Below are 115343 nucleotides of genomic sequence, written 5' to 3' on the forward strand. Positions count from 1 at the left end.
GAGGGTACGCAGCGAATGGCGGTTGAGTTCCGGCGTGGTGAAGCCCTTGTCGCCGGCGAAACCGCAGCAGTGGATGCCTTCCGGGATGACCACGTTCTTGCTGCACTTGCGCGCCAGGTCGATCAGCGCCTGGCTTTCGCCCAGGTGTTGGGTGCTGCAGGTCACGTGCACCGCAATCGGTGCGTCCTGGGGCGTGAACTCCAGCCGGTCGAGAAGATGCGTACGGATGAAGCGCACGGGGTCGTACAGATCCAGGCGAACATCGCCGACATCCTGCACCAGCCGCAGGGTGCAGGGGCTGGTGTCGCAGTAGATCGGGTCGAGCCCGCCGCGGCTGGCCTGGAGCAGGGCGCCGATCAGTTCCTGGCGCTTGTGTTCGGCCTGCTCGGCATAGCCCTTGGAAGCGAACGGCTGGCCGCAGCAGAGGCTGTCCTGATTCTCCGGGAAGACTACTTGATACCCGGCCTTTTCCAGCAGTTGACGGGTTTTGTCGTACAGCGACATCTGCTCCCGGTCACCCGCCGCGGGCCCCATCACCCGCGACACGCACGCCGCCAGGTACACCACGCGCGGGCGCTCGTCGTTGACGGTTGGGCTGAAGCGCACGGCGCGCTCCGGTTGCGGCATCGCATTGGTCCATTGCGGCACTTGTCCCTTGGACAGGCGCGTCAGCGTCGCCGACAGCTTCGCCAAGCGCGGGGCTCCCAACAGCATGCGGGCGCCGTTGGCCACGTGCAGGGTGAAGCGTGCGCCTTGCAGCGTCGTGGCGAAATTTCCTTCGATCCAGTTAGCGGTTTTCGTATGCGTCGCGTGTCGGCCCCGGAGCTTTTTCACCAGCTCGCCGGTATTGATTCCGACCGGGCAGCGTTGCGCGCACAGGCCGGTGGCGGCGCAGGTGTCGATGCCTTGGTAGTCGTAGGCCTTTTCCAGCTCGGTGGTGTCGACCCCGGCGCGCTTCCTCGCCTGAATGTCACGCCAGATCACGATGCGCTGGCGCGGGCTCAGGGTCAGGCCCTTCGACGGGCAAACCGGTTCGCAGAAGCCGCATTCGATGCACTTGTCGACGATCTCGTCCGCCGCCGGCAGCGGTTTGAGGTGCTTGAGGTGGATCTGCGGGTCTTCGCTGAGCACAACGTCCGGATTGAGGATGCCATCGGGGTCGAGGAGGCGCTTGAGTTGCCACATCAACTGGTAGGCGTCGCTGCCCCATTCCAGTTCGACGAACGGCGCCATGTTGCGGCCGGTGCCGTGCTCGGCCTTCAGCGAACCGCCGAACTCCACTGCCACCAATTGCGCCACGTCGTCCATGAACGCCTGGTAGCGTGCGACTTCTTCTGCGCTGTTGAAGCCTTGGGTGAAGACGAAGTGCAGATTGCCTTCCAAAGCGTGTCCGAAAAGGATCGCTTCGTCGTAGCGGTGTTTGTCGAACAGTTCGATCAGACGGTTCACACCGATGGCCAGTTGTTCCACCGGGAAGGTCACGTCTTCGATGATCACCGTGGTGCCGGTCTTGCGCACCGCGCCGACGGCGGGAAAGGTGTCCTTGCGGATCGCCCAGAGCCGGGCGTTCTCGGTCGGGTCTTCGGTGAAGTCGACCTGCTTTTCCACCGGGAATCCACTGAGCGACGCCATGATCTGCGCCAGCTGTTCCTGCAGCAATGTGGAAGAGGCGGCGCGGGATTCGATCAGCAAGGCGCAGGCATTGTTCGACAGGTGCTGTACGAAATCCGGCATGCCGGGTTTGTCCTGCACCGAGCGCAGGCTGCGTCGGTCGAGCAGTTCCACGGCGGACACTGGTTGGCGCTTGAGCACCGTGACGGCGTTGCAGCAGGTTTCCACATCCGGGAACACGATCAGCGCCGAGGCCTTGTTCGGGTGGTCGACCACGGTGTCGTAGGTCACCGCGCTGATGAAGCCGAGGGTACCTTCGGAGCCGACCAGCAGGTGGCTCAAGATATCCACAGGCTCGTCGAAATCCACCAGGGCGTTGAGCGACAGGCCGGTGGTGTTTTTCAGACGGTACTTGTGGCGGATTCGCGCAGCCAGTTCGGCATTGGCGCGGGTCTCGCGGCCCAGTGTCGCCAGACACTCCAGCAGTTCGCCGTGGCTTGCGCGAAACGCCGCGACGCTGGCGGCATCTTCGGTGTCCAGGCGCGTGCCGTCGGCCAGCACCAAACGGATGCCGGCCAGGGTGTGATAGGTGTTCTGCGCAGTGCCGCAGCACATGCCGCTGGCGTTGTTGGCGACGATGCCGCCGATCTTGCAGGCGTTGATCGACGCCGGATCCGGCCCGATCTTGCGCCCGAACGGCGCCAGCCAGGCGTTGGCCTGTGCGCCGATCACGCCCGGCTGCAGACGGATCTGCGCGCCGTGGCCGCGGATTTCACGGCCGTTCCAGTTGTCGCCCAGCACGATCAGCACCGAATCGCTGATCGCCTGGCCGGACAGGCTGGTGCCGGCGGCGCGGAAGGTCACCGGCACCCGGTTGCGGCGGGCCAGTTTCAGCAGCGCCACCACTTCGTCTTCGGATTCGACGCGGACCACCAGTTTCGGGATCAGCCGGTAGAAGCTCGCGTCGGTGCCGAACGCCAGGGTCGACAGGGGATCGTCGAAGCGGCGTTCGGCCGGAATCAGTTGCTGCGCATCGCGCAGGAAAGCCGCCGGTAACGTCATTGGTCCTCCAGGATCAACACCACCAGGTCTTTCGGGCCGTGGGCACCGTAGGCCAGCACTTGCTCGATGTCGGCGGTCTTCGACGGGCCGGACACCAGCAACGCGTTGGTCGGCATGCCCTGGGCCCATTCGAATTCCTGCTGCACCTGGTAGAAGTTGTCGCGGATCTGGCTGGCCTTGAGCAGGGCGAAGTGCACGGTCGGCACCAGGCTCATCAGGCGCGGCTCTTCCCGGGTCGGCCAGAGGATCAGGCTACCGGTGGCGGCGATGGCGCCGAGGGTGCCGGTGAGGCTCGCCGGCGTGTCGTTGAACAGCTCGGCTTTCCATTCTTCCATCGGCCGGTCGTAGGCCTTGAGCACCGGCAGGGCGGGATTGTTCGACCAGTGTTGTGCGATCTGTCGACCGTGGTCGGTGGTCGGTGCGATCAGCAGGCTGGGCAACTGACGGTCGCGCAGCAGTTGAGCGAGCAGGGCAGGCCAGTCGTCGCCGGTGGTCAGATGGATCTCGGTGTGCACCGCTTCCATCAGTTTTCGCAGTTGCGGGATGCGTTGTTCGGCCGCGTAGGTGTAAGGCTGCGTCACCAGATCGACATCGAAGTTGTCGGCAATCGGTGTGGTGCCGGTCAGGCTCTTGCGCAACTTGCCGAGGATGTTTTGCTTGGCGCTCATCAGCGGTCTCCCTCTTTGCCCAGATGTTCCCGGGCCATGTCGTGCAGCGAGCGGGCGGCGGGTTTCGGCGCGCTGTGGTTCTGTGTCCATGGGCCGACGTTGTTCGGCGTCAGTGCGCGCAGGCGCGTGGCCGCGAAGGCGAACAAGCGGTAGAGCGCCGGCGAGCTGTTGAGCTTGGCCCAGGCGTTCCAGATGAAGCGCTCCTTGCGCGAATACTTGCTGCCCTGGCCGCGCATCACCGGTTTCGGCGCGTCCGGCGCCTTGACGTTCTCTTCGCGCAGGCGGCGCAACAGCGACGGGATCGGAATCTTCACCGGGCAGACCTCGCCGCAAGCCCCGCACAGGGACGACGCGCTCGGATGATCCGGAACTTTCGCCAGGCCGACCATGTGCGGGGTGATGATCTTGCCGATGGGGCCTGGGTAGACCTCGCCGTAGGTGTGGCCGCCGACGCGGGTGTAGACCGGGCAATGGTTCATGCACGCGCCGCAGCGGATGCAGTTGAGGGTCTGGCGCAGTTCGCTGTCGGCGAAGGCCTGGCTGCGGCCGTTGTCGAGCAGCACCAGGTGCACTTCCTGAGGGCCGTCGAGTTCGTGTGCCTTGCGCGGGCCGGAGATCATGTTGACGTAGGTGGTGATCGGGATGCCCAGGGCCGAGCGGGTCAGCAGGGACAGCAGCGGCACCACGTCGCGCAGGTTTTCCACCACCTTCTCGATGCCGGTGACGGCAATGTGCACCGGCGGCACCGTGGTGGTCATGCGGCCGTTGCCTTCGTTCTCCACCAGCAGCAGGGTGCCGGTTTCGGCCACGGCGAAGTTGACGCCGGAGACGCCGATGTCCGCCTCGAAGAATTTCTGCCGCAGCACCCTGCGACCGATCTGAATGAGTTGGTCGACGTCCTTGGTGTACTCCACGCCGAGTTTGTCGTGGAACAAGGACGCGACCTGACCGGCGTTCTTGTGGATGGCCGGCATAATGATGTGAGAGGGCTTCTCGTGGTCGAGCTGGACGATGTATTCCCCCATGTCGGACTCCAGACATTCAATGTCCCGAGCCTCGAGGAAATGGTTCATCTCCATCTCTTCGCTGACCATCGATTTGCCTTTGATCACTTGCCGCGCCTCGTGAGCGCGGATGATCGAAAGAACGATGCCATTGGCCTCGTCCACCGTTTCCGCCCAGTGCACAGTCACACCGTTGCGGGTCAGGTTCTGTTCCAGTCGCTCGAGCAGGTCGGGCAACTTGGACAGCGCGCGGGCCTTGATCGCATTGCCCAAAGCGCGCAGGTGTTCTCGTTCATGGGCATCGCTGAAGGCCGCCGCTCGCTTGGCCATCAGTGAGTCCATCGCGGTGCGGAAGTTGTTCCGCAACTGCTTGTCGCCCAGGGCGTTGTGGGCCCGGGCGCGGAAATCTTCTTCTACGGCAACCGTAGGAATGATCGTCGAGGCGCTCACTTCGCACCTCCGGTCCGCTGCCACAGGAAGCTGGCCAAGTGTTGGCCGCGCAGCGCTTCCTTTTGTTTCTCCAGCGAACCGTTGATGTTCATCAAACAGCCGCAGTCGGCGCTCAGCACCTGGTGCGCGCCGGATTCCTTCAGCGCGCGGGTCTTGTCGGCTACCATCGCGCCGGAAATGTCTGGCATACGGACGCTGAATGTCCCACCGAAGCCACAGCATTCGCTTTCATGGTCATGGTTGACCCGTTCCACGTTGCTCAACTGCGCCAACAGCTCGCGGCCGTGCAGGTGGGTGTTCATCTCCCGGCGCGCCGAGCACGAGGTGTGCAAGGCGACCTTCACCGGCTCGCCGCTGTCCTCAAGCTGCACCTTGCAGACGAACAGCAGGAACTCGGCCAGTTCATAGGTGCGGGCCGCGAGGGCCTGCACCTGTTGCAGCGTGTCCGGCTCGTCCTTGAACAAGTCGGCGTAATGCTCGCGGATCATCCCCGCGCACGAGCCCGACGGCACCACCACCGGCCAGTCCCCGGCGAACAGCGCCAGTTGCGAGCGCGCCACAGTCCGGGCCTGTTCGGTGTAACCGGAGGTGTAGGCCGGTTGTCCGCAGCAGGTCTGCCCTTGCGGGTAGTCGACCCGGATGCCTTCGCGCTCCAGCAGGCGGATCGCGTCCATCCCGGCTTCGGGGTAGAACAGATCCACCACGCAGGTCCCGAACAGGTAGACCCGCGACGGTTTCTCGCCGGGGTATTGCCGGGGTTCGGGCAGGGGCGGTGCGACGCGGGTAGCGTTGGGCACGGCGTTGTAGAAAAGCTCGCTCATCAGGCGTGTCTCCGGGTGGGCCCGGTTATCCGTCTGTGCGGCTGCCGAATATAGAGCGCGTTGCTTTCAGCAGCCTTACAGACCGGGGTGTGAATTGCTGACGCCGGAATCACGGACCGGCGTCGGTTTTTTCCTTATGGCTCGTCGTCTCAGTGCACCAGCAGGCCGGTGAACCAGTAGGCCTGGGCCAGGGTGATCAGGCCGACGATCGTTGCAAAGAATAGGCTGTGCTTGAGGGTGAACCGGAACAGATCCGATTCCTTGCCCACCAGGCCGGTCGCGGCGCAGGCCACGGCGATCGATTGCGGCGAGATCATCTTGCCGGTCACGCCGCCGCTGGTGTTGGCGGCCACCAGCAGGGTGTCGTTGACGCCGATCTGGTGCGCGGTGGTCGCTTGCAGCGAGCTGAACAGGGCGTTGGACGAGGTGTCCGAGCCGGTCAGGAACACACCCAGCCAACCGAGGAACGGCGAGAAGAACGGGAACGCCGCACCGGTCGCGGCCAGCACCAGGGCCAGGGTCGAGGACATGCCTGAGTAGTTGGTGACGAAGGCGAACGCCAGCACCATGCCGATCGACAGGATCGGCCAGCGCAGCTCGTAGAAGGTCTCTTTCAAAGTGGTCAGACCAGTTTTGAAGTCGATCTTCAGCACCGCCATCGAGATCAGCGCGGAGAAGAAGATCGCCGTGCCGGTGGCGGAGATCGGGTCGAGCTTGAACACCGCCGGGATCGCGGTCGGCGTGGCGACGATAGGCGCGGTCTTGATCACCAGTTGATCGAGGTGCGGGATCGCGAAGTTGAACACCCAGGCGTACATCGAGCCGCCGGCGGCGAACATGGCCTTGAACGGCTTGAGGGTCCAGATGGTCACCAGCACGGTGAGGATCAGGAACGGCGACCAGGCCTTGAAGATTTCACCCAGGCTGTAGGGCGATTCGACGGTCGTGCGCTTCTGGCCGAAACCGCTTGCGCTGGCCGTCACCACCGAGGCGGAAACGGCGCCGGCGATGTGTTGGCCGGCGGCGCGTTTTGGCTGCCAGACCTTCAGGAACAGGGTCAGCGAAATCAGGCTGGCCAGGGCCGAGGTGATGTCCGGCAGCTCCGGGCCGATGAAGTTCGAGGTGAAGTACTGGGTCACGGCGAAGCTCAGGCCCGCCACCAGCGCGGCCGGCCAGGTCTCACGCACGCCGCGCAGGCCGTCCATCATGAACACCAGCCAGAACGGCACGAACAGCGACAGCAGCGGCAGTTGGCGGCCGGTCATGGCGCCGATCTTGAACGCGTCGATGCCGGTCACTTGGCCGGCGACGATGATCGGGATCCCCAGCGCACCAAAGGCGACCGGCGCGGTGTTGGCGATCAGGCACAGGCCGGCGGCGTACAGCGGGTTGAAGCCGAGCCCCACCAGCAGCGCGGCGGTGATGGCCACCGGTGCGCCGAACCCGGCGGCACCTTCCAGGAATGCGCCGAAGCAGAAACCGATCAGCAGGACCTGCAGGCGTTGGTCGTCGGTGATCGACAGTACCGAGCTGCGGATGACCTCGAACTGGCCGCTCTTGACCGTCAGTTTGTAGAGGAACACGGCCGCCACGATGATCCAGGCAATCGGCCACAGACCGTAGGCGAAACCGTAGCCGGCGGCGGCGAAGGCCATGTCCACCGGCATGTGGAACGCGAAGATCGCCACGGCGATGGCCAGCGCCAGGGTGATGCTGCCGGCGACATGGCCCTTGAGGCGGAACACCGCCAGGGCGAGAAAGAAGAAGACGATGGGGATGACGGCCGCGAGGGCGGACACGCCGAGGCTGCCGAGCGGGCTGTAGAGCTGTTGCCAGGTTTGCATATGGGGTGGCCCCTAATTGTTGTTGGTCAGGCACTGTCAGCGATTTGGGTAATTGGTAAGACCAATTTACAATCGCTGTCGGCTAGGGTAAAAGCCTCGATATCGGTGTGTCAATTTGCCGCCCTAAAACTTTTGTCGAACAACAGGACGCTCGGGCCGGTTGAGCCGGTCGAATCGACGGGATCTGAGAGGTGCCGGCAACGCGGCGATAGGCCAGAATAGAGAGCCCGGCGAGCGGTCGGGGTCGTGGAGAATTGAGTGATGGGGTTTGATCAGATACGTCAGCGCCGTTTGTCTGACGATATTGTCGAGCGGCTTGAGGGGATGATCCTTGAGGGCACGCTGAAGTCCGGCGAACGCTTGCCGGCCGAACGTACGCTGGCCGAACAGTTCGGGGTGTCCCGGCCGTCGCTGCGCGAAGCGATTCAGAAGCTGACGGCCAAGGGCCTGTTGGTCAGCCGCCAGGGCGGCGGCAACTATGTGGTGGAAAGCCTCGGTTCGACCTTCAGCGATCCGCTGCTGCAACTGCTGGAGAGCAATCCTGAGGCCCAGCGCGATCTGCTGGAGTTTCGGCACACCCTGGAGGCATCGTGCGCCTATTACGCGGCATTGCGCGCGACCGACGTGGATCGCGAGCGGCTGACGGCGGCGTTCGAGGAACTGCAGGATTGCTATTCACGGCACGACGAAGTGAGTCGGGCGGAAGAGGGTGCGGCGGACGCGAAATTTCATCTGGCGATTGCCGAAGCCAGCCACAACGCCGTGTTGCTGCACACCATCCGCGGGCTGTTCGACCTGCTCAAGCGCAACGTGGTGACCAACATCGGCGGCATGTACAAGCAGCGCGCGGAAACCCGCGACATGCTGATCACCCAGCACCGGGAGCTGTATCTGGCGATTGTCGAGGGGCGGGCGGAACAGGCGCGTGAGGTGTCCAGCCGGCACATTCTGTATGTGCAGGAAGTGCTGGAGGAAGTGCGTCAGGAAGTTCAGCGCGTGGCCCGGGCGGAGCGGCGCAAGGGGATGTGACGGTGGTTTGCCTGGCTTGATCTGTGGCGAGGGAGCTTGCTCCCTCGCACGGCACTTTATGACTGGACTGGCGTCAGTCTTCCTTGCCCTTGTTGCGCACGGCGCGCTGCAGCTCGCGGCCGGCGTCGCGTTCGCGCTCGGTGTCGCGCTTGTCGTATTCCTTCTTGCCCTTGCCCAATGCGATCTCGCATTTGACCATGTGCTTGCTCCAGTAGAAGGACAGGCATACGCAGGCGTAGCCCTTCTGCTGAACGGCGGCGGACAGCTTGTCCAGCTCGCGGCGGTTGAGCAGCAGCTTGCGGGTGCGCACCGGGTCGGCGATGACGTGGGTGCTGGCGGTCATCAAGGGCGTGATGTGGCTGCCGAGCAGCCAGGCTTCGCCATCCTTGAGCAGCACGTAGCTGTCGACCAGCTGCAGCTTGCTTGCCCGCAGACTCTTTACTTCCCAACCGGCCAGAACCAGACCGGCCTCGAACTTGTGCTCGATGAAGTAATCGTGTCGCGCCTTTTTGTTCTGCGCGATGGTTCCTGTTGGGTGTTTTTTCTGTTTGGCCATAGGGGCGGCATTATATGGAGATAAACGGCTGGCGGCTACGGTGATGCGCGCGCTTGAGCAGGTTGAGTGAATCCCGGACAATGCGGCCTCTTTTTCGAACGCTTGGGCGTGATAAACGATGTCGACAGACAAGGTTTCTGTCCACGGCAGTTGGGCTAGCCGCTGGGTTTTCATATTGGCGGCGACGGGCTCGGCCGTGGGCTTGGGCAGCATCTGGAAGTTCCCCTACATGGTCGGGGTCTACGGCGGCGGCGCCTTTGTGCTGATGTTCCTGGCGTGCATCGCCCTGATCGGGATCCCGGTGATGCTCGCCGAAACCCTGATCGGCCGGCGCGCCCGGCAGAGCCCGGCCAACGCCCTGAAGGTGCTGGCGCTGGAGGCGGGGCACACGGCCAAGTGGTCGTGGGGCGCGTTCGCCGGGATGATCACGGCGCTGCTGATCCTGTCTTTCTATAGTGTGGTGGGCGGCTGGTCGCTGGACTACATCGTCGACATGGGGCGCGGCGACTTCCAGGGCGCCAGCGCCGATCAGGTGGGCGCCTACTTCGGCAACGTGATCGCCGACCCGTGGCGCCTGACGCTGTGGCACACCGTGTTCATGCTGCTGTCGGCCGTCGTGATCGCCAAGGGCGTGGTCGCCGGTCTTGAGCGCAGCCTGCGGATCATGATGCCGCTGCTGTTCGTGATGGTGCTGGTGCTGCTCGGCTACAGCATGACCACCGGGCATTTCATGGAAGGCGTGCATTTCATGTTCGACTTCCATCCGGACAAGGTGCTCGACGGCCTGCTGCCGGCGATGGGGCATGCGTTCTTCTCGCTCAGCGTGGGCGTCGGTTCGATCATGATCTACGGCGCTTACATGCCGAAACACACCTCGCTGTCCGGCACCGTCGTGGGTGTCGCGCTGCTCGACACGTTCGTGTCGCTGCTGGCGGGGCTGGCGCTGTTTCCGATCGTGTTCGCCGGTGGCCTGAACCCCAGCGAAGGGCCGGGGCTGATGTTCGTCAGCCTGCCGTTCGCCTTCGGCAACGTCGCGTTCGGTCAGCTGATGGGCGTGGTGTTCTTCGTCCTGGTGGCCATCGCCGCCTGGAGCTCGGCCATTTCCTTGCTGGAGCCGATGGTCGCCTATCTGGTGGAGCGGACTAAAATCAGCCGTGCGTGGGTGACGTTCTGGCTGGCCTTCATTTGCTGGTTCGTCGGCCTGGGCACGGTGTTCTCCTTCAACATCTGGAAGGAGGCCAAATTCTTCGTGAACGAAGGTGGCCTGTTCCACCTCTACCAGTGGGGCGCGGCGGGCGGTCTGGATTTCTTCGGCGTGATCGATTTCTTCACTTCGCGGATCATGCTGCCGCTCGGCGGGTTGTGTTTCGTGATGTTTGCCGGTTGGGTGATGGGGCGTGAGGCGGTGCGTGACGAGCTGTCGATCCGCAGCCCGGCGCTGTTCGCCTTGTCCCTGTTCTTGATGCGCTATGTGGCGCCTATCGGCATTCTTGTGGTGTTTGCCGCCCAGCTCTGGAAGTGACGCTGACATGACGACACATATTCAACGTTCGGCGCTGTTGCCTTATCCGGCGCAGTTTCTCTACGACCTGGTCAACGACGTGGCGCGCTACCCGGAGTTCCTGCCGTGGTGTTCGTCCGCCGAGGTGCTGGAAAGCTCGGACGTCTACATGCGCGCCAGCGTCGGCGTGGCCAAGGGCGGCCTCAGCCAGCATTTCGTCACCCGCAACACGCTGGTGCCGGGGCAGTCGATCGAGATGAACCTGGAAGAGGGGCCGTTCACGCAACTGCACGGCATCTGGGTGTTCAAGCCGTTGGGCGAGAAGGCGTGCAAGATCAGTCTGGACTTGTCCTTCGACTACGCAGGGCCGCTGGTGCGCGCCACCCTCGGCCCGCTGTTCAATCAGGCGGCCAACACCCTGGTGGATGCGTTCTGCCAGCGCGCCAAGCAGAAGCATGGTTGATCCGGTGATCGAGATCGAAGTGGTGTATGCCGCCGTCGACCGTCAGATCCTGCGTTCGGTGAGCGTGGGCGAGGGCACGACGGTGCGCGCTGCGCTCATGGCCTCGGGCTTGGGCAGCGAGTGTCCGGAGCTGGATCTGGCCGGCTGCCCCTTGGGCATTTTCGGCAAGGTGATCGCCGACCCGCAAGTGCGTGTGGTTCAGGCAGGGGATCGCATCGAGGTCTATCGCCCGTTGCTGGCCGATCCGAAGGAAGTGCGGCGTCTGCGTGCGGCCAGGGCCGCCGAGGCGAAAGCGCGAAACCAGTGAGTCGGCCGGTGGCCAGGCAATAAAAAACCCGGAATCTCCGGGTTTTTTATTGCGTCGCAAATTATTGCGGCGAGGTTTCCAGCGGCTCCGGCGTCGGCACCGGAACGGTTTCCACGCCATCCACGTCCTTCTGGATCTGATCCAGCAGGGAACCCGGCTTGACCGGTTTTTCCGGTTTCGGCTTCTCGCCGTTTTCTGTGGCAGGGGCGGTCACGGTGGTGCCGGTGTCCTTGCCGAGGATGGCTTCGTCACGGCTTACGCCGGGCATGAAGTCACCGGAGAGGCTGACGAGCTGGTCGTTCGCGTTGAAGTTGACGCTGATGCGTTCCTGTTGGCGTTCACCGCCGCCCGGCTGCAGGCTGTACAGGTAATCCCAGCGGTCGGGGTGGAATGTGTCGGCGATCAGGGGGTTGCCCATGATAAACCGCACTTGCCGCCGGGTCATTCCCGGACGCAACTGGTCTATCATGTCCTGCGTGACGACATTGCCCTGCTGGATGTCGATTTTGTAAACCCCGGGGAATGAACAACCGGCGAGTGCGAGCAGTCCCACGAAGGTGAAACTGGTTAGCAAGAGCTTGGTGTTTTGCATCGGTGGGCGACTTCCACTATCTTGGCTGGGACAACGTAAACGCCGATCATACCCGCATTAAGAGAAGCTGCGAAGCAGCATCGCGAGAAAGCTGACCATGGTTGAAAATAGCGAACTACGCAAAGCCGGCCTCAAAGTGACCCTGCCTCGGGTCAAGATCCTGCAAATGCTGGACTCCACCGAGCAGCGCCACATGAGTGCCGAAGACGTCTACAAGGCGTTGATGGAGGCTGGCGAGGACGTCGGTCTGGCCACGGTCTACCGTGTCCTGACCCAGTTCGAAGCGGCCGGCCTCGTGGTCCGTCACAATTTCGACGGCGGCCACGCGGTATTCGAACTGGCCGACAGCGGACACCACGACCATATGGTCAACGTGGAAACCGGTGAGGTGGTCGAGTTCGTCAGCCCGGAAATCGAAAAGCTCCAGAAGGCGATCGCCGAAGAGCACGGTGTCGAGTTGGTCGACCACAATCTGGTGCTGTACATCCGCAAGAAAAAGTAAGCCTGTCGCGCGAGCGTCAGGTTCGCGAAACGAACGAAGGCGACCCGAGGGTCGCCTTCGTGCTTTGTGCAGGGGTCAGGCCTTTGCGGCGACGACCATCTTTTTGGCGTGCGCCAAGGATTCCTTGGTCAGGTCGATGCCGCCGAGCATCCGCGCCACCTCTTCTATGCGGTCGTTCTTGCCCAGCCGGGACACGGCCGTGTGGGTGGCCTGTTCGCCACGCACCTTGTGCACGAACAGGTGCTGGTGACCTTGGGCCGCCACCTGCGGTAGGTGGGTCACGGTCAGCACTTGGCCCCGTTCGCCGAGGCGCCGCAGCAACTGGCCGACAATCTCTGCCGTCGGCCCGCCGATCCCCACGTCCACTTCGTCGAACACCAGCGTCGGCACGCGGGAGGTCTGGGCGGTGATGACCTGGATCGCCAGGCTGATCCGGGACAGTTCGCCGCCGGACGCCACTTTGGCCAACGCCTTGAGCGGTTGGCCGGGGTTCGCGCTGACCAGCAGTTCCACGTGTTCCAGGCCGTTGGGCTGCAGCTCGTCGCTGTCGTTGGGGCGAAGCTCGATGGTGAAGCGGCCGCCCGGCATGCCCAGGCGTTGAATCTCCTGCTCCACCGCGCCGGCCAGGCTGCCGGCGGCCTGATGCCGCAAGTCACTCAGCTCCCGGGCCTTCTCCTGATAATGACGGGCGAAAGCGTTGAGCTCCTCGCCCAGCCGCTCGATGGATTCGTCATTGGCGTTCAGGGTTTCGATTTCGTCCAGCAGCCTCTGCTGCAGTTCGGCGACCTCGGTGGGTTGGATCCGGTGTTTGCGCGCCAGGGTATAGATGGTGTCCAAACGTTCTTCCAGATACTGCAGGCGTGCCGGATCGGCGTCGAAGTTGTCGAGGAACCGGTTGAGTTCGCCCACGGCCTCTTCGACCTGGATCTGCGCGCTGGTCAGCAGGCTGCTGGCCTCGTTCAGGGCGCCGATGGTGCTGTTGACGCTGGTCAGGCGATTGAGGCAAGCGGTCAGGGCGCTCAGCACGTTGCCGGAATCGCTTTCGCTGCAATGGTCAACCACTTGTCGGCAAATGCCGAGCAGGGCCTCAGCGTTGGTCAGGTTCTTGTGTTCCTGCTCCAGTTCCTCCAGCTCGTTTTCGCCGAGTCCGAGGTTTTCCAGCTCTTCGAGCTGATAGCTGAGCAATTGGTGGCGTGCGCGCTGCTCGTCGCCGGAATTGGAGAGACGCTCCAGTTCCTGGCGGGTCTGGCGCCAACGCTGGGCGGCCAACTGCACCTGGCGGGCGAGGTCGGTGGCGCCGGCGTATTCGTCGAGCAGGCGTCTGTGGGTGTCGGTCTTGAGCAGCGATTGGTGTTCGTGCTGGCTGTGGATGTCGATCAGCAGTTCGCCGAGGGCCTTGAGGTCGCCCAAGGGGCAGGGGGTGCCGTTGATGTAGCCGCGGGAGCGGCCCTCGCTGGTGATGACCCGGCGCAGGATGCACGGGCCGTCGGTTTCCAGGTCCCGTTCGGCCAGCCAGGCGCCGGCCTCGGGGATGTCGCCCAGGTCGAAGGTCGCCAGGATGTCGGCCTTGTCGGCGCCGGGGCGCACCACGCCGCTGTCGGCGCGGTCGCCGAGGGTCAGGCCCAGGGCGTCGAGCATGATCGACTTGCCGGCGCCGGTTTCGCCGGTGATCACGCTCATCCCGCGATCCAGCTCGAGATCGAGGTGTTCGACGATGGCGTAGTTGTGTACGGACAGGTGCACCAGCATGTGGGCCGCTCCCAGGCTTGAGGTCTGGTTATTTATACAGTGTTTTGTTTTGGGCTGACAATGCCTTCCCTTAGCTCGATTGGCTTGGAGGCGATCGGCGGTTATCGCGTGCGGGAATGACAATGCGGCACTTTTTTGTAGGGTTAATCGCGCCAGGCCCTTGAAGCCTGATTTTGCGGCCCCATATACCGGGGCAGAAGCGCGGGTAGAGCCCGCGGACGATATTGAAAGGAGAATTCTATGGCTGACGAACAGACAGTGGATACGCAAAATCCAGAAGCCAATCAGGCGCCCGAAGCGTCGGGCGATGACCTGGCGACCCGTGTGCAAGTGCTCGAAGAGCAACTGGCCGCTGCGCAGGATCAATCTCTGCGCGTAGCCGCCGATCTGCAGAACGTCCGCCGCCGTGCCGAGCAGGACGTCGAGAAGGCGCACAAGTTCGCGCTGGAGAAGTTCGCCGGCGACCTGCTGCCGATCGTCGACAGCCTGGAGCGCGGCCTCGAGCTGTCGAGCCCGGACGACGAAAGCATCCGTCCGATGCGCGAAGGCATCGAACTGACCCTGAAGATGTTCCACGACACCCTCAAGCGCTACCAGCTCGAAGCGATCGACCCGCATGGCGAACCGTTCAACGCCGTTCACCATCAGGCGATGGCCATGCAGGAGAGCGCCGATGTCGAGCCGAACAGCGTCCTGAAAGTGTTCCAGAAGGGCTACCAGCTCAACGGCCGCCTGCTGCGTCCGGCGATGGTCGTGGTCAGCAAGGCGCCGGCGCCGATTTCGCCTTCGATCGACGAGAAGGCTTGAAATCTGCCGTAAGGCCCCCATTTAGAAGTCAAGCGTTTAAGTGCTACCGCAGTTGGCCAAGACCGCTGCGGCAACCAAATCCAAAGTTTCGGGAGAGTGAACATGGGCAAAATTATCGGTATCGACCTGGGGACTACCAACTCCTGCGTCTCCGTGCTGGAAAACGGCAAGGCCAAAGTGATTGAGAACGCCGAAGGCGCGCGCACCACGCCTTCGATCATCGCTTACGCCAACGACGGCGAAATCCTGGTCGGCCAGTCCGCCAAGCGTCAGGCGGTGACCAACCCGCACAACACACTGTTCGCGGTGAAGCGTCTGATCGGTCGTCGTTTCGACGAAGAAGTCGTGCAGAAAGACATCAAGCTGGTGCCTTACAAAATCGTCAAGGCCAGCAACGGTGATGCATGGGTCGAGGCCGCCGACAAGCAAATGGCTCCGCCGCAAATCAGCGCCGAAGTCCTGAAAAAGATGAAGAAGACCGCCGAAGACTATCTGGGCGAAGCGGTTACCGAAGCGGTCATCACCGTTCCGGCCTACTTCAACGACAGCCAGCGTCAGGCCACCAAGGACGCCGGTCGCATCGCCGGTCTGGACGTCAAGCGCATCATCAACGAACCGACTGCCGCTGCGCTGGCCTACGGTATGGACAAGGCCAAGGGCGATCACACTGTCATCGTTTATGACCTGGGTGGCGGTACTTTCGACGTGTCGGTCATCGAGATCGCTGAAGTCGACGGTGAGCACCAGTTCGAAGTATTGGCCACCAACGGCGATACGTTCCTGGGTGGTGAAGACTTCGACATGCGCCTGATCGACTACCTCGTCGACGAGTTCAAGAAAGAGTCGGGCATGGATCTGAAGAACGATCCGCTGGCGCTGCAGCGTCTGAAAGAAGCCGCCGAGAAGGCCAAGATCGAGCTGTCTTCTTCTCAGTCGACCGACGTCAACCTGCCGTACATCACTGCAGACGCGTCCGGTCCGAAGCACATGAACGTGAAGATCTCCCGTGCCAAGCTGGAATCGCTGGTCGAAGATCTGGTGAACCGTACCATCGAGCCATGCCGCATCGCCCTGAAAGATGCCGGCATCGACGCCAGCCAGATCAACGACGTGATCCTGGTCGGCGGTCAGACCCGTATGCCTCTGGTGCAGAAGGCAGTGACCGATTTCTTCGGTAAAGAAGCGCGTAAAGACGTCAACCCTGACGAAGCTGTTGCCATGGGTGCTGCGATCCAGGGCGCCGTTCTGGCCGGTGACGTGAAAGACGTCCTGCTGCTCGACGTCAGCCCGCTGACCCTGGGCATCGAGACCATGGGCGGCGTGATGACCGCGCTGATCGAGAAGAACACCACGATTCCGACCAAGAAATCGCAAGTGTTCTCGACCGCCGACGACAACCAGGGCGCCGTGACCATTCACGTCCTGCAGGGCGAGCGCAAGCAAGCCGCACAGAACAAGTCCCTGGGCAAGTTCGACCTGGCCGACATTCCGCCGGCTCCGCGCGGCGTGCCTCAGATCGAAGTGACCTTCGACATCGACGCCAACGGCATCCTGCACGTCGGCGCGAAAGACAAGGCCACCGGCAAGACCCAGTCGATCGTGATCAAGGCCAACTCCGGCCTGTCCGACGAAGAGATCGAGCGCATGGTGCGTGACGCCGAGGCCAACGCCGAGGAAGACCGCAAGTTCGAAGAGCTGGCCGCTGCCCGTAACCAGGGTGACGCACTGGTTCACTCGACCCGCAAGATGATTGCCGACGCGGGCGACAAGGTCACCGCCGAAGAGAAGACTGCGATCGAAGCGGCTGTGGTTGCCCTGGAAGCCGCCGTCAAGGGCGACGACAAGGCTGCCATCGACGCGAAGGTCGAAGAGCTGTCCAAGGTCTCCGCTCCGGTTGCCCAGAAGATGTACGCCGAACAGGCCCAGCCTGCCGAAGGCGCGGCACCGCACGACGAGAAAGCCGAAAAGGCTGACGATGTCGTCGATGCCGAGTTCGAAGAAGTCAAAGACCACAAGTAAGTTGTTGGTCGGCCGGTTGACTGCCGTTGGGCGGTGACTGGTAGGATGTCGCCGCGCGGGAGCTTGCTCCCGCGTTGGCGTATCTGGAATACGCGAATTTTTACAGCATGCGACAACGTTCGGATGCTGGCGGCATGGCCGGAAATGCTCCTGCTTTTCGCGCCGCAAGTGCCGCATCGGATCAAAGACCAGGATCGTTGAAATTGACGTGAGTTGGGTCCGGGCCTGTTTGGGGGCTCAACGAGTTCGGCGAAGCTCAGGAGGGGTTTGCCGAACGTCCTTAAGAGTGCGAAGACTTATGGCAAAGCGTGACTATTACGAAGTGTTGGGTGTGGAGCGCGGCTCAAGCGAAGCCGAGCTGAAGAAGGCTTACCGCCGCCTGGCGATGAAGCATCACCCGGACCGTAATCCTGATGACAAGGCGTCGGAAGAACTGTTCAAGGAGGCCAACGAGGCCTACGAAGTGCTGTCCGACTCCAGCAAGCGCGCCGCCTACGACCAGTACGGCCACGCCGGCGTCGACCCGAGCATGGGCGGCGGCGGTGCTGGCTTCGGCGGCCAGAACTTCTCCGACATCTTCGGCGACGTGTTCAGCGACTTCTTCGGCGGCGGCCGCGGCGGTTCCCGCGGCGGCGCACAGCGCGGCAGCGACCTGCGCTACACCCTGGAGCTGAACCTGGAAGAGGCGGTGCGCGGCACGACCGTGAACATCCGCGTTCCGACGCTGGTGAACTGCAAGCCTTGCGACGGCTCGGGCGCCAAGAAGGGTTCCTCGCCGTCCACGTGCCCGACCTGCGGCGGCATCGGCCAGGTGCGCATGCAGCAGGGCTTCTTCTCGGTGCAGCAGACCTGCCCGCGCTGCCATGGCCAGGGCAAGATCATCACCGACCCGTGCGACTCCTGCCACGGCGAAGGCCGTGTCGAAGAGTACAAGACCCTGTCGGTGAAAGTGCCGGCCGGCGTCGACACCGGCGACCGCATCCGTCTGTCCGGCGAGGGTGAGGCGGGCACCCAGGGCGGGCCGACCGGCGATCTCTACGTGGTGATCAACGTGCGCGAGCACGCGATCTTCCAGCGCGACGGCAAGCACCTGTTCTGCGAAGTGCCGATCAGCTTCGTCGATGCGGCGCTGGGCGGCGAGCTGGAGATCCCGACCCTTGATGGCCGGGTCAAGCTGAAGATCCCGGAAGGCACCCAGACCGGCAAGCAGTTCCGCGTGCGCGGCAAGGGCGTGGCGCCGGTGCGCGGCGGCGGTGCGGGCGACCTGATGTGCCGGGTGGCGGTCGAGACGCCGGTCAACCTTGACCGTCGTCAGCGTGAGCTGCTGGAGGAGTTCCGCAGTTCGCTGGCGGGCGACAACAGCCATTCCCCGAAAACCGCCGGTTGGTTCGACGGCGTGAAACGCTTCTTCGGCGATCTGTAAGGAGTCGGCATGCGACGTATAGCTGTGATGGGCGCTGCCGGGCGCATGGGCAAGATCCTGGTCGAGGCGGTGCAGCAACGCGCACCGCTGACCGGCCTGACGGCCGCCATCGTTCGTCCCGGCAGCACGCTGATCGGGGTGGATGCCGGTGAGCTGGCTTCGCTGGGCCGCATCGGCGTGCCGCTGTCCGGCAACCTGGAGTCGGTGGCGCAGGAATTCGACGTGCTGATCGACTTCACGCTGCCGGAAGTGATGCTGAAGAACCTGGCGTTCTGCCGCAAGGCGGGCAAGGCCATGGTGATCGGCACCACCGGTCTGGATGCTGCCCAGAAGCAGATCCTGGCCGAGGCCGGCCGGGAGATCCCGATCGTGTTCGCCGCCAACTTCAGCGTCGGCGTCAACCTGTCCCTGAAGCTGCTCGACATGGCGGCGCGGGTGCTGGGCGACGAGGCGGACATCGAGATCATCGAGGCTCACCACCGGCACAAGATCGACGCGCCGTCGGGCACCGCGCTGCGCATGGGCGAAGTGATCGCCGATGCGCTGGATCGCGATCTGCAGAAGGTGGCGGTGTACGGCCGTGAAGGACATACCGGCGCCCGCGAGCGGGAGACCATCGGTTTCGCCACCGTGCGCGGCGGCGATGTGGTGGGCGATCACACCGTGCTGTTCGCCTGCGAGGGCGAGCGCCTGGAGATCACCCACAAGGCCTCGAGCCGCATGACCTTCGCCAAGGGCGCGGTGCGTGCCGCGCTTTGGCTGGATGCCCGCGAGCCGGGTCTGTACGACATGCAGGACGTGCTGGACCTGAAGTAAGGGATCAGCAAGCAAACAAACAAAAGGCGCCTAAGGCGCCTTTTGTTTTGCCCGGTGTTTGCCTCGGGTCAGGCCAGTTCGAGGTTGAACTGGTGCTTCTGCTTCTGCTGTTCGAACAGATTAAGCCACTCGGTGTGGGACGTGGCCTGGTAGCGCGAAAACGGAAAGTTCTGCGGAGGGACGGTGTCGGTGCCGGCCAGCAGTTGGCGGATCAGCCTGCCGACCGCATGGCCGAGGCTCACCGGCACGGCGTTGCCGACCTGCTTGTACTGCTCGATCAGCGGGCCCGCCAGTTGCCAGTCGTCCGGAAACTCCTGGATGCGTTTGTACTCCTGGATCGACAGCGGACGGTCTTCCTCGGGGTGGGCCAGGTCGGTGGCCGGCATGGCCGGATGGGTCACCAGGGTCGGGGACGGCTTGTCCCAATGCAGGCGTCGCAGGAAACCGGTTTTGCCGCCGCCGGAAAAGTACGATTTGCCGAGGGCTTCCTGTTGCAGCTCTGGCGTCAGGCTGCGCCAGTTCTGTCCGGCCTTGAGCATGCGGTAGTACTTGAGGCGTTTTTCCGGGAAGTTCAGGTGCGTGTGCTGGCCGATGCCCTGCAGGGCGCCGCGCAGTTTGTTCCAGACCGGCAGGCCGTGGGAGCCGTCCTCGGAATGCGTAGGCGTCAGGAAAGGCGCTTCCTTGCCGTCGCGGGAGCAGATGATGATCACCCGCTCGCGGATCTGCGGCGTGCCGAAGTTGGCCGAGTTGTAGAGGTTGAACGTGCAGGTGTAGCCCGCCCGCTTGAGCACGCTGATGACGAAGTTCAGCGCGCCGCCCTTCATTTCGTCGAGGGACAGGTCCGGGAATTCGCTGCCGCGCTGGTTGTGCGGGCGGTGATCCATCGGACACGACAGCAGGCCGCGCACGTTCTCGATGACGATGAAGCGCGGGCGGATCTCCAGGGCGAGGTCGATGTACTTGAGGAAGGCGTTGCCGCGGTCGTCATTGAACGCCTTGCGCTTGCCGGCGGTGCTGAACGCCTGGCAGGGCGGGCCGCCGACGATCAGGTCGACGTCTTCGGCGCGCACTTGGGCAGCTTCCAGGATCCGCTCGGCGGTGCAGTCGTTGATGTCGCCGAGCAGGGCGGTGTTGGGGCGGTTCAGGGCGATGGTCTGGCGGCAGTGCTTGTTCGACTCGCACGCCAGGCGGATGTCGAAGCCAGCCTTTTCCAGGCCCAGGTCCAGGCCCATGGCGCCGGAGAAGAAGCTCAGGGCGATCGGTTTGCGTGCGTCGGGTGACGTCTGGACGGCGTAGGCAGGGTGGTCTTGTGCGATCATGTGTGCGGTTCGGAGGCCATAGTTTTTCAGGCTGGCTTGCTCGACGATCCAGGAGTTGCCGATCTTCTCGGACTGGAGTTCGCCGCAGCGGCATAAGGTTCTGACCCGCTGCGTGCTGACGTTCAGCAGTGCGGCGGCGTCGGCGATGCTGAGATGGGTACTCATCGCGGGTTTCTTTCTCGAAACTTGAGATGGGTACCCATTCTAGAGAGGGGCAAAGGGGTGTCAACCGCAGGGACGGTTTAATCTCAACTTGCCCTGCCGGCGTCCTGTCGAGTTTGTGCGAACCTACCCTTTCGATTTTGAAGGCATTCCTGTAAGCTACAGCTTTAGTGTGTCCACTAAAAGCGCGCAGAATAATTCAGTGAAGAAGCGGGGTGACGTGTCCATACGTCACTCCGCTTTTTTACAACCTGCGATTGCCCCTTCATGCGTTATTTACGGGAGGTCTTCTTGACTAAGCCAGCCATACTCGCCCTTGCTGATGGCAGCATTTTTCGCGGCGAAGCCATTGGAGCCGACGGTCAGACCGTTGGTGAGGTGGTGTTCAACACCGCAATGACCGGCTATCAGGAAATCCTTACCGATCCTTCCTACGCCCAGCAGATCGTTACCCTGACCTACCCGCACATCGGCAACACCGGCACCACGCCGGAAGACGCCGAGTCCAACCGCGTATGGTCGGCCGGCCTGGTCATTCGCGACCTGCCGCTGGTGGCGAGCAACTGGCGCAACACGATGTCCCTTTCCGACTACCTGAAGGCCAACAACGTCGTGGCCATCGCCGGTATCGACACCCGTCGCCTGACCCGCATCCTGCGTGAGAAAGGCGCGCAGAACGGCTGCATCATGGCCGGCGACAACATTTCCGAAGAAGCCGCCATCGCCGCCGCGCAAGGCTTCCCGGGCCTGAAGGGCATGGATCTGGCCAAGGTCGTCAGCACCAAGACCCAATACGAATGGCGCTCCACTGTCTGGGATCTGAAGACCGACAGCCACGCCACCCTCGAAGCCTCCGAGCTGCCTTACCACGTCGTCGCCTACGACTACGGCGTCAAGGTCAACATCCTGCGCATGCTGGTCGAGCGCGGCTGCCGCGTCACCGTGGTGCCGGCCCAGACCCCGGCCGCCGACGTGCTGGCCCTCAAGCCGGACGGCGTGTTCCTGTCCAACGGCCCTGGCGATCCGGAGCCGTGCGACTACGCGATCCAGGCGATCAAGGATGTGCTGGAAACCGAGATCCCGGTGTTCGGCATCTGCCTCGGCCACCAGCTGCTGGCCCTGGCCTCCGGCGCCAAGACCCTGAAGATGGGCCACGGCCACCACGGCGCGAACCACCCGGTGCAGGACCTGGACACCGGTGTCGTGATGATCACCAGCCAGAACCACGGTTTCGCGGTAGACGAAGCGACCCTGCCGGCCAACGTCCGTGCGATCCACAAATCGCTGTTCGACGGCACCCTGCAAGGCATCGAGCGCACCGACAAGAGCGCGTTCAGCTTCCAGGGCCACCCTGAAGCGAGCCCGGGCCCGAACGACGTGGCGCCACTGTTCGACCGCTTCATCAACGAGATGGCCAAGCGACGCTGAGCGTTGCCTTGAGACTGTAGCGAGAAGCCCTTCGAGGGCGGCCCCGCGACCGGCGGCCCCCTCGATACTTCAGAAATCGATCAGGACGGCTTGCCGACTGACCTGCGGATTTGAGTGACAAACCCATGCCAAAACGTACAGACATTAAAAGCATCCTGATTCTCGGCGCCGGCCCGATCGTGATCGGCCAGGCCTGCGAATTCGACTACTCCGGCGCCCAGGCCTGCAAGGCCCTGCGCGAAGAGGGTTACCGCGTCATCCTGGTGAACTCCAACCCGGCCACCATCATGACCGACCCGGCCATGGCCGACGCCACCTACATCGAGCCGATCAAGTGGCAGACCGTCGCCAAGATCATCGAGAAAGAGCGTCCGGACGCGCTGCTGCCGACCATGGGTGGCCAGACCGCGCTGAACTGCGCCCTGGACCTGGAGCGCGAAGGCGTACTGGAAAAGTTCGGCGTGGAAATGATCGGCGCCAACGCCGACACCATCGACAAGGCCGAAGACCGCTCGCGCTTCGACAAGGCCATGAAGGCCATCGGCCTGGAATGCCCGCGCTCCGGCATCGCCCACAGCATGGAAGAAGCCAACGCGGTGCTCGAGCGCCTGGGCTTCCCGTGCATCATCCGTCCGTCCTTCACCATGGGCGGCACCGGCGGCGGCATCGCCTACAACCGTGAAGAGTTCGAAGAGATCTGCGCCCGCGGCCTGGACCTGTCGCCGACCAAGGAACTGCTGATCGACGAATCCCTGATCGGCTGGAAAGAATATGAGATGGAAGTTGTCCGCGACAAAAAGGACAACTGCATCATCGTCTGCTCGATCGAGAACTTCGACCCGATGGGCGTGCACACCGGTGACTCGATCACCGTGGCCCCGGCCCAGACCCTGACCGACAAGGAATACCAGATCCTGCGCAACGCCTCCCTGGCGGTGCTGCGTGAGATCGGCGTCGAGACCGGCGGCTCCAACGTGCAGTTCGGCATCTGCCCGAACACCGGCCGCATGGTCGTGATCGAGATGAACCCGCGGGTGTCCCGTTCGTCGGCCCTGGCCTCGAAGGCCACCGGTTTCCCGATCGCCAAGGTCGCCGCGAAACTGGCCGTCGGCTACACCCTCGACGAGCTGTCGAACGACATCACCGGCGGCAAGACCCCGGCGTCCTTCGAGCCGTCCATCGACTACGTCGTCACCAAGCTGCCACGCTTCGCCTTCGAGAAGTTCGCCAAGGCCGACGCACGCCTGACCACCCAGATGAAATCGGTGGGTGAAGTCATGGCCATCGGCCGTACCTTCCAGGAGTCCCTGCAGAAAGCCCTGCGCGGCCTGGAAGTGGGCGTCTGCGGCCTGGACGAGAAGCTCGACCTGAGCAACCCGGAAAGCATGAGTGTCCTCAAGCGCGAACTGACCGTGCCGGGCGCCGAGCGCATCTGGTACGTGGCGGACGCGTTTCGTGCCGGCCTGACCGTCGAAGACATCTTCGGCATGAACATGATCGACCCATGGTTCCTGGTGCAGATCGAGGACCTGGTCAAGGAAGAAGAGAAGGTCAAGACCCTCGGTCTGTCGGCCATCGACCGCGACCTGATGTTCCGCCTCAAGCGCAAGGGCTTCTCCGACCAGCGTCTGGCCAAGCTGCTGGGCGTCACCGAGAAGAACCTGCGCACCCACCGTCAGAAGCTGGAAGTGTTCCCGGTCTACAAGCGCGTCGACACCTGCGCCGCCGAGTTCGCCACCGACACCGCCTACCTGTACTCCACCTACGAGGAAGAGTGCGAAGCGGCGCCGTCCGGCCGCGACAAGATCATCATCCTCGGTGGCGGCCCGAACCGCATCGGCCAGGGCATCGAGTTCGACTACTGCTGCGTGCACGCGGCACTGGCGCTGCGCGATGACGGCTATGAGACCATCATGGTCAACTGCAACCCGGAAACCGTCTCCACCGACTACGACACCTCCGACCGCCTGTACTTCGAGCCGGTGACCCTGGAAGACGTGCTGGAAATCGTCCGCGTCGAGAAGCCGAAAGGCGTGATCGTCCAGTACGGTGGCCAGACTCCGCTGAAACTGGCCCGTGCCCTCGAAGCGGCCGGTGTGCCGATCATCGGCACCAGCCCTGACGCCATCGACCGCGCCGAAGACCGCGAGCGCTTCCAGCAGATGGTCGAGCGCCTGAACCTGCGTCAGCCGCCGAACGCCACCGTGCGCAGCGAAGACGAAGCCGTCCGCGCCGCCGCCAAGATCGGCTACCCGTTGGTGGTGCGTCCGTCCTACGTGCTGGGCGGCCGGGCGATGGAAATCGTCTACAAGGAAGAAGAACTCAAGCGTTACCTGCGCGAAGCGGTGCAGGTGTCCAACGACAGCCCGGTGCTGCTGGACCACTTCCTCAACTGCGCCATCGAGATGGACGTGGATGCGGTCAGCGACGGCAAGGACGTGGTGATCGGCGCGATCATGCAGCACATCGAGCAGGCCGGCGTTCACTCCGGTGACTCCGCATGCTCGCTGCCGCCGTACTCGCTGCCGACGCACATCCAGGACGAGATGCGCGAACAGGTCAAGAAAATGGCCCTGGAACTGGGCGTGGTCGGTCTGATGAACGTGCAGCTGGCGCTGCAGGGCGAAGACATCTACGTCATCGAAGTCAACCCGCGCGCCTCCCGTACCGTGCCGTTCGTGTCCAAGTGCATCGGTGTCTCCCTGGCGATGATCGCGGCCCGCGTAATGGCCGGCAAAACGCTGAAAGAACTGGGTTTCACCAAGGAAATCATCCCGAACTTCTACAGCGTGAAAGAGGCGGTGTTCCCGTTCGCCAAGTTCCCTGGCGTCGACCCGATCCTCGGCCCAGAAATGAAGTCCACCGGTGAAGTGATGGGCGTCGGCGACACCTTCGGCGAAGCGTTCGCCAAGGCCCAGATGGGCGCCAGCGAAGTGCTGCCGACCGGCGGCACCGCCTTCATCAGCGTCCGCGACGACGACAAGCCGCTGGTGGCGGGCGTGGCCCGTGACCTGATCGGCCTGGGCTTCGAAGTGGTGGCCACCGCCGGCACCGCCAAGGTGATCGAGGCCGCAGGCCTGAAGGTGCGCCGCGTGAACAAGGTGACCGAAGGTCGTCCGCACGTGGTCGACATGATCAAGAACGACGAAGTCACCCTGATCATCAACACCACCGAGGGTCGGCAGTCGATCGCTGATTCCTACTCCATCCGCCGCAATGCCCTGCAGCACAAGATCTACTGCACCACTACCATTGCTGCGGGCGAAGCCATTTGCGAAGCGCTGAAGTTCGGTCCCGAGAAGACCGTGCGCCGCTTGCAGGATCTACACGCAGGATTGAAGGCATGAACAAATACCCAATGACCGTCCGGGGCGCGAAGGCCCTGGAGGAAGAGCACACGTTCCTGAGCAAGGTCGAGCGTCCGCGCTTGAGCCAGGCCATCGGCGAGGCCCGCGAGCTCGGTGACCTCAAGGAAAACGCCGAGTACCATGCCGCCCGCGAGGAGCAGGGCATGGTCGAGGCGCGGATCCGCGACATCGAAGGCCGTCTGCAGAACTCGGTGGTGATCGATGTCACCACCATCGCCCATACCGGCAAGGTGATTTTCGGCACCACCGTGGATCTGGAAAACACCGAGACCGGCGATCAGGTGACCTACCAGATCGTCGGCGAGGACGAAGCCGACATCAAGAAAGGCAGGCTTTCGGCGGCAGCGCCGATAGCCCGTGCGATCATCGGCAAGGAAGAAGGCGATACGGTCGTGGTCAAGACTCCGAGCGGCACGGTCGAGTACGAGATTGTCGAAGTCAAGCACATCTGACGCGATGTTCCGGGCGCCCACCCTTGAGGCCATCCTTTGGCAGCTGTCCCAGGTCTTCTGGGTCGGCGGCCTTTGGGTGTTTCATGTCGGATTGATTCCGGCGCTGAAGGTCAGCGGGCTGGCGCCGTTGCTGATCGACGACGTCGCGACGCAGATCGACCGTTGGTTGATCGGTGTGGCGGCGGTGGGAATGCTGGTTCAGCTGACGCTGCTGGCGAGGGTTGCCGGTGTCGCGGCATGGTGGCGGGTGTTCAGTGGCCGGGTGCTGCTGGTCGGCCTGGCCGCCTGCTTCGGCTATTACACGCTGCGCTACGGCGTGTCGGTCGATCAGCGCTGGCAGATGTACTGTTTCGTGGTGCTGGGGATCAGCGGCATCGTGCTGGTGGCCCAGTCCGTGCCGGTCAGGGTGCGCAAGCCGCACCGCTGACCGGGGCCACCGTCATTTGTAGCGGTGGATGTTCGACAGCTGCTTGTTCGGCTGCGGGTTCTTGCGGTACAGCAGCACCATCTTGCCGATGATCTGCACCTGCTCGGCGCGGCCGGCCTTGGCCAGCTCGTCCATGACGGCGCGACGGTCGTCGCGGTCTTCGAGCTTGACCTGCACCTTGATCAGTTCATGATCGGTCAACGCACGCTCCAGCTCGGCGAGAACACCTTCGGTCAGGCCGTTGCCGGCCACCATCAGAACCGGCTTCAGGTCGTGACCAATGGATTTGAATTGTTTCTTCTGCTCGTTGCTGAGCGGCATAATCTGACCCTTTCGTCTGGATTCTGTAAAAATGGCGGCCATTTTACCCGAGGGCTCGTGGATCCGCCCGATAAATCACGACCCTTATCATCGAGGTGCCCAATGGCGCGTTCCAAGACAAGCCTTGGTTGGCTGAAACGACATGTCAACGATCCTTATGTGAAACAAGCGCAGAAGGATGGTTACCGCTCGCGCGCGAGCTACAAGCTTCTGGAGGTCCAGGAGAAGTACAAGCTGATCCGTCCGGGCATGAGCGTGGTCGACCTGGGCGCCGCGCCCGGCGGCTGGTCGCAGGTCACTAGCCGGCTGATCGGCGGCCAGGGCCGGCTGATCGCCTCGGACATCCTGGAGATGGACAGCATCCCGGACGTGACCTTCGTCCACGGCGACTTCACCCAGGACGAAGTGCTCGCCCGCATTCTTGAAGCCGTAGGCAATTCGCAGGTGGATCTTGTGATTTCCGATATGGCCCCCAATATGAGTGGTACGCCTGCCGTGGACATGCCCAAGGCCATGTTCCTCTGTGAGCTGGCCCTTGATCTGGCGGCCCGGATCCTCAAGCCTGGCGGCAATTTCCTGATCAAGATTTTCCAGGGCGAGGGGTTCGATGCCTATCTGAAGGACACTCGTCAGAAATTCGACAAGGTCCAGATGATCAAACCGGACTCTTCCCGCGACAGTTCCCGCGAGCAATACCTGCTGGCTTGGGGCTATCGCGGCGAGTGAAAGGCGTCAGGCCGGGGCTTTCAGAGGCGTCCCATAGTTTTTTGCAATGGGACACGGAACCTGGCCTGGAACAACATCGTGTAGTCTAGGTTTCACAAAGGGTTACAGACGGCGCCTGCAGTCGTGCGGGTAATGTAGTAAGTTAAGCCGGTGATTATCATGCGAGGCACGGCTGCGCCTGGCCTGCTTCAGAGGGTAACGAATTGAACGATATGGCAAAGAACCTGATTTTGTGGTTGATCATCGCGGCGGTTCTCGTGACTGTGATGAACAACTTCTCCAGTCCGAACGAGCCGCAGACCCTCAACTATTCCGACTTCATCCAACAGGTCAAGGACGGCAAGGTCGAGCGCGTGGCCGTCGACGGCTATGTGATCACCGGCAAGCGCAATGACGGCGACAGCTTCAAGACCATTCGTCCGGCCATCCAGGACAACGGGCTGATCGGCGACCTGGTCGACAACCATGTGGTGATCGAAGGCAAGCAGCCTGAGCAGCAGAGCATCTGGACCCAGTTGCTGGTGGCCAGCTTCCCGATCCTGGTGATCATCGCGGTGTTCATGTTCTTCATGCGCCAGATGCAAGGCGGTGCCGGCGGTAAGGGCGGCCCGATGAGCTTCGGCAAGAGCAAGGCGCGCCTGCTTTCCGAGGATCAGGTGAAGACCACCCTGGCTGACGTCGCCGGCTGCGACGAAGCCAAGGAAGAAGTCGGCGAGCTCGTCGAGTTCCTCCGCGACCCGGGCAAGTTCCAGCGTCTGGGCGGTCGCATCCCTCGCGGTGTTCTGATGGTCGGCCCTCCGGGTACCGGTAAGACCCTGCTGGCCAAGGCGATCGCCGGCGAAGCCAAGGTGCCGTTCTTCACCATTTCCGGTTCCGACTTCGTCGAGATGTTCGTCGGTGTCGGTGCCAGCCGTGTTCGCGACATGTTCGAACAGGCCAAGAAGCACGCGCCGTGCATCATCTTCATCGACGAGATCGACGCCGTGGGTCGCCATCGTGGCGCCGGCATGGGCGGCGGTCATGACGAGCGCGAACAGACCCTCAACCAACTGTTGGTCGAGATGGATGGCTTCGAGATGAATGACGGCATCATCGTCATCGCCGCGACCAACCGTCCTGACGTGCTCGACCCGGCGCTGCTGCGTCCGGGGCGTTTCGACCGTCAGGTGGTGGTCGGCCTGCCGGACATCCGCGGCCGCGAGCAGATCCTCAAGGTGCACATGCGCAAGGTGCCGGTGGGCGACGATGTCGCTCCGGCCGTCATCGCCCGCGGTACTCCGGGCTTCTCCGGCGCCGACCTGGCCAACCTGGTCAACGAGGCCTCCCTGTTCGCGGCCCGCGCCGGCAAGCGCATCGTCGAGATGAAGGAATTCGAACTGGCAAAGGACAAGATCATGATGGGCGCCGAGCGCAAGACCATGGTCATGTCCGAGAAAGAGAAACAGAACACCGCTTACCACGAGGCCGGTCACGCCATCGTCGGTCGCGTCGTGCCAGAGCATGACCCGGTCTACAAGGTGTCGATCATCCCGCGTGGCCGTGCCCTGGGCGTGACCATGTTCCTGCCGGAAGAGGATCGTTACAGCCTGTCCAAGCGTGCGCTGATCAGCCAGATCTGCTCGCTGTACGGTGGTCGTATCGCCGAGGAGATGACCTTGGGCTTCGACGGCGTCACCACCGGTGCTTCCAACGACATCATGCGTGCAAGTCAGATCGCCCGGAACATGGTGACCAAGTGGGGCCTGTCGGAAAAACTCGGTCCGCTGATGTATGCCGAAGAAGAGGGCGAAGTGTTCCTCGGGCGCGGTGGTGGCGGTCAGAACGCGAGCTTCTCCGGCGAGACGGCCAAACTGATCGACTCCGAGGTGCGCAGCATCATCGACCAGTGCTACGGCACCGCCAAGCAGATCCTCACGGACAATCGTGACAAGCTCGACGCCATGGCCGATGCGCTGATGAAGTACGAAACGATCGATGCCGAGCAGATCGACGACATCATGGCCGGACGCGAACCGCGCGAGCCTCGCGACTGGTCGGGCGGCACCGGTACGCCTCCGCCCGTGGTGCGGGATGAGCGTCCGGAAACTCCGATCGGCGGCCCGGCAGCTGACGTTTAAGGTTTGAAATGACTTCTGCTCAGTCCCTGACCCGGTTGCCTTGCGGCAACCGGGTTCTTGATTTGGCCCGGACGCATGTCATGGGCATTCTCAATGTCACTCCCGACTCTTTCTCCGATGGCGGCCGGTACGGTCAGCTCGATGCTGCGTTGCGCCATGCCGAAGCGATGGTGCAGGCCGGCGCGACGTTGATCGATGTCGGTGGCGAATCCACCCGGCCCGGTGCGCGGGCGGTTTCTCCGCTGGAGGAACTCGAGCGCGTGGCCCCGGCCGTGGAGCGGATCGCCCGGGAGCTGGATGTGATCATTTCGGTCGACACGTCGACCCCGTCGGTGATGCGCGAGACGGCTCGGCTGGGGGCGGGGTTGATCAACGACGTGCGCTCGTTGCGCCGGGACGGTGCATTGGATGCGGCGGCGGCCACGGGTTTGCCGGTGTGCCTCATGCACATGCTGGGCGAGCCTGGCGACATGCAGGACAATCCGCGGTACCAGGACGTCACCCGTGAAGTGGGCGAGTTTCTGGTCGAGCGGATGTCGGCGTGCGCCGCGGCGGGCATTCCTGCCGAGAGGATCATTCTCGACCCCGGTTTCGGTTTCGCCAAAACCCTGCAGCACAATCTAAGCTTGTTCAAGCACATGGAATCCCTGCATGCGCTTGGGCGGCCGCTGCTTGTGGGCGTTTCCCGCAAGAGCATGATCGGGCAGACCTTGAATCGTCCCGTGGATGAACGTTTGAGCGGTGGTCTGGCACTGGCGGCGCTGGCGTCGGTCAAGGGCGCGCGCATACTGCGCGTGCATGACGTGGCGCAAACGGTGGATGTCGTGCGGATGATCGAAGCCGTGGAATCGGCCGAATAGGAATATGGAGCACTTATGAGCAAGAAATATTTTGGCACCGACGGTATTCGCGGCCGGGTCGGTGAGTATCCGATCACTCCAGACTTCATGCTCAAGCTCGGCTGGGCAGCCGGCATGGCATTCCGCAAGATGGGCGCCTGCAAGGTGCTGGTCGGCAAGGACACCCGGATTTCGGGGTACATGTTCGAATCGGCGCTTGAGGCCGGCCTGACCTCCGCCGGGGCCGATGTGATGCTGCTCGGCCCTATGCCGACGCCGGCCATCGCCTACCTGTCGCGCACGTTCCAGGCCGAGGCCGGGATCGTGATCAGCGCTTCGCACAACCCGCACGACGACAACGGCATCAAGTTCTTCTCCGGCAAGGGCACCAAGCTCCCGGACGAGCTGGAGCTGATGATCGAAGAGCTTCTCGACACGCCGATGACCGTGGTCGAGTCGAGCAAGATCGGCAAGGTCTCGCGGATCAACGATGCCTCGGGCCGCTACATCGAATTCTGCAAGAGCAGCGTGCCGTCCGGCACCAGCTTCTCGGGCCTCAAGATCGTGATCGACTGCGCCCACGGTGCGACCTACAAGGTGGCGCCGAGCGTGTTCCGTGAGCTGGGCGCCGAGGTCGTGGTGCTGTCGGCCCAGCCGAATGGCCTGAACATCAACGACAACTGCGGCTCGACCCACATGGGGCCGTTGCAGGCCGCGGTGCTGGCGGAGCACGCCGACCTGGGCATCGCCTTCGACGGTGACGGCGACCGGGTGCAGATGGTGGATCACACCGGCGCCGTGGTCGACGGCGACGAGCTGCTGTTCATCATCGCGCGGGACCTGCACGAGCGCGGCAAGCTTCAGGGCGGTGTGGTCGGCACCTTGATGAGCAATCTCGGGCTGGAACTGGCGCTGGCCGATCTGGGCATCCCGTTCGTGCGCGCCAATGTCGGCGACCGTTATGTCATCGCCGAACTGCTGGAACGCAACTGGTTGGTGGGCGGTGAGAACTCAGGGCATGTCGTGTGCTTCAACCACACCACAACCGGGGATGCGATCATCGCGGCGCTGCAGGTGCTGATGGCGCTGAAGACCCGCAACGAAGGGCTGGCCCAGACCCGCCAGGCGCTGCGCAAGTGTCCGCAGGTGCTGATCAACGTGCGTTTCGGCGGCGGCGAAAGTCCGCTTGAGCATCCTGCTGTCAAAGAAGCCAGTGCCCGTGTCACCCAGGCGATGGCCGGTCGTGGCCGCGTTCTGCTGCGCAAGTCCGGGACAGAGCCTTTGGTGCGTGTCATGGTCGAAGGCGAGGACGAGGCCCAGGTTCGCGGCTACGCCGAAGAGCTGGCAAAACTGGTGACTGAAGTTTCTGCATGATTCGGCTTGCCAGCCATGATTGTGTTGGGTAACATCTGCGCCCACTTTGACCGACGAGGTAAAGCATGCGTCGCCCTATGGTAGCTGGTAACTGGAAAATGCACGGTACCCGCGCCAGCGTCGCTGAGCTGATCAACGGCCTCCGTCATCTGGCATTGCCAAGCGGCATTGATGTCGCGGTATTCCCGCCTTGCCTGTTCATCAATCAAGTGATTGATGGCCTGAAAGGAAAATCGATTTCGGTCGGTGCGCAGAATTCTGCGGTGGAATCCATGCAAGGTGCCTTGACGGGTGAGATCGCTCCGAGTCAGTTGGTGGACGCAGGTTGTTCCCTGGTGCTTGTCGGGCACTCCGAGCGTCGCCAGATCATGGGTGAGCGTGACGGGATGCTGAACCGCAAGTTCGCGGCGGCACAGGCCTGCGGTCTGGTTCCGGTGCTCTGCATAGGGGAAACCCTTGAGCAGCGCGAAGCTGGACAGACCCTTGAGGTTGTCGGGCGTCAGCTGGGCATCATCATCGAAGAGTTGGGGGTGGGTGCCTTTGCAAAGGCGGTCATCGCTTACGAGCCGGTCTGGGCCATTGGCACCGGGCTGACTGCGACGCCGCAGCAGGCTCAGGATGTGCACAAGGCCATCCGCGAGCAATTGGCGGCAGAGAATCCTGAAGTGGCACGAGGTGTGCGGCTTCTGTACGGCGGCAGCGTGAAGGCGGCCAATGCGGCTGAACTGTTCGGCATGCCGGATATCGATGGGGGGCTCATTGGTGGAGCTTCCCTGAATGCAGATGAGTTCGGTGCGATTTGCCGCGCCGCGGGAAACTGAAAAAATGCTGGAAACAGTCGTAGTCGTTTTTCATCTGCTGGGTGCATTGGGCGTAGTTGCTCTGGTTTTGCTGCAGCAGGGTAAGGGAGCGGACGCTGGTGCGTCTTTCGGAGCAGGTGCTTCAAATACTGTGTTCGGAAGCCAAGGTTCCTCTACCTTTCTTAGTAAGTTTACTGCTATACTCGCCGCCGGTTTCTTCATAACCAGCTTAGGGTTAGGATACTTTGCTAAAGAGAAGGCTCATCAGCTGACTCAAGCAGGTCTGCCAGATCCAGCGGTGTTGGAAGTTCCAAAGCAACAGCCGGCTTCTGATGATGTCCCGGTGCTTCAAGAGCAAAAGTCGGCCAACTCGGCGACTGACGTACCTCCAGCTCAAGAGCAGAAGTAAGAAGGGTTTCAAACGTAGTTTTGCCGAGGTGGTGGAATTGGTAGACACGCAACCTTGAGGTGGTTGTGCCCATAGGGTGTAGGGGTTCGAGTCCCCTTCTCGGTACCAATTAGTCAGGAGAGCCCGCTGTTGCGGGCTTTCTTGCAGGTGGAAGGTTACATTGACCCTCGTTAGGGTTCGGTCGTATACTTTCGCCCCAGCTTTGTCGCGGGGTGGAGCAGTCTGGTAGCTCGTCGGGCTCATAACCCGAAGGTCGTCGGTTCAAATCCGGCCCCCGCAACCAGTTTAAGGAGCCCCTTCTTCAGGGGCTTTTTGTTAGCTGGACACTTTCAATGCCGCTGTCGCGCGGCAATCTCATGGTGGGCTTCTTGCCCATTTTTTATTTGCACAGCATGCACGAGGGGGTTCAGGTGTCGAGCAAGCTAGAACAGTTGCAGGCCTTGTTGGCCCCGGTGGTCGAGGCTCTTGGCTATCAATGCTGGGGGATCGAATTCATCTCTCAAGGCAAACATTCGGTTTTGCGGATCTACATCGATAAAGAGGGCGGCATCCTGATCGACGACTGCACGGCAGTGAGTCGTCAGGCCAGCGCGGTCCTCGATGTGGAAGACCCGATCAGTTCCGAATACACCCTTGAGGTGTCCTCTCCTGGCATGGATCGCCCGCTGTTCACTCTGGAACAGTTTGCTTCGCATGCCGGCGAACAAGTGAAGATCAAATTGCGTTCGCCTTTTGAAGGCCGGCGCAACTTTCAGGGCCTTCTGCGCGGAGTGGAAGAACAGGATGTCGTGGTGCAGGTGGATGACCATGAGTTCCTGTTGCCGATCGATATGATCGACAAGGCCAACATTATTCCCAGTTTTGACTGAGACCTGCCAGATACTGCGGATCCCGCGGATCCAATGGCTTGCGAAAGGCGAGGCGTACGATGAGCAAAGAAGTACTGCTGGTTGTTGAGTCGGTATCCAATGAAAAGGGTGTACCGGCAGGCGTGATTTTTGAAGCGCTGGAGCTGGCTCTGGCCACTGCAACCAAAAAACGTTTTGAAGACGAAGTGGACCTGCGTGTGGAAATCAACCGCCACACCGGTTCCTACGAGACTTTCCGTCGCTGGACGGTGGTCGAGGAAGCCGATCTGGACGATCCGGCCATCGAGACCTGGCCGAGCAAGGTTGCCGAAACGCACCCGGGCGCCAAGGTCGGCGACGTCGTCGAAGAGAAGATCGAGTCCATCGAGTTCGGCCGCATCGCGGCGCAGACCGCCAAGCAGGTCATCGTACAGAAGGTTCGTGAAGCCGAGCGCGCCCAAGTCGTGGACGCGTACCGCGAGCGCCTGGGAGAGATCATCTCCGGCACCGTGAAGAAAGTGACCCGCGACAACGTGATCGTCGACCTGGGCAACAACGCCGAAGCGTTGCTGGCCCGTGAAGACATCATCTCCCGCGAGACCTTCCGTGTCGGCGTTCGCCTGCGTGCGCTGCTCAAGGAAATCCGCACCGAGAACCGCGGCCCTCAGCTGATCCTGTCGCGCACCGCGCCGGAAATGCTGATCGAGCTGTTCCGCATCGAAGTGCCGGAAATCGCCGAAGGCCTGATCGAAGTGATGGCCGCTTCCCGGGATCCGGGTTCGCGCGCCAAGATCGCCGTCCGCTCCAAGGACAAGCGCATCGACCCGCAGGGCGCGTGCATCGGCATGCGCGGTTCGCGCGTCCAGGCCGTGTCGGGCGAATTGGGTGGCGAGCGTGTGGACATCGTCCTGTGGGACGACAACCCGGCGCAGTTCGTGATCAATGCCATGTCGCCTGCCGAAGTGGCGGCGATCATCGTTGACGAAGACGCCCACGCCATGGACATCGCGGTGGGTGCCGACAACCTCGCTCAGGCCATCGGCCGCGGCGGCCAGAACGTGCGTCTGGCCAGTCAGCTGACCGGTTGGACCCTGAACGTGATGACCGAATCGGACATCCAGGCCAAGCAACAGGCGGAGACCGGCGACATCCTGCGCAACTTCATCGACGAGCTGGAAGTCGACGAAGAGCTGGCCCAGGTGCTGGTCGACGAAGGCTTCACCAGCCTGGAAGAGATTGCCTACGTACCGCTGGAAGAGATGCTCAACATCGACGGCTTCGACGAGGAAATCGTCAACGAGCTTCGCGCTCGCGCCAAGGACCGGTTGTTGACCAAGGCCATCGCTACTGAGGAAAAGCTGGCAGACGCCCATCCGGCCGAAGACCTGCTCTCGCTTGAGGGCATGGACAAGGATCTGGCGGCGGAACTGGCGGTGCGCGGCGTAGTTAACCGCGAAGACCTGGCCGAGCAGTCGATTGATGACCTGCTCGACATCGACGGTATCGACGAAGAGCGTGCCGGCAAGTTGATCATGGCCGCCCGAGCCCACTGGTTCGAGTAATTAGGCGCGGCCTGAGGAGAGAAGTGCATGACGCAAGTCACGGTGAAACAACTGGCCGATGAGGTCAAAACACCGGTAGAGCGCCTGTTGCAGCAGATGCGTGAGGCAGGTCTGCCGCACACCGCCGCCGAAGAACATGTGACTGACAGTGAAAAGCAGTCCCTGCTGACTCACTTGAAGAGCAGCCACAAGGCGAAAGTGGAAGAGCCACGCAAGATCACGCTGCAGCGTAAAACCACCAGCACCCTGCGGGTGGCCGGCAGCAAGAGCATCAGCGTAGAAGTGCGCAAGAAGAAAGTTTTCGTGCAGCGCAGCCCGGAAGAGATCGAGGCCGAGCGTCAGCGTGAGCTGGACGAGCGCCGCGCCGTGGAAAACGCCGCCCGTCAAAAGGCAGAAGAGGAAGCCCGCCTGCGCGCCGAAGAAGAAGCGCGCCGTCAGCCTCCTGCTGCCCCGGCCGCTGCGGCCGAGCCTGTTGCAGCCCCGGCTCCGGTTGCCGAGCCTGTGCGCGAAGCGGTATCCGCAGCGCCGGCCGCTCCGGTCGTCGAAGTGCGCAAGCGTGACGACCAGCGTCGTCCGGACAAGCCACGCGCCGACGAGAACAGCCGTCGCGGCGGCGGTGACGGCGAGCGCAAGAACGCTCCGCACCGCGCATCGGTCAAGGAAAAGGCGCCGGCCCCTCGCGTGGCGCCCCGCACTACCGACGAAGAAAGCGATGGCTTCCGCCGCGGCGGTCGCAGCAGCAAGTCCAAGCTGAAGAAACGCAACGCCCACGGTTTCCAGAGCCCTACCGGGCCGGTGGTGCGTGACGTGAAGATCGGCGAGACCATCACTGTGGGCGATCTGGCCCAGCAGATGTCGGTCAAGGCTGCTGAAATCATCAAGTTCATGTTCAAGCTGGGCACCCCGGCCACCATCAACCAGGTTCTGGACCAGGAAACTGCCCAGCTGGTCGCCGAAGAACTGGGCCACAAAGTGACCCTGATCAGCGACACCGCCCTGGAAGATTCCCTGGCCGAGTCCCTGAAGTTCGAAGGCGAGGCGGTGCCTCGTGCTCCGGTCGTGACCGTCATGGGTCACGTTGACCACGGCAAGACCTCGCTGCTCGACTACATCCGTCGCGCCAAGGTCGCTGCGGGCGAAGCCGGCGGCATCACCCAGCACATCGGTGCGTACCACGTCGAAACCGAACGCGGCATGGTCACCTTCCTCGACACCCCGGGTCACGCGGCGTTCACCGCGATGCGTGCCCGCGGCGCCAAGGCGACCGACATCGTGATCCTGGTGGTCGCGGCCGACGACGGCGTGATGCCGCAAACCATCGAAGCCGTTCAGCACGCCCAGGCTGCTGGCGTGCCGCTGGTGGTGGCGGTGAACAAGATCGACAAGCCGGGTGCCGACCTCGATCGCATCCGCAGCGAGCTGGCGACCCACGGCGTGACGCCGGAAGACTGGGGTGGCGACACGCCGTTCGTTCCGGTTTCGGCGAAGATGGGTACCGGCGTCGACGAACTGCTCGAAGCCGTGCTGCTGCAGGCCGAAGTGCTTGAGCTCACCGCCACTCCGTCGGCCCCTGGCCGTGGTGTCGTGGTCGAGTCGCGTCTGGACAAGGGCCGCGGCCCGGTGGCCACCGTGCTGGTTCAGGACGGTACCCTGCGTCAAGGCGACATGGTGCTGGTCGGTTCGAACTATGGCCGCGTGCGCGCCATGCTCGACGAGAACGGCAAGCCGATCAAGGAAGCGGGCCCGGCCATTCCGGTCGAGATCCTAGGCCTGGACGGCACGCCTGACGCCGGTGACGAGATGAGCGTGGTGGCCGACGAGAAGAAGGCCCGTGAAGTGGCCCTGTTCCGTCAAGGCAAGTTCCGCGAAGTCAAGCTGGCCCGCGCTCACGCCGGCAAGCTGGAAAACATCTTCGAAAGCATGGGCCAGGAAGAGAAGAAGACGCTCAACATCGTCCTCAAGTCCGACGTCCGCGGTTCGCTGGAGGCCCTGCAAGGCGCCCTCAACGGCCTGGGCAACGACGAAGTGCAAGTGCGTGTGGTCGGTGGCGGCGTCGGTGGCATCACCGAATCCGACGCCAACCTGGCACTGGCTTCCAACGCCGTGCTGTTCGGCTTCAACGTGCGTGCCGATGCGGGCGCACGGAAGATCGTCGAGCAGGAAGGTCTGGACATGCGTTACTACAACGTGATCTACGACATCATCGAAGACGTCAAGAAGGCCCTGACCGGCATGCTCGGCAGCGATGTCCGCGAGAACATCCTGGGTATCGCCGAAGTGCGTGACGTGTTCCGTTCGCCGAAGTTCGGCGCGATCGCCGGTTGCATGGTGGTCGAGGGTGTCGTGCACCGTAACCGTCCGATCCGCGTACTGCGTGAAGACATCGTGATCTTCGAAGGCGAGCTGGAATCCCTGCGCCGCTTCAAGGATGACGCTTCCGAAGTCCGTGCCGGTATGGAATGCGGCATCGGCGTGAAGAGCTACAACGACGTCAAGGTCGGCGACAAGATCGAAGTCTTCGAGAAGGTTCAGGTTGCTCGCAGCCTCTGACTCGCGCACTTCGGGAGCCGCAACGGGCCGCCGCAGCGATCTGCGCAGCCCGTCCGGCGGACTCTAAACGCAACGCCCGGTCTGGCCTCCGCCAGGCCGGGCGTTTGCCGCTTTCAGACCTCACGGGTTTCGCCGTGGGGCAGTTACAGGTAACAAACCATGGCAAAAGAATACAGCCGTACCCAACGTATCGGCGATCAGATGCAGCGTGAGCTGGCCCAGCTGATCCGTCGTGAAGTCAAAGACCCGCGCGTCGGCCTGGTCACCATCACTGCGGTGGATGTCAGCCGTGACGTCGGTCACGCCAAGATCTTCATCACTGTGATGGGGCAGGACAACGCTGCCGACATCGCGCAGAGCATCAAGGTGCTGAACGCCGCCGCCGGTTTCCTGCGCATGCAGCTGGCCCGCGAAATGAAGCTGCGCAGCGTGCCGCAACTGCATTTCCACTACGACGAAAGCGTCGCCCGCGGCGCGCACCTGTCGGCCCTGATCGACCGTGCGGTGGCTGAAGACAGCCTGCACGAGACGGCGGCCGAACCCGAAGACACCAAGGAGTAATCCGGTGGCCCAGGTCAAACGTATCCGTCGTAACGTCAGCGGCATCATCCTGCTCGACAAGCCGCTGGGGTTCACCTCCAACGCGGCGCTGCAAAAGGTTCGCTGGCTGCTCAACGCCGAGAAGGCCGGGCACACCGGCAGCCTCGACCCGCTGGCCACCGGCGTGCTGCCGCTGTGCTTCGGCGAGGCGACCAAGTTCTCGCAGTACCTGCTCGATTCCGACAAGGGCTATGAGACGCTGGCGCAACTGGGCAAGACCACTACCACGGCCGATGCCGAGGGCGAGGTTCTGCAGGAGCGTCCGGTGACCGTTGGTCGCGCCGACATAGAAGCCGTCCTGCCGAAATTCCGTGGGCAAATCAATCAGATACCGCCGATGTACTCGGCGCTCAAGCGTGATGGCCAGCCGCTCTACAAGTTGGCCCGTGCAGGTGAAGTAGTGGAGCGCGAACCGCGTTCTGTTACTATTGCGCGCTTGGAATTGCTGGCCTTCGAAGGCGATACTGCGCGACTGGCGGTGGATTGCAGCAAGGGCACCTATATCCGTACCCTGGTGGAGGATATCGGTGAGCAGCTCGGTTGCGGTGCGTACGTCGCTGAATTGCGGCGTACCCAGGCCGGGCCTTTCACCCTGGCGCAGACCGTGACCCTCGAAGAGCTCGAAGCGGCCCATGCCGAAGGCGGCAACGAAGCGCTCGACCGCTTCCTCATGCCGGCGGACAGCGGCCTGCAGGATTGGCCGCTGCTGAAGTTCTCGGAGCACAGCGCGTTCTACTGGCTCAACGGCCAGCCGGTGCGCGCTCCGGATGCGCCGAAGTTCGGCATGGTGCGGGTACAGGATCACAACGGTCGCTTCATCGGCATCGGTGAAGTGAGCGAAGACGGGCGCATCGCGCCGCGTCGCTTGATTCGGTCGGAATGACCGGAACCGGTCCGCGTAACAGCGGGCCGGCGAGGGTGGCTGTCAACAGGCACGGTCACTGCTCTTTTATTGATACAGGGATTTGTCCCTGGCCTGTTGAAACCGTCCCTGGACGGTTTCCTGATAAAAGGATTGCCTCATGGCTCTCAGCGCAGCAGAAAAAGCTCAAATCGTTACCGACTACCAGCAAGCCGTTGGTGATACCGGCTCGCCAGAAGTGCAAGTTGCACTGCTGACCGCCAACATCAACAAGCTGCAAGGTCACTTCAAGGCCAACGGCAAAGACCACCACTCCCGTCGTGGTCTGATCCGCATGGTTAACCAGCGTCGCAAGCTGCTGGACTACCTGAAAGGCAAAGATCTGAGCCGCTACAGCGCTCTGATCGGCCGCCTGGGCCTGCGTCGCTAATCAGCGATTGCGCTATGAGGTTGGTTGCCTGTCGGCTGTCTGCGGTTTTCCGCCGGCAGGCGGCAGGCTTCCAGCCTCAAGTTTTATCTGAGGCACCTGTTTCATCCCGGCAGCACCCCGGACAATCCGCATCGGGCCGATTCCCGACATTGCCCAAGAATTTCGCAAGAAACCAGTTCCCCCAAGAGCCACAAAGAAGGTAGGACACCGTGAACCCGGTAATCAAGAAGTTCCAGTTCGGTCAGTCGACCGTCACCCTCGAGACAGGCCGCATCGCCCGTCAGGCCACCGGCGCAGTGCTGGTCACCGTTGACGACGACGTCAGCGTATTGGTGACCGTGGTCGGCGCCAAGCAAGCCGATCCGGGCAAGGGTTTCTTCCCCCTGTCCGTTCACTACCAGGAAAAGACCTACGCCGCAGGCAAGATCCCTGGCGGTTTCTTCAAGCGCGAAGGCCGTCCTTCCGAGAAGGAAACCCTGACTTCCCGACTGATCGACCGTCCGATCCGTCCGCTGTTCCCTGAAGGCTTCATGAACGAAGTGCAGGTCGTCTGCACCGTCGTCTCCACCAGCAAGAAGACCGATCCGGACATCGCTGCGATGATCGGCACCTCGGCTGCCCTGGCCATCTCCGGCATTCCGTTCGACGGCCCGATCGGCGCCGCCCGCGTCGCTTTCCACGAAAGCACCGGCTACCTGCTGAACCCGACCTACGAGCAACTGGCCGCATCGAGCCTGGACATGGTCGTGGCCGGTACCGAAGAAGCCGTGCTGATGGTCGAGTCGGAAGCCAAGGAACTGACCGAAGACCAGATGCTGGGCGCCGTGCTGTTCGCCCACGACGAATTCCAGTCGGTCATCAAGGCCGTCAAGGAACTGGCCGCCGAAGCCGCCAAGCCGACCTGGGACTGGGCGCCTGCCGCCGAGGCCACCGAACTGCTGGGCGCGATCCGTGCCGAGTTCGGCGAAGCGATCTCCCAAGGCTACACCATCACCGTCAAGGCCGACCGCTACGCCCGTCTGGGCGAGCTGCGCGACCAGGCGGTCGCCAAGCTGTCCGGTGAAGAAGGCCAGCCTTCGGCCGGCGACGTCAAAGCGGCTTTCGGCGAAATCGAATACCGCACCGTTCGCGAGAACATCGTCAACGGCAAGCCACGCATCGACGGCCGCGACACCCGCACCGTGCGTCCGCTGAACATCGAAGTCGGCGTGCTGCCGAAGACCCACGGTTCGGCGCTGTTCACCCGTGGCGAAACCCAGGCCCTGGTGGTCGCGACCCTGGGCACCGCCCGTGACGCGCAACTGCTGGACACCCTGGAAGGCGAGAAGAAAGACTCGTTCATGCTGCACTACAACTTCCCTCCGTTCTCGGTGGGCGAGTGCGGTCGCATGGGCGGTGCCGGTCGTCGCGAAATCGGTCACGGCCGTCTGGCCCGCCGTTCGGTCCAGGCCATGCTGCCTGCCGCCGACGAATTCCCGTACACCGTTCGTGTGGTGTCGGAAATCACCGAATCCAACGGCTCCAGCTCGATGGCTTCCGTGTGCGGCGCTTCCCTGGCCCTGATGGACGCCGGTGTGCCGATGAAGGCACCGGTGGCCGGTATCGCCATGGGCCTGGTGAAGGAAGGCGAGAAGTTCGCCGTCCTGACCGACATCCTGGGTGACGAAGACCACCTGGGCGACATGGACTTCAAAGTGGCCGGTACCGCCAAGGGCGTCACCGCGCTGCAGATGGACATCAAGATCAAGGGCATCACCGAAGAGATCATGGAGATCGCCCTGGGCCAGGCCCTGGAAGCTCGCCTGAACATCCTCGGCCAGATGAACCAAGTGATCGGCCAGTCGCGTACCGAACTGTCGGCCAACGCACCGACCATGATCGCGATGAAGATCGACACCGACAAGATCCGCGACGTGATCGGCAAAGGTGGCGCGACCATCCGTGCAATCTGCGAAGAGACCAAGGCGTCGATCGACATCGAAGACGACGGCTCGATCAAGATCTTCGGCGAAACCAAGGAAGCCGCAGAAGCTGCCCGTCAGCGCGTTCTGGGCATCACCGCCGAAGCCGAGATCGGCAAGATCTACGTGGGCAAGGTTGAGCGTATCGTCGACTTCGGCGCGTTCGTCAACATCCTGCCGGGCAAGGACGGTCTGGTGCACATCTCGATGCTGAGCGACGCTCGCGTAGAGAAAGTCACCGACATCCTGAAAGAAGGCCAGGAAGTGGAAGTGCTGGTGCTGGACGTGGACAACCGCGGCCGCATCAAGCTGTCCATCAAAGACGTGGCGGCTGCCAAGGCTTCGGGCGTTTAATCGACCCCAGGCTTTCGCGCAATGAAAATGCCCCGCCGTGAAAACGGCGGGGCATTTTTTTTCCTGTCAAAAATGATTGCGGCGCGAGATGGGTTGCCGGGCGCCGAGACCGATGCTAGGTTTAGCCCACCGCCCGTGTAGCTCAGCCGGTAGAGCAGCGCACTCGTAACGCGAAGGTCGCAGGTTCGATTCCTGTCTCGGGCACCATTCCCCTCATTTCACCTTGCGGCTCAGCTCCTCCACGGTGCGCTTGAGCTGATCCATCGCACGGTCCTGATCGCTGACGTCCCGCTTGAGGCTCGACAGCTCGCTTGAGCTGGAGCTGGAACCGCTGCTGCGTTTGAGTTCCTCGACCTGCCGGCGCAGGTTGTCCAGTTCCCGGTCCTGCTCCTTGACCTTGTTCCTCAGTTCGTCGGTGTCGCGGCTGCCGGCGCTTGAGCTGGAACCGCTGCTGCGTTTGAGTTCTTCCATCTGCCGGCGCAGGGTGTCCAGTTCACCGTCCTGTTTCTTGACCTGTTCCTTGAGCTGGTCAGTCTCCCGGCTGCCGGCGCTGGCGCTGGAGCCGCTGCTGCGTTTGAGCTCTTCGAGCTGGCGCGTCTGGTCGCCGAGGGTGTCGCGCATCTTCTTCAGTTCATCGAGGCTGATGTCGGTTCTGACGATCACGGTCTTGCCGTTGTCGTTGTGGATGGCGGGAACCGAGTCGCCGTAGCCGGGGAGCCGGTCGCTCAGCTCGATGGCCATTGCATTGCCCGGCAGGGCCAGCGCCCCGAGCAGGGCGGTCATTGCGGTAGTGGACACAACAGACGACAACTTCGAAAGGCTGCGCATCACTGGGTTTCCTTGTGGACAGCGGAGAGGCGTGCCGATATGGCACATCGCTATGACTCGGAATCCGGATTTATGTTCCCCCGGTCAGCTTTTTGTGCGAGAGATGTAAAGACCCGTGTCATTCGTCATCCAAACGTCCTATATTCGGCGCCAGCACAAGCATCGCCCTGCAGTGTTCAGATGATCCCGAATGGTTCCGAGGCCGGACAATCCGCGGCAGAGAGATCCCAGAAGATCCAGATCCATCACCCATTCCCCTGATCAGCGAGAACGCCATGATCCCAAAAGAACAACGAATCGATGTAGCGCTGGAGAAATACCTGGCGGCGACGCCTTCCCTTCAGGAAGAGATCAGCGCCCTGGACGCCACCGAGCAAAAGCAGCAGGCGCAGTGGGCGTTCGAGGACGAAGCCGAGTCCCGCGGGCTGGAGCCTTGGGAACTGGTGCTGGAGCTGGTGGCCGAGACGCCGCAGGAGCTCAAGGCCATGCGCCTGGAAGTGCATCAGGAAGTGGCCGAAGCCTTGGGCATGAAGCTGCAGGCCTATCTTGAACTCAACGAAATCGACGATTGAAACAAAAACGCCAGCCCCGACGGAGCTGGCGTTTTTCGTTGCGCGGCGGCTTCAGAGGCTCAGGCGCATCGACAGGTCCACCGCCTTCACGTCCTTGGTCATGGCGCCGATGGAAATGTAGTCCACGCCGGTGCGGGCGATCGGCAGCAGCGTGCTTTCGTTGATGCCGCCGCTGGCCTCCAGCTTCGCCTTGCCGCCGTTCAGGCGTACGGCTTCGCGCATGTCGTCCAGGCTCAGCTCGTCGAGCATGATGATGTCGGCGCCGGCGTCCAGCGCCTCCTTCAGTTCATCCAGGCTTTCCACTTCGACCTCCACCGGCTTGCCCGGCGCGATCCGGTGCGCGGCGGCGATGGCCTGGGGGATGCCGCCGCTGGCGGCGATGTGGTTTTCCTTGATCAGGAACGCGTCGTACAGGCCGATGCGGTGGTTGTGGCAGCCGCCGCAGGTCACCGCGTACTTCTGCGCCAGGCGCAGGCCCGGCAGGGTCTTGCGGGTGTCGAGCAGCTTCACGCCGGTCTCGGCGACGAAATCCGCCAGTTGTCGGGCGCGGGTCGCGACACCGGAGAGCATCTGCAGGAAGTTCAGCGCGCTGCGTTCGCCGGTCAGCAGCGAACGGGCCGGGCCTTCCAGGTGGAACAGCGGCTGGTTGGGGCTCACCCGGTCGCCGTCGCGCACCTGCCAGTGCACCGCCACCCGCGGGTCGAGCTGACGGAACACGGCGTCGACCCAGGCGGTGCCGCAGATGACGGCGGCGTCGCGGGTGATGATGGTCGCCTTGGCCAGGCGTTCGGCCGGGATCAGTTGTGCGGTGATGTCGCCGCTGCCGATGTCTTCGCGCAACGCACGGCGGACGTTGGCTTCGATTTCGGCGGTCAAATCGGCGAGACGTAGGTTCGGCATAACGGGCTCCACAGACAAAGTGGCCCGATTATAGGGGCATGGCAGGGCCCAACCCAAGGCGGGTGCGCAGGGACTTGAGCGCAGCCGGTCGATTTCCTTGAGCAAATGCGCGCCGGGAGCGGTCACTGGAACAGCGCCGGGGCCTAGGGGAATCCCTGAGGGCTCTGGCGCCGGGGACATTTTTTGCAAGATAATCCGCCTTGCATTTGACGTCATGGCTTTGACGTTTGTCTTTGAGCCCGCTTTCCGGCCGTTCCCCGACAGGGATCGGCAGGCCCGCGCACTTGAAGAATCACCGTTTCAGGAGGCTTGGATGCACAACGACGGGAATGTAGTGCCTTTGCGCAAGGCCGCTACCGATCCGGCGAACCCTTCGCCGCTCGCCCGCCTGCCTGTGATTCTGCTTCAGGTGCGCGACAAGGCCACCCAGCAACTGCGCCACGGCCTGCAGGCGCTGTTCGACAATGCCGACGACACCCTGTTCGAAATGGCCGACCGAGCCCGCAGCGACGTCGAGCAGAACCTCTTTTTCGAGGCCATGCGCGACCTGCGCCTGAAGCGCAAGAACATCGAGCGCGGCTTTCTCGAACATCTCTTCGAGGCGTTCGTCGGCCTCACCCAGTACGATCCCGCGCAAAACGCCTTGCCGTCCTCGCTGCTGCCGGACGAAACCTCTGAACGCACCGACGACCGGGAGCGCAGCGTCGCCATCGAGACCATGGTCGGCCGTGTGCTGAGCCGCGACGGTTTCGCCCTCGATCAATTGACGGCGCGGCTCAATGCCCTGCTCGGCAAGACCCTGGAGGATCGGCACAACCCGCTGGGTCCTTCGATGTTGTGCGAATATTTCCTGCTGGCCGGGCGCAACCTGGGGGTGGGGATCAAGGTCAAGCTGATTCTGCTCAAGCTGTTCGAGCGTTACGTGCTGGCCGACACCGATCAGCTGTATGCCGAAGCCAATCAGTTGCTGGCCGCCACCGGCGTGCTGCCCGAGCTGAAACCGGCGCCCGCGCGCCGTGCCATCGACCAGGCCGTCACCCGTGCCAGCAGTGAGCCGACGCACAGCGAACCGCCTCCGCTGGAGGACGGCGTGCAGGAAGTCTTCTCGGCGTTGCAGGCACTGCTGTCGCACCTGCGCGGCAGCGTGGCGCCGATCCTGGAGCCCAGTTCGGCGGTTCAGCCGATCTCCACCCGCGACCTGCTGCGCCTGCTTTCGCACTTGCAGCAGTACGTGCCGACGCTGGCGGCGTTGGACGATTTCGACCTGCGCAACCAGCTCGAGCAATTGCTGACCCAGGTGAGCGTGCGCAGCGGCAAGTCGCGCATCGTCGGCGGCGCCGACGAGGACGTGATCAACCTGATCGCCATGCTGTTCGAGTGCATCCTCGACGACCGCAACCTGCCGGATTCGCTCAAGGCGCTGATCGCTCGGCTGCAGATCCCGATGCTCAAGGTCGCGGTGCTCGACAAGAGTTTCTTCAGCCGCAGCAGTCACCCGGCGCGGCGCCTGCTCAACGAAATCGCGGACGCCGCCATGGGCTGGGGCGAGTGCGACGGCCATGCGCGGGACAGCCTGTACCTGCGCATCGAGCAGGTGGTGCAGCGCTTGCTGACCGATTTCAATGACGATCCGGCGATCTTCTCCGAGCTGCTGGCGGATTTCCTGGCCTTCACCGGCGACGAGCGCCGCCGCAGCGAATTGCTCGAGCAGCGCCTGCGCGATGCCGAGGAGGGGCGGGCGAGGACCGAACTGGCTCGCCGCCGGGTGGAGCAGGCGCTCAACCAGGCGTTGCCGGGCAAGGTGCTGCCGCCCAAAGTGGTGGCGTTCGTCCAGGATGCCTGGAGCAAGGTGCTGCTGTTGACCTGCCTGAAGCACGGCGACCAGAGCGCCGAATGGCGGGCGGACGTGCAGACCATGGAGCAATTGGTCTGGAGCGTGCAGCGTCACGATGGGCCGGAGTCCGGCATGCGCCTGCTGGCGATGGTGCCGGGGCTGCTCAAGTCGTTGCGCGACGGCCTGAGCAGTTCGGCGTTCGACCCGTTCGCCACCAGCGAGTTTTTCAGCGAGCTGGAAGCGCTGCACGTGCGCCTGTTCGAGCGTGCCGATGAGTCCGGCCCCACCGAGGCGCTGGTCTTAGTCGAGGTGGCGTTGCCGGTGGCCCTGCGCGCGGCGGACGAGGGCATGCCTTTGCGCCTGCCGCAGGACGATGCCGGCCTGCGGCAGGTCGAGCAGTTGCGGCTGGGCAGTTGGGTGGTGTTTCGCGAAGACGAAGAGCACACCTTGCGCTGCAAGCTGGCGGCCATCAACGAGACCACCGGCAAATACGTGTTCGTCGACCGCACCGGCATGAAAGTGCTGGAGCGCGACCGCACCGGGCTCGCCCTGGAGCTGCGTCGCGGCGCGGCGTGGCGGCTGGACGACACCTTGCTGTTCGACCGCGCGCTGGAGTCGGTGCTGGGCAATCTGCGGCGGCGCAATCGCGCCAAGTGATCGCGTCCGGCACGCCGATCACGGCATACTGGGCGCCAACACAGATGGCGTTGAAGGAATCGGTATGCAGTTGGATCCCGCAAGCGGGTGGTGTCACGGGGTGCAGGTCTGTCCGTCGCCCAACTTCAATGAACGCCCGACGGGCGAAGTCTCCCTGCTGGTCATCCACAACATCAGCCTGCCGCCGGCGCAGTTCGCCACCGGCAAGGTGCAGGAATTTTTCCAGAACCGTCTGGATGTCACCGAACATCCCTACTTTGCGGGTATCGCCGACCTGCGGGTGTCTGCGCACTTTCTGATCGAGCGTGACGGCAAGGTCACTCAGTTTGTCTCCTGTCTTGAGCGCGCCTGGCACGCCGGCGTCTCCCGTTTCGAGGGACGCGAGACCTGTAACGATTTTTCCGTGGGCATCGAGCTCGAGGGCACCGATGATCTACCGTTCACCGACGCGCAGTACCAGGCGCTGACCGCGCTGACCCGGCAGTTGCAGGCGAGGTTTCCGGCCATCACCGGACAACGCATCTGCGGGCACAGCGACATCGCCCCCGGCCGCAAGACCGACCCGGGGCCGGCATTCGACTGGGCACGCTACCGGGCGGCCCTGGCACAAGAGGAAGGACAATGAGTTTTCTGGTGTTGCTGTTGGCGGTCTGGATCGAGAAATTCTCGGCCCTGCGCCATCGGGTCCAGCGCGACGGCGGATGGATCCGCGAACTGCACAAGCTCGAAAGCGGCGGCCTGGCCAAGCGCCCTTGGCTGGTGCTGACGGTGCTGGTGCTGCTGCCGGTGGCGCTGCTGGCGTTGCTGCTGGTGGTGCTGGAACCGGTGGCCTACGGCCTGCTGGCCCTGCCGGTGCATCTGCTGGTGGTGATCTACAGTCTGGGGCGCAACGACCTGCTCGGCGGCCTGGGGCCGTTCCGCGACGCCTGGCGCCGGGAAGACCTGCAAGCGGCGGCCCACGTGGCCAAGCGCGACCTGGGCATCTGCGCCGACCGTGGCGAGCAGTTGCTGGCGCGGGTGCAGGGGCATCTGCTGTGGCAGGCCTACCAGAGCTTCTTTGCGGTGATCTTCTGGTATTTCCTGCTGGGCCCGGTGGCGGCCTTGAGTTACCGCTTGCTGGCGCTGGCCGAGGAGAACGCCGCGAACCCGGCGGTGGCCGAACGGGCGGCGCAGCTGCGGCACGCGTTCGACTGGGTGCCGGTGCGCCTGCTGGCGGCGAGCCTGGCACTGGTGGGCAACTTCGTCGCGGTCAGCCGGGTGATGCTGCATGAACTGCTGAACTGGCACATCAGCGCCGCCCGCCTGATCGACAAGGCAGGCCTGGCCGCCGGGGAGATCCCGCCGCCGGTGACCGGCCCGGAAGGCATCAACACCCTGGATTGCCTGTGGGAACTGCTGCTGCGCGCCGCCGTGCTGTGGTACGCCGGGTTTGCCTTGTGGACCGTCCTGGTCCGCTGACCCGCATAGCCTGAGGCGAGGGCGCTTGCTCCCGTCGGACTGCGCAACACGCCCGCTGCGAATGGGGCGCTCCGCTTCCCGGCGGGAGCTAGCGCCCTCGCCTCGGCCGTTAACCTTAAGTTACAAAACCTCCCTCCGATTTGAGCTATACAGAGATGGCGCTCGATAGTGGCTATCTGCTTTCGCCCCGCGCCTGCCAATAAAAACAAGAACAAACCGAGGGAGACTTCCAGTGAAGAGCTTGCTCTATCCCGCCGTCTCGCTGATGAACCGCCTGAGCTTCGGCATGAAGTTCAGCCTGATCAGCGTCCTGTTCCTGGTGCCGATGCTGGTGACCAACTTCTATCTGGTGCGCGATTCGTACCGCGAGTTCCAGGGCACCCGGGTGGAACTGCAAAGCCTCGACCTGCTGGGCAGCAGCCTGAGCCTGCGGCGGGATCTGGAGACCCTCAACAACCTGGTGCAGATCAACGTGACCCTCGGCCAGTCGGGCAAGGCGGGCAATGTCGAAGCGAACATCACCACCCTTGAGCAGAACGTGCTGACGCGCCTTCAAGGGCTGAAGGCGATGACCGACGATCCGGAGCAGACCGCGGTGTTCGACGCCAAGCGCGATGAGATGATCGCCGCGTTCAAGGCCCAGCAAGCGGAAAACTCCCTGCAAAGCAAAAGCGCGCTGATCGGCAAGCTGCTGGGCAGCGCGCAGATCTTCAGCCAGATCGTCGCCAGCCAGGCCGGCTTGAGCCGCGACGGCCAAAGCGACATGCGCCAGCTCAGCGAGCTGGTCACCGCCATCACCCCGGCCGTCACCCAGACCCTCGGCGAAGGCCGGGCCATGGGCTCGTACTCGTTGGGCCAAGGTTTTCTCAACAGTTCATCCAGCACCCGCTTCGACGAGCTGCTGGCGCAGATCGAAAAACTCCAGGCCGAGTACGGCCTGAAGCTGCAGGATGCCCTCGGTTCGAGCAAGGCGGCGCGGGAGTTCCTCAGCGCCCCGGCGGACGCCAGCAAGGCCTCGCTCAAGCAGGCCAGCGAGCTGTTCGAGGAGCAAGTGGTGATGGCCGACACCCTCGATGCGCCCTGGCAGGCGTTCTACGATCAGGTCAGCGGGCTGATGGAGCGCACTTACCAGCTCAACGAAGCGACCCTGAAGTTCCTCGACAGCCAATTGCAGCAACGCCTGGCCCAGAACCGCACGCACATGGTGCTGCAAGCGGTGGCGCTGGCGGTGGTGTTCGTGCTGATTTTCTACCTCTACGGCGGTTTCTACGCGTCGACCCGCACCACCCTGAAACGTCTGGGCGCCATGATGGACAAAGTGGCGGCCGGCGACATGACGGTGAATTTCCGCGCCAACAGCCGGGATGAACTGGGCGAGCTGGGTGAGGTGTTCAACGGCACCGTGAAGAAGATCCACGACCTGATCGAACGGGTCGGGCAGACCGTCAGCGAGGTCGAGCGCCAGGCCGGGCAGGTGCAGAGCGTGTCGGCCCAGAGCAACCAGGCGGTGGCCGGCCAGCGTACCCAGATCGAGCAGGTGGCGACGGCCATGAACCAGATGTCGGCCACTTCCCAGGAAGTGGCGCGCAGCGCCGCGGCGGCGGTCAGCAGCGCCCACAGCGTGAACGACGAGACCGTCAGCGGGCGCGGCCTGGTGGAGTCCCAGCAGGGCAGCATCGCGGCGCTGGCCAGCGAGATCGATCAGTCAGTGCTGGTGATCAACCAGTTGGCCAGCGACAGCCAGTCGATCAGCAGCGTGCTGGAAGTGATCAAGAGCATCGCCGAGCAGACCAACCTGCTGGCGCTCAACGCCGCTATCGAAGCGGCGCGGGCGGGCGAGCAGGGGCGGGGTTTTGCGGTGGTGGCGGACGAGGTGCGCACGTTGGCCAAGCGCACCCAGCAATCGACCGAGGAAATCGAGCAGATGATCGCCAAGCTCCACGGCGGCGTGGGCGCGGCGGTGAAGGCCATGGGCGTCAGCCATCAGATGGCCAACGGCACCGTGGGGCAGTCGGAAAAGGTACAGCAGGCGCTGGAAAACATCCTCGGCGCGGTCGGAATGATCGTCGACCAGAACCAGCAGATCGCCGCCGCGGTGGAGCAGCAGACTGCCGTGGCCCACGACATCGACCAGAACATCGTCGAGATCAACCGTGCCGGCGAGCGTACGGCGCAAGGCGCGCACCAGACCGAGAACGCCAGTCGCGCCCTGTCGGCGCAGGTGGTGGAGCTCAAGCAGTTGATCAACGCGTTCCGGGTCTGACGTTGGGTTCGATCCGGCCTTCGTGGGAGCGGTCGTGCTCCCACGGCTGAGGTTGTGGAATTTTTTGTAGTACTTTTTTGCTTACATTTGTAAGCCAAATCCTGTTTTTCTCCGCGCTCTGTTTTTTCGTCTTCAATCAATCAAGATCACCCGACTTGACCGCTTGGAGGAGCCCGTTAATGTCCGTCGCCACCTTGGGAGTCCAAGGCCGTTGCGCCCATTGTCAGACCACCCTGGTGCTGAAACCCTGGCAACTCAATGCCCTTTCGATCAACGAAGCCTTCACCTGCCCCCATTGCGAGCAACGGCTGGAGCTGCGTTGCCCGCAGCAGATCAAACGGTTCAGGTCCCTCGACTCGCTGGGGCTGTTGCGCGCCAGCGCGCGGGTGACGGTGTGCACCGCGCTGCTGGTGGCGCTGGTGATGGAGTGGGTGGGGCTGCTCAGCGTCACCGAACAGTTGAACGCGTCGTTGATCACGGTGTTCGTGTACTTCGCCGTCACGCGTTACTTCCGCCACCGGCAGCGCCTGACGCTGATCCTCGACGCCGCCAAGGCCCACGGCGACTGATCTACCAGCCGAACACCTCGCAGGCATTGGCGGTGCTGGCGTCAGCCAGCCGTTCGGGGCTGACGGCCATCAGGGCGGCCAGCGCCGCGCAGATCGCCGGCAGATGCGCGGGGGTGTTGCGCACGCCGGGGAACATGGCGGGGGCCATGTCCGGCGAGTCGGTCTCCAGCACCACCGAATCGAGCGGCAGATCCGCCAGCACCCGGTGCAGGCGCAGCGCCTGGGGCCAGGTCGGCGCGCCGCCCAGGCCCAGCCGGAACCCCAGCTTGATGTACTCCCGCGCCTCTTCGCGGCTGCCGGTGAAGGCGTGGATGATGCCGGCGCGCTTGAGCCTGAAGCGCTTGAGCGTGGCGATCACCGCCGCATGGCTGCGCCGCACGTGGATCAGCGCGGGCAGCCCGAAGTCCGCCGCCAGTTGCAGCTGAGCCTCGAACAGCGCCTGCTGGCGCTCGCGGTCGAGGGTTTCGATGAAGTAGTCCAGGCCGATCTCGCCCACCGCGCACAATTGCCGATGGCCGCGCAGCCGGGTCAGCCAGTCGCCGAGGGCCTGCACGTCTTGCGGGCGGTGTCGGTCGAGATACACCGGATGCAGGCCGAACGCCGCGTACAGGTCGGCGTCGCCCTGCACCAGGTCCCACACCCGTTGCCAATTGCCTTCATATACCCCCAGCACCACCATCCGCCGCACTCCGAGGGCGCGGCTCTCGGCCATCAACGCCGTGCGGTCGGCGTCGAAGTCGGGAAAGTCCAGATGGGTGTGGCTGTCGATCAGCTCCACGGTTCAGTCCCGGCGGATGCGCTGCTTGAAGGTGCGGGCGATGGCCTGCACGCCGGGCTCGTAGTCCGATTGCTCGACGGCGGCCAACGCCAGGGCCAGGGCCTTGTCGGCGATCAGCTGGTGCTGCTGGGCCATGGCGTTGACCGGCAGCGGCAGGAAGTCCAGCAGTTGCGTGTCGCCGAAGGTGCCCAGGCGCAGCGGGCGGTTCTTGAGCGGGAAGTCGTGCAGCGCATCGAACACGCCCTGCAGCAGCACGTAGGACGTAGTCACCAGTGCTTCCGGCAAATGTCCCAGCCGTTGCAGGAGTTCTTCCATCAGTTGCTTGCCGCAGTCGCGGCTGAACGACTCGGCATGCTCGATGAGGATGTCGCCCTTGAACCCGGCCAGCGCCTGCCTGAACCCGGCGGCCCGCTCCTGGCTGATGCTCAGTTCGGGACGGGCGCCGAGCAGGACGATCTGCTTGGGTTGCGGTTCGAGCAGGCTTTGGGTCAGGTGCAGGCTGGCCTCGCGGTCGTCGCTGATCACCGAGCAGAAGTGCGCAGGATCCATCACCCGGTCGATGGCAATGATCGGCAGGCCCTTGGCCTGCAATTGGCGATAGCTGTCGTCGCCGGCCGGCAGGCAACTGGCGACGATCAGCGCATCGCAGCGGCGGGCGCGGAACAGTTGCAGCAGTTGCCGTTCGCTGTCCGGCGCATCGTCGGAGCTGGCGATCAGCAATTGGTAGCCCCGGGCCCGGGCGCCTTGTTCCAGCAGCTTGGCGATCCGCGCGTAACTGGGGTTTTCCAGGTCCGGCAGGATGAAGCCCAAGGTGCGGGTGTGCCGGCTGCGCAGCCCGGCCGCCTGGGGGTTGGGGGTAAAGCCGTGCTGATCGACCACCGCCCGCACCCGCTCGACGGTGGCGTTGCTGATGCGTTGCTGTTCGGCCTTGCCGTTGATGACGTAGCTGGCGGTGGTCACGGACACTCCGGCCAGCCGCGCGATATCACTGAGTTTCACCCGGGATTTCCTTGTTTTTTCCAGCGTGCCCCGACATTTTCGCCAATCCTACCCGATTCGGGGAGGCGACCATTGTCGCAGCGCAGCCGACGGTTGGCCTTCAAGGATGGGACATTATCGAGTAACGTGCCGATCAATCTAGATTAAACGTTTCAGCGGGCGTATTTTCTGCACTTTAGTCGCCTTTGGCCGCAGCTGCCGCGAATCCGCCAAAACTGCCCCTGAAAAGTGCAGGCGCTAAGCTGAAACTATCCACAACAATACCTGGCACCTCCCGATGCCAAAAAGGAGAACGCATGCTCGAGCTCACTGTAGAGCAGATTTCCATGGGCCGGTCGGCTGTGGATAAGTCCGCCGCCCTGCAACTGCTGGCTGACCGCCTGGTGGCCGATGGATTGGTGGCCGACGGTTACCTGGCCGGGCTGCAGGCGCGGGAGGCCCAGGGCTCGACCTTTCTCGGGCAAGGCATCGCCATTCCCCACGGCACCCCGGAGACCCGCGATCAAGTGTTCGCCACCGGCGTGCGGCTGATGCAGTTCCCCGACGGCGTGGATTGGGGCGACGGCCAGATCGTCTACCTGGCCATCGGCATCGCGGCCAAGTCCGATGAGCACCTGCGTCTGCTGCAACTGTTGACCCGCGCCCTGGGCGAGACCGACCTGGGCCAGGCGCTGCGCCGCGCCGGCTCGCCCGAGGCGTTGCTGAAGCTGCTGCAGGGCGCGCCCCAGGAACTGGCGCTGGATGCGCAGATGATCGGCCTTAGCGTGTCCGCCGACGATTTCGAAGAACTGGTCTGGCGCGGTGCGCGCCTGCTGCGCCAAGCCGATTGCGTGAGCAACGGCTTCGCCGGCGTGCTGCAGCAGGTCGAAGCGCTGCCGCTGGGCGACGGCCTGTGGTGGCTGCACAGCGAACAGACCGTGAAGCGCCCCGGCCTGTCATTCGTCACCCCGGACAAGCCGATGCGCTACCTCGGCCAGCCCCTCAACGGGCTGTTCTGCCTGGCCAGCCTGGGCGAGGCCCACCAGGCGCTGCTCGAACGCCTGTGCGCGCTGCTGATCGAGGGGCGCGGCCATGAGCTGGGCCGCGCCACCAGCAGCCGCAAAGTGTTGGAAGTGCTGGGCGGCGAGCTGCCGGCCGACTGGCCGAGCGCGCGCATCGCCCTGGCCAATGCCCATGGCCTGCATGCACGGCCGGCGAAGGTGCTGGCGCAACTGGCGAAGAATTTTGAGGGCGAGATCCGCATCCGTCTCGTCGACGGCCAGGACAGCGCCGTGTCGGTGAAAAGCCTGAGCAAGCTGCTCAGCCTCGGCGCCCGTCGCGGCCAAGTGCTGGAACTGATCGCCGAACCGGCCATCGCCGCCGATGCCCTGCCGGCGCTGCTGGCGGCCATTGAAGAAGGGCTGGGCGAAGAGGTCGAGCCGCTGCCGGCGGTCGCCCCTGCGCAGGAGGCGCTCGCCGAGGTGGCCGAGGTGCTTGTCGCGCCGGCCTCCGGCAGCCTGCTGCAAGCCATCGCCGCCGCCCCCGGCATCGCCATGGGGCCGGCGCACATTCAGGTGCAACAGGCCATCGATTACCCGCTGCGCGGCGAGTCCGCCGCCGTCGAGCGCGAGCGTCTCCAGCAAGCGCTGAGCGAAGTGCGCCACGACATCCAGGGCTTGATCGAGCGCAGCCAGGCCAAGGCCATCCGCGAGATCTTCATCACCCACCTGGAAATGCTCGACGACCCGGAGCTCACCGACGAAGTCGACACCCGCCTCAAGCAGGGCGAAAGCGCCGAGGCGGCGTGGATGGCGGTGATCGAGGCGGCGGCGAAGCAACAGGAGTCGCTGCAGGACGCCTTGCTCGCCGAGCGCGCCGCCGACCTGCGCGACATCGGTCGGCGGGTGCTGGCGCAACTGTGCGGCGTGCAGACCCTGAGCGAGCCCGCGCAACCTTACATTCTGGTGATGGAAGAGGTCGGCCCCTCCGATGTGGCGCGGCTCGATCCGGCGCGGGTGGCGGGGATCCTCACCGCGCGCGGTGGGGCCACCGCCCACAGCGCCATCGTGGCCCGGGCGCTGGGCATTCCGGCGCTGGTCGGCGCCGGCGCTGCGGTGCTGTTGCTGGCGCCGGGCACGCCGCTGCTGCTCGACGGGCAGCGCGGCCGCCTGCACGTGGACGCCGACGCCGCGACCCTGCAACGGGCCGCCGAAGAGCGCGACAGCCGCGAGCAACGTCTGAAGGCCGCCGCCGAACAGCGCCATCAACCGGCGCTCACCGCCGACGGCCACGCAGTGGAGGTGTTCGCCAACATCGGCGAAAGCGCCGGCGTCGCCAGCGCGGTGGAGCAGGGCGCCGAAGGCATCGGCCTGCTGCGTACCGAGCTGATCTTCATGGCCCACCCGCAAGCGCCGGACGAGGCCACCCAGGAAGCCGAATACCGCCGCGTCCTCGACGGCCTCGCCGGTCGGCCGCTGGTGGTGCGCACCCTGGACGTGGGCGGTGACAAGCCGTTGCCCTATTGGCCGATCGCCAAAGAGGAAAACCCGTTCCTCGGCGTGCGCGGCATCCGCCTGACCCTCCAGCGTCCGCAGATCATGGAAGCGCAGTTGCGCGCCTTGCTGCGTTCGGCCGACAACCGTCCGCTGCGGATCATGTTCCCCATGGTCGGCAGCGTCGAGGAGTGGCGTCAGGCCCGGGACATGACCGAGCGTCTGCGCCGGGAAATCCCGGTGGCCGACCTGCAACTGGGGATCATGATCGAAGTGCCCTCCGCCGCGCTGCTGGCGCCGGTGCTGGCCCGCGAGGTGGACTTCTTCAGCGTCGGCACCAACGACCTGACCCAGTACACCCTGGCCATCGACCGTGGCCACCCGACCCTTTCGGCCCAGGCCGACGGCCTGCACCCGGCGGTGCTGCACCTGATCGACATCACCGTGCGCGCCGCCCATGCCCACGGCAAATGGGTCGGCGTGTGCGGCGAGCTGGCGGCCGATCCGCTGGCGGTGCCGGTGCTGGTCGGCCTCGGTGTGGATGAACTGAGCGTGGCCGCCCGCAGCGTCGCCGAAGTCAAGGCGCGCATCCGTGAACTGACCCTGACCCAGGCGCAAACCGTCGCCCGGCAAGCGCTTGCCGTGGGCAGCGCACAGGATGTGCGCGCATTAGTGGAGGCTCTGTAAATGGCCAAGATCCTGACCCTGACCCTCAACCCGGCCCTCGACTTGACGGTGCGCTTGCCGCGCCTTGAGGCCGGCCAAGTCAACCGCAGCGACGAGATGCACAGCCACGCCGCCGGCAAAGGGGTGAACGTCGCCCAAGTGCTGGCGGACCTTGGGCATCAGCTGACGGTCAGCGGGTTCCTCGGCGAGGAGAACCTGCAAGCGTTCGAGAACCTGTTCGCCCGGCGCGGGTTCGTCGACGCCTTCATCCGAGTGCCGGGCGAGACCCGCAGCAACCTCAAACTGGCCGAGCACGACGGTCGCATCACGGACATCAACGGGCCGGGGCCGGTGGTCGGCGCCGTGGCGCAGCAAGCCTTGCTCGACCGTCTGGTGCAGATTGCGCCGGGGCACGATGCGGTGGTGGTGGCCGGCAGCCTGCCGCGCGGGGTGAGCGCACAGTGGTTGCGCGAGCTGATCGAGCGCCTGAACGGTTTGGGCCTGAAGGTCGCGCTGGACACCAGCGGCGAAGCGTTGCGCACGGCGCTCAAGGCCAACCCGTGGCTGATCAAGCCCAACGCCGAAGAGTTGGCCGATGCGCTGGGTTGCGATGTGCTGTCCCACGAGGCCCAGGCGCAGGCGGCCAACCGCCTGCACGCCCAGGGCGTCGAGCATGTGGTGATTTCCCACGGGGCCGAGGGCGTGAGCTGGTTCGCGGTCGGTGCGGCCCTGCACGCCACGCCGCCGAAGGTCCGCGTGGCCAGCACGGTGGGGGCGGGCGACTCGCTGCTGGCCGGCATGCTTCACGGCCTGCTCAGCGCCGATACGCCCGAGCAGACCCTGCGCACCGCCACGGCGATCGCCGCGCTGGCGGTGACCCAGATCGGTTTCGGCATCCACGATGCGGCGCGCCTGGCGCCGCTCGAACAGGGCGTGCGCGTGCGTCCCCTGACAGAACAATAAGAGGGTTTGTCATGAAGTTAGCCATTGTCACGGCCTGCCCGAACGGCATGGTCACCAGCGTGCTGTGCGCCCGCCTGCTGGAGGCGGCGGCCCAGCGCCAGGGCTGGAGCACCAGTGTCGAGGTGGTGGATGCCACGCACCCGGAACGCCGGATGTCGGCCGCCACCCTCGAGGCGGCCGAGTGGGTGCTGCTGGTCGCCACGGGGCCGGTGGACATGACCCGGTTCATCGGCAAGCGGGTGTTCCGCATCGCGCCGTCGCAGGCGTTGCAGGATGTCGAAGCGGTGCTGCGGCGCGGGGCCGTCGAGGCCGCCGTGCACGTCGCCGATCACGCCGAAGCCGTGCCTGCGGCAGCGGGCGCTCCGCGCCTGGTGGCCGTCACGGCATGCCCGACCGGCGTCGCCCACACGTTCATGGCCGCCGAAGCCTTGCAGCAGGCCGCCAAGCGCCTGGGCTATGAGCTGCAGGTCGAGACCCAGGGCTCGGTCGGCGCCCGCAACCCGCTCAGCGCAGCGGCCATCGCCGAGGCGGACGTGGTGCTGCTCGCGGCGGACATCGAAGTCGCCACCGAGCGTTTCGCCGGCAAGCGGATCTACCGCTGCGGTACCGGCATCGCCCTCAAGCAGTCCGAAGCCACGCTGAAGAAAGCCCTGGCCGAGGGCAAGCAGGAGAGCGTCGCGGGCGACGCAAAGGCTGCGCCGAAACAAGAGAAGACCGGCGTCTACAAACACCTGCTGACCGGTGTGTCGTTCATGCTGCCGATGGTGGTGGCGGGCGGCCTGATGATCGCGCTGTCGTTCGTGTTCGGCATCACCGCGTTCAAGGAGGAGGGCACGCTGGCGGCGGCGCTGATGCAGATCGGCGGCGAGACGGCGTTCAAGCTGATGGTGCCGTTGCTGGCCGGCTATATCGCCTATTCCATCGCCGACCGTCCGGGCCTGGCGCCGGGGATGATCGGTGGCCTGCTGGCGAGCACCCTCGGGGCCGGGTTCATCGGCGGGATCGTCGCCGGGTTCATCGCCGGCTACGCGGCCAAAGCGATCAGCCGCTATGTGGCGTTGCCGCAAAGCCTCGAGGCCTTGAAGCCGATCCTGATCATCCCGTTGTTCGCCAGCCTGTTCACCGGGCTGGTGATGATCTACGTGGTCGGCAAACCGGTGGCGGGCATGCTGGCGGCGCTCACGCACTTTCTCGACAGCATGGGCACCACCAACGCGATCCTGCTCGGCGTGCTGCTGGGCGGCATGATGTGCGTCGACCTCGGCGGGCCGATCAACAAGGCCGCGTATGCGTTTTCGGTGGGCCTGCTGGCGTCTCAGAGCTACGCGCCGATGGCCGCGACCATGGCCGCCGGCATGGTGCCGCCGATCGGCCTCGGCCTCGCGACGTTCCTCGCCCGGCGCAAGTTCGCCCAGACCGAACGCGAGGCCGGCAAGGCGGCGCTGGTGCTGGGGCTGTGCTTCATTTCCGAGGGGGCGATCCCGTTCGCGGCCAAGGATCCGCTGCGGGTCATCCCCGCGAGCATCGCCGGCGGCGCGCTGACCGGTGCGTTGTCGATGTACTTCGGCTGCAAGCTGATGGCGCCCCACGGCGGGCTGTTCGTGATGGCGATTCCGAACGCGATCAACCATGCGTTGCTGTATCTGCTGGCGATTGTCGCGGGGAGTGTGCTGACGGCGTTGGCGTACGCGCTGGTCAAGCGGCCGGAGTCGGTGGAGCTGGCCGTGGAGCCCAGCGCCGCGTGATCGCCCGGGGAGCGGCGCTGCCTGTGTCGCCTTCATCGCCAGCAGGCTGGCTCCCACAGGCCTGATCGCCTGCCGATAGGCACCGGGTGTCACTCCGGGGTCATGAAGCCGTGCTTTAGTTTTCCTTTTTTCAGGGAGAACACCATGAGCGAATTCGACCTCGGTCGCCGACGGGTCATGCAGGTCGTCGGCGCCGGACTGCTGGTGCCGGGCATGGCGCCGGCCGTGATCGCCTCGGTCAAGGACCGGCCGAAACTCACCGACGGCGTGCAGTCCGGCGACCTGCAGGGCGACCGGGCCATGATCTGGAGCCGCACCGACCGCCCGGCGAAGATGGTGGTGGAATGGGACACCCGCAGCCGCTTCGCCAATCCGCGCCGCGTCGTATCGGCGCTGGCCGATGCCGGCACCGACTTCACCGCCCGGGTCGAGCTCACCGGCCTGCCCGCCCACCAGGCGATCTTCTATCGCGTGCACTTCGAAGACGCCCGCACCGGGGTCGCCAGCGAACCGTGGCTGGGCCACCTGCGCAGCGCACCGTCGGGCCGGCGTGACATTCGTTTCGTCTGGAGCGGCGACACCGTCGGCCAGGGCTTCGGCATCAACCCGGACATCGGCGGCATGCGCATCTACGAAGCCATGCGCCTGCGCCTGCCGGACTTCTTCATCCACAGCGGCGACACCATCTACGCCGACGGCCCGGTGCCGGCGCAACTGACCGTCGAAGGCGGCCGCCTCTGGCGCAACCTCACCAGCGAAGCCAAGAGCAAGGTCGCCGAAACCCTCGACGAATACCGCGGCAACTACCGCTACAACCTGATGGATGAGAACGTCCGCCGGTTCAACGCCGAGGTGCCGCAGATCTGGCAGTGGGACGACCATGAAGTGGTGAACAACTGGTCGCCGGGCAAGCAGCTCGACGAGCGCTACCAGGAAAAGGACATCCACACGCTGCTGGGCCGCGCCCGCCGCGCCTGGCTCGAGTACGCGCCGATGCGCCTGCAGGCTGCCGACGGCGGCGGGCGGATCTACCGCCGGCTGAGATACGGGCCGATGCTGGAGGTGTTCGTGCTCGACATGCGCAGTTACCGCGGGGTCAACGACGACAACCTCGGCGCGGCCAAGCCGTTCCTGGGGCGTGAGCAGTTGGACTGGCTCAAGCGCGGACTCAAGAGTTCGAAAGCGCAATGGAAAGTCATCGCCGCCGACATGCCCATCGGCCTCGGCGTGCCGGACGGCGAAGTCAGCCCCGGCGTGCCGCGCTGGGAAGCGGTGGCCAACGGCGACCCCGGCCCGGCCCTGGGGCGCGAGCTGGAGATCGCCGAACTGCTCGGTTTCCTGCGGGCGCAGCAGGTGCGCAACTTCGTGTTCCTGACGGCGGACGTGCATTATTGCGCCGCCCATCACTACCACCCGGACCGCGCCGCGTTCCAGGACTTCGAGCCGTTCTGGGAGTTTGTCGCGGGGCCGTTGAACGCCGGCAGCTTCGGGCCCAATGCGCTGGACAAGACCTTCGGTCCCGAAGTGGTGTTCCAGAAGGCGCCGCCGACGCAGAACGCCTCGCCGTTCGCCGGCTTCCAGTTTTTCGGTGAGGTGAACATCGACGGACGCAGCGGCGAGATGAGCGTGGTGCTGCGGGATCTGAACGGGGTGGCGGTGTTCGAGCAGAAGCTGCAGCCGGCCTGACCCCTGCGGCACCTGTAGAAGCGAGCCTGCTGGCGATGGGTCAGTCAACGGTGAGTCGACAGGCCCGGCGCCATCGCCAGCAGGCTGGCTCCCACAGTGGGATGTGTCAGTAGACGTCGCGGCGATAGCGGCCCTGTTCGATCAGGCGTTCGACTTCGGCGGCGCCGAGGATGTCGTTGAGCGCTTCGTCGACGCCCGAGGCCATGCCCTTGAGGCTGCCGCAGATGTAGATCACCGCGCCGTCCGCCAGCCATTTCTTCAGCTCGCCGGCCGATTCGCGCAGGCGATCCTGCACGTAAATCTTTTCGGCCTGATCCCGCGAGAAGGCCAGATCCAGCCGCGCCAGATCGCCGTTGACCAACCACTCCTCCAGCTCCGCGCGGCAGAGGAAATCGTGCGCGCGGTTACGCTCGCCGAACAGCAGCCACTGGCGTTGCTGGCCATCGGCGATCCTGGCCTTGAGCAGGCTGCGCAGCCCGGCCAGCCCGGTGCCGTTGCCCAGCAGAATCATCGGCACCGGCGCATTGGGCAGGTGGAAACCGCTGTTGCGCCGCACCCGCAGGCTGATGCTGCCGCCCACCGGGGCATGCTCGGTCAGCCAGCCGGAGCCGATGCCCAGGCTGCCGTCGCTGCGCAGTTCCTGGCGCACGATCAGCTCCAGCACGCCGTCGGCGGCGATCGAGGCGATCGAGTACTCGCGCATCGGCAGCGGCACCGTCGCATCGATCAGCGCCTGGGCGTGCAGGCCCACCAGGTGCGCCCGGTGTTCGGGCAACTGGCGGCTGGCCAGGGCCAGCTCCAGCGGTTCTTCGAGGCCGTTGACCTTGACGGTGCTTTCGCCGCGGATGCCGAGGCCGTCGAGGAAGTGCTCGATGGCCCACGGGCAGTTGCGCGGCAGCACTTCCACCAGGTCGCCGGCCAGCCAACTGCCGATGCCCGGTGCTGTCAGGCCCAGCAGGAAGACCGGGGCGCCGCTGCTGTCGGCGTTCATCAGCTCGCGGCGCGCCAGCGTCCAGTTCTCATAGTCCGGGGCCTGCCAGGTGTCGACCGGGGCCTGCCCGGTGATCAGGCCCAGTTGCGTCTGCCAGTGGCGCAGGGCGTAAGGGTCGCCGCCGTCGACTTCCACCGGGGCGAACAAGGTCTTGCCGCCGTGCTCGCCCAGCCAGCGGTGCAGGCGCCGGGCGAAGCCGCAGAAGTGTTCGTACTGGCGGTCGCCGAGGCCGAGCACGGCGTAGTTCAGGCGGTCGAGGGCGGGGGCGTTGCCCAGCACCTTGCGTTCGAAGCCCCGGGCGCTGTCCGGCGCCTGGCCGTCGCCGAAGGTGCTGACCACGAACAGGGCGTTGTCCGACTCGCGCAGGTCCTGTTCGCTGACGTGCGCCAGCGGCTGCACCTTCACCGGCAGCCCGGCGGCCTGCAACTGGCCGGCGGTCTGCCAGGCCAGCTGTTCGGCGAACCCGCTCTGGCTGGCGAAGCCGATCAGCCATGTCGGCGCGTCGCCGGTCGGTTGCCCGATGCCTTGGCGGGCGTCCCTGACCTGCTTTTTCTTGCGCCGGCGGTCCAGGTACAGCAGCCAGCCGGTGATGAAGAACAGCGGCATGAGCACGGCGGCGACGGTCACGATGATCCGCCCGGCGAGGCCGAAATAGCTGCCCACGTGCAGGGCGTAGATGCTGGTCAGCAGCTGTGCCTTGAAGCTCTTGTCCGCGTAGCGGTCGACCCGTTTGACGATGCCGGTGGCCGGGTCGAGGGTGATCTGGTTGAGGGCGCGCTCATGGGGTGAGCTCTCCAGCAGGTAGAACACGGTGGCCGGTTGACCGGCCACCGGCGGCATGCGGATGTTGTAGGCGGCCAGGCCGGGGCCGGCGGCGCTGTAGATGCTGCTCCACATCGCCGCGTAGTCGGCGGTCGGCGCCGGGCCTTCGGGGGCCGGGCCGCGGCCGCCGCGCACGCGCTCGTTCTGCGGGGCGTCCGACAGCAGGCGGGTCAGGCCTTTGTTGTACCACTCGTAGGACCAGGACAGCCCGGTCAGCGCCAGCAGCAGGTACACCAGCAGGCACCAGGTGCCGGCCACCGAGTGCAGGTCCCAGTTGAAGTTGCGGCCTTTCTTGTTCCAGTCCAGGGTCAGCCACACGCGCCAGCTGTTCCACTGGCGCGGCCAGCGCAGGTACAGGCCGGACAGGCAGAAGAACACCAGGATCAGGGTGCAGGCGCCGGTGATGTTGCGGCCGGTGTCGCCCATGGCCAGAAAGCGGTGCAGCTGCAGCATCAGGCCGAAGAAGTCCTGGCCGACGGCATCGCCCATGAACTCGGCGGTGTAGGGGTTGAAGTAGCGCATTTCGCCGCGGCGCTCGCCCTTGGGCGGGGTGAAGTACACGCGTGCGGCGGTGCCGCTGTCGGTCTCGACCCACAGCATCGAGACCTTCTTGCCCGACGCGCCCTCGATGCGTTCCACCAGCTCGGCGGGCGGAAGGACGCCGGCCACCTGTTTTTCCACCTGCAGCACCGAAGGGTTCAGCGCCCGCAGGATTTCGTCCTGAAAGGAATAGGCCGCACCGGTGATGCCCATCAGGGCCAGCACCAGGCCTGCGCTAATGCCAAAAAACCAGTGCACCTGGAACAGGGTCTTCTTCAACACGTCATTCGCCTTGTCCGTTCGAAAATGTCGTCACGGCGCGCATTATGCCGTGGGCTTCGAGAAGCGTTCTTTGATTACGCACAAATGCCCCGTTCAATCGAATGAACGGGGCATTTGCGTTTCCACGTCTTCCTTGTGGGAGCGAGCCTGCTCGCGAAAGCGGTGGGTCAGTCAGCATCGATGTCGCTGATCGATCGCCATCGCGAGCAGGCTCGCTCCTACAGGTCTTGCAGCCGTCAGAAGTGGAAGTTGGTGCTCAACAGTGCCGTACGGCCCGCCGCCTGGTTGGCGAAGTGGGTCGAGAAGGCCTTGTCGTAGTAGGTCTCGTTGGTCAGGTTCTGCACGTTCAGCTGCAGGTCGACGTTCTTGCTCAGCTTGTAGGCGGCCATCGCGTCGTAGCGCACGTAGGAATCGACCATGGTGGTGTTGGCCACGCTGCCGAACACGTCGTCCACATAGAACGCCCCGCCACCGACGGTCAGCTTCGGCGTGACCTGATAGGTGGTCCACAGGCTGGCGCTGTTCTTCGGCGTGTTGGGCAGTTCGTTGCCGTCGTTGGCCTTGCCCATCGGGCCGCCGTCGATCTGCTCGCTGTCCATGTAGGCGTAGCCGGCGAACACTTGCCACTTGTCGGTGATCTTGCCGCTGGCCGACAGTTCGATGCCCTGCACGCGGGTCTTGCCGGCGTTTTCGTACGAGGTGGTGTCGACCTGGACGCGGGCGTTCTCCTTCTCGGTGCGGAAGATGTCGGCGGTCAGCGACAGGCGATCGTTCAGCAGGTCCCACTTGGTGCCGATTTCGTAGTTCTTGGTGGTTTCCGGCTCCATGTCGCTCTTGAGCAGGTTGCCGTTGCGGTCCGGCGTGCCGGCCAGCGGGTTGCCTTCCATGCCTTCGCCCAGGGTGTTGCCCGGCGGCGTGGCGGAGGTGGCGTAGGACGCATAGATGCTGCCGTTCTCGGCCGGCTTGTAGACGACGCCGAACTGGCCGGTGACGAACTCGCTGGTGTCATCACCCTTGGAGGTGGTGCGGCCTGCGTTGTTGTAGGTCTTGTAGCCGGTCTCGAAGTGGTCGTAGCGCAGGCCCATGTTCACCAGCCACTGCTCGGTCAGCTCCAGGGTGTCGAACACGTACAGCGCGTAGGTGTCGGACTGGGTGTCGGTGCCGGCGTAGTTGCGCGAGATGGCGCCGTTCCACGGGTCGTTCGGGTTCGGGTTGGACAGCGAGGTGCAGTTGTAGCCGCTCGGTGCGCCGATCATCGCCGGGGTGCAGTTGGTGCTGGACGGCACGTTGGTGGTGCGCGGCGTGGTGTCGGTGTTGACGTTGTACGAGGACTTGCTGCTTTCCTCGCGGGTGTACTCGACGCCGGTGGAGAAGCTGTTCTTGAAGCCGCCCAGGTAGAACGTGCCGAACAGGTCGGTCTGGTTGGTGGTGGTCTCGGTGTTGCTCACGCGGGTGTTGGCGCGGCGCCAGACGCTGCCGTTGTTGACGTTGCCCTTGCTGTCGTCCGGCTGGGTCAGGATGTAGTCCTGCATGCTGGTGCCGTGGCGCAGGGTGTTCTTGATCGTCAGCGAGTCGTTCAGGTCATGCTCGATGGCGAAGGTCGCGGTGTCGGTGCGGCCCTTGCGGAAATCGCGGTCCAGACCGTAGAAGTTGCTGTGGTCGCCGCCGGCGTAGGGCTTGTCCGGATCGGACTTGGTGCGTGCGGCGGAACCGGCTTTCGGGATGGTGTACGGGATGCCCGAATCCGGGGTGTCGTTGCTCTCGAGGTGGTAGTAGTCGAGGTTGACGCGGGTGTCGGTGCCCAGGCCGAAGGCCAGGGACGGCGCAATGCCCCAACGGTCGTAGTCGACCTTGTCGCGGCCGGCGACGTTGCTTTCGTGGCTCATCAGGTTCAGGCGGCCGGCGGCGGTGTCGCTGAACTGGTAGTTGCCGTCCAGGGTGTAACGCTGGGTCTGGTCGGAGCCCCAGGTGAAGCCGCCGTCGAACGAGTTGCCCAGGTGCGCCTTCTTGCTCACCAGGTTGATGCTGCCGCCGGCGGCGCCGCGCCCGCCGATGGCCGAGTTCGGGCCCTTGCTGACTTCGATGTTTTCCACGGCGAAGATTTCGCGGCTCTGGGAGCCGGTGTCGCGCACGCCGTCCAGGTAGGTGTCGCCTTGGGCGTCGAAGCCGCGGATGAACGGACGGTCGCCCTGAGGGTTGCCGCCTTCACCGGCGCCGAAGGTGATGCCCGGCACGGTGCGCAGCGCGTCCTGCATGTTCAGGGCGCCGGTGTCCTTGAGGACTTGTTGCGGAATCACGGTCACCGAGCGCGGTGTGTCGACCAGCGGCGCGGTGTACTTGGGCGAGGAGGCTTTCTCGACCTGGTAGGAAGTCGAACTCTGGTTTTCGCCGGTGATGGACGTGGCGTCCAGGGCGATGGCATTGCCGGAAGGCTTGCTGTCGGTCTTTTCGGCGGCGAATGCCACGTGGCCTGCGGAGCTGGCGGTGATCGCCACGCCAATGGCAGAAGCGAGCAAACGTGGTGAGCTGACCGGCATTTGTACTTGTCGACGTGACATTGAAGATTCCCCTCCCCAAGGATTTGAGGTCGCGGAATATAGGGTAAACAAGTATTCGTATCAATTGCGAAACATTGCCATTCGCACTGAATTTACATTCTTTACAATTTAGCCTTACGGTTTTTGCCGGTTCATTCGTCACGCGGGTTTTACACAGCCAATAAGAATCAATACCATTGCCGCCTCTTTGCCATCAGGTGACATCGCCATGCTGCTGCACATCCCCGGACTGTTCGAAAAGGACGAAGTGCAGCGCATCCGCGAGGCGTTGGAGCAGGCCGACTGGGCCGACGGCAAGATCACCGCCGGCTACCAATCGGCCAAGGCCAAGCACAACCTGCAACTGCCCGAAGGCCATCCGCTGGCCAAGGAAATCGGCGCGGCCATGCTCGACCGGTTGTGGAAGAACCCGCTGTTCATGTCCGCCGCGCTGCCGCACAAGGTGTTCCCGCCGTTGCTCAACTGCTACACCGCCGGCGGCAGCTTCGGCTTCCACATCGACAATGCGGTGCGCCAGCCCAAGGGCAGCATCGAGCGGGTGCGCACGGACCTGTCGGCCACGCTGTTCTTCAGCGAGCCTGAGGACTACGACGGCGGCGAACTGGAGGTCCAGGACACCTACGGCACCCAGCGGGTCAAGCTGCCCGCCGGCGATATGGTGCTGTACCCCGGCACCAGCCTGCACAAGGTCAACGCCGTCACCCGCGGCGCGCGCTATGCGTCGTTCTTCTGGACGCAGAGCCTGGTGCGCGAGGACAGCCAGCGCGCCTTGCTGTTCGAGATGGACGGCGCGATCCGCCAGCTCACCCAGGACATGCCCGACCACCCTTCGCTGATCCGCCTCACCGGCACCTACCACAACCTGCTGCGCCGTTGGGTCGAGGTGTAAGTGACGGACTTCCGCTTGCGCCGCGAGGAAGCCCTCGACGGCGACCGGCTCAACGCCATGCTCGAAGAGAGCCCGGCCCGCGCCGCCCAGGCGATTCTGCTGGCGGCGGGCGAAGGCGTGCTGGAGGCGCAGGCATTGCTCGGGCAGATCCTGCTCGACGGCCACGGTATCGCCCAGGACCTGCCGCTGGCACTGCGTTGGTTCGGGATCGCGGCAGGGCAAGGCCATGCGATGGCGCGCAATATGGTCGGCCGTTGCCATGAGCACGGTTGGGGTTGCGCGGCGGACGCTGCGCTGGCTGCACGGCATTACCGGATCGCGGCGGACGCCGGACTGGACTGGGCGATGTACAACCTCGCCAATCTGCTCGCCACCGGACGCGGCATGGACGAGGACCAGGGGCAAGCGCTGGAACTGTATCGGTGCGCCGCTGAACGGGGGCATGCCAAATCCATGAACCTGTTGGGACGCTATCTGGAGCAAGGGCAGGCATGTGCGCAGGATGTGGCGGCGGCGCATGAGTGGTATCGCCGCTCGGCCGAGGCCGGGGATTTTCGTGGGCAGTTCAGTCATGCAGCAGTGCTGGCGGATCAGGGGCGAGTCGAGGAGGCACTGGTCTGGCTGGAAAAAGCGCGGGTCGGCGGCAATCTGAAATTTCTGCGGGTGGCGAGCGAAGCGCTGGCCGGGGCGAGTGATCCCCGGATTCAAGCCATCGCAGACACCTACCGGACGCGCCAAAACGAGCTGACTGCCTGACCCTGTGGGAGCGAGCCTGCTCGCGAAAACGGTGGGTCATTGCAGATGCTGGAGCCTGACACGACGCCATCGCGAGCTGGCTCGCGCCTACCGGAGAAGTGCCAAACAAAAAAGCCCATGACGTGTCATGGGCTTTCGCTTGGCGCTTGCAGCTTGATACGGACCGCTGCCTTTACACGTAGAACGACTTCAGCGGCGGGAAGCCGTTGAACTCCACCGCGCTGTAGCTGGTGGTGTACGCGCCGGTCGACAGCCAGTACAGGCGGTCGCCGATGGCCAGGTTCAGCGGCAGGCCGTACTTGTAGTTCTCGTACATGATGTCGGCGCTGTCGCAGGTGGGGCCGGCGATGACCACTTCTTCCATCTCGCCTTTCTTCTCGGTCCAGATCGGGAACTTGATGGCTTCGTCCATGGTTTCGATCAGGCCGGAGAACTTGCCCACGTCGGTGTACACCCAGCGCTCGACGGCGGTGCGCGACTTGCGCGCCACCAGCACCACTTCACTGACCAGGATGCCGGCGTTGGCGATCAGCGAGCGGCCCGGCTCCAGGATGATTTCCGGCAGGTCGTCGCCGAAGTCTTCCTTGAGGAAGCGGATGATTTCCTCGGCGTAGGTCTCCAGGCTGTTGGTGCGGGTGATGTAGTTGGCCGGGAAGCCGCCGCCCATGTTGATCAGCTTCAGGTGGATGCCGTCTTCTTCCTTCAGGCGTTCGAAGATCACCTTGACCTTGGCGATGGCGGCGTCCCACACGCTGATGTCGCGCTGCTGCGAGCCGACGTGGAACGAGATGCCGTAAGGCACCAGGCCCAGGTCGCGGGCGAGGATCAGCAGGTCCATGGCCATGTCGGTCTGGCAGCCGAACTTGCGCGACAGCGGCCAGTCGGCGGTGGTCGAGCCTTCGGTCAGGATGCGTACGTACACTTTGGCGCCCGGCGCGGCCTTGGCGATGTTGCGCAGGTCGGCTTCCGAGTCGGTGGCGAACAGACGCACGCCCTTCTCATAGAAGTAGCGGATGTCCTTGGACTTCTTGATGGTGTTGCCGTAGCTGATCTGGTCCGGGCGCACGCCGCGGCCCAGCACCTTGTCCAGCTCGTAGATGGAGGCGATGTCGAAGCTCGAACCCTTTTCCTTGAGCACGTCGATGATCTCGACGGCCGGGTTGGCCTTGACCGCGTAGTAGACCTTGGCGAATTCGAAACCGGCGCGCAGGTCATCGTAGGCCTGGGCGATCATCGCGGTGTCGATCACCACGAACGGGGTTTCCTGCTTGTCGGCGAACGCCTTCATCTTCTGAAAGGTTTCGCGCGCGAAATAGTCTTCGACCTGGATCGACATACCTGGGAGCTCCTATGGGCAAACTCGTGAAAACAATGGGTGCATTGAACGTCCTCCGTATCCCCACTTTGGTTCGCCTACTTCCCAAGGCATGTCGCCGAAAGCAAAAAGGCCATGGGAAATGCAGCTTTCTTTCCCTTGGCCTTGCTGTCTCGTCGTCAGTACTTGAGCCGGATGGATCGTTTCCAGCATGGACGTTCGGCGCGAACTTTAGGGCGTGGGGGGCCTGAGATCAACTAAAAATGTCGCGTTTTTGCACGCTTCTGACGTACGTCGTCCGCAGCACTCTTTGTAGCCGACCGAGATGACGGCCAGATGTTCCATGAAAATATCGAAGTGTTAAAAATACCTGCATGTTCGAAGCTTTTGCGCGCCAGATCGTCGATAAGTACGATGGCTGCAACTTCGGCGACGTTGGCCGCGAGAAGGTTTTCCGAAAGGGGATTTGGTCGGTTCGGGAGGGATTCTTGAGGGGGACTTCGAGGACGTGGTGTTGATATTTCTTTCCGGTCGCTGTGCTGGTCGAAAAATGTACAGGGCCTAGGGGCGACGGGGCTGATCCGGCCCTGCGGCGCCTTGACTCACCCCACCATCAGCACGCTGGTTCCCAAAGAGAACCAGGGTGAAGGGAGAATCTCTGGCCACCGAATAGCCTTGCGGGAGCGGGCTTGCCCGCGAAGGCGTCCTCACGGACACCTTCGCGGGCAGGTTTCCCGGTGATGGCCGGGTCAGGCGAGCGCTTCGGCCGGCGACACGATGTGGGTCTTCATCCCCCGCGAACGGCCCGAGCTCAGGTACGCCGCAATCGACTCCTGCGTCACCTCGCCGAGGAACACCCGCTCGGCGTCGAGCACCGGCAGCCATGCACGGTTGAACTCGTACATGCGCGACAGCAGGATCCGCAGGTGCTCGTCGTAGGCCGCCGTGGCGTTGAACTCGCGCAGGAACTGCCCGCAGGCGCCGGCCTGGCGGTGCAGGTCGCGGCGGCGCACATAGCCCAGCGCCTTGTTCTGGGCGCAGGTGACCACGACGTAGCGGCGGTCGAGTTCGTCCATCAGTTCCAGCGCCTCGGCCACCGGGGTCTCGGGGCTCACCGACGGCGCGTTGTCCGCGGCGTCTTCGGCCTTCACCAGCAGCAGGCGCTTGAGGGTGCTGTCCTGGCCGACGAAGTGGCTGACGAAGTCGTCCGCCGGGTGCGCGAGCAACGTGTCGGGATGGTCGATCTGCAACAGCTTGCCGGCACGGAAGATGGCGATCTTGTCGCCCAGCTTGATCGCTTCGTCGATGTCGTGGCTGACCATGATCACGGTCTTGTTCAGCGCCCGCTGCATCTCGAAGAACTCGTTCTGGATCATCTCCCGGTTGATCGGGTCGACCGCGCCGAACGGCTCGTCCATCAGCAGCACCGGCGCATCCGCCGCCAGCGCGCGGATCACGCCGATCCGCTGCTGCTGCCCGCCGGACAGCTCGCGGGGGTAGCGGTGCAGGTACTGCTTGGGTTCCAGCTTGATCATGTTCATCAGTTCGCGGGCGCGGTCGTGGCATTTCTGTTTGTCCCAGCCGAGCAGCTTCGGTACCACCACGATGTTTTCCTCGATGGTCATGTTCGGGAACAGGCCGATCTGCTGGATCACGTAGCCGATGTTGCGGCGCAGGGTCACTTCATCGAGGGCGGTGGTGTCCTCGCCATTGATCAGGATCTTGCCCGAGGTCGGTTTGATCAGGCGGTTGATCATTTTCAGAGTGGTGCTTTTGCCGCAACCCGATGGACCGAGGAACACGCAGATTTCACCTTCATTGACGGTCAGGCTTACCGAGTCCACGGCTTTCACATCTTTGCCGTTGCTTTGGAAGGTCTTGCTGAGGTTTTGAAGTTCGATCATTTGAGGAGTCCTTTTGGAGTCAGCGAACGTTGCAGCCACTGCAGAATGAGGTCGGCGAAAATCGCCAGCAGGCTGACCAGCAGCGCGCCGACGATCAGCATCGGCATGTCGCTGCGGCTGATGGAGGCGAGGATCAGCACGCCGAGGCCGCCGGCGCCGATGGTGGCGGCGATGGTCATCACGCCGATGTTCATCACCACGGCGGTGCGTACGCCGGCGAGGATCACCGGCACCGCGATCGGCAGTTCGACCATGCGCAGGCGCTGGCCGAAGGTCATGCCGATGCCCCGTGCGGCTTCGCGGATGCCGGGCTCCACGCCGGTCAGGGCCAGGTAGGTGTTGCGCATGATCGGCAGCAGTGAATAAAGGAACACGGCGGTGATGGCGGGCAGCGGCCCGAGGCCCTGGCCGAACTTCGAATAGAACGGCAGCAGCAGGCCGAACAGCGCAATCGACGGCACGGTCAGCAGCACCGTGGCGCTGGCCTGCAGGGGGCCGGCGAGGCTCGGAAAGCGCGTCATCAGGATGCCCAGCGGCACGCCGAACAGAATCGCCAGGCTGACGGCGACCCCGACCAGGGTGATGTGTTGCCAGGTCAGGTGCAGCACCTGCTGCCAGTCGAGATGGGAAAAGGCGTTGAAGAATTCCATGGCTTTTCCTCCTTCAGTTCAGTGGGTGCCGGCGCAGGAAATCGGCGGCCACTTTCGATGGGCTCTCGTGATCGACATCGACCCGCGCGTTGAGCTGGCGCATGGTTTCGTCGTCGAACAGTTCGGCCAGCGGCTTGAGTTGTTCCGCCAGTTGCGGATGGGCGTCGAGGTAGGCCTGACGCACCACGGGGGCGGCGGTGTAGTCCGGGAAGTAATGCTTGTCGTCTTCGAGCAGCTTCAGGCCGAACGCGTTGAGGCGCCCGTCGGTGGTGTAGACCAGTCCGGCGAACACCTGGCCGTTGCGCAACGCCGTGTAGACGAGGCCGGCATCCATCTGCCGGATGTTTTGGCGGGTCAGGTTCATGCCGTAGCGTTTGACCATGCCCGCCAGGCCGTCGGAGCGGTTGGCGAACTCGGTGTCCAACGCCACCAGATGATGGGTCTTGGCCTCGCCGCGCAGCACCTCGTTCAACTGACTGATGTTGCTGATCTGCGGATATTCCTCGGCCACTTTTTTCGGCAGGGCGAGGGCGTAGGTGTTGCTGAATTTCGACGGCGCGAGCCAGACCAGTCCTTTTTTCGCGTCGAGTTCTTTCACCCGTGCGTAGGACTGTTCGCTGTCGAGTGTTTCGGTGACATGGTTGTAGGCCACCAGCGACACACCGGTGTACTCCCAGAGCAGGTCCAGTTGCCCGCTTTCGTGGGCGCTGCGGGCCAGGTTGCTGCCCAGGCCGCCGGTGATCTGCGCGTCGTAGCCTTTGCTGCGCAGGTATTGCGAAGTGATTTCCGCCAGCAGGGTCTGTTCGGTGAACACCCGGGCGCCGATGCGGATCGCCGGTTTGTCGGCGGCTTGGGCAAATCCTGCGAACAGCAGGGCACAGCCTAGGAAAAAGCTAAGTCGTTTCATGGGTTTTCCTTCCGGGAGCCTTAGGACGGGCGCAGACCGCGTTCCAGCCAGAGGCGGCTGGCGAGGGTGACCGCGCCGTCGAGCAGCAGGGCCAGCAGCGCGGTGCACGCGGCGCCGAGCAGCAGTTGCGGCTGATTGTTCAGGGCGATGCCGGGGAAGATCAGGCTGCCGAGGCTGTTGGCGCCGATCAGGAACGCCAGCGGCGCGGTGCCGACGTTGATCGCCAGCGCCACCCGTACGCCGCCGACGATGATCGGCACGGCGTTGGGCAGCTCGACCTGCCACAGCACCTGGCGCGGAGTCATGCCGATGCCGACCGCTGCTTCCTTCAATGAGCCCTGGACGTTTTTCAGGCCTTCGTAGGTGTTGCGCACGATGGGCAGCAGGGAGGCCAGGAACAGGGCGAAGATCGCTGGGCCGCTGCCGATGCCGAGAATCCCCAGGGCGATGGCGAGCACCGCCAGCGGCGGCACGGTGTTGCCGATGTTGAAGCCTTGCATGAAGCGTTCGGCGCGGCCGAGCATGGCCGGGCGGCTGAGGAGGATGCCGGAGGGGATGCCCACGGCCAGGGCGGCCAGCATGGACGCGAGGACAAGCACCAGGTGGGCTTGCAGGTAGAACAGCAGATCGTCGCGGTAGCGTTGGATCGTGTCGGTGCCGATCCAGTGGATCAGCAGGGCCAGGAGGGCGATCACCACCGCACCTCCCGTCAGCCCTTTGCCATAGCGGATAGCCACAGGCGGACTCCTTTTCCAGTCGGCGACCGCTGTCCCGTGCGGCAATGCCATACCTGGCTGCCGGAGCGGCGGTCGCGAGAAGCGGCTGTTTTCCGGTACGCCTAGACGTACCGCAAGCGAGCCATGAGCGAGGCCCCGCAGGGCCGACTTGCCGGATTCTCAGGCCCTCGCGAGAGGGCGTGACAGGGGAGTGGACGTGCGCGCGCTTTGAAAGGTTCCCCGGCGAGACAGCATTTGGCCATTTCGGATGCGCTCAACGGTTCGGATATTGAAGCGAGTTGGGCTATAATCGCCGCCCTTTTTGAATCACCGCCAGGCGATTTCCCATGACCAGACAGGCCGCCGAAGTCGCGAAACGCCGCACTTTCGCCATTATTTCCCACCCCGATGCCGGTAAAACCACCATCACCGAAAAGCTCTTGCTGATGGGCAAGGCGATTGCGGTGGCCGGTACGGTGAAGTCCCGCAAATCCGATCGCCATGCGACATCCGACTGGATGGAGATGGAGAAGCAGCGGGGCATTTCCATCACCACGTCGGTCATGCAGTTCCCGTACCGCGAACACATGATCAACCTGCTCGACACCCCGGGCCACGAAGACTTCTCCGAAGACACCTACCGCACCCTGACCGCGGTGGACTCGGCGCTGATGGTGCTCGACGGCGGTAAGGGCGTGGAGCCGCGCACCATCGCCCTGATGGACGTCTGCCGTCTGCGCGACACGCCGATCGTCAGCTTCATCAACAAACTCGACCGTGACATCCGCGACCCGATCGAACTGCTCGACGAGATCGAAGCCGTCCTCAAGATCAAGGCCGCGCCGATCACCTGGCCGATCGGCTGCTACCGCGACTTCAAGGGCGTGTACCACCTGGCCGGCGACTACATCATCGTCTACACCCCGGGCCACGGCCACGAGCGCACCGAAACCAAGATCATCGAGAAGCTCGACTCGCCGGAAGCCCGCGCGCACCTGGGCGACGAGTACGACCGCTTCCTGGAGCAGCTCGAACTGGTGCAGGGCGCCTGCCACGAGTTCGACCAGCAGGAATTCCTCGACGGCCAGCTGACCCCGGTGTTCTTCGGTACGGCCCTGGGCAACTTCGGCGTCGACCACGTCCTCGACGCCGTGGTCGACTGGGCGCCGCGCCCGCTGGCCCGGGTCGCCAACGAGCGCACCGTGGAGCCGGTCGAAGAGAAGTTCTCGGGCTTCATCTTCAAGATCCAGGCGAACATGGATCCCAAGCACCGCGACCGCATCGCCTTCATGCGCATCTGCTCCGGCAAGTACGAGAAGGGCATGAAGATGCGCCACGTGCGCACCGGCAAGGACGTGCGCATCGGCGACGCCCTGACGTTCTTCTCCTCCGAGCGCGAGCAACTGGAAGAGGCCTACGCCGGCGACATCATCGGCCTGCACAACCACGGCACCATCCAGATCGGCGACACCTTCAGCGAAGGTGAAGCGCTGGGCTTCACCGGCATTCCGCACTTCGCCCCGGAACTGTTCCGCCGCGTGCGCCTGCGCGATCCGCTGAAATCCAAGCAGCTGCGCCAAGGTCTGCAGCAACTGGCCGAAGAAGGCGCGACCCAGGTGTTCTTCCCGGAGCGCACCAACGACATCATCCTCGGCGCCGTCGGTGTGCTGCAGTTCGATGTGGTCGCCAGCCGCCTGAAAGAGGAATACAAGGTCGAGTGCTCCTACGAGCCGATCACCGTGTACTCCGCGCGCTGGATCGATTGCAGCGACAAGAAGAAGCTGGAGGAATTCTCCAACAAGGCGGTGGAAAACCTGGCCATAGACGGCGGCGGTCACCTGACCTACCTCGCCCCGACCCGGGTCAACCTGGCGCTGATGGAAGAGCGCTGGCCAGACGTGAAATTCCGCGCTACCCGTGAGCACCACTAAGCGCTGAGCGATGCACCCGAAACCCCGTTGCGAAAGCAGCGGGGTTTTTTGTTGCCTGCCGGTTCCCTGTGGTAGCGAGCCTGCTCGCGATAACGGTATGTCAGGCGCCCCTTGAGCGACGGGATGACCGCCATCGCGAGCAGGCTCGCTCCCACATGCGCGGGGATAAGAGCCATTTGGCATAACGCTTATTTCAAAGCGGTCTTCGGCATCAGGGCAATTTAGCCGGGCCGTCAGCGTCCCATATGGAGAACCCGGCTGACCGGAACTAGATTTCACAGAGCGCCAGTCCGGCACTGTTGTTTCACCTGAAAAGGGATGGAATCGGCTATGAAGAGCAGGTTGCTACGCGTATTGCTGCTGTTGAAAGTGATGGTGATGCTGTCCCTCGGCACGGCGACGGCCTGGGCCGAATGCGAGGATCACGATACCCAGGCGTTCAGCGGGCAGGTGGGGCACAGCGGCCTGATGCTCGCCAAGTCCGAATCCGAACCGGGCGACCAGGGCCAGGGCGGCAGCGCCGACGATGACGATTCGACCACCGACGAGCCGGACAGCGACGATCCGGATGACGGTGACAGCCAGACGTAGGTCGCCGGCAAAAGAAAACCCCTTCTCCCCCGACTGATGCGCAATCGGGGGAAGAGGGGGTTGTTGAACGCTTGATCCCCTGAGGGAGCGGGCCGGCCCGTTCCCTCAGTTCGTTTGGCTCAGGCCGCGCCGTCGAGGAACTGCTCGGCGTAGTGGCAGGCCACCTGCCGTGTGTCGAGCTGGCGCAGTTCCGGCACTTCGCTGCTGCAGCGCTCGGTGGCGTACGGGCAACGCTTGTGGAACGCGCAGCCGGGCGGCGGGTTCAGCGGGTTGGGCAGTTCGCCGGCGATCTTGATCTTCGGCTTGTCCGGATCCGGATGGATGGCCGGGGTTGCCGACAGCAGCGCCTGGGTGTACGGGTGCAGGGGACGGGTGTAGATGTCCTCTTTCGGGCCCATCTCCACCGGACGGCCGAGGTACATCACCAGCACCTGGTCGGCGACGTGGCGCACCACCGCCAGGTTGTGGGAGATGAACACGTAGGCGGTGTTGAACTCCTGCTGCAGGTCCATGAACAGGTTCAGCACCTGGGCCTGGATCGACACGTCCAGCGCCGACGTCGGTTCGTCCGCCACCAGCACCTTCGGTTGCAGCATCATCGCCCGGGCGAGGGCGATCCGCTGGCGCTGGCCGCCGGAGAACATGTGCGGATAGCGCTGGTAGTGCTCGGGGCGCAGGCCGACCTGCTTCATCATCGCCTGGACTTTCTCGCGACGCTCGGTGGCCGACAGGTTGGTGTTGATCAGCAGCGGCTCGGCCAGTTGGTCGCCGATCTTCTGGCGCGGGTTCAGCGACGCGTAAGGGCTCTGGAACACCATCTGCACGTCTTTGCGCAGTTGCTTGCGCTGGGCCTTGTCGGCGCCGGCGACTTCTTGTCCGGCGATCTTCAGGGAACCGGACGACGGCTCCTCGATCAGGGTCAGGGCCCGGGCCAGGGTGGATTTGCCGCAGCCCGACTCGCCCACCACGGCGAGGGTCTTGCCGGCCTCCAGCTCGAACGACACGCCGTTGAGGGCGCGCACGGTCGCATGGCCCTTGAACAGGCCGCGGGAGACCTCGTAGTGACGGGTCAGGTCACGGGCGGTAAGTACGACGGCCATTACGCCACCTCCTGGTTCAGCGGGTAGAAGCAGCGGGCGAGGCTGTGGGTTTTCGGGTCAAGGGCAGGGCGCTGCGCGCGGCAGCTCTCTTGCACGTAAGGGCAGCGCGGCGACAGCAGGCAGCCCTGCGGACGGTCGTAGCGGCCCGGCACGATGCCCGGCAGGGTCGCCAGGCGCTCGGCGCCCAGGCTGTGCTCCGGGATCGCCTTGAGCAGCGCTTCGCTGTACGGGTGCGCCGGGATGTCGAACAGCTGCGGCACCTGGCCGACCTCCACCGCTTGCCCGGCGTACATCACGCACACGCGCTGGGCGGTTTCGGCCACGACGGCGAGGTCGTGGGTGATCAGCACCAGGCCCATGTTCTGCTCTTTCTGCAAGGCCAGCAGCAGGTCCATGATCTGCGCCTGGATCGTCACGTCCAGCGCGGTGGTCGGTTCGTCGGCGATCAGCAGCTTGGGTTCGCCGGCGATCGCCATGGCGATGGCCACCCGCTGGCTCATGCCGCCGGACAGCTGGTGCGGGTAGGCGTCCATGCGGCTGGCGGCGGCCGGGATCTCGACCTTTTCCAGCAGTTCGATGGCGCGCTTGCGGGCGGCCTTGCCGGACATCTTCAGGTGCAGGCGCAGCACCTCCTCGATCTGGAAGCCGACGGTGTAGCTCGGGTTGAGCGCGGTCATCGGATCCTGGAAGACCATCGACAGGTCCTTGCCGACGATCTGCCGGCGCTGGCGGTTGCTCAGCTTGAGCATGTCCTTGCCGTCGAAGCTCAGGGCGTCGGCGGTGACGATCCCCGGGTGCTCGATCAGGCCCATCAGCGCCATCATGGTCACGGACTTGCCGGAACCGGACTCGCCGACGATGGCCAGCACTTCGCCCTTGTCCACTTTCAGGTCCAGGCCGTCGACCACCGGGGTGGCGTTCTTGTCGCCGAAACGGACGTTGAGATTCTTGATTTCTAACAGTGACATGGGAATCTCCTCAGGCGGCGTTCTTGAGTTTCGGGTCCAGCGCGTCGCGCAGGCCGTCGCCCATCAAGTTGATTGCCAGCACGCTGAGCAAAATGGTCAAGCCAGGCAGACTCACTACCCACCAGGCGCGTTCGATGTAGTCGCGGGCCGAAGCCAGCATGGTGCCCCACTCAGGGGTCGGCGGCTGCACGCCCAGGCCCAGGAAGCCCAGGGCGGCGGCGTCGAGGATCGCCGAGGAGAAGCTCAGGGTCGCCTGGACGATCAGCGGCGCCATGCAGTTGGGCAGCACGGTGATGAACATCAGGCGCGGCAGGCCGGCGCCGGCCAGGCGCGCGGCGGTCACGTAGTCGCGGTTCAGCTCGCCCATCACGGCGGCACGGGTCAGGCGCACGTAGGACGGCAGGGACACCACGGCGATGGCGATCACGGTGTTGATCAGGCCTGGGCCGAGGATGGCGACGATGGCCACGGCCAGCAGCAGCGACGGCAGGGCCAGCATGATGTCCATCAGGCGCATGATGGTCGGGCCGAGGATCTTGGGGAAGAAACCGGCCAGCAGCCCCATGAGGATGCCCGGGATCAGCGACATCACCACCGAGGACAGGCCGATCAGCAGCGACAGGCGCGAGCCCTGGATCAGGCGCGAGAGCAGGTCGCGGCCCAGCTCGTCGGTGCCGAGCAGGAATTGCCATTGCCCGCCTTCGAGCCAGACCGGCGGGGTCAGCAGGAAGTCGCGGTACTGCTCGCTCGGGTTGTGCGGCGCCACCCACGGGGCAAAGATCGCGCAGAACACGATCAGGGCGAAGAACATCAGGCCGGCGACCGCGCCCTTGTTCTTGGCGAACGCTTGCCAGAATTCCTTGTAGGGCGACGGGTACAGCAGGCTTTGGTCCACGGCGGAAGCGGCGGTGGCGACTGAGGAAGTTTGAGTGCTCATGGGTATTGACCTCAGCGCTGGTGACGAATGCGTGGGTTGGCGAAGCCGTAGAGGATGTCCACCACGAAGTTGACCAGAATCACAATGCAGGCAATCAGCAGGATGCCGTTCTGCACGACCGGGTAGTCCCGGGCGCCGATGGCTTCGATCAGCCATTTGCCGATGCCGGGCCAGGAGAAGATCGTCTCGGTCAGCACGGCGCCGGCCAGCAGGGTGCCGACTTGCAGGCCGACCACGGTCAGCACCGGGATCAGCGCGTTGCGAAGGCCGTGGACGAACACCACGCGCGCCGGCGACAGGCCCTTGGCCTTGGCGGTGCGGATGTAGTCTTCGCGCAGCACTTCGAGCATCGACGAACGGGTCATCCGGGCGATCACCGCCAGCGGAATGGTGCCCAGCACGATGGCGGGCAGGATCAGGTGATGCAGGTAGTCGAGCAGGGCGCCCGGTTCATCGCTGAGCCAGGTGTCGATCAGCATGAAGTGGGTCTTGCGCTCCACGTCGATCAGCAGGTCGTTCTGGCCGGAGACCGGTGTCCAGCCCAGGCTGACCGAGAAGAACATGATGAGGATCAGGCCCCACCAGAAGATGGGCATCGAGTAGCCCGTCAGGGAGATGCCCATCACGCCGTGGTCGAACAGGGAGCCTCGCTTGAGCGCGGCGATCACGCCGGCCAGCAGGCCGAAGACGCCGGCGAAGAGCAGGGCCGCCATCGACAGTTCGAAGGTGGCCGGAAACAGCTGCGTGAACTCGGTCCAGACGCTTTCCCGGGTGCGCAGGGATTCACCGAGGTCGCCGTGGGCGAGCTTGCCGACGTAGTCCAGGTACTGGACGTACAGCGGCTTGTTCAGACCGAGGCGTTCCATTGCCTGAGCGTGCATTTCGGGGTCGACCCGACGTTCGCCCATCATCACTTCCACGGGGTCGCCGGGAATCATGCGGATCAACGCGAACGTCAGTAAGGTGATGCCGAAAAACGTGGGGATCAGCAATCCCAGTCGGCGGGCAATAAAACTAAACATCTTGTGTGGTACCTCATCAGCCGGTTAGGCGTGCCCGGCGACCCTGGGTTCAGGGAGGCCGGGAGTCTCTTATCTACTTCACCTGGGTGGTGGCGAAGTTATTGGTGGTCAGAGGGCTGATGTAGTAGCCCTCTACGTTGTTGCGCATCGCCGTGAACATCCGGGTGTGGGCCATGCTGATCCAGGGTTGGTCCTGGTTGAACAGCACCTGGGCCTGTTCGTACAGCTTGGCCCGTTCGGCCGGATCTACTTTAGCCCGTGCTTCGTCCAACAGCGCCTGGAATTTTTCGTTGCACCAGCGCGAGTAGTTTTCGCCGTTCTTGGCGGCCTCGCAACTGAGCATAGGCGTCAGGAAGTTGTCCGGGTCGCCGTTGTCGCCCGCCCATCCGGCTGAGACCATGTCGTGCTCGCCGCTTTTGGCGCGTTTGAGCATTTCGCCCCATTCCATCACGCGGATGTCGATCTTGAGGCCGATCTTGGCAAGGTCGGCCTGCATCATCTGCGCGCCGAGCATCGGGTTCGGGTTGGTCGGGCCGCCGCCGTTGCGGGTGAACAGGGTGAACACGGTGCCTTCCGGCACGCCGGCTTCCTTGAGCAGGGCGCGGGCCTTGTCGAGGTCGCGGGGCGGGTTCTTCAGTTCATGGTTGTAGCCCAGCAGGGTCGACGGGTAAGGGTTGACCGCCACGGTCGCGTTGCCCTTGCCGAACAGCGCATCGACATAGGCTTCCTTGTCGAAGGCGATGTCGATCGCTTTGCGCACCCGCACGTCGCTCATGTATTTGTGCTGGGTGTTCAAGGCGATGTACGACACGGTCATCGCATCCAGTTCGGAGACTTTCAGCTTGTCGTCCTTCTTGATGCTCGGAATGTCATCGGGCTTGGGATACAGCGCGACCTGGCATTCGTTGGCCTTGAGCTTCTGCAGGCGCACGTTGTTGTCGGTGGTGACGGCCAGGATCAGGGCATCGGCCGGCGGCTTGCCGCGGAAGTAGTCCGGGTTGGCCTTGAACCGCACCTGCGCGTCCTTGTTGTAGCGCTGGAAGACGAACGGGCCGGTGCCGATCGGTTTGCTGTTCAGGTCGCCGGTCTTGCCGGACTTGAGCAGTTGGTCGGCGTATTCGGCCGGATAGATCGAGGCGAACGCCATGGCCAGGTCGGCCAGGAACGGCGCTTCGCGGCGGGTCAGGGTGAACTTGACCGTGTTGTCGTCGACTTTCTCGACGTTCTTGAGCAGTTCTTTGAAGCCCATGCTTTCAAAGTACGGGAAGCCCACGCTCGACAGTTTGTGCCACGGGTGGTTCGGGTCCAGCTGACGCTGGAAGCTCCAGAGCACGTCGTCGGCGTTCATGTCGCGGGTCGGCTTGAAGTATTCGGTGGTGTGGAACTTGACGCCTTTGCGCAGGTGGAACGTGTAGGTCAGGCCGTCCTCGCTGATGTCCCAGGATTCGGCCAGGGCAGGCACCACCTCGGTGGTGCCCGGCTTGAAGTCCGCCAGCCGGTTGAAGACGGTCTCGGCCCCCGCATCCGCGGTGACTGCAGTCGTGTACTGAACCACATCGAAGCCTTCCGGACTGGCTTCGGTGCAGACCACCAAGGGTTTGGCCGACACGCCGACAGCGACGCTCAGCAACGCGGCCGCGACGGCCGCACGTAGGGGAAGCATTTTCATCAAGAACCCTCTGCAATCGGTTGAAGACAAAAAGCCGGACGGCCGACCCTTCATGAGTCAGCCGTCGGCGTGCGGTTTTACAGGATGTTGAACGGAACGGTGGTCACCAGGCGGAACTCGTTGATGCTGCCGTCCAGTTGGTTGTCGCTGGCGCGGTGGGCGGTGTAGGTCGCGCGGACGGTGGTCGCCTTCAGCGGGCCGCTCTGCACGGCGTAGGTACCGCCGATGCCGTATTCGTAGTGGGTCTCGCCGTTCATGGCCAGAACGCTGTCGTAGGCGCCGCCCTTGTAGTGGGTGCCGTCGATGCCCCAGCCGCGGGCGCTGTAGATGTTGAACTTCAGGCCCGGTACGCCGTACTCCGCCATGTTCAGGCCGTAGGCGACCTGGAACGATTTTTCGTTCGGACCGTTGAAGTCCGAGAGCAGGGAGTTGGCCAGGTAGATGCCGTTGGTTTCGTGCAGGTAGTCGAAGTACTCGTTGCCGTTCACTTGCTGGTAGGAGAACGTCAGGCTGTGGGCCTGGTGAGTCAGCCCCAGGGACAGGGAGTAGGTGTCGTTGTCGATCTCGCCCAGCTTGGCTTTGCCTTCGTCCACGGTCTTGTAGTAGTTCAGGCCGGTGGTCAGGGCCAGGAGGGAGCTGTCGCCCAGCTCGTGGGTGGCGCCGAAGTAGTACTGCTTCCAGATGTCTTCAGCCTGGGTCGCCCAGAGGCTGGTCTTCAGGCTGGCGAATGGCTGGTAGGACACGCCCAGGGTGTTGACGTGATCGATCTCGACCAGGGTATCGGCGTATTCGGTGCGGAACTTGCTCAGGCTCTGTTCGCTACGCGGCGATACGCGGTCGAAGGTCGCGGCGTCGAACGTCAGGTTGTTCAGTTCTTCGCTGTGGATCGACACGCCCTGGAAGCTGGAAGGCAGCGGACGGTTGCCGATGACATCGACCTGCGGGCTGCTGAAGTTCTGGCGACCGGCGGTCAGGGTCGTGTTGGAGATGCGTGCCTTGACGTTGGCCAGGCCCAGCTTGCTCCACTGGCCTTCGGCGTCGCCGCCGTTCTTGGTCAGGGTACGGTTGTTGCCGCGGCCGCCGACGCCCGGGATCGGAGCGCCGCCGTTGGCGGAGGCGAGATCCTTGCGGTCACGTTCCAGGGCAATGGCGTTGTAGGCGGCGAGTTCGGTGCTGAAGCCCACGGTGCCTTCGGTGAAGCCGGAGTTGTACTTGACGATGGTGCCTTGGACCCAGTTGATGCGGCGGTCGGTCTCTTGCAGCGCGCCGTCCTTGTTGTAGCGGAATTTCGCCCCGCGCTTGAGTTGCTCGTTGGCGTACCAGTTGCGGGTCGTGCCGCTGATCGACTGGCCTTCGAGGAAGCCGGTGGCTTCGGCCTGGGCGCTCTTCTCGTTGACGGTCACCGGGGTGAACGCCTGGCTCTGGGTTTCCGCATAAGCCGTGGCGGTGATGCTGCTGATGGCCAAGGCCAGTATCGCGGTGCTGCTCAGTTTCATGGGTGAAGCTCCTTTACTTTCTTTTTATGCCGGCCTTTTTGGTTTGGCCGGTTATTGGTTTAGAACTCATTCACACATCGCAAACGTTTGCAGAAGGCCTGAACGGCGAATTTCGGCAAAACGCTTGCGTGAGGGGGTAGACGGCCCCCCCAGCGTTGCGGCTATTCGGTTTTGTGTTTAATCGATGCTGACACCCGAGAACACGTTGCGGCCGAAGGGGCTGACCTTGAATCCTTCGACTTTGGCGCTCAACGGCTGGTTGACCGTCGAGTGGGCGACAGGTGTGATCGGCACTTGCTGCTTGAGCAACTGCTGGGCCTGTTTGTAGAGCACGGTGCGCTGGTCGCGGTCGGTGACGACCTTGGCTTCCTTGATCAGCTTGTCGTAGGCCGGATCGCACCACATGGAGTAGTTGTTGCCGCCGATGGCGTCGCAGCTGTACAGCGTGCCGAGCCAGTTGTCGGGGTCGCCGTTGTCGCCGGTCCAGCCGATCAGGCTGATGTCGTGCTCGCCGTTCTTGGTGCGCTTGATGTACTCGCCCCATTCGTAGCTGACGATCTTCACCTTCAGGCCGATCTTCGCCCAGTCGGCCTGGAGCATCTCGGCCATCAGCTTGGCGTTGGGGTTGTAGGGGCGCTGCACGGGCATCGCCCACAGGGTGATCTCGGTGCCTTCCTTGACGCCGGCGGCCTTGAGCAGTGCCTTGGCCTTTTCCGGGTCGTAGGCGGCGTCCTTGATCGAATCGTCGTAGGACCACTGGGTCGGCGGCATGGCGTTGACCGCCAGTTGGCCGGCGCCCTGGTACACGGCGTTGAGGATCGCCGGCTTGTTCACCGCCATGTCCAGCGCCTGGCGCACTTCGAGCTGGTCGAACGGCTTGTGGCGGGTGTTGTAGGCGATGTAGCCGAGGTTGAAGCCCGGCTTGGTGATCAGTTGCAGCTTGGGATCGTTCTTCAGCGCTTCGACGTCGGCCGGGCGCGGATGCAGGGTGACCTGGCACTCGTTGGCCTTGAGCTTCTGCACCCGCACCGAGGCATCGGTGTTGATCGCGAAGATCAGGTTGTCGAGCTTGACCCGGCTCGGATCCCAGTAGTGCTTGTTGCCGGTGTAGCGGATGTTCGAGTCTTTCTGGTAGCTCTTGAACACGTACGGCCCGGTGCCGACCGGCTTCTGGTTGATGTCGCTCGGCTTGCCTTCGGCCAGCAGCTTGTCGGCGTACTCGGCGGACAGGATGGCGGCGAAGCTCATGGCGATGTTCTGGATGAACGCGGCGTCGACGGTGTTGAGTGTCATGACCACGGTCAGCGGCCCGGTCTTCTCGACCTTGGCGATGTTCTTGTTCAGGCTCATCCCGTTGAAGTACGGGAATTCTGTCGGATAAGCCTTACGGAAAGGCTGCTGCGGATCGAGCATGCGGTTGAAGGTGAACAGCACGTCGTCGGCGTTGAAATTGCGGGTGGGCTTGAAGTACGGCGTTGTATGAAATTTCACGCCTTCACGCAGGTGGAAGGTGTATTTCAGGCCATCTTCGGAGATTTCCCAACGGGTCGCCAGGCCAGGTACGACGTTGGTCGCGCCTTTCTCGAATTCGGCGAGGCGGTTGTACAGCGGCTCGGCGGCGTCGTTGTCGGTGGCCGTCGTGTACTGCGCGGTGTCGAAGCCGGCCGGGCTGCCTTCGGAGCAGAACACCAGGCTGTTGCCGGCGGCGAGGCTGGCGGATGAGGCGGCCAACAGGCCGGCGCCCAGCAATGCGGAAAAAACCAAGGAATGGCGCATGACGCTCCCTCTTATTGTCGTGTGTTCCGATGCGCGCGATCCCGTCCGGGGATCTGGCGGCCGCATCGGGCTCAAACCAGTACGGGCAACAAACCGATGGCCCGCGCGATCACTGGTCAGCACCCGACGGTAGGGGCCGTGGGGCTGGCAGTAAATGCGCTGAGTCCTAAAGACTCGTAGGAAAAGGCAACGCGTCCTAAACCACTATGGTCAGACCCAGTGGAAACGGATGTAGGCAAATTCCTGGCTTCTCGGCAGAAAAAAGCAGCGGCGACGCTGAATACGTCGCCGCTGCCGTTTCTTACTTGCTGACGCTGACGCCGTAGAAGGAGTTCAAGCCGAATGGGCTGATCTTGAAGTCCTGCACGTTGGCGCGCATGGGTTGATACACCGTCGAGTGAGCGATAGGTGTCATTGGCACAGCATCTTTGAGGACGTGTTGCGCCTGTTTGTACAGTTCGGTGCGCTTGGCCTGGTCGGTGGTGCGCTTGGCTTCCTTCACGAGGCCGTCAAACTTCTTGTCGCACCATTTGGAGAAGTTGTTGCCGCTGAGCGAGTCGCAGCCGAACAGCACGTTCAGCCAGTTGTCGGGGTCACCGTTGTCGCCGCTCCAGCCGATGATCATCGCCTGGTTCTCGCCGCCCTTGGAGCGCTTGATGTACTCGCCCCACTCGTAGCTGACGATCTTCACGTTCAGGCCGATCTTCTTCCAGTCGGACTGGAGCATTTCGGCCATCAGCTTGGCGTTCGGGTTGTACGGACGCTGTACCGGCATCGCCCACAGGACGATCTCGGTGCCTTCCTTGACGCCGGCTTCCTTGAGCAGCTCCTTGGCTTTCTCTGGATCGTACTTGGCGTCCTTGATGGTGGTGTCGTAGGACCACTGGGTCGGCGGCATGGCGTTGACGGCCAGTTGACCGGCGCCCTGGTAAACGGAGTCGATGATCTGCGGCTTGTTGACCGCCATGTCCAGCGCCTGACGGACCTTGAGGTTGGCCAGCGGGTTCGCGTCGTTGCTGCCCTTGACCTTGTCCATCACGTTGTAGGCGATGTAGCCCAGGTTGAAGCCGGCCTGGTCAGGCATCTTCAGCGCCGGATCGGCCTTCAGCGCGGCCAGGTCGGCCGGACGTGGGAAGAGGGTGATCTGGCACTCGTTCTTCTTCAGCTTCTGGATGCGCACCGACGGGTCGGTGGTGATGGCGAAGATCAGGTTGTCGATCTTCACGTCATCCGGTTTCCAGTAGTCCTTGTTGCCGGTGTAGCGGATGTTCGAGTCTTTCTGGTAGCTCTTGAACACGAACGGGCCGGTGCCGACCGGTTTCTGGTTGATGTCGGCGGCCTTGCCTTCCTTGAGCAGCTGGGCGGCGTATTCGCCGGACTGGATCGAGGCGAAGCTCATCGCCAGGTTCTGGATGAACGCGGCGTCCACTTCCTTGAGGGTGAACTTGACGGTGTGGTCGTCGACTTTCTCGACCTTGGTGATGTTGGTGTCCATCCCCATGTCGGTGAAGTACGGGAATTCGGTCGGATACGCCTTACGGAAAGGGTCGTCCTTGTTGATCATGCGGTTGAAGGTGAACAGCACGTCGTCCGCGTTGAACTCACGAGTCGGCTTGAAATACGGGGTGGTGTGGAACTTGACGCCTTCACGCAGGTGGAAGGTGTAGGTCAGGCCGTCGTCGGAAATGTCCCATTTGGTCGCAAGGCCAGGAATCACGGCGGTGCCGCCGCGCTCGAACTGGGTCAGGCGGTTGAACATGGTCTCGGCCGAGGCGTCGAAGTCGGTTCCGGTGGTGTATTGGCCTGGGTCGAAACCGGCCGGGCTGCCTTCGGAGCAGAACACCAGGTTAGTCGCAGCGGAAGCGAAAGGTGCGGAGGCAAGCATGCCTGCGCCGACTAAAAACGGAATGACCGCGTGTTTAAGCATGTTGGCCTCATGATTTGTTGTCATTTTTTGATATTGAGGTACGACCTCGTGAGTCGTGCCTGCGGATACTTATGCAGGCCCCATACCCAATGCAAGATGCAGAGCGACGGCAGGCGTCAAACGGTGGCACGAACGTACCTTAATGTCGCATTGGTGTAAGTTTTGACGCATTTGACCGTTTGCGGGTGGTTTTTACGGTGCACGGAGCGCTCTAAAACGGTGCATTGGCGGGTGCAGCCGCTCCGCAATGGGGCCGGGTGTTACCTATTTATACCGGCGGTTTGCGGGACGCTTCGGGGCAGGCCGGCGCGTATCGGACGCAAGGCGTCTGGATCGCAGGGAAGGGCGGAGTTTCACCAGGTGCAACTGGTGCTTCTTTTGGTAGCGCCGGGTTTCTGTGGTGTATGGGTCATTGGGCGCCCTGTCGGACGCCATCGCCAGCAGGCTGGCTCCCACGGGAACTTGTGCGCGATGCAGATCATGTGGGAGCCAGCCTGCTGGCGATGGCGTCAGTGAAGACACTGCCGACCGTGCGCATTGGCACGGTCGGCAGGCACAAAAAAACCGGCGGTCGCTGCCGATCGCCGGTTTCCGTTCACGGATCAGATCACTGCATCAGCACTTCAATCGACCCGTCCGCCGTCATGCCGACCTGGCTGGTGCCGGCTTCGACTTCCGGGGTCACCGGCGCTGCGTCCATGCCGGCCGCCTTCATCATCATCGGCGCGCGCAGGTACGGCTGCGGGTAGCCGTTGCTGTTGAGGTTCAGGTTGACGATCTTGTAGCCCTTGCCGCCCAGTGCATCGGTGGCCAGTTGGGCGCGGGCCTTGAACGCGCTCACGGCTTCCTTGAGCAGCTTGTCTTCGCTGGCCTTGCGGGTGGCGTCGGCAATGGCGAAGTCCATGCCGCCCATCTTCAGCTCGCCCAGCAGTTCGCCGGTGAGCTTGGACAGGGCGGCGAAGTCGGCGCTTTCCAGGCGCAGTTCGGCGCGCTCGCGCCAGCCGGTGATCTTCTGGCCCTTGGTGTCGTAGATCGGGTAGCTGTTGCGGCTGCCCTGGCGCAGGGTGACGTCCTTGACCTGCTTGGCCTGGGCCAGCGCCTTGTTCATGGTGGTGCTGACGTCGGCGGCGAGCTTGGCCGGGTCGGTGTTCTGCTCTTCGGTGTAGAGGGTCACGATCATCAGGTCGCGGGCCACTTCCTGGCTGACTTCGGCGCGCAGGGAAATCTGGTTGTAGTGCAGCTCGTCGGCGGCCAGGGCCGGAAGGCTGGCGACGCTGCCGACGGTCAGGGCGAGAAGGGCGGCGCTGCGGCGGAATGTGTGCATGAAGGCTCCTTGATGGGGGCGCAGGCGATGGTTCGGGGGCCTGCGTGAAACCATCAGACTCTAGCCCTGTCGGCGCGGTTCGCCCAGTTACAACTTCTATACAGATGGCCCGCTCCACTTGTCTTAGATCAATTTCCCGTTTGCGCCATGTGGTCGTTTGCCGCACTTTCGACTCTCGGGCGCGCCGCTTCGGTATACTCCGTGCGATCCGCCTGGAGCGCTCATCAGGAGAGCTCATGCTCGCCCCCGTACAACTGACTTCCGCCACCCGCCAGAACCTCTGGCGCCTGACGTTCATACGCATTCTGGTGCTCGCCGCCCAGGCCGGCTCCGTGGGCCTGGCCTACTGGCTGCAACTGTTGCCGTTGCCGTGGGTGCAACTGGTGATGACCCTGGGCTGTTCGATCCTGCTGTGCACGTTCACCGCCGTGCGCCTGCGCACCTCGTGGCCGGTCACCGAGCTTGAGTATGCGCTGCAGCTGGCCTGCGACCTGTTTATCCACAGCGCCTTGCTGTATTTCTCCGGCGGTTCGACCAACCCGTTCGTGTCCTATTACCTGGTGCCGTTGACCATCGCGGCGGTGACGCTGCCGTGGCGCTACTCGGTGATCCTGTCCGGCATCGCCCTGGCCCTGTACACCTTGATGCTGACCCATTTCTATCCGCTGGAGACCCTGCCGGTCGCCCGGGAGAACCTGCAGATCTACGGCATGTGGCTGAGCTTCGCCCTGGCCGCCGCCGTCATCACGTTCTTTGCCGCACGGATGGCCGAAGAGCTGCGCCGCCAGGAAGAACTGCGCGCGATCCGCCGCGAAGAAGGCCTGCGCGATCAGCAACTGCTGGCCGTCGCGACCCAGGCGGCCGGCGCGGCCCATGAGCTGGGCACGCCGCTGGCGACCATGAGCGTGCTGCTCAACGAGATGCAGCAGGACCATCACGACCCGATGCTTCAGGACGACCTGAAAGTGCTCAAGGATCAGGTCAAGCTGTGCAAGGAGACCCTGCAGCAACTGGTGCGCGCCGCCGAGGCCAACCGGCGGATGGCGGTGCAGATGCAGGACGTCACCGACTGGCTGGACGAAGCCCTGAACCGCTGGCACCTGATGCGCCCCGAAGCCAGCTACCGTTTCCAGCGCCTGGGCCAGGGCACGCTGCCGCGCATCGCGCCGCCGCCGGACCTGACCCAGGCGCTGCTGAACCTGCTCAACAACGCCGCCGACGCCTGTCCGGAAAACCTTCAGGTGACCCTGGACTGGACCGCCGAAGACCTGACCATCAGTATCCGCGACCACGGCGCCGGCGTGCCGCTGGCCATCGCCGAGCAGATCGGCAAACCGTTTTTTACCACCAAGGGCAAGGGCTTCGGCCTGGGCCTGTTCTTGAGCAAGGCCAGCGTGACCCGCGCCGGCGGCTCCGTGAAACTCTATAGTCATGAGGAAGGCGGCACGCTCACCGAGCTGCGCTTGCCCCACGGCGCCCGAGGAGACCAACTATGAGTGACGAAGAAATCCAAACCGAAGGCGAAGAGCTGCCGCATCTGCTGCTGGTCGACGACGACGCGACCTTCACCCGGGTGATGGCCCGCGCCATGGCCCGCCGCGGCTTTCGCGTCAGCACCGCCGGCTCCGCCGAAGAGGGCCTGGCCCTCGCCCAGCAGGACCTGCCGGACTACGCCGCGCTGGATCTGAAGATGGACGGCGACTCCGGTCTGGTGCTGCTGCCCAAGCTGCTGGAGCTGGATCCGGAGATGCGCGTGGTGATCCTCACCGGCTACTCGAGCATCGCCACGGCGGTCGAGGCGATCAAACGCGGCGCCTGCAACTACCTGTGCAAACCGGCGGACGCCGATGACGTGCTGGCGGCGCTGCTGTCCGAACACGCGGACCTCGACAGCCTGGTGCCGGAAAACCCGATGTCGGTGGATCGCCTGCAATGGGAGCACATCCAGCGCGTGCTGACCGAGCACGAAGGCAACATCTCCGCCACCGCCCGCGCCCTGGGCATGCACCGCCGCACCTTGCAGCGCAAGCTGCAGAAGCGCCCGGTCCGTCGCTGAACCTGCGCTGAACGGCCATCGCCCCGCTCGCGATGAAACGCACCGATCTACTATGATCGGTGCGTGTCTGTTCTTTTCTCTATCGAGCCTTATCCATGAATCAGAACGCTGAATATTCCGCGGTCAACGATGCCGTGCGCGGGCAGTTTTTCCGCAAAGTGTGGGCGATGACCACGCCTTACTGGCGCAGCGAAGAGAAGGGCAAGGCCTGGACGCTGCTGATCGCCGTGATCGCGCTGTCGCTGTTCAGCGTGGCGATTTCGGTGTGGATCAACAGTTGGTACAAGGATTTCTACAACGCCCTGCAGAAAAAGGATGAGGCGGCGTTCTGGCAGTTGATCCTGTATTTCTGCGGGATTGCCACGGTGGCGATCCTCGGCGCCGTGTATCGGCTGTACCTGACGCAGATGCTGACCATCCGCTGGCGGGCATGGCTGACCGAAAACCACTTCAAGCGCTGGCTCGGCCACAAGAACTATTACCACTTGGAGCAGGGCGGCTACACCGACAACCCTGACCAACGGATTTCCGAAGACCTCAATACCTTCACCGCCAACACCCTGAGCCTGGGCCTGGGGCTGATCCGCACCGTGGTCAGCCTGGTGTCGTTCTCGATCATTCTGTGGGGCGTGTCCGGCAGCATCGAAGTGTTCGGCGTCGAGATCCCCGGCTACATGTTCTGGTGCGCACTGCTGTACGCCGCCGTCGGCAGTTGGCTGACGCACCTGATCGGCCGTCGCCTGATCGGCCTGAACAACCAACAGCAACGCTTCGAGGCCGACCTGCGTTTCTCCATGGTGCGGGTGCGCGAGAACGCCGAGAGCATTGCCCTGTACAACGGCGAGCCCAATGAGAACCGTCGGTTGAGCAACCGCTTCGGTCTGGTCTGGCACAACTTCTGGGACATCATGCGGGTGTCCAAGCGCCTGACGTTCTTCACCTCCGGCTACGGCCAGATCGCGATCATCTTCCCGTTCATCGTCGCCGCGCCGCGTTATCTGGCCGGCAAGATCGAGCTGGGTGAGCTGATGCAGATCAACTCGGCCTTCGGCAACGTGCAGGAGAACTTCAGTTGGTTCATCAGCGCGTATGCGGACCTGGCCGCCTGGCGCGCCACCTGTGACCGTCTGCTGAGCTTCCGTCAGGCGATGACCGACAACGAAGAGCGTGCGCCGGCCATCGACGTGCAGAACCAGGGCAGTGAACTGAAAGTGCACAACCTCGGGCTGGACCTGGCCGACGGCCGTCACCTGCTGACCAGCGCCGACATGACGGTCGACGCCGGCGAGCGGGTGATGCTCAGCGGTCGCTCCGGCAGCGGCAAGTCCACCCTGCTGCGGGCGATGGGGCACCTTTGGCCGGCGGGGCACGGGAGTATCCGTCTGCCGGCGGCGCGCTACCTGTTCCTGCCGCAGAAACCCTACCTGCCGATCGGCACCCTGCGCGATGCGCTGAGCTATCCGCAACCGGGCGACACCTATGCGCCGGAGCGCTATCAGGAAGTGCTGGACATCTGCCGCCTGCCGCACCTGGCGGCGCGTCTGGACGAGGCCAACCACTGGCAGCGCATGCTCTCGCCGGGCGAGCAGCAACGCCTGGCCTTCGCCCGTGCGCTGCTGTACGCGCCGCAGTGGCTGTATATGGACGAGGCCACGTCGGCGATGGACGAAGAAGACGAAGCGAACCTGTATCAGGCGCTGATCGACCGCTTGCCGGGGCTGAGCATCGTCAGCGTCGGTCACCGCAGCAGCCTCAAGCGTTTCCACCCAAGGCATGTGCGGATCGACAGCGGCCATCTCGTTGAGCAGGCCGTCACCGCCTAGTCAGCGAAGCCCCCGTGGGAGCGGCCGACGCCATCGCCGGCAGGTCGGCTCCCGCAGGGGCAATGCGAGCCGGCAGTGATCGTACAACCCGCTTGCGCTATGATGCCCGCCAAGCCGACCTTCGAGACAAGACGCAGACCATGCAAACCCCGATCGACACCCCGCGCCTTCCGCGCAAGCGCCGCAGCCTGGCCCAGGAACTGGTGACGGTGCTGACCGAGCAGATCCGCGACGGCCTGCTCAAGCGCGGCGACAAGTTGCCCACCGAGTCGGCGATCATGGAGGCCCATGGCGTCAGCCGCACGGTGGTGCGCGAGGCGATTTCCCGCTTGCAGGCCGCAGGCCAGGTGGAGACCCGCCACGGCATCGGCACCTTTGTGCTCGACACGCCGAGCCCGAGCGGCTTTCGCATCGACCCGGCCACGGTGGTCACCTTGCGTGACGTGCTGGCGATCCTGGAGTTTCGCATCAGCCTGGAAGTCGAATCCGCCGGCCTGGCCGCCCAGCGCCGCAATCCCGAGCAACTGGCGGCCATGCGCGCCGCCCTCGATGCCCTGAACGAAAGCGTGGCCCACGCCAGCGATGCGGTGGCCTCGGACTTCCAGTTCCATCTGCAGATCGCACTGGCCACCGGCAACCGCTACTTCACCGACATCATGACCCACCTGGGCACCAGCATCATTCCGCGCACCCGCCTGAACTCCGCGCGCCTGGCCCACGACGATCAGCAGCACTACATGAATCGCCTGAGCCGCGAGCACGAAGAGATCTATGAAGCGATCGCCCGCCAGGACGCCGACGCCGCCCGGGCGGCCATGCGCCTGCACCTGACCAACAGCCGCGAGCGGCTGCGCCAGGCCCACGAGGAGGCGCAGGCGCAGGGCAACTGACGGGGTAGCCCCACCGCCATCGCCAGCAGGCTGGCTCCCACAGTGAAGCTTGGGTGGATGCAGAATCTGTGGTCACTGCAGAACCCTGTGGGAGCAAGCTTGCTTGCGATGACGGCGGCCCATCCGACCTCGATGCGCCAGACAGACCGCCATCGCCAGAGGGCTGGCTCACACAGTTTTGGGTTGCGCACCGACCCCGGTGGGAGCGAGCCTGCTCGCGATAGGCCGGTGCCTTCAGCGCAAAGGCATCAGCCTGCCGGCAGGATCGAACGGTCCACCCGGACCGCCAATGCCCCTTTCACAGGCCCGGTCTCGAACACCGCATACCCCTGTTTATCCACAACCCCCCGTGCCACCGGCCGTCCATCGGCCAGCAGTTCCAGCGGCGCCCCTTGCATCGATTGGCCCGAAGCCAGTTCCAGTTTCAATCTGATCGTCATCGCAGCGTGCCTCAATTCGTGTTGCCGGTCGGTTGATAGTTCTTGAGCAGCAGGTAAGTGCTCCAGCCCCACCAGTCGTCGACGGTGGCGGTGTCGTTGAGGTTGTTCACGTCCTTGCGCCGCAGCACCTTGCCGTTCTCCAGGCGGAACAGCGGCGAGTAGTTGCTCTTCAGGTCCAGCACCGCCGTCAGGTCGGGGAGCCGTTGCAGCGCGGCGAAACCGGAGGCGGCCGGCACGCTGCCGCTGGCGTAGGCGGCGAAGACCTCGTCCGCCGACGCTTGCACCGCCTGGTTGACCTGCTGACGGTTGTCGTTGTCGGCGGCCGCGAAGTAGCGCTTGTCGCCGAAGGCGCGCCATTGCTCGCCGCGGCTGTTGCGCACCTTGAGGCCGAACCGGCTGTCTTCGTCGTGCATGAAGCGGCTGACCAGCGAGCCCAGGTCGCTCGGCGTCACCACGGCGGCCATGGCCTTGCGCGGCACCCGCAGGTGGCCGGCGGAGAACAGGTCGGTGAGGTAATGGTCGGCGAACGCGTTCATGGCGTAGGCCCGTTCCAGCTGTCGTTCATCTTGGCCTGCGTGAGCCGCCGCAGCGGCCTGCAACGCGACGGTGTGCCCGGCGATGTAGGCGGCCCTGGCCCATTCGGCGAAGTGGTCGGCGTTGTTCGCGGCCAGTTTCAGGTAGCGTCCCAGCGGAATCAGCGCCGAAATGAAGCTGCCGCCGCCGGTGATCTTGTTCCACTCTTCCGACAACGTATCTCCCAACGCGTCGTAGGCTTCGTGGGGCGGCTTGCCGTCCTTGATCGCCTGTTTGACCGCGTCGATTTCCTTCTGCATCACCGCCAGGATCTGCGCCGCCTCGGCCCGGGAGGCCGGGGTCACGGCGAGGGTGTCGAACGCGGCGCTGAAGCGCTGCTGACGCTCCGCTGCGCTGGCGCCTTCATTGATCGGCCGGTCCGCCACGCCGTAGAAGTCGCCGCCCAGCGAGATCACCTGGCCGTAGGTGAGGGCCAGGCCGTTGGGCAAGTGCAGCGGCACGCTGTGAGCGGGCACCGGTTCGGCGTTTTCCGAGAAGCGCAGCCGGGTGCCGTCGCCGATGGCGGTGTGTTCGGCGCCCTCGAACCTCAGCGGTGGCTTGCCTTTGAGGGCTTTGCCTGCGGCGGCGGGGGACGCTGCGACGTCGCTGTGGGCATCGGCGATGTGCAGCAGCAGGTGCGGCTCGTCAGGGTGGAAGGGGATACCGTGTTCGGTGAACAGGTCGTCGAGACGGGCCACGGTCGGCGTGGGTCTTTCCTGCGGTTTCGGTACGAGTCCGGACATTTCTTTCTCCTTGATATGTCGTCGGTCGGTTCTTATTTAGCTGTATGGATATACAGCTAAAACGAGCCTAGCCGAGAAACCTCCCACGTCAAGAAACGACCTTGTCCGACAAAAAATGCCCCACAGCGATGAAATGCAGTTGACGGTTGTCTTTTAAGTTGTACGATGACCTACAACTTCGGCCAAGGCTGAACAGTCCACTCACAAAAAACGTTGCTACAGGGTGTTCGAACAATGAATCCACAAGAACTGAAGTCCATCCTCTCCGCCGGCCTGCTGTCGTTCCCGGTCACCGATTTCAACGCCCAGGGCGATTTCAACCGCGCGGGCTACATCAAACGCCTGGAATGGCTGGCACCGTATGGCGCTTCGGCCCTGTTCGCCGCCGGCGGCACCGGTGAGTTCTTCTCCCTGGCCGCCAGCGAATACTCGGAAATCATCAAGACCGCCGTCGACACCTGCTCGAGCAGTGTGCCGATCCTGGCCGGCGTCGGCGGCTCGACCCGCCAGGCCATCGAATACGCGCAAGAGGCCGAGCGCCTGGGCGCCAAGGGCTTGCTGCTGCTGCCGCACTACCTGACCGAAGCCAGCCAGGACGGCGTCGCCGCCCATGTCGAGGCCGTGTGCAAATCCGTGAACATCGGCGTGGTGGTCTACAACCGCAACGTCTGCCGCCTGAACGCGCCGCTGCTGGAACGCCTGGCCGAACGCTGCCCGAACCTGATCGGCTACAAGGACGGCCTGGGCGACATCGAACTGATGGTGTCGATCCGCCGCCGCCTCGGCGACCGCTTCAGCTACCTGGGCGGCCTGCCGACCGCCGAAGTCTATGCCGCGGCCTACAAGGCACTGGGCGTGCCGGTCTACTCGTCGGCGGTGTTCAACTTCATCCCCAAGACCGCGATGGACTTCTACCACGCCATCGCCCGTGAGGATCACGCCACCGTCGGCAAGCTCATCGACGATTTCTTCCTGCCGTACCTGGACATCCGCAACCGCAAGGCCGGCTACGCCGTGAGCATCGTCAAGGCCGGCGCCAGGATCGCCGGCTACGACGCAGGTCCTGTGCGCGCGCCGCTGACCGACCTGACCGGCGAAGAGTACGAAATGCTCGCCGCGCTGATCGACAAGCAAGGTGCGCAATAACATCCGCGACTGAATCGGGGCCGCTGAGCGATCAGCGGCCTTTTGCGTGAGGAGAACGACTCGTGACAAAGCGCTACGACAACTACATCAACGGCGAGTGGGTCGCCGGCACCGACTACTCGGTCAACATCAACCCGTCCGAACTGAGCGACGCCATCGGCGACTACGCCAAGGCTGACGTGACCCAGGTCCACGCCGCCATCGACGCGGCCCGCGCCGCGTTCCCGGCCTGGTCGGTCTCGGGCATCCAGGCCCGCCACGATGCGCTGGACAAGGTCGGCAGCGAGATCCTCGCCCGCCGCGAAGAGCTGGGCATCCTGCTGGCCCGGGAAGAGGGCAAGACCCTGCCCGAAGCCATCGGCGAAGTCAGCCGCGCCGGCAACATCTTCAAGTTCTTCGCCGGCGAGTGCCTGCGCCTGTCCGGCGACTATGTGCCGTCGGTGCGTCCGGGCGTCAACGTCGAAGTCACCCGCGAAGCCCTGGGCGTGGTCGGCCTGATCACTCCGTGGAACTTCCCGATCGCCATCCCGGCCTGGAAGATCGCCCCGGCCCTGGCCTACGGCAACTGCGTGGTGCTCAAGCCGGCCGACCTGGTGCCGGGCTGCGCCTGGGCCCTGGCCGAAATCATCTCCCGCGCAGGTTTCCCCGCCGGGGTGTTCAACCTGGTGATGGGCAGCGGCCGCGTCGTCGGCGAAGCGCTGGTCAACAGCCCGAAGGTCGACGGCATCAGCTTCACCGGTTCCGTGGGCGTGGGCCGCCAGATCGCGGTCAACTGCGTGTCGCGCCAGGCCAAGGTGCAACTGGAGATGGGCGGCAAGAACCCGCAGATCATCCTCGACGACGCCGACCTCAAGCAGGCGGTCGAGCTGTCGGTGCAGAGCGCGTTCTACTCCACCGGCCAGCGCTGCACGGCCTCCAGCCGCCTGATCGTCACCGAGGGCATCCACGACAAGTTCGTAGAGGCGATGGCCGAACGCATGAAGTCGATCAAGGTCGGCCATGCGCTGAAGACCGGCACCGACATCGGTCCTGTGGTGTCCCAGGCCCAGCTTGAGCAGGACCTGAAGTACATCGACATCGGCCAGTCCGAAGGGGCTCGGCTGGTCAGCGGCGGCGGCCTGGTGACCTGCGACACCGAGGGCTACTTCCTGGCGCCGACGCTGTTCGCCGACAGCGACGCGTCGATGCGCGTCAGCCGCGAAGAGATCTTCGGCCCGGTGGCCAACGTCGTCCGCGTGGCCGACTACGAGGCGGCGCTGGCCATGGCCAACGACACCGAGTTCGGCCTTTCGGCGGGCATCGCCACCACCTCGCTCAAGTACGCCAACCACTTCAAGCGCCACTCCCAGGCCGGGATGGTGATGGTCAACCTGCCGACCGCCGGCGTGGACTACCACGTTCCGTTCGGGGGCCGTAAGGGTTCATCCTATGGCTCACGTGAGCAAGGCCGTTACGCGCAAGAGTTCTACACGGTCGTGAAGACCAGCTACATCGGTTCCTGATACAGGCAATACCGGTGGGAGCCGGCTTGCCGGCTCCCACAAGACAGACCAAAGAAAAGATTCACCCGCGCATAAAAACAATCAGTGGGAGTACATCTGCATGCAATCCTCCAAGCCGACTCACGTCCGCTATCTGATCCTGCTCATGCTGTTTCTGGTGACCACGATCAACTACGCCGACCGGGCCACCATCGCGATCGCCGGCTCCAGCCTGCAAAAGGACCTGGGCATCGACGCGGTCACCCTCGGCTACATCTTCTCCGCGTTCGGCTGGGCCTATGTGGCCGGCCAGATTCCCGGCGGCTGGCTGCTCGACCGCTTCGGCTCGAAAAAGGTCTACGCCCTGAGCATCTTCACCTGGTCGCTGTTCACCGTGCTGCAAGGCTTCGTCGGTGAGTTCGGCCTGTCCACCGCCGTGGTGGCGCTGTTCATGCTGCGCTTTCTGGTGGGGCTGGCCGAGGCGCCGTCGTTCCCCGGCAACGCGCGCATCGTCGCGGCGTGGTTCCCGACGGCCGAGCGCGGCACCGCGTCGGCGATCTTCAACTCGGCGCAGTATTTCGCCACCGTGCTGTTCGCGCCGCTGATGGGCTGGATCGTGTTCACCTTCGGCTGGGAACACGTGTTCATCGTCATGGGCATCCTGGGCATCGCGTTCTCGCTGGTCTGGCTGAAAATCATCCACAGCCCGCGCCAGCACCCGATGGCCAACGAGGCGGAAGTGAAGTTCATCGCCGACAACGGCGGCATGGTCGACATGGACCAGAAGCAGGGCAAGCGGGCCGACGGGCCGAAATGGGACTACATCCGCCAGTTGCTGACCAACCGCATGATGCTGGGCGTGTACCTGGGCCAGTACTGCATCAACGGCATCACCTACTTCTTCCTGACCTGGTTCCCGGTGTACCTGGTGCAGGAACGCGGCATGACCATCCTCAAGGCCGGTTTCATCGCCTCGTTGCCGGCGATCTGCGGCTTCATCGGCGGCGTGCTCGGCGGGGTGATTTCCGACTGGCTGCTGCGCAAGGGCCATTCGCTGACCTTCGCCCGCAAGGCGCCGATCATCGCCGGCCTGCTGGTGTCCAGCAGCATCGTGGCCTGCAACTACGTCGAGGTGGAATGGATGGTGGTCGGCTTCATGGCCCTGGCATTCTTCGGCAAGGGCGTCGGCGCGCTGGGCTGGGCGGTGGTCTCCGACACTTCGCCCAAGCAGATCGCCGGCCTGAGCGGTGGCCTGTTCAACACCTTCGGCAACATCGCCTCGATCACCACGCCGATCGTCATCGGCTACATCATCAGCTCCACCGGCTCGTTCAAGTGGGCGCTGGTGTTCGTCGGCGCCAACGCACTGGTCGCGGTGTTCAGCTACCTGGTGATCGTCGGCCCGATCAAGCGTGTGGTGCTCAAGGAGCCGCCGACCAACGGCGGATCCGAAGCCACCGGCAAATTGTCCCAAGCGCATTCCTGAGGAGCGGCGCCATGCAGTTGATTGAACATTCCGACTCGCCGCGCTACATCCGCCTGCACGAGCGGGACAACGTCGTGGTCGTGGTCAACGACCAGGGCGTGCCGGCCGGCACCGAATTCGCCGAGGGCCTGGTCACGGTGGATTTCGTGCCGCAGAGCCACAAGGTCGCCGTGGAGGACATTCCCGAGGGCGGACAGGTGATCCGTTACGGTCAGATCATCGGCTACGCGTTGCAGCCGATCCCGCGCGGCAGTTGGGTCAAGGAAGATCAACTGCGCATGCCGACCGCGCCGCCGCTGGACAGCCTGCCGCTGTCCACCGACGTGCCGGATGCCCAGGCGCCGCTGGAAGGCTATACCTTCGAGGGCTACCGCAACGCCGACGGCACCGTCGGCACGCGCAACATACTCGGCATCACCACCACGGTGCAGTGCGTCACCGGGGTGCTGGATCACGCGGTCAAGAAGATCAAAGAGGAACTGCTGCCCAAGTATCCCCACGTCGATGACGTGGTGGCGCTGACCCACAGCTATGGTTGCGGCGTGGCCATCACCGCCACGGACGCGTACATCCCGATCCGCACCGTGCGCAACCTGGCGCGCAACCCGAACCTGGGTGGCGAAGCGCTGGTGATCAGCCTGGGCTGCGAGAAACTGCAGGCCGGGCAGGTGATGCACGAGGACGACGCCTCGGTGGATCTGAGCGAGCCATGGCTGTACCGCTTGCAGGATGCCAGCCACGGCTTCACCGAAATGGTCGAGCAGATCATGGAGCTGGCCGAGACCCGCCTGAAGAAACTCGACCAGCGCCGCCGGGAAACCGTGCCGGCTTCGGAGCTGATCCTCGGCATGCAGTGCGGCGGCAGCGATGCGTTTTCCGGCATCACCGCCAACCCGGCGCTGGGGTACGCTTCGGACTTGCTGCTGCGGGCCGGGGCGACGGTGATGTTCTCCGAAGTCACCGAAGTGCGCGACGCGATCTACCTGCTCACCTCCCGGGCGCAGACCAAGACCGTCGCCGAGGAACTGGTGCGCGAGATGGACTGGTACGACCGCTACCTGGCCAAGGGCGAGGCGGACCGCAGCGCCAACACCACGCCGGGCAACAAGAAGGGCGGGCTGTCGAACATCGTCGAGAAGTCCCTGGGCTCCATCGTCAAGTCCGGCGGCAGTGCCATCAGCGGCGTGCTCGGCCCCGGCGAGCGGTTCAAGCACAAGGGGCTGATCTTCTGCGCGACCCCGGCCAGCGACTTCGTCTGCGGCACGCTGCAACTGGCGGCGGGGATGAACCTGCATGTGTTCACCACCGGTCGGGGCACGCCTTACGGGCTGGCCATGGCGCCGGTGGTGAAGGTCTCGACCCGCACCGAGCTGGCGCAGCGCTGGCCGGACCTGATCGACATCGACGCCGGGCGGATCGCCACCGGGCGTGCGTCCATCGAGGAGCTGGGCTGGGAGCTGTTCCATTACTACCTGGAGGTGGCGAGCGGCAAGCAGCAGACCTGGGCGGAGAAGCACAAGCTGCACAACGACATCACCCTGTTCAACCCGGCGCCGATCACCTGAGGCCGTGTCATCGTTCATTGCGGGCAGGCCCGCTTCCACCGGGACATGGATTGCCGGCGGTTCGCTCCTGTCCAGCGGCGCCTGGACGGGCGTCATCGCCAGCAGGCTGGCTCCCACCGTTTGCGATCTCGCGCAAAACAGGGTGGGAGCGGGCTTGTCTGCGAAGCGGACCGACAGACGCCGGAGGACTTGTGGCTTATCATTAGCCCCCTAACGACACCCATCCAAGGTTCCCCGGCATGCTGGCCATTTTCCTCGAAACCCTGAACATCACCGCGCCGGTGTTTGCCATGCTGTTTCTGGGTGTGCTGCTCAAGCGCATCGACTGGATCAACGACAACTTCATCCACACCGCGTCGGCCCTGGTGTTCAACGTCACCATGCCGGCGCTGCTGTTTCTGGGCATCCTCCATGCCGACCTGCACGCCGCCCTGCAACCGGCGCTGCTGATCTATTTCGCCATCGCCACGCTGGCCAGCTTCGCGGCGGCCTGGGGCTGGGCGATCCTCAAGTGCCCGCGCGAGGATCGCGGCATCTACACCCAGGGGGCGTTTCGCGGCAACAACGGGGTCATCGGCCTGGCGCTGGCGGCGAGCATGTACGGCGACTACGGCATCTCCCTCGGGGCGATCCTCGCGGCGCTGGTGATCCTGTTCTACAACACCCTCTCGACCATCGTGCTGGCGGTGTACAGCCCGGTGATCAAGTCCGACCCGTGGAGCATCTGCAAAAGCGTGGTCAGCAACCCGCTGATCATCAGCGTGATCGCGGCGGCGCCGTTCGCCTACTTCAAGATTGCCTTGCCCGGCTGGCTGGAGACCTCCGGCCAGTACCTGGCGCAGACCACCTTGCCGCTGGCGCTGATCTGCATCGGCGGCACGCTGTCGCTGGCGGCGCTGCGCAAGAGCGGCAACATGGCGCTCAGCTCCAGCCTGGTGAAGATGGTCGGCCTGCCGGTGCTGGCGACGCTCGGCGCCTGGCTGTGGGGTTTTCGCGGGGCGGAGCTGGGGATTCTGTTTCTGTACTTCGGCAGCCCCACCGCCGCAGCCAGTTTCGTCATGGCCCGGGCGGCGCAGGGCAACCATGAGCTGGCGGCGGCGATCATCGTCATGACCACCTTGATGGCGGCGGTGACCACCAACATCGGGATCTTCTTTTTGCAGTGGGGCGGGTGGATCTGACCTGCGGGTTGACGGTGTCCTCGGGGGCCTCATCGCTGGCAAGCCAGCTCCCACAGGGTTCTGCGGTGTGAATGCAATCACATTGGCAACACAAAACCCTGTGGGAGCTGCGGTGCGACGATTCGACTTGCCTGCGATGGCGCCCGATCAGGCGCCGGGAAACTCACTCAGGTTTCTGGTAAGTGTCGATCACTTCCTGCGCCGCCCGGAACGCATCGATCGCCGCCGGCACGCCGGCATACACCGCGCAGTGCAGCAGCGCCTCGCGGATTTCCTCCACGGTGCAGCCGTTGTTCAGCGCGCCGCGCACGTGGCCCTTCAGTTCCTGCGGGCACTTGAGCGCCGTCAGCGCGGCGAGGGTGATCAGGCTGCGGGTCTTGAGCGGCAGGCCTTCGCGGTTCCACACGCCGCCCCAGGCGTGTTCGTTGACGAAGTCCTGCAGCGGCTGGGTGAATTCGGTGGCGTTGCCCAGGGCGCGGTCGACGAACGCATCGCCCATCACCTGGCGGCGGATCTCTACCCCGGTCTTCTTCGAATCGGTCATGGCACATCCCTCTTGTGGTGTTGGCGGCGCCAGGCGCGCACGGACGTGAAAAACAGAAACGCCAGCAGCGTCGGCAGCACATAAAACAGCATCAACCGCTCCAGCTTGCCCGCCAGCGGCATGCCGGTGGTGAACGACAGCAAGTGCAGCCCGTAGGCCAGATAGAGGCCGAGCAGCAACAGGCCTTCGGCGCGGGTCACCCGGTAGCCGGAATAGAACACCGGCAGGCACAGCACGGCGACGCCGAGCATCACCGGCAGGTCGAAGTCCAGCGCGTTGGGCGACACCGACAGCGGCGTCGGCGACACCAGCGCGGTGAAGCCCAGCACGCCCAGCAGGTTGAACAGGTTGGCGCCGATCACGTTGCCCACGGCGATGTCGCGCTGCCCGCGCAGGGCGGCGATCAGCGAGGTGGCGAGCTCCGGCAGCGAGGTGCCGACCGCCACCACGGTCAGGCCGATGATCCGCTCGGAGAACCCCAGGTCGGTGGCCACCGCCACGGCGGCGCCCAGCAACAGGCGCCCGGCGAACACCAGCAGGGTCAGGCCGCCGACGATCATCAGCACGCTGACGGCCCATGAGGCCTGCGGATCCTGCGGGTGTTCGGCGTGCGGTCGCGCCGAGTGCCGCGACTGGCGCTTGAGCAGGCCGAGGTACAGCGCCAGGGCGCCCAGCAGCACAAGGCCGTCGATGTGCCCCAGTTCCTTGTTCCAGGCCAGCGCGAACACCAGCAGGCTGGCGCCGATCATCAGCGGAATGTCCAGGCGCACCAGTTGCCGCGACACCCGCAACGGGATGATCAGCGCCGACAGGCCCAGGGTGACGAGGATGTTGAAGATGCTGGCGCCGACCACGCTGCCGACGGCGATGTCGGGGTTGTGCGTCAGCGCGGCCTGCAGGCTGACCGCCATCTGCGGAGCGCTGCTGCCGAGGGCGACGAGGGTCAGGCCGATGATCAGCGGGCGCACGTGCAGGCGCGTGGCCAGGCGGACGGCGGCGCGCACCATCAGTTCGGCGCCGGCGATCAGCAGGATCAGTCCGCTGAGCAGTTCGATCACGCTGATCAGGGGCAGCTCGGCTAAGGCGAAAATGGTCGGCGCTCCATCAGTCTTCGAGGGCCTGCACCCGTACCCGGGCGGTGCCGCTGCCGATCATGCCCAGGCGCTGCGCGGCTTCGCGCGAGAGGTCGATCAGGCGCCCGCGGGTGTGCGGGCCGCGGTCGTTGATGCGCACGACGCAGGATCTGTCGTTTTTCAGGTTGGTGACCTTCACCCGCGTGCCGAACGGCAACTGGCGGTGGGCGGCGGTCAAGGCATTCTGGTTGAACGGCTCACCGCTGGCGGTGCGTTTGCCGTGGTGCTTGGCGCCGTAATAGGAGGCGACGCCGGTCTGGTCGTACCCGTGCGGGTCGATGGTGCCGGAGCTGGCGCAACCGGCCAGCAGGGAAAGCAGGGCGCAACTCAAGAGCAGGCGCTTCATTCGAAGGGTTCCCGAAAACAGTTGCGGGAGCCCGCTCGCCGGCGATTGCGCAACGACAGACAACCGGTGGCTGAATGTCAGACCGTCATCGCCAGCAGGCGGGCTCCCACAGGGATTGGAGCCTAGATTGGAATCCGGCTCCATTGTGGTCAGCCTTCGAGCTTGCTTTTGAGCAGTTCGTTCACTTGCTGCGGGTTGGCCTTGCCCTTGGACGCCTTCATGGCCTGGCCGACGAAGAAGCCGAACATCTTGCCGCGCTTGGCTTCGTCCGCCGCACGGTACTGCTCGACCTGCTCGGCGTTGGCGGCGAGCATTTCGTCCAGCACCGCGGAGATCGCGCCAGTGTCGGTCACTTGCTTGAGGCCGCGCTTGTCGATGATCTCGTCCGCGCTGCCTTCACCGTTGGCCATCGCCTCGAACACCACCTTGGCGATCTTGCCGGAGATGGTGTTGTCCTTGATGCGCTGCAGCATGCCGCCCAGCAGCTCGGCCGAGACCGGCGACTGCTCGATGTCCAGGCCTTGCTTGTTGAGCAGGCTGCCCAGCTCGACCATCACCCAGTTCGCCGCCAGCTTGGCGTCGCCGCTGATGCCCGCGACCTGTTCGAAGTAGTCCGCCTGCTCGCGGCTGGTGGCCAGCACGTTGGCGTCGTAGGCCGACAGGCCGAACTGGCTCTGGAAGCGCTCGCGCTTCTGCGGCGGCAGTTCCGGCAGGGTGGCGCGCACCTCGTCCAGGTAGGCTTGCTCGATGACCACCGGCAGCAGGTCCGGATCGGGGAAGTAACGGTAGTCGTTGGCTTCCTCCTTGCTGCGCATCGGACGGGTCTCGTCCTTGTTCGGGTCGTAGAGGCGGGTCTGCTGGATCACCTTGCCGCCGTCTTCGATCAGGTCGATCTGGCGCTGGATCTCGGAGTTGATCGCCTTCTCGATGAAGCGGAACGAGTTGACGTTCTTGATCTCGCAGCGGGTGCCGAACTCGGCCTGGCCTTTGGGGCGGATCGACACGTTGCAGTCGCAGCGCAGCGAGCCTTCGGCCATGTTGCCGTCGCAGATGCCCAGGTAGCGCACCAGCGCGTGGATCGCCTTGACGTAGGCCACGGCTTCCTTGGCGCTGCGCATGTCCGGCTCGGAGACGATCTCCAGCAGCGGCGTGCCGGCGCGGTTCAGGTCGATGCCGGTGGCGCCGCCGAACTCTTCGTGCAGGCTCTTGCCGGCGTCTTCCTCAAGGTGGGCGCGGGTGATGCCGACGCGCTTGACCGTGCCGTCCTCCAGGGCGATGTCCAGGTGGCCCTTGCCGACGATCGGCAGGTCCATCTGGCTGATCTGGTAGCCCTTGGGCAGGTCCGGATAGAAGTAGTTCTTGCGGGCGAACACGTTGTGCCGGCCGATCTCGGCGTCGATCGCCTGGCCGAACATCACGGCCATGCGCACGGCTTCCTGGTTGAGCACCGGCAGCACGCCGGGCATGCCCAGGTCGATCAGGCTGGCCTGGGTGTTCGGTTCGGAACCGAAGGTGGTGGAACTACCGGAAAAGATTTTCGACCGGGTGGTGAGCTGGGTGTGAATCTCCAGCCCGATCACGACTTCCCATTGCATGTGCGTCTCCTCAGAAGCCGGTTGGGGTGCGGGTGTGCCAGTCAGTGTTGAGCTGATACTGGTGGGCGACGTTCAACAGGCGACCTTCCTGGAAGTACGGAGCGAGCAACTGCACGCCGACCGGCAGGCCGTCGGCGAAACCGGCCGGCATCGACAGGCCCGGCAGGCCTGCCAGGTTGGCGGTGATGGTGTAGAAGTCTTCCAGGTAGGCGGCGACCGGATCGTTGTTCTTGGCGCCGAGCTTCCAGGCCGGGTTCGGCGTGGTCGGGCCGAGGATGATGTCGACTTCATTGAACGCGGCCATGAAATCGTTCTTCACCAGGCGGCGGATCTTCTGCGCCTTCAGGTAGTAGGCGTCGTAGTAGCCGGCGGACAGCGCGTAGGCGCCGACCATGATCCGGCGCTGCACTTCCGCGCCGAAGCCTTCGCCGCGGGAGCGCTTGTACAGGTCTTCCAGGTTCTTCGGGGCTTCGCAGCGGTGGCCGAAGCGCACGCCGTCGAAGCGCGACAGGTTGGAGGAGGCTTCGGCCGGGGCGATCACGTAGTACGCCGGAATCGCGTGCTGCATGTTCGGCAGGCTGATTTCCTTGATCACGGCACCGAGCTTCTGCAGCTGCTGGATGCTGTTCTGGATCAGTTCGGCGATGCGCGGATCGAGGCCGGCGCCGAAGTATTCCTTCGGCACGCCGATGCGCAGGCCCTGCAGCGAGCCGTTGAGGCCGGCGGTGTAGTCCGGCACCGGCTCATCGATGCTGGTGGAGTCGTTCGGGTCGAACCCGGCCATGCCCTGCAGCAGGATCGCGCAGTCTTCGGCGGTGCGGGCCAGCGGGCCGCCCTGGTCGAGGCTCGACGCGTAGGCGATCATGCCCCAGCGCGAAACGCGGCCGTAGGTCGGCTTCAGGCCGGTCAGGTTGGTGAACGCGGCAGGCTGGCGGATCGAGCCGCCGGTGTCGGTGGCGGTGGCGGCCGGCAGCAGGCGCGCGGCCACGGCGGCGGCGGAACCGCCGGACGAACCGCCCGGCACGTGTTCCAGGTTCCACGGGTTCTTCACCGGGCCGTACCAGCTCGACTCGTTGGCCGAACCCATGGCGAATTCGTCCATGTTGGTCTTGCCCAGGGTCACGGTGCCGGCGGCGGCCAGCTTGGCGACCACGGTGGCGTCGTACGGGGCCTTGAAGTTGTCGAGCATCTTCGAGCCGCAGCTGGTGCGGATGCCCTGGGTGCAGAACAGGTCCTTGTGGGCGATCGGCGCGCCGAGCAGGGCGCCGCTCTCACCGTTGGCGCGGCGGGCGTCGGCGGCTTTCGCCTGGCCCAGCGCCAGCTCTTCGGTGAGGCTGATGAAACTGTTGATCTGAGGGTCGAGCTGGGCGATGCGCGCCAGCAGGGCCTTGGTCAGCTCTTCGGAGGAAAACTTCTTGTCGGCCAGACCGCGGGCGATCTCGGCCAGAGTCATGTGATGCATTGCAGGCTCTTTCCCTTTAGTCGATGACTTTCGGAACCAGGTACAGGCCGTTTTCGACCGCTGGTGCGATGGACTGATAGGCCTCGCGGTGATTGCTTTCGGTGACGACGTCGGCGCGCAGGCGCTGGCTGGCTTCCAGCGGGTGGGCCAGCGGCTCGATGCCGTCGGTGTCGACGGCCTGCATTTCGTCGACCAGCCCCAGGATGCTGTTGAGGGCCGAGGTGATGTGCGGAAGATCGGCTTCATTGAGGCCCAGGCAGGCCAGATGAGCGATTTTTTCCACGTCGGAGCGTTCTAGCGCCATCGGGATTCTCCAGTGGAAAACAGGACGGACGGCGTCCCTGTGTTAGATTGTCGGAACACTACCGCACTTCTACGGTCATAAGGCCGCGATTGTGGGGCTTGGTGCGCAGAAAAGCGGCCAATTTAACATATTGGCGCCTTGCCCAAAATCCCTGTCGTTGTTAGAGTTTGCCGCACTTTTTTACCCACGCGTTGCCTAGGGTCCCTTTCCCATGTTCAAGAAACTGCGTGGCATGTTTTCCAGCGATCTTTCCATTGACCTGGGCACTGCCAACACCCTTATTTACGTGCGCGAGCGCGGTATCGTCCTGAACGAGCCATCGGTTGTGGCCATCCGGACACACGGTAACCAGAAAAGTGTCGTGGCTGTCGGCACCGAAGCCAAGCGCATGCTCGGCCGTACGCCGGGCAACATTGCCGCCATTCGTCCGATGAAGGACGGCGTGATCGCCGACTTCAGCGTCTGCGAAAAGATGCTGCAATACTTTATCAACAAGGTTCACGAAAACAGCTTCCTGCAGCCCAGCCCACGCGTGCTGATCTGCGTTCCGTGCAAGTCCACCCAGGTCGAGCGTCGTGCCATCCGTGAATCGGCCCTCGGCGCCGGTGCCCGCGAAGTGTTCCTGATCGAAGAGCCGATGGCCGCTGCCATCGGTGCCGGCCTGCCGGTCGAAGAGGCCCGCGGCTCGATGGTCGTCGACATCGGCGGCGGCACCACCGAGATCGCGCTGATCTCCCTGAACGGTGTGGTCTACGCCGAATCCGTCCGCGTCGGCGGCGACCGCTTCGACGAAGCGATCATCACCTACGTTCGCCGCAACTACGGCAGCCTGATCGGCGAATCCACCGCCGAGCGCATCAAGCAGGAAATCGGCACCGCCTATCCGGGCGGCGAAGTCCGTGAAGTCGACGTCCGCGGCCGTAACCTGGCCGAAGGCGTTCCGCGCGCATTCACCCTGAACTCCAACGAAGTGCTGGAGGCTCTGCAGGAGTCGCTGGCGACCATCGTTCAGGCCGTGAAAAGCGCCCTGGAGCAATCGCCTCCGGAGCTGGCTTCCGACATCGCCGAGCGTGGCCTGGTGCTGACCGGCGGCGGCGCGCTGCTGCGTGACCTGGACAAGCTGCTGGCCCAGGAAACCGGTCTGCCGGTGATCGTCGCCGAAGACCCGCTGACCTGCGTTGCCCGTGGCGGTGGCCGTGCTTTGGAAATGATGGACAAGCACACCATGGATCTGCTCTCCAGCGAATAAGTCGCCGGGCGCAATACGTGGGTGAACGCACAGGCAGCACTTTGCAGTGCTGCCTGTCGGCGTTTATCTTCTGTCAGTTTTCATCCAGGCCGGTTTGAAGCCGTATGAATAAACAGAACATCTGTCCGGAAGGAGCGGCCTATTAAACCGCTTTTCGCCAAGGGCCCCTCATTGGGCGTGCGCCTGCTGGTGCTGGCCGTGCTGTCGGTCGCGCTGATGGTGGTCGATGCCCGCTTCAGTCTGCTCAAGCCTGCGCGCAGCCAGATGTCGCTGGTGCTGATGGACGCCTACTGGATCACCGACCTGCCCGGACGGCTCTGGGACGGTGTCGCCAGCCAGTTCGGCAGCCGCACCGAGCTGATCGCCGACAACGAAAAACTCAAGACCGAGAACCTGCTGCTGCAGGGCCGCCTGCAGAAGCTGGCCGCCCTCACCGAGCAGAACGTGCGCCTGCGCGAGTTGCTGAACTCGTCCGCGCTGGTCAACGAGAAGGTCGAGGTCGCCGAACTGATCGGCATGGACCCGAACCCGTTCACCCACCGCATCATCATCAACAAGGGCGAGCGCGACGGCGTGGTGCTCGGCCAGCCGGTGCTCGACGCCCGCGGCCTGATGGGCCAGGTGGTCGAACTGATGCCGTACACCTCCCGCGTGCTGCTGCTGACCGACTCCACCCATAGCATCCCGGTGCAGGTGAACCGCAACGGCCTGCGGGCCATCGCCAGCGGCACCGGCAACCCGGAACGCCTGGAACTGCGCCACGTGGCCGACACCGCCGACATCAAGGAAGGCGACCTGCTGGTCAGCTCCGGCCTGGGCCAGCGTTTCCCGGCCGGTTACCCGGTGGCGACGGTCAAGGAAGTGATCCACGATTCCGGCCAGCCGTTCGCCATCGTTCGTGCCGTGCCGACCGCCGCCCTGAACCGCAGCCGCTACATGCTGTTGGTGTTCAGCGACAACCGCACCGCCGAAGAGCGCGCGAATGACGCGGCCCAGGCCCAGGAAAACCTCGACGCCCTGGGCGGCGGCCCGGTGATTCCGGCGACCGTGCCCAAGCCGGTCACGGTGCCTGCCGCGACTCCGGCGGCCACGAGCCCGGCCGCTGCGGGCCCTGCTGCCGCGACCCCGGCCAAGCCTGCGGCCGGCAAGCCGCCGGCGTCCGCCCCGGCCGCCGCGAAACCGCCAGCCGCCACCGCCGCCAAGCCACCGGCAGCCCAGCCTGCTGCGCGACCGGCGGCCAAACCGCCGGCCGCTGCGCCAGCCACCACCGGGAGACAGGAATAATGGTCGGGGCTACCGCTTCCCGTAACGGCTGGATGGTCTGGCTGACGTTCTTCATCGGCATGCTGCTCAGCGTGTCGCCGTTGCCGCAGTTCATGGAAATCCTGCGCCCGCTGTGGCTGGCCCTGCTGCTGGCGTTCTGGGCGCTGGCCTTGCCGCAGAAGGTCGGCATGGTCACCGCGTTTTGCCTGGGGTTGGCCGAGGACGTGCTGTACGGCACGCTGCTGGGGCAGAACGCCTTGATCCTGACCCTGATCACGTTCCTGGTGCTGTCGTTGCAGCAGCGCCTGCGGATGTTCCCGATGTGGCAGCAGAGCCTGGTGATCCTGGTGATCTTCGGTCTCGCGCAACTGGTTCAGCTGTGGCTCAGCGCCTTGACCGGCAACCGCCAGCCGACGCTGGCGCTGGTGCTGCCGGCGCTGGTCAGCGCGTTGCTCTGGCCTTGGGTCAGCTTCGCTTTGCGTGGCTTGCGCCGCCGCTACAAAATCAATTGATCTGCCCAGGCATGCGCCCGTGACGGCGCCTTGCCTCGCCAAACGGAAATGGCATGTGCGAGGCAGGGCACCCAACAGGGAGATGTCTTGATGAAGCCGCTTTACCTTGCCTCCGGCTCACCGCGCCGGCGTGAACTGCTCACGCAGATCGGCGTGCCGTTCACCGCCGTCAGCGCGGACATCGACGAAACCCCGTCACCCCATGAAACCCCGTGCGCCTATGTCGAGCGCCTGGCCCGCGGCAAGGCCGAGGCCGGCCGCCGCGCCGTCGGCTCCCGCGACGGGGGCTGCGTGCTGGGGGCCGACACCGCCGTGGTGCTGGACGGCAAAATTCTCGGCAAACCGGTGGACGAAGCCGATGCATGCGCCATGCTGATGATGTTGTCCGGCAGGGAGCATGAAGTGCTGACGGCGATCGCCTTGGTCGAGGACGGCCGCTGCGAGTCGCGGGTGGTGCGCAGCCGGGTGCGTTTCCGCCCGATCGGCCAAGCGGAGGCCGTCGCCTACTGGGCCAGCGGCGAACCCCGGGACAAGGCCGGCGGCTACGGCATCCAGGGCCTCGGCGCGGTGTTCGTGGCGGGCCTGGACGGCAGCTATTCCGCGGTCGTCGGTTTGCCGTTGTGCGAAACCGCAGAACTGCTGGGCCATTTCGGCATACCCTGTTGGCAAACCCTGAACGCGCAGTGAGCGCCGTGCGGATCAAGATGCGGCCATTACCGTGAACACGCCTGAACGAGACCCTGCCATGAGTGAAGAGATCCTGATCAACATCACGCCGATGGAATCGCGCGTGGCGGTGGTCGAAAACGGTGTGCTGCAAGAAGTGCATGTCGAGCGCACGCAAAAACGCGGGATCGTCGGCAACATCTACAAAGGCAAGGTCGTGCGCGTGCTGCCGGGCATGCAGGCGGCGTTCGTCGATATCGGCCTGGACCGCGCCGCGTTCATCCATGCCTCGGAAATCTCCCTGCGCGAAGGGCCGGCGGTGGAAAGCATCGGCGCCCTGGTGCACGAAGGCCAGAGCCTGGTGGTGCAGGTGACCAAGGATCCCATCGGCTCGAAAGGCGCGCGCCTGACCACCCAGCTGTCGATCCCGTCGCGCTACCTGGTTTACATGCCGCGCACCGCCCACGTCGGCATTTCCCTGAAGATCGAGGACGAAGCCGAGCGCGAACGCCTCAAGCAGGTGGTCAGCGACTGCGTGGCCAAGGAAGACATCAAGGAAGCCGGCGGCTTCATCCTGCGCACCGCCGCCGAAGGCGCCGGGGCCGACGAGATCCTGATGGACATCCGTTACCTGCGCAGGCTCTGGGATCAGATCAGCGCCCAGATCAAGACCATCGGCGCGCCGAACGTGATCTACGAGGATCTCGGCCTGGCCCTGCGCACGCTGCGTGACCTGGTCAGCCCGAAGATCGAGAAGATCCGCATCGACTCCCGGGAGACCTTCCAGAAAACCACGCAGTTCGTCGCCGAACTGATGCCGGAGATCGCCGACCGCCTGGAGCATTACCCGGGCGAGCGGCCGATCTTCGACCTGTACGGTGTTGAGGACGAGATCCAGAAGGCCCTGGAGCGTAAGGTGCCGCTCAAGTCCGGCGGCTATCTGGTGGTGGATCCGGCGGAAGCCATGACCACCATCGACGTGAACACCGGGGCTTTCGTCGGCCACCGCAACCTTGAAGAGACCATCTTCAAGACCAACCTCGAAGCCGCCACCGCGATCGCCCGGCAACTGCGCCTGCGCAACCTGGGCGGGATCATCATCATCGACTTCATCGACATGGAAGACGAAGAGCACCAGCGCCAGGTGCTGCGCACCCTGGAGAAACAGCTGGAGCGCGACCACGCCAAGACCAACATCATCGGCATCACCGAACTGGGCCTGGTGCAGATGACCCGCAAGCGCACCCGCGAGAGCCTTGAGCAGGTGCTGTGCGAGCCGTGCAGCAGTTGCCAGGGGCGCGGCAAGCTGAAGACCCCGGAAACCATCTGTTACGAGATTTTCCGTGAGATCCTGCGCGAGGCCCGGGCCTATCAGGCCGAGGGCTACCGCGTGCTGGCGAACCAGAAAGTGGTGGATCGGCTGCTCGACGAAGAGTCCGGCAACGTCGCCGAGCTTGAAGCGTTCATTGGCCGCACCATACGCTTTCAGGTAGAAACCATGTATTCCCAGGAACAATATGACGTGGTGCTGCTCTGATCCCCTGCGTCGCCTTTGTCCTGAAACGGCTGGCCTCAGCTTTTCGCAGTTTTTTTGCCATGGGAGCCAACTGACATGGAGCGTCTGACCCGCATTCTGGCCGCACTCACCCGCTGGGGGTTGGGCCTGTGCGCGCTGGCACTGGTGTTGATGGCGTTGTACGTCAGCCTCGGCCGGGAACTGGCGCCGCTGGTGGCCGAGTACCGCGCCGACGTCGAGCAGAAGGCCGGCGCCGCCCTCGGCATGCCGCTGCAGATCGGCGAGCTTGAAGGTGACTGGAGCGGATTCGCGCCGATCCTGCTGGCCCACGACGTGACGGTCGGCGAGGGCGCCAACACCCTGCGCCTGGACCGGGTGCGTGCGGTGCCGGACCTGTGGGCCAGCCTGTTGGCCCGGGAAGTGCGCATCGCCCACCTCGAACTCAACGGCCTGAAGATCAGCCTCAAGGAAGGCGAAGACGGCCAATGGGCACTGGAAGGGTTACCGGTCAAGCAGGACCAGCCGCTGGATCCGCAGCAGCTGTTCGACCGCATGCAGATCGTGCAGCAACTGTCCGTGCTCGACAGCCAGGTGACCTTGCAGCCGCTCGATCACGCGCCGCTGACCTTCACCTACGTCGGCCTCAACCTCAAGACCGGCGCCGTCCGCCAGCGGCTGGACGTGCGTCTGACCCTGCCCGACGGCCAGCCGGTGGCCACCAGCCTGCGTACGCGGATCCGCGCCGGCCAGTGGCAGGACAGCGCCGTCGAAGGCTACCTGAGCCTGCCGCAGAGCGATTGGGCCAAATGGCTGCCCGAGCGCCTGACCCAGCAGTGGAACTTCTCCGAGATCAAGGCCGGCGGCGAACTGTGGGTCGACTGGCGCGAAGGCACGCTGCAGAGCGCCGCCCTGCGTCTGAACGCGCCGCAGCTGACCGGCGCCTATGCCGAGCGCAAGCCGATCCGGATCGACAACCTGGCCCTCAACGCTTACTACGAGCGCAACCGCGACGGCGCCACTGTCACCCTCGATTCTCTGGCGATGAACTTCGGCGAAACCCGCTGGGAGTCCCGGGTGCAGATCAAGCAGACCGCCGCCAGCGACAAGGCCGAAGAACTGTGGCACCTGCAGGCCGACCGGATCGACCTGACGCCGATCACGCCGTTGCTCAATGCCCTGGGGCCGTTGCCGCAAGGGTTCGCCACGGTGGTCGAGCGCCTGAAGGTGACCGGCGGACTGCGCAACGTGCTGCTGGATGTGCGCCCCAACGCCACCGATGACTCACGATTCAGCTTCGCCGCCAACCTCGACCGGGTCGGCTTCGACGCCTACCACGGCGCCCCGGCGGCGCGGAACGTCAGCGGCAGCCTCAGCGGCAACTTGGGCGGCGGCGAACTGCGGATGGACAGCAAGGACTTCGTCCTGCACCTGGACCCGATCTTCGCCAAGCCGTGGCAGTACATCCAGGCCAACGCCCGCTTGACCTGGAAGCTCGACAAGGAAGGCTTCACCCTGATCGCGCCGTACCTGAAGGTGCTCGGCGAAGAGGGCAAGATCGCCGGCGACTTCCTGATCCGCCTGCATTTCGACCACGACCAGGAAGACTACATGGACTTGCGCGTCGGCCTGGTGGACGGCGACGGACGCTACACCGCCAAGTACCTGCCCCAGGTCCTGAACCCGGCGGTCGACGAATGGCTGCGTACCGCGATCCTCAAGGGCGCGGTGGATCAGGGCTTCTTTCAGTACCAAGGTTCGCTGAACAAGGGCGCGGCCGACGCAGACCGCAGCATCAGCCTGTTCTTCAAGGTGCATGACGCCGAACTCGCGTTCCAGCCGGGCTGGCCCCATGTGAGCAAGGTCAGCGGCGACGTGTTCATCGAGGACAGCGGCATCCGGATCGTGGCGCAGAAGGGCCAGTTGCTCGACACCCAGGTCAGCGACGTGTTCGTCAACATTCCCCACGCGCCGGAAGGCGAACACAGCCATTTGCTCCTCGACGGCGCGTTCGCCGGCGGACTGGGCGACGGTCTGAAGATCCTTCAGGAAGCGCCGATCGGCACCGCCGAGACCTTCGCCGGATGGGAGGGCGAGGGCGAACTGACCGGCAAGCTGAAGCTGGACGTGCCGCTGGCCAAGGGCGATGCGCCGAAGATCCTCGTCGACTTCAAGCCGGCCAACGCGCGGCTGAAGCTGGCCGAGCCCAAGCTTGAGCTGACCCAGCTCAAGGGCGATTTCCGGTTCGACAGCGCCAAGGGCCTGAGCGGGCAGAACATCGCTGCACGGGCGTTCGACAAACCGGTGACCGCGCAGATCTTCGCCGACGGCGGCCCGGGCCGGCTCAAGACCCGCGTGGCCGCCTCCGGACAAGTAGAGGTGAAGAAACTCACCGACTGGCTCGGCGTGACCCAGCCGCTGCCGGTGTCCGGCACGGTTCCCTATCAGTTGCAGGTGAACCTGGACGGCGCCGACAGCCAGTTGATGGTCAGCTCCAGCCTCAAGGGCGTGGCGGTGGATCTGCCGGCGCCGTTCGGCCTGCCGGCCAGCACCGGACGCGACACGGTGTTCCGCATGACCCTGCAAGGGCCGGAGCGGCGCTACTGGGTCAATTACGATCAGTTGGCCAATTTCACCTTCGCGGCGCCGCCGGGCAATTTCGCCGACGGCCGCGGTGAACTGTTCCTCGGCGCGGGCGAGGCGGTGCTGCCCGGCGGCAAGGGCCTGCGGGTGCGCGGCGTGCTGTCGGAGCTGGACGTCAAGCCGTGGCAGGACCTGGTGGACAAGTACGCCGGCAAGGATCCGGGCGGCAGCGCCAGGCAACTGCTGAGCAGCGCCGACTTCAAGGTCGACAGGCTCACGGCGTTCGGCACCACGCTGGATCAGGCGTCGGTGCAGCTCAACCGCAAGGCGGGCGCCTGGGCGCTGGCGCTGGACAGCCGGCAGGCCAAGGGCACGGTCGCGATTCCCGACGCCAACGGCGCGCCGATCGCGGTGAACCTGCAATACGTGCGCCTGCCGGCGCCGGATCCGGCGGTGCAGGCTGACGAGAACGCGCCCGATCCTCTGGCCTCGGTCGATCCGAGCAAGATTCCGGCGCTGGACATCACCGTCAACCAGCTGTTCCAGGGCCAGGACCTGGTGGGCGGCTGGTCGCTCAAAGTGCGGCCGACCGCCAAGGGCATCGCCCTGAGCAACCTGGACCTGGGTCTCAAGGGCATCCTGCTGCAGGGCAGCGGCGGCTGGGAAGGCACGCCGGGCAACACGAACAGTTGGTACAAGGGCCGGATCGGCGGCAAAAACCTCGCCGACGTGCTCAAGGGCTGGGGGTTCGCGCCGAGCGTGACCAGCGAAGAGTTCCACATGGACGTCGACGGCCGCTGGCCGGGTTCGCCGGCGTGGCTGGCGACCAAGCGCTTCTCCGGCACCCTCGATGCGTCGCTGAACAAGGGCCAGTTCGTCGAGGTGGAAGGGGGCGCCCAGGCGCTGCGGGTGTTCGGCCTGCTCAACTTCAACTCCATCGGCCGGCGCCTGCGCCTGGACTTCTCCGACCTGTTCGGCAAAGGCCTGAGCTATGACCGGGTCAAGGGCCTGCTGGTGGCGACCAACGGCGTCTACGTGACCCGCGAACCGATCCTGCTGACCGGGCCGTCGAGCAACATTGAGCTCAACGGCACCCTGGACCTGGTCGGCGACCAGGTGGACGCCCGGCTGCTGGTGACCTTGCCGGTGACCAACAACCTGCCGATCGCGGCGCTGATCGTGGGGGCGCCGGCGGT

At 64.3% G+C, this 115343-nt stretch carries 93 protein-coding genes, 3 tRNA genes and 1 pseudogene (2 of these 97 cut by a window edge); 59 read left to right on the forward strand and 38 right to left on the reverse strand.

Going from position 1 to position 115343, the window contains the following annotated elements:
• The 5 genes from CAG33_RS10735 to CAG33_RS10755 all read right to left on the reverse strand — a co-directional run.
• A protein-coding gene (locus tag CAG33_RS10735; RefSeq protein ID WP_085638346.1) for an FAD-binding and (Fe-S)-binding domain-containing protein crosses the window boundary here: on the reverse strand, positions 1-2673 show its 5' portion. Its footprint begins 150 nt before the window's first position; the window shows 2673 of its 2823 coding nt (coding positions 1-2673); its start codon is at positions 2671-2673; its stop codon lies beyond the left edge, outside the window.
• Positions 2670-3341 (reverse strand): lactate utilization protein, encoded by a 672-nt coding sequence (locus CAG33_RS10740; protein WP_085638350.1) that lies wholly within the window; start codon positions 3339-3341, stop codon positions 2670-2672. Before CAG33_RS10740 ends, CAG33_RS10735 begins: the two co-directional genes overlap by 4 nt.
• On the reverse strand, positions 3341-4795 hold the full coding sequence (locus CAG33_RS10745) for a LutB/LldF family L-lactate oxidation iron-sulfur protein (RefSeq protein WP_085638353.1): 1455 nt from the start codon (positions 4793-4795) through the stop codon (positions 3341-3343). The genes CAG33_RS10740 and CAG33_RS10745 overlap by 1 nt, the downstream gene beginning before the upstream one ends.
• On the reverse strand, positions 4792-5616 hold the full coding sequence (locus tag CAG33_RS10750; protein ID WP_085631768.1) for a (Fe-S)-binding protein: 825 nt from the start codon (positions 5614-5616) through the stop codon (positions 4792-4794). Before CAG33_RS10750 ends, CAG33_RS10745 begins: the two co-directional genes overlap by 4 nt.
• 149 nt (positions 5617-5765) lie before the next feature.
• Positions 5766-7460 carry a lactate permease LctP family transporter gene (locus CAG33_RS10755; RefSeq protein ID WP_085638356.1) on the reverse strand — a complete coding sequence of 565 codons (1695 nt, stop codon included), beginning with the start codon at positions 7458-7460 and terminating at the stop codon, positions 5766-5768.
• 261 nt (positions 7461-7721) lie between these two features.
• Here CAG33_RS10755 and CAG33_RS10760 point away from each other — a divergent pair, with 261 nt between their 5' ends.
• Positions 7722-8489, forward strand: coding sequence for an FCD domain-containing protein (locus CAG33_RS10760; protein WP_085578403.1), 768 nt, complete (start codon positions 7722-7724; stop codon positions 8487-8489).
• A 73-nt stretch (positions 8490-8562) separates the two neighbouring features.
• Here CAG33_RS10760 and smpB read toward each other — a convergent pair whose 3' ends face one another.
• Entirely contained in the window at positions 8563-9045 is a 483-nt protein-coding gene (gene smpB, locus CAG33_RS10765; RefSeq protein ID WP_085578405.1) for an SsrA-binding protein SmpB, read from the reverse strand.
• 118 nt (positions 9046-9163) lie between these two features.
• Between smpB and CAG33_RS10770 the strand changes: the two genes are divergently transcribed.
• The 3 genes from CAG33_RS10770 to CAG33_RS10780 are packed head-to-tail and all read left to right on the forward strand — an operon-like array spanning position 9164 to position 11316.
• Positions 9164-10567: a sodium-dependent transporter gene (locus CAG33_RS10770; protein WP_085578407.1), complete on the forward strand. Its 1404-nt coding sequence runs from the start codon at positions 9164-9166 to the stop codon at positions 10565-10567.
• 7 nt (positions 10568-10574) lie between these two features.
• Positions 10575-11009 (forward strand): type II toxin-antitoxin system RatA family toxin, encoded by a 435-nt coding sequence (locus tag CAG33_RS10775; RefSeq protein ID WP_085578409.1) that lies wholly within the window; start codon positions 10575-10577, stop codon positions 11007-11009.
• On the forward strand, positions 11002-11316 hold the full coding sequence (locus CAG33_RS10780) for an RnfH family protein (RefSeq protein WP_085578411.1): 315 nt from the start codon (positions 11002-11004) through the stop codon (positions 11314-11316). Before CAG33_RS10775 ends, CAG33_RS10780 begins: the two co-directional genes overlap by 8 nt.
• Positions 11317-11377: 61 nt before the next feature.
• Here the strand turns inward: CAG33_RS10780 and CAG33_RS10785 are convergent, their stop codons facing one another.
• A complete protein-coding gene (locus CAG33_RS10785) occupies positions 11378-11908 on the reverse strand; it encodes an outer membrane protein assembly factor BamE (protein ID WP_085578413.1) in 531 nt (176 codons plus the stop codon).
• Positions 11909-12005: 97 nt separating this feature from the next.
• Between CAG33_RS10785 and fur the strand changes: the two genes are divergently transcribed.
• Positions 12006-12410, forward strand: coding sequence for a ferric iron uptake transcriptional regulator (gene fur / locus CAG33_RS10790; RefSeq protein WP_007915216.1), 405 nt, complete (start codon positions 12006-12008; stop codon positions 12408-12410).
• A gap of 75 nt (positions 12411-12485) precedes the next feature.
• Here the strand turns inward: fur and recN are convergent, their stop codons facing one another.
• A complete protein-coding gene (gene recN, locus CAG33_RS10795) occupies positions 12486-14159 on the reverse strand; it encodes a DNA repair protein RecN (protein ID WP_085578414.1) in 1674 nt (557 codons plus the stop codon).
• 240 nt (positions 14160-14399) lie between these two features.
• Here recN and grpE point away from each other — a divergent pair, with 240 nt between their 5' ends.
• The 4 genes from grpE to dapB all read left to right on the forward strand — a co-directional run bounded on the left by grpE (position 14400) and on the right by dapB (position 19224).
• Positions 14400-14966 carry a nucleotide exchange factor GrpE gene (gene grpE, locus CAG33_RS10800; protein ID WP_085638359.1) on the forward strand — a complete coding sequence of 189 codons (567 nt, stop codon included), beginning with the start codon at positions 14400-14402 and terminating at the stop codon, positions 14964-14966.
• Positions 14967-15068: 102 nt separating this feature from the next.
• A complete protein-coding gene (gene dnaK / locus CAG33_RS10805; RefSeq protein ID WP_085578418.1) occupies positions 15069-16985 on the forward strand; it encodes a molecular chaperone DnaK in 1917 nt (638 codons plus the stop codon).
• Positions 16986-17283: 298 nt separating this feature from the next.
• Complete coding sequence (gene dnaJ / locus CAG33_RS10810) at positions 17284-18408, forward strand: molecular chaperone DnaJ (protein WP_085578420.1); 1125 nt, start codon at positions 17284-17286, stop codon at positions 18406-18408.
• 9 nt (positions 18409-18417) lie between these two features.
• Entirely contained in the window at positions 18418-19224 is an 807-nt protein-coding gene (gene dapB, locus CAG33_RS10815) for a 4-hydroxy-tetrahydrodipicolinate reductase (protein ID WP_085578422.1), read from the forward strand.
• 68 nt (positions 19225-19292) lie between these two features.
• Here the strand turns inward: dapB and CAG33_RS10820 are convergent, their stop codons facing one another.
• Complete coding sequence (locus CAG33_RS10820) at positions 19293-20708, reverse strand: DNA cytosine methyltransferase (RefSeq protein WP_085631756.1); 1416 nt, start codon at positions 20706-20708, stop codon at positions 19293-19295.
• A 288-nt stretch (positions 20709-20996) separates the two neighbouring features.
• Here CAG33_RS10820 and carA point away from each other — a divergent pair, with 288 nt between their 5' ends.
• The 4 genes from carA to CAG33_RS10840 all read left to right on the forward strand — a co-directional run bounded on the left by carA (position 20997) and on the right by CAG33_RS10840 (position 26380).
• Positions 20997-22133 carry a glutamine-hydrolyzing carbamoyl-phosphate synthase small subunit gene (gene carA / locus CAG33_RS10825; RefSeq protein WP_085578426.1) on the forward strand — a complete coding sequence of 379 codons (1137 nt, stop codon included), beginning with the start codon at positions 20997-20999 and terminating at the stop codon, positions 22131-22133.
• A 125-nt stretch (positions 22134-22258) separates the two neighbouring features.
• Positions 22259-25480, forward strand: coding sequence for a carbamoyl-phosphate synthase large subunit (gene carB / locus CAG33_RS10830; RefSeq protein ID WP_085638362.1), 3222 nt, complete (start codon positions 22259-22261; stop codon positions 25478-25480).
• A complete protein-coding gene (gene greA, locus CAG33_RS10835; protein WP_085578431.1) occupies positions 25477-25953 on the forward strand; it encodes a transcription elongation factor GreA in 477 nt (158 codons plus the stop codon). Before carB ends, greA begins: the two co-directional genes overlap by 4 nt.
• Positions 25931-26380, forward strand: coding sequence for an MFS transporter (locus tag CAG33_RS10840; protein ID WP_085578433.1), 450 nt, complete (start codon positions 25931-25933; stop codon positions 26378-26380). The genes greA and CAG33_RS10840 overlap by 23 nt, the downstream gene beginning before the upstream one ends.
• A gap of 12 nt (positions 26381-26392) precedes the next feature.
• On the opposite strand, the gene yhbY is transcribed toward CAG33_RS10840, so the two are convergent.
• The gene (gene yhbY / locus CAG33_RS10845; protein WP_085578435.1) at positions 26393-26701 is read right to left on the reverse strand and encodes a ribosome assembly RNA-binding protein YhbY; all 309 of its coding nucleotides are present in this window, start codon (positions 26699-26701) and stop codon (positions 26393-26395) included.
• Positions 26702-26803: 102 nt separating this feature from the next.
• Here yhbY and rlmE point away from each other — a divergent pair, with 102 nt between their 5' ends.
• The 16 genes from rlmE to CAG33_RS10925 all read left to right on the forward strand — a co-directional run bounded on the left by rlmE (position 26804) and on the right by CAG33_RS10925 (position 42340).
• Positions 26804-27427, forward strand: a complete 624-nt coding sequence (rlmE, locus tag CAG33_RS10850) for a 23S rRNA (uridine(2552)-2'-O)-methyltransferase RlmE (RefSeq protein ID WP_085578437.1) — start codon at positions 26804-26806, stop codon at positions 27425-27427.
• A 212-nt stretch (positions 27428-27639) separates the two neighbouring features.
• The gene (gene ftsH, locus CAG33_RS10855) at positions 27640-29544 is read left to right on the forward strand and encodes an ATP-dependent zinc metalloprotease FtsH (RefSeq protein WP_085578439.1); all 1905 of its coding nucleotides are present in this window, start codon (positions 27640-27642) and stop codon (positions 29542-29544) included.
• Positions 29545-29552: 8 nt separating this feature from the next.
• Positions 29553-30404 (forward strand): dihydropteroate synthase, encoded by an 852-nt coding sequence (gene folP, locus CAG33_RS10860; protein WP_085638365.1) that lies wholly within the window; start codon positions 29553-29555, stop codon positions 30402-30404.
• A 15-nt stretch (positions 30405-30419) separates the two neighbouring features.
• Positions 30420-31757 (forward strand): phosphoglucosamine mutase, encoded by a 1338-nt coding sequence (gene glmM / locus CAG33_RS10865; protein WP_085578443.1) that lies wholly within the window; start codon positions 30420-30422, stop codon positions 31755-31757.
• 65 nt (positions 31758-31822) lie between these two features.
• Positions 31823-32578, forward strand: coding sequence for a triose-phosphate isomerase (gene tpiA, locus CAG33_RS10870; protein ID WP_085638368.1), 756 nt, complete (start codon positions 31823-31825; stop codon positions 32576-32578).
• 4 nt (positions 32579-32582) lie between these two features.
• Positions 32583-32966 (forward strand): preprotein translocase subunit SecG, encoded by a 384-nt coding sequence (gene secG, locus CAG33_RS10875; RefSeq protein WP_085631752.1) that lies wholly within the window; start codon positions 32583-32585, stop codon positions 32964-32966.
• Positions 32967-32988: 22 nt separating this feature from the next.
• Positions 32989-33074, forward strand: a tRNA-Leu gene (locus CAG33_RS10880).
• A gap of 98 nt (positions 33075-33172) precedes the next feature.
• Positions 33173-33249: transfer RNA gene (locus tag CAG33_RS10885), tRNA-Met, on the forward strand.
• Between the two features lie 127 nt (positions 33250-33376).
• Positions 33377-33835 (forward strand): ribosome maturation factor RimP, encoded by a 459-nt coding sequence (gene rimP, locus CAG33_RS10890; RefSeq protein WP_085638536.1) that lies wholly within the window; start codon positions 33377-33379, stop codon positions 33833-33835.
• A 59-nt stretch (positions 33836-33894) separates the two neighbouring features.
• Positions 33895-35376 carry a transcription termination factor NusA gene (gene nusA / locus CAG33_RS10895; protein WP_085578449.1) on the forward strand — a complete coding sequence of 494 codons (1482 nt, stop codon included), beginning with the start codon at positions 33895-33897 and terminating at the stop codon, positions 35374-35376.
• A 27-nt stretch (positions 35377-35403) separates the two neighbouring features.
• Positions 35404-37926, forward strand: coding sequence for a translation initiation factor IF-2 (gene infB / locus CAG33_RS10900; protein WP_085578452.1), 2523 nt, complete (start codon positions 35404-35406; stop codon positions 37924-37926).
• A gap of 159 nt (positions 37927-38085) precedes the next feature.
• Positions 38086-38487 carry a 30S ribosome-binding factor RbfA gene (gene rbfA, locus CAG33_RS10905; protein WP_085578454.1) on the forward strand — a complete coding sequence of 134 codons (402 nt, stop codon included), beginning with the start codon at positions 38086-38088 and terminating at the stop codon, positions 38485-38487.
• 4 nt (positions 38488-38491) lie between these two features.
• Positions 38492-39409: a tRNA pseudouridine(55) synthase TruB gene (truB, locus tag CAG33_RS10910; protein ID WP_085578456.1), complete on the forward strand. Its 918-nt coding sequence runs from the start codon at positions 38492-38494 to the stop codon at positions 39407-39409.
• Positions 39410-39548: 139 nt separating this feature from the next.
• On the forward strand, positions 39549-39818 hold the full coding sequence (gene rpsO, locus CAG33_RS10915) for a 30S ribosomal protein S15 (protein ID WP_085578459.1): 270 nt from the start codon (positions 39549-39551) through the stop codon (positions 39816-39818).
• A 209-nt stretch (positions 39819-40027) separates the two neighbouring features.
• Entirely contained in the window at positions 40028-42133 is a 2106-nt protein-coding gene (gene pnp, locus CAG33_RS10920; protein WP_085578461.1) for a polyribonucleotide nucleotidyltransferase, read from the forward strand.
• Between the two features lie 131 nt (positions 42134-42264).
• Positions 42265-42340, forward strand: a tRNA-Thr gene (locus CAG33_RS10925).
• Between the two features lie 6 nt (positions 42341-42346).
• Here CAG33_RS10925 and CAG33_RS10930 read toward each other — a convergent pair.
• A complete protein-coding gene (locus CAG33_RS10930) occupies positions 42347-42961 on the reverse strand; it encodes a hypothetical protein (protein WP_085638371.1) in 615 nt (204 codons plus the stop codon).
• A gap of 275 nt (positions 42962-43236) precedes the next feature.
• On the opposite strand from CAG33_RS10930, the gene CAG33_RS10935 reads away from it, so the two are divergent.
• On the forward strand, positions 43237-43533 hold the full coding sequence (locus CAG33_RS10935) for a DUF6388 family protein (RefSeq protein ID WP_085638374.1): 297 nt from the start codon (positions 43237-43239) through the stop codon (positions 43531-43533).
• Between the two features lie 51 nt (positions 43534-43584).
• Here CAG33_RS10935 and nadC read toward each other — a convergent pair whose 3' ends face one another.
• Complete coding sequence (gene nadC / locus CAG33_RS10940) at positions 43585-44433, reverse strand: carboxylating nicotinate-nucleotide diphosphorylase (protein ID WP_085578467.1); 849 nt, start codon at positions 44431-44433, stop codon at positions 43585-43587.
• A gap of 313 nt (positions 44434-44746) precedes the next feature.
• On the opposite strand from nadC, the gene CAG33_RS10945 reads away from it, so the two are divergent.
• The 6 genes and pseudogenes from CAG33_RS10945 (at position 44747) to CAG33_RS10965 (ending at position 51214) form a co-directional block, all read left to right on the forward strand.
• Positions 44747-46924: a DUF1631 domain-containing protein gene (locus CAG33_RS10945; protein WP_085578469.1), complete on the forward strand. Its 2178-nt coding sequence runs from the start codon at positions 44747-44749 to the stop codon at positions 46922-46924.
• Positions 46925-46988: 64 nt separating this feature from the next.
• The gene (gene ampD, locus CAG33_RS10950; RefSeq protein WP_085578471.1) at positions 46989-47549 is read left to right on the forward strand and encodes a 1,6-anhydro-N-acetylmuramyl-L-alanine amidase AmpD; all 561 of its coding nucleotides are present in this window, start codon (positions 46989-46991) and stop codon (positions 47547-47549) included.
• Positions 47546-48382: a regulatory signaling modulator protein AmpE gene (gene ampE / locus CAG33_RS10955; RefSeq protein ID WP_085578473.1), complete on the forward strand. Its 837-nt coding sequence runs from the start codon at positions 47546-47548 to the stop codon at positions 48380-48382. The genes ampD and ampE overlap by 4 nt, the downstream gene beginning before the upstream one ends.
• A 1201-nt stretch (positions 48383-49583) precedes the next feature.
• A pseudogene (locus CAG33_RS29035) lies at positions 49584-49787 on the forward strand (HAMP domain-containing protein); the annotation flags it as partial.
• A gap of 153 nt (positions 49788-49940) precedes the next feature.
• Positions 49941-50645: a methyl-accepting chemotaxis protein gene (locus CAG33_RS29040; protein ID WP_371856093.1), complete on the forward strand. Its 705-nt coding sequence runs from the start codon at positions 49941-49943 to the stop codon at positions 50643-50645.
• A gap of 179 nt (positions 50646-50824) precedes the next feature.
• Positions 50825-51214 (forward strand): hypothetical protein, encoded by a 390-nt coding sequence (locus CAG33_RS10965; RefSeq protein WP_085578478.1) that lies wholly within the window; start codon positions 50825-50827, stop codon positions 51212-51214.
• Position 51215: 1 nt separating this feature from the next.
• Here CAG33_RS10965 and CAG33_RS10970 read toward each other — a convergent pair whose 3' ends face one another.
• Both CAG33_RS10970 and cra read right to left on the reverse strand, forming a co-directional pair.
• A complete protein-coding gene (locus tag CAG33_RS10970; RefSeq protein WP_085638377.1) occupies positions 51216-51992 on the reverse strand; it encodes a TatD family hydrolase in 777 nt (258 codons plus the stop codon).
• Positions 51993-51995: 3 nt separating this feature from the next.
• On the reverse strand, positions 51996-52991 hold the full coding sequence (gene cra, locus CAG33_RS10975) for a catabolite repressor/activator (RefSeq protein WP_085638380.1): 996 nt from the start codon (positions 52989-52991) through the stop codon (positions 51996-51998).
• Between the two features lie 296 nt (positions 52992-53287).
• Between cra and ptsP the strand changes: the two genes are divergently transcribed.
• From ptsP to CAG33_RS10995, 4 genes are all read left to right on the forward strand, one after another.
• The gene (gene ptsP, locus CAG33_RS10980; protein WP_085638383.1) at positions 53288-56149 is read left to right on the forward strand and encodes a phosphoenolpyruvate--protein phosphotransferase; all 2862 of its coding nucleotides are present in this window, start codon (positions 53288-53290) and stop codon (positions 56147-56149) included.
• On the forward strand, positions 56150-57091 hold the full coding sequence (pfkB, locus tag CAG33_RS10985; protein ID WP_085578486.1) for a 1-phosphofructokinase: 942 nt from the start codon (positions 56150-56152) through the stop codon (positions 57089-57091).
• Between the two features lie 11 nt (positions 57092-57102).
• Positions 57103-58836 (forward strand): PTS fructose-like transporter subunit IIB, encoded by a 1734-nt coding sequence (locus CAG33_RS10990; protein WP_085638386.1) that lies wholly within the window; start codon positions 57103-57105, stop codon positions 58834-58836.
• A gap of 144 nt (positions 58837-58980) precedes the next feature.
• Positions 58981-60522, forward strand: a complete 1542-nt coding sequence (locus tag CAG33_RS10995) for an alkaline phosphatase (RefSeq protein WP_085638389.1) — start codon at positions 58981-58983, stop codon at positions 60520-60522.
• Between the two features lie 106 nt (positions 60523-60628).
• On the opposite strand, the gene CAG33_RS11000 is transcribed toward CAG33_RS10995, so the two are convergent.
• Complete coding sequence (locus tag CAG33_RS11000; protein WP_085638392.1) at positions 60629-63157, reverse strand: sulfite reductase flavoprotein subunit alpha; 2529 nt, start codon at positions 63155-63157, stop codon at positions 60629-60631.
• A gap of 236 nt (positions 63158-63393) precedes the next feature.
• On the reverse strand, positions 63394-65715 hold the full coding sequence (locus CAG33_RS11005) for a TonB-dependent siderophore receptor (protein ID WP_085578494.1): 2322 nt from the start codon (positions 65713-65715) through the stop codon (positions 63394-63396).
• Positions 65716-65923: 208 nt separating this feature from the next.
• Here CAG33_RS11005 and CAG33_RS11010 point away from each other — a divergent pair, with 208 nt between their 5' ends.
• Positions 65924-66604, forward strand: coding sequence for a Fe2+-dependent dioxygenase (locus tag CAG33_RS11010; RefSeq protein ID WP_085578496.1), 681 nt, complete (start codon positions 65924-65926; stop codon positions 66602-66604).
• A gap of 57 nt (positions 66605-66661) precedes the next feature.
• The gene (locus CAG33_RS11015; protein WP_085578888.1) at positions 66662-67360 is read left to right on the forward strand and encodes a tetratricopeptide repeat protein; all 699 of its coding nucleotides are present in this window, start codon (positions 66662-66664) and stop codon (positions 67358-67360) included.
• A 172-nt stretch (positions 67361-67532) separates the two neighbouring features.
• On the opposite strand, the gene CAG33_RS11020 is transcribed toward CAG33_RS11015, so the two are convergent.
• The 5 genes from CAG33_RS11020 to CAG33_RS11040 form a co-directional block, all read right to left on the reverse strand.
• Positions 67533-68696 carry a type III PLP-dependent enzyme gene (locus tag CAG33_RS11020; protein ID WP_085578498.1) on the reverse strand — a complete coding sequence of 388 codons (1164 nt, stop codon included), beginning with the start codon at positions 68694-68696 and terminating at the stop codon, positions 67533-67535.
• Between the two features lie 728 nt (positions 68697-69424).
• Positions 69425-70579, reverse strand: coding sequence for a betaine/proline/choline family ABC transporter ATP-binding protein (locus CAG33_RS11025; protein WP_085578500.1), 1155 nt, complete (start codon positions 70577-70579; stop codon positions 69425-69427).
• A complete protein-coding gene (locus tag CAG33_RS11030) occupies positions 70576-71229 on the reverse strand; it encodes an ABC transporter permease (RefSeq protein ID WP_085578502.1) in 654 nt (217 codons plus the stop codon). Before CAG33_RS11030 ends, CAG33_RS11025 begins: the two co-directional genes overlap by 4 nt.
• A 13-nt stretch (positions 71230-71242) precedes the next feature.
• The gene (locus CAG33_RS11035) at positions 71243-72136 is read right to left on the reverse strand and encodes a glycine betaine ABC transporter substrate-binding protein (RefSeq protein ID WP_085631732.1); all 894 of its coding nucleotides are present in this window, start codon (positions 72134-72136) and stop codon (positions 71243-71245) included.
• Positions 72137-72156: 20 nt separating this feature from the next.
• Positions 72157-72873: an ABC transporter permease gene (locus tag CAG33_RS11040; protein ID WP_085578507.1), complete on the reverse strand. Its 717-nt coding sequence runs from the start codon at positions 72871-72873 to the stop codon at positions 72157-72159.
• Positions 72874-73199: 326 nt separating this feature from the next.
• On the opposite strand from CAG33_RS11040, the gene CAG33_RS11045 reads away from it, so the two are divergent.
• A complete protein-coding gene (locus CAG33_RS11045) occupies positions 73200-74783 on the forward strand; it encodes a peptide chain release factor 3 (protein ID WP_085578509.1) in 1584 nt (527 codons plus the stop codon).
• 330 nt (positions 74784-75113) lie between these two features.
• Positions 75114-75374 carry a hypothetical protein gene (locus CAG33_RS11050; RefSeq protein ID WP_085631730.1) on the forward strand — a complete coding sequence of 87 codons (261 nt, stop codon included), beginning with the start codon at positions 75114-75116 and terminating at the stop codon, positions 75372-75374.
• Between the two features lie 119 nt (positions 75375-75493).
• Here CAG33_RS11050 and CAG33_RS11055 read toward each other — a convergent pair whose 3' ends face one another.
• The 9 genes from CAG33_RS11055 to CAG33_RS11095 all read right to left on the reverse strand — a co-directional run bounded on the left by CAG33_RS11055 (position 75494) and on the right by CAG33_RS11095 (position 87593).
• Entirely contained in the window at positions 75494-76474 is a 981-nt protein-coding gene (locus tag CAG33_RS11055) for a peptide ABC transporter ATP-binding protein (protein ID WP_085578514.1), read from the reverse strand.
• On the reverse strand, positions 76474-77442 hold the full coding sequence (locus tag CAG33_RS11060) for an ABC transporter ATP-binding protein (RefSeq protein ID WP_085578516.1): 969 nt from the start codon (positions 77440-77442) through the stop codon (positions 76474-76476). Before CAG33_RS11060 ends, CAG33_RS11055 begins: the two co-directional genes overlap by 1 nt.
• 10 nt (positions 77443-77452) lie before the next feature.
• Positions 77453-78379, reverse strand: coding sequence for an ABC transporter permease subunit (locus tag CAG33_RS11065; RefSeq protein ID WP_085578518.1), 927 nt, complete (start codon positions 78377-78379; stop codon positions 77453-77455).
• Positions 78380-78390: 11 nt separating this feature from the next.
• Positions 78391-79401 carry an ABC transporter permease subunit gene (locus CAG33_RS11070; RefSeq protein ID WP_085578520.1) on the reverse strand — a complete coding sequence of 337 codons (1011 nt, stop codon included), beginning with the start codon at positions 79399-79401 and terminating at the stop codon, positions 78391-78393.
• Between the two features lie 73 nt (positions 79402-79474).
• Positions 79475-81070 (reverse strand): ABC transporter substrate-binding protein, encoded by a 1596-nt coding sequence (locus tag CAG33_RS11075; RefSeq protein WP_085578522.1) that lies wholly within the window; start codon positions 81068-81070, stop codon positions 79475-79477.
• A gap of 77 nt (positions 81071-81147) precedes the next feature.
• The gene (locus CAG33_RS11080) at positions 81148-82566 is read right to left on the reverse strand and encodes an OprD family porin (protein WP_085578524.1); all 1419 of its coding nucleotides are present in this window, start codon (positions 82564-82566) and stop codon (positions 81148-81150) included.
• Positions 82567-82743: 177 nt separating this feature from the next.
• Entirely contained in the window at positions 82744-84342 is a 1599-nt protein-coding gene (locus tag CAG33_RS11085) for an ABC transporter substrate-binding protein (RefSeq protein WP_085578526.1), read from the reverse strand.
• Positions 84343-84643: 301 nt separating this feature from the next.
• The gene (locus tag CAG33_RS11090) at positions 84644-86269 is read right to left on the reverse strand and encodes an ABC transporter substrate-binding protein (RefSeq protein WP_085578528.1); all 1626 of its coding nucleotides are present in this window, start codon (positions 86267-86269) and stop codon (positions 84644-84646) included.
• Between the two features lie 607 nt (positions 86270-86876).
• Positions 86877-87593, reverse strand: coding sequence for an SIMPL domain-containing protein (locus CAG33_RS11095; protein ID WP_085578530.1), 717 nt, complete (start codon positions 87591-87593; stop codon positions 86877-86879).
• 236 nt (positions 87594-87829) lie between these two features.
• On the opposite strand from CAG33_RS11095, the gene CAG33_RS11100 reads away from it, so the two are divergent.
• The 4 genes from CAG33_RS11100 to CAG33_RS11115 all read left to right on the forward strand — a co-directional run bounded on the left by CAG33_RS11100 (position 87830) and on the right by CAG33_RS11115 (position 92362).
• Entirely contained in the window at positions 87830-89089 is a 1260-nt protein-coding gene (locus CAG33_RS11100) for an ATP-binding protein (protein ID WP_085578533.1), read from the forward strand.
• The gene (locus CAG33_RS11105) at positions 89086-89649 is read left to right on the forward strand and encodes a response regulator transcription factor (RefSeq protein ID WP_085578535.1); all 564 of its coding nucleotides are present in this window, start codon (positions 89086-89088) and stop codon (positions 89647-89649) included. The genes CAG33_RS11100 and CAG33_RS11105 overlap by 4 nt, the downstream gene beginning before the upstream one ends.
• Positions 89650-89744: 95 nt before the next feature.
• The gene (locus tag CAG33_RS11110; RefSeq protein WP_085638395.1) at positions 89745-91472 is read left to right on the forward strand and encodes an ABC transporter ATP-binding protein/permease; all 1728 of its coding nucleotides are present in this window, start codon (positions 89745-89747) and stop codon (positions 91470-91472) included.
• 140 nt (positions 91473-91612) lie between these two features.
• Complete coding sequence (locus CAG33_RS11115; protein ID WP_085578890.1) at positions 91613-92362, forward strand: FadR/GntR family transcriptional regulator; 750 nt, start codon at positions 91613-91615, stop codon at positions 92360-92362.
• Positions 92363-92610: 248 nt separating this feature from the next.
• Here the strand turns inward: CAG33_RS11115 and CAG33_RS11120 are convergent, their stop codons facing one another.
• A complete protein-coding gene (locus CAG33_RS11120) occupies positions 92611-92802 on the reverse strand; it encodes a hypothetical protein (RefSeq protein ID WP_085638398.1) in 192 nt (63 codons plus the stop codon).
• A gap of 11 nt (positions 92803-92813) precedes the next feature.
• A complete protein-coding gene (locus CAG33_RS11125; RefSeq protein ID WP_085638401.1) occupies positions 92814-94118 on the reverse strand; it encodes a phospholipase in 1305 nt (434 codons plus the stop codon).
• 234 nt (positions 94119-94352) lie between these two features.
• Between CAG33_RS11125 and kdgD the strand changes: the two genes are divergently transcribed.
• The 5 genes from kdgD to CAG33_RS11150 all read left to right on the forward strand — a co-directional run bounded on the left by kdgD (position 94353) and on the right by CAG33_RS11150 (position 100977).
• A complete protein-coding gene (gene kdgD, locus CAG33_RS11130; protein WP_085578543.1) occupies positions 94353-95264 on the forward strand; it encodes a 5-dehydro-4-deoxyglucarate dehydratase in 912 nt (303 codons plus the stop codon).
• Positions 95265-95326: 62 nt separating this feature from the next.
• Positions 95327-96766 (forward strand): aldehyde dehydrogenase family protein, encoded by a 1440-nt coding sequence (locus CAG33_RS11135; RefSeq protein ID WP_085631720.1) that lies wholly within the window; start codon positions 95327-95329, stop codon positions 96764-96766.
• 100 nt (positions 96767-96866) lie between these two features.
• Complete coding sequence (locus CAG33_RS11140; protein ID WP_085578548.1) at positions 96867-98231, forward strand: MFS transporter; 1365 nt, start codon at positions 96867-96869, stop codon at positions 98229-98231.
• Between the two features lie 11 nt (positions 98232-98242).
• Positions 98243-99796: a galactarate dehydratase gene (gene garD / locus CAG33_RS11145; protein WP_085638405.1), complete on the forward strand. Its 1554-nt coding sequence runs from the start codon at positions 98243-98245 to the stop codon at positions 99794-99796.
• Positions 99797-100035: 239 nt separating this feature from the next.
• Positions 100036-100977 (forward strand): AEC family transporter, encoded by a 942-nt coding sequence (locus tag CAG33_RS11150; protein ID WP_085631716.1) that lies wholly within the window; start codon positions 100036-100038, stop codon positions 100975-100977.
• A 163-nt stretch (positions 100978-101140) separates the two neighbouring features.
• On the opposite strand, the gene CAG33_RS11155 is transcribed toward CAG33_RS11150, so the two are convergent.
• The 6 genes from CAG33_RS11155 to gatC all read right to left on the reverse strand — a co-directional run bounded on the left by CAG33_RS11155 (position 101141) and on the right by gatC (position 106361).
• On the reverse strand, positions 101141-101521 hold the full coding sequence (locus CAG33_RS11155; protein WP_085578554.1) for a carboxymuconolactone decarboxylase family protein: 381 nt from the start codon (positions 101519-101521) through the stop codon (positions 101141-101143).
• Positions 101518-102579: a calcium/sodium antiporter gene (locus tag CAG33_RS11160; protein ID WP_085631712.1), complete on the reverse strand. Its 1062-nt coding sequence runs from the start codon at positions 102577-102579 to the stop codon at positions 101518-101520. Before CAG33_RS11160 ends, CAG33_RS11155 begins: the two co-directional genes overlap by 4 nt.
• 46 nt (positions 102580-102625) lie before the next feature.
• Positions 102626-103000 (reverse strand): septal ring lytic transglycosylase RlpA family protein, encoded by a 375-nt coding sequence (locus tag CAG33_RS11165; protein ID WP_085578558.1) that lies wholly within the window; start codon positions 102998-103000, stop codon positions 102626-102628.
• 149 nt (positions 103001-103149) lie between these two features.
• Complete coding sequence (gatB, locus tag CAG33_RS11170) at positions 103150-104595, reverse strand: Asp-tRNA(Asn)/Glu-tRNA(Gln) amidotransferase subunit GatB (RefSeq protein ID WP_085578560.1); 1446 nt, start codon at positions 104593-104595, stop codon at positions 103150-103152.
• Positions 104596-104605: 10 nt separating this feature from the next.
• Positions 104606-106057, reverse strand: a complete 1452-nt coding sequence (gene gatA, locus CAG33_RS11175; RefSeq protein ID WP_085578562.1) for an Asp-tRNA(Asn)/Glu-tRNA(Gln) amidotransferase subunit GatA — start codon at positions 106055-106057, stop codon at positions 104606-104608.
• Positions 106058-106073: 16 nt separating this feature from the next.
• The gene (gene gatC / locus CAG33_RS11180) at positions 106074-106361 is read right to left on the reverse strand and encodes an Asp-tRNA(Asn)/Glu-tRNA(Gln) amidotransferase subunit GatC (protein ID WP_020297123.1); all 288 of its coding nucleotides are present in this window, start codon (positions 106359-106361) and stop codon (positions 106074-106076) included.
• Positions 106362-106572: 211 nt separating this feature from the next.
• Between gatC and mreB the strand changes: the two genes are divergently transcribed.
• The 6 genes from mreB to CAG33_RS11210 all read left to right on the forward strand — a co-directional run.
• Positions 106573-107610 (forward strand): rod shape-determining protein MreB, encoded by a 1038-nt coding sequence (mreB, locus tag CAG33_RS11185; protein WP_002555108.1) that lies wholly within the window; start codon positions 106573-106575, stop codon positions 107608-107610.
• A gap of 141 nt (positions 107611-107751) precedes the next feature.
• The gene (gene mreC, locus CAG33_RS11190) at positions 107752-108894 is read left to right on the forward strand and encodes a rod shape-determining protein MreC (RefSeq protein WP_085631708.1); all 1143 of its coding nucleotides are present in this window, start codon (positions 107752-107754) and stop codon (positions 108892-108894) included.
• Entirely contained in the window at positions 108894-109385 is a 492-nt protein-coding gene (gene mreD / locus CAG33_RS11195; RefSeq protein WP_085578566.1) for a rod shape-determining protein MreD, read from the forward strand. The genes mreC and mreD overlap by 1 nt, the downstream gene beginning before the upstream one ends.
• A gap of 90 nt (positions 109386-109475) precedes the next feature.
• Positions 109476-110072, forward strand: a complete 597-nt coding sequence (locus CAG33_RS11200; protein ID WP_085638408.1) for a nucleoside triphosphate pyrophosphatase — start codon at positions 109476-109478, stop codon at positions 110070-110072.
• A 58-nt stretch (positions 110073-110130) separates the two neighbouring features.
• Positions 110131-111588, forward strand: coding sequence for a ribonuclease G (gene rng / locus CAG33_RS11205; RefSeq protein ID WP_085578570.1), 1458 nt, complete (start codon positions 110131-110133; stop codon positions 111586-111588).
• Between the two features lie 75 nt (positions 111589-111663).
• Positions 111664-115343, forward strand: the 5' portion of a protein-coding gene (locus CAG33_RS11210) for a YhdP family protein (RefSeq protein WP_085638411.1). 124 nt of this gene lie beyond the right edge of the window; only the first 3680 of its 3804 coding nucleotides appear in the window; it begins with the start codon at positions 111664-111666; the stop codon falls past the right edge of the window.

The organism is Pseudomonas sp. B3(2017), from assembly GCF_002113595.1.
Classification (GTDB): Bacteria; Pseudomonadota; Gammaproteobacteria; order Pseudomonadales; family Pseudomonadaceae; genus Aquipseudomonas; species Aquipseudomonas ekonensis.

Coding starts and splice junctions, on each gene's coding strand:
- nadC (WP_085578467.1), bottom strand. CDS start 44,433: ATGCCGAACCTACGTCTCGCCGATTTGACCGCCGAAATCGAAGCCAAC.
- CAG33_RS10935 (WP_085638374.1), top strand. CDS start 43,237: ATGATCCCAAAAGAACAACGAATCGATGTAGCGCTGGAGAAATACCTG.
- rlmE (WP_085578437.1), top strand. CDS start 26,804: ATGGCGCGTTCCAAGACAAGCCTTGGTTGGCTGAAACGACATGTCAAC.
- CAG33_RS11120 (WP_085638398.1), bottom strand. CDS start 92,802: ATGACGATCAGATTGAAACTGGAACTGGCTTCGGGCCAATCGATGCAA.
- gatA (WP_085578562.1), bottom strand. CDS start 106,057: ATGCATCACATGACTCTGGCCGAGATCGCCCGCGGTCTGGCCGACAAG.
- gatB (WP_085578560.1), bottom strand. CDS start 104,595: ATGCAATGGGAAGTCGTGATCGGGCTGGAGATTCACACCCAGCTCACC.
- CAG33_RS10995 (WP_085638389.1), top strand. CDS start 58,981: ATGAGCGAATTCGACCTCGGTCGCCGACGGGTCATGCAGGTCGTCGGC.
- infB (WP_085578452.1), top strand. CDS start 35,404: ATGACGCAAGTCACGGTGAAACAACTGGCCGATGAGGTCAAAACACCG.
- mreD (WP_085578566.1), top strand. CDS start 108,894: ATGGTCGGGGCTACCGCTTCCCGTAACGGCTGGATGGTCTGGCTGACG.
- CAG33_RS11005 (WP_085578494.1), bottom strand. CDS start 65,715: ATGTCACGTCGACAAGTACAAATGCCGGTCAGCTCACCACGTTTGCTC.
- CAG33_RS10945 (WP_085578469.1), top strand. CDS start 44,747: ATGCACAACGACGGGAATGTAGTGCCTTTGCGCAAGGCCGCTACCGAT.
- CAG33_RS11025 (WP_085578500.1), bottom strand. CDS start 70,579: ATGATCGAACTTCAAAACCTCAGCAAGACCTTCCAAAGCAACGGCAAA.
- CAG33_RS11125 (WP_085638401.1), bottom strand. CDS start 94,118: ATGTCCGGACTCGTACCGAAACCGCAGGAAAGACCCACGCCGACCGTG.
- CAG33_RS11050 (WP_085631730.1), top strand. CDS start 75,114: ATGAAGAGCAGGTTGCTACGCGTATTGCTGCTGTTGAAAGTGATGGTG.
- CAG33_RS11115 (WP_085578890.1), top strand. CDS start 91,613: ATGCAAACCCCGATCGACACCCCGCGCCTTCCGCGCAAGCGCCGCAGC.
- ptsP (WP_085638383.1), top strand. CDS start 53,288: ATGCTCGAGCTCACTGTAGAGCAGATTTCCATGGGCCGGTCGGCTGTG.
- CAG33_RS10965 (WP_085578478.1), top strand. CDS start 50,825: ATGTCCGTCGCCACCTTGGGAGTCCAAGGCCGTTGCGCCCATTGTCAG.
- ftsH (WP_085578439.1), top strand. CDS start 27,640: ATGGCAAAGAACCTGATTTTGTGGTTGATCATCGCGGCGGTTCTCGTG.
- carB (WP_085638362.1), top strand. CDS start 22,259: ATGCCAAAACGTACAGACATTAAAAGCATCCTGATTCTCGGCGCCGGC.
- CAG33_RS11010 (WP_085578496.1), top strand. CDS start 65,924: ATGCTGCTGCACATCCCCGGACTGTTCGAAAAGGACGAAGTGCAGCGC.
- CAG33_RS11140 (WP_085578548.1), top strand. CDS start 96,867: ATGCAATCCTCCAAGCCGACTCACGTCCGCTATCTGATCCTGCTCATG.
- dnaJ (WP_085578420.1), top strand. CDS start 17,284: ATGGCAAAGCGTGACTATTACGAAGTGTTGGGTGTGGAGCGCGGCTCA.
- CAG33_RS10775 (WP_085578409.1), top strand. CDS start 10,575: ATGACGACACATATTCAACGTTCGGCGCTGTTGCCTTATCCGGCGCAG.
- ampE (WP_085578473.1), top strand. CDS start 47,546: ATGAGTTTTCTGGTGTTGCTGTTGGCGGTCTGGATCGAGAAATTCTCG.
- CAG33_RS11055 (WP_085578514.1), bottom strand. CDS start 76,474: ATGGCCGTCGTACTTACCGCCCGTGACCTGACCCGTCACTACGAGGTC.
- kdgD (WP_085578543.1), top strand. CDS start 94,353: ATGAATCCACAAGAACTGAAGTCCATCCTCTCCGCCGGCCTGCTGTCG.
- yhbY (WP_085578435.1), bottom strand. CDS start 26,701: ATGCCGCTCAGCAACGAGCAGAAGAAACAATTCAAATCCATTGGTCAC.
- rpsO (WP_085578459.1), top strand. CDS start 39,549: ATGGCTCTCAGCGCAGCAGAAAAAGCTCAAATCGTTACCGACTACCAG.
- CAG33_RS11075 (WP_085578522.1), bottom strand. CDS start 81,070: ATGAAAATGCTTCCCCTACGTGCGGCCGTCGCGGCCGCGTTGCTGAGC.
- rbfA (WP_085578454.1), top strand. CDS start 38,086: ATGGCAAAAGAATACAGCCGTACCCAACGTATCGGCGATCAGATGCAG.
- CAG33_RS10780 (WP_085578411.1), top strand. CDS start 11,002: ATGGTTGATCCGGTGATCGAGATCGAAGTGGTGTATGCCGCCGTCGAC.
- recN (WP_085578414.1), bottom strand. CDS start 14,159: ATGCTGGTGCACCTGTCCGTACACAACTACGCCATCGTCGAACACCTC.
- CAG33_RS11105 (WP_085578535.1), top strand. CDS start 89,086: ATGAGTGACGAAGAAATCCAAACCGAAGGCGAAGAGCTGCCGCATCTG.
- dapB (WP_085578422.1), top strand. CDS start 18,418: ATGCGACGTATAGCTGTGATGGGCGCTGCCGGGCGCATGGGCAAGATC.
- CAG33_RS11200 (WP_085638408.1), top strand. CDS start 109,476: ATGAAGCCGCTTTACCTTGCCTCCGGCTCACCGCGCCGGCGTGAACTG.
- tpiA (WP_085638368.1), top strand. CDS start 31,823: ATGCGTCGCCCTATGGTAGCTGGTAACTGGAAAATGCACGGTACCCGC.
- CAG33_RS11020 (WP_085578498.1), bottom strand. CDS start 68,696: ATGTCGATCCAGGTCGAAGACTATTTCGCGCGCGAAACCTTTCAGAAG.
- smpB (WP_085578405.1), bottom strand. CDS start 9,045: ATGGCCAAACAGAAAAAACACCCAACAGGAACCATCGCGCAGAACAAA.
- CAG33_RS10930 (WP_085638371.1), bottom strand. CDS start 42,961: ATGCGCAGCCTTTCGAAGTTGTCGTCTGTTGTGTCCACTACCGCAATG.
- CAG33_RS11080 (WP_085578524.1), bottom strand. CDS start 82,566: ATGAAACTGAGCAGCACCGCGATACTGGCCTTGGCCATCAGCAGCATC.
- CAG33_RS11155 (WP_085578554.1), bottom strand. CDS start 101,521: ATGACCGATTCGAAGAAGACCGGGGTAGAGATCCGCCGCCAGGTGATG.
- dnaK (WP_085578418.1), top strand. CDS start 15,069: ATGGGCAAAATTATCGGTATCGACCTGGGGACTACCAACTCCTGCGTC.
- ampD (WP_085578471.1), top strand. CDS start 46,989: ATGCAGTTGGATCCCGCAAGCGGGTGGTGTCACGGGGTGCAGGTCTGT.
- pfkB (WP_085578486.1), top strand. CDS start 56,150: ATGGCCAAGATCCTGACCCTGACCCTCAACCCGGCCCTCGACTTGACG.
- glmM (WP_085578443.1), top strand. CDS start 30,420: ATGAGCAAGAAATATTTTGGCACCGACGGTATTCGCGGCCGGGTCGGT.
- CAG33_RS11045 (WP_085578509.1), top strand. CDS start 73,200: ATGACCAGACAGGCCGCCGAAGTCGCGAAACGCCGCACTTTCGCCATT.
- CAG33_RS10750 (WP_085631768.1), bottom strand. CDS start 5,616: ATGAGCGAGCTTTTCTACAACGCCGTGCCCAACGCTACCCGCGTCGCA.
- CAG33_RS10820 (WP_085631756.1), bottom strand. CDS start 20,708: ATGAGTACCCATCTCAGCATCGCCGACGCCGCCGCACTGCTGAACGTC.
- CAG33_RS11015 (WP_085578888.1), top strand. CDS start 66,662: ATGCTCGAAGAGAGCCCGGCCCGCGCCGCCCAGGCGATTCTGCTGGCG.
- CAG33_RS11085 (WP_085578526.1), bottom strand. CDS start 84,342: ATGCGCCATTCCTTGGTTTTTTCCGCATTGCTGGGCGCCGGCCTGTTG.
- mreB (WP_002555108.1), top strand. CDS start 106,573: ATGTTCAAGAAACTGCGTGGCATGTTTTCCAGCGATCTTTCCATTGAC.
- CAG33_RS11090 (WP_085578528.1), bottom strand. CDS start 86,269: ATGCTTAAACACGCGGTCATTCCGTTTTTAGTCGGCGCAGGCATGCTT.
- secG (WP_085631752.1), top strand. CDS start 32,583: ATGCTGGAAACAGTCGTAGTCGTTTTTCATCTGCTGGGTGCATTGGGC.
- CAG33_RS29040 (WP_371856093.1), top strand. CDS start 49,941: ATGTCGGCCACTTCCCAGGAAGTGGCGCGCAGCGCCGCGGCGGCGGTC.
- garD (WP_085638405.1), top strand. CDS start 98,243: ATGCAGTTGATTGAACATTCCGACTCGCCGCGCTACATCCGCCTGCAC.
- CAG33_RS11100 (WP_085578533.1), top strand. CDS start 87,830: ATGCTCGCCCCCGTACAACTGACTTCCGCCACCCGCCAGAACCTCTGG.
- folP (WP_085638365.1), top strand. CDS start 29,553: ATGACTTCTGCTCAGTCCCTGACCCGGTTGCCTTGCGGCAACCGGGTT.
- grpE (WP_085638359.1), top strand. CDS start 14,400: ATGGCTGACGAACAGACAGTGGATACGCAAAATCCAGAAGCCAATCAG.
- gatC (WP_020297123.1), bottom strand. CDS start 106,361: ATGGCGCTAGAACGCTCCGACGTGGAAAAAATCGCTCATCTGGCCTGC.
- CAG33_RS11150 (WP_085631716.1), top strand. CDS start 100,036: ATGCTGGCCATTTTCCTCGAAACCCTGAACATCACCGCGCCGGTGTTT.
- rng (WP_085578570.1), top strand. CDS start 110,131: ATGAGTGAAGAGATCCTGATCAACATCACGCCGATGGAATCGCGCGTG.
- CAG33_RS11035 (WP_085631732.1), bottom strand. CDS start 72,136: ATGAAACGACTTAGCTTTTTCCTAGGCTGTGCCCTGCTGTTCGCAGGA.
- CAG33_RS11065 (WP_085578518.1), bottom strand. CDS start 78,379: ATGAGCACTCAAACTTCCTCAGTCGCCACCGCCGCTTCCGCCGTGGAC.
- CAG33_RS10990 (WP_085638386.1), top strand. CDS start 57,103: ATGAAGTTAGCCATTGTCACGGCCTGCCCGAACGGCATGGTCACCAGC.
- CAG33_RS11165 (WP_085578558.1), bottom strand. CDS start 103,000: ATGAAGCGCCTGCTCTTGAGTTGCGCCCTGCTTTCCCTGCTGGCCGGT.
- CAG33_RS11095 (WP_085578530.1), bottom strand. CDS start 87,593: ATGCACACATTCCGCCGCAGCGCCGCCCTTCTCGCCCTGACCGTCGGC.
- CAG33_RS11060 (WP_085578516.1), bottom strand. CDS start 77,442: ATGTCACTGTTAGAAATCAAGAATCTCAACGTCCGTTTCGGCGACAAG.
- CAG33_RS10770 (WP_085578407.1), top strand. CDS start 9,164: ATGTCGACAGACAAGGTTTCTGTCCACGGCAGTTGGGCTAGCCGCTGG.
- greA (WP_085578431.1), top strand. CDS start 25,477: ATGAACAAATACCCAATGACCGTCCGGGGCGCGAAGGCCCTGGAGGAA.
- CAG33_RS10740 (WP_085638350.1), bottom strand. CDS start 3,341: ATGAGCGCCAAGCAAAACATCCTCGGCAAGTTGCGCAAGAGCCTGACC.
- CAG33_RS11030 (WP_085578502.1), bottom strand. CDS start 71,229: ATGGAATTCTTCAACGCCTTTTCCCATCTCGACTGGCAGCAGGTGCTG.
- fur (WP_007915216.1), top strand. CDS start 12,006: ATGGTTGAAAATAGCGAACTACGCAAAGCCGGCCTCAAAGTGACCCTG.
- CAG33_RS10755 (WP_085638356.1), bottom strand. CDS start 7,460: ATGCAAACCTGGCAACAGCTCTACAGCCCGCTCGGCAGCCTCGGCGTG.
- nusA (WP_085578449.1), top strand. CDS start 33,895: ATGAGCAAAGAAGTACTGCTGGTTGTTGAGTCGGTATCCAATGAAAAG.
- CAG33_RS11070 (WP_085578520.1), bottom strand. CDS start 79,401: ATGTTTAGTTTTATTGCCCGCCGACTGGGATTGCTGATCCCCACGTTT.
- CAG33_RS10785 (WP_085578413.1), bottom strand. CDS start 11,908: ATGCAAAACACCAAGCTCTTGCTAACCAGTTTCACCTTCGTGGGACTG.
- CAG33_RS10760 (WP_085578403.1), top strand. CDS start 7,722: ATGGGGTTTGATCAGATACGTCAGCGCCGTTTGTCTGACGATATTGTC.
- CAG33_RS11110 (WP_085638395.1), top strand. CDS start 89,745: ATGAATCAGAACGCTGAATATTCCGCGGTCAACGATGCCGTGCGCGGG.